This is a genomic window from Polynucleobacter sp. JS-Safj-400b-B2 (assembly GCF_018881975.1).
Lineage (GTDB): Bacteria > Pseudomonadota > Gammaproteobacteria > Burkholderiales > Burkholderiaceae > Polynucleobacter.
In genome coordinates, this window is the sequence record NZ_JACVPJ010000001.1 from 227,456 (window position 1) to 339,672 (window position 112,217).

Sequence of the window (112,217 nt, forward strand, 5' to 3'; positions counted from 1 at the left end):
CTAGAAGCCATCATGGGGCATATTCAGGATTTAACTCAAAATGGCCCCACCATTGTGGCAGGTGATTTTAATGATTGGCGTAATCGCGTGAGTGCACCCATGAAGGCTGCTGGTTTTGATGAAGTATTTGAGGTGCTTACCGGTTCGCCTGCAAAAACATTCCCAAGTGTGAAGCCATTGCTCGCTATGGACCGCATTTATGTTCGAGGAATAAAAGTACATTCAGCAGAAATTTTGCATGAATGGTTAAAGCTGTCAGATCATCTAGGCATTGCAGCCGAATTGGAACTTAAATGAATGACTTATTAGGAATGTTTATTAATACGCAATCTGTATTCAATTTGAGATTGATTTTATTAATTCATTTTTTAATGGTCACCTACTTTATTGGTGTAATCATTTCTGTCAGAAGACCAGTAGGGGTTGCATTTGCGTGGATTTTTATTGTGATGACTTTTCCACTATTGGGGATTTCTTTGTATGTATTGATTGGCGAGCGACCTGTAGGGCGAAGTTTGACGCGAAAAATTAAACGCATGAATCTAGAGTATGCGCAAATTACTCAACAGTTATGTAAAGAATTTGCGAGTGAAAGATCAAAATTACCTGTAGAGGCTAGGGCTTTAAGTATCTTGGCTGAATCAAAGAATGGCACTCCAGTGGTCGATGGAAATAAAGTTGAACTCTATACAAAATCACTCGACATTCTTCAGTTATTTATTGATGAGATTAATCAAGCTCAAAAGACTTTGAATATGGAGTTCTATATTTGGGCTTTGGGAGGAGATGCCGATCGCGTGGGGGAGGCTGTCATTGCTGCTTCAAAGCGGGGCGTGGTTTGTCGTGTTCTGTTGGATTCTCTAGGTAGTAAGGATTGGTTCAAGTCGTCATGGCCAGCTCGCTTCCGAAGTGCGGGCATTGAAGTGACAGAGGCGCTGCCGATTCAGATTGGCCGCTTTCAGTTCCGTCGTGCAGATTTGCGTTTGCATCGGAAAATATTCATCGTCGATGGCTCGGTAGTTTGGACCGGCAGCATGAATTTGGTTGACCCTCGGACTTTTAAACAAGATTCCGGAGTGGGTGAATGGGTTGATGCTATGGTCCGTGTAGAAGGACCTGTTGCAGCGCAGTTTGAATTAACTTTCTCCTTTGACTGGAGTGTTGATAATCCCAAGGTCACTCACTTCAATGACCGCTCCCCTCCGCCTGTGCCAAGAGAGGGCGGAGTTATTGCGCAGGAGTTCGCTTCAGGGCCGGTATACCGTGATGATATTTTGTATCAAATGATGCTCTCAGCCATTGTTGATGCGCGTGAAGATTTGACTATCACGACGCCTTACTTTGGTCCGGATGATGGCTTGCTTCAAGCGCTCATGGCTTCCGCAAGACGTGGTGTCAATGTCACTTTAATTGTGCCAAAACTGAATGACTCAACCTTAGTGGCGTGGAGCAGCAAAAGCTTCTATCAGGATTTAATGACTTCTGGGGTCAAAATCGCTCAATTTAAAGGTGGCCTATTACATACCAAGAGTCTGTTGATTGATAAGCGCATTGCAATCTTTGGCTCAGTCAATTTTGATCAACGTAGCCTGCGCTTAAACTTTGAGATTAGCTTAATTGTTTATGACAACGACTTCTGCGCTAATCTCGACAAGTTAATTCAGTCCTACTTAGAGCAGTCGGATGATGTTGATCCTAAAGCTTGGGCAAAAAGACCGGCATGGCATCGCTATCTTGAGAACGCAGCACATCTCACTTCGCCACTGCTTTAAATCGCTCCGCTGGCCCGCATATCTGCAATGTCAGACTCCGCCATTCCGATTTCTTTCAGGATGGAGTCTGTGTGCTCTCCAACAGCAGGAATGGGGTCCATGCGATAGTCATAACTGTCATTGAGGCCTGGTGGTAATAGGGCTGCAATAGCGCCATTGGGCGTATCGACTTCTGTCCAGCGATTCCGCGCTTTAAGCTGCTCATGTTTCCAGAGACCTTCCATATCATTGAGATGGGCATTTGCAATTTGCGCCTTCTCAAGTCTGGCGATCAGTTGTTCGGAGGTAAGCTTGCTAAAGCACGCATCAATCATTTCTAAAAGTTCAATCCGTTTTTCATTGCGCTTAAAGTTACGATCAAACCGCTCGTCCTTTGCTAGCGCTGAATTCTCTAGTACAGTCTCGCAAAATTGCACCCATTCACGTTCATTTTGAAGTCCCAGCATGACGGTTTTGCCGTCTCCAGCCTTAAATGGGCCGTAGGGATAAATGGTTGCATGAGATGCGCCATTTCTTGGCGGTGGTTCTGCACCCTTATAGGCGTAGTACATTGGAAAACTCATCCATTCGCCAAGAGATTCCAGCATGGAGATATCAATCACTGAGCCTTTGCCCGTTTTTCCTCTTTGTAAAAGTGCTGCCAAGATATTGGTGTAGGCATACATACCTGCCGCAATATCCGCAATAGAGTTACCGGCCTTACTAGGTATTTCAGGGGTTCCGGTAACCGATAAGAATCCCGCTTCACTCTGAATGAGTAAATCGTAGGCTTTTTTATCTCGATAGGGGCCGTTATTGCCGTAGCCTGAGATGTCACACAGAATGAGTCTTGGATTCTCTTTTTGTAAGGACTCCGCAGTGAGTCCCATACGTGCAGCAGCACCTGGCGCGAGGTTTTGCACTAAGACATCAGCAGTCTTTAATAAGGTCTTGAGTGTTGCAATAGCTGCTGGCTGCTTGAGGTCCAAGGTCAAGCTTTCCTTAGAACGATTTACCCAAACGAAGTGAGAGCAGAGCCCATCCACCTGCGTGTCATACCCTCTAGCAAAGTCACCCCCACCAGGGCGCTCCACCTTAATTACTCTCGCACCCAAGTCTGCTAATTGGCGCGTACAGAAAGGTGCTGCAATTGCGTGCTCTAAAGAAACAACGGTAATGCCATCTAGTGGGCGAATACTCATAGCGCTTCCTTAGAAAGATCTTGGTAGACCAAGAACATGCTCGGCAATATAGGAGTAAATTAAATTCGTTGAAATTGGCGCGACTTGATAGAGACGCGTTTCTCTAAACTTACGTTCCACATCATATTCATTAGCAAAGCCAAATCCACCGTGGGTTTGTAAACAGACATTGGCCGCTTCCCAGGATGCTTTAGCGGCTAAGTATTTAGCCATATTGGCCTCAGGCCCACAGGGCTGATGATTGTCAAATAACTCACAAGCCTTAAAGCGCATCAGATTAGCAGCTTCAGTTTCGATATGGCTATCTGCAATCGGAAATTGAATACCTTGATTTTTGCCAATAGGGCGATCAAACACTACACGGTCATTGGCATAGCGACGAGCGCGATCAATAAACCAATAGGCATCACCAATACATTCGGCCGCGATTAATACGCGCTCAGCATTGAGGCCATCCAGAATGTATTTAAAGCCCTGCCCTTCGGTGCCAATGAGGTTCTCCGCAGGAATCTCAAGATTATCAAAGAACACTTCATTGGTTTCATGGTTGACCATATTGGCGATCGGTCTTACTTCCATACCTTTACCAATAGCATCAGCGAGGTTCACGATAAAGATCGACATACCTTCTGACTTGCGCTGCACTTCGCTCAGTGGAGTGGTGCGGGCCAGCAGGATCATGAGGTCAGAGTGTTGAATTCTGGAGATCCATACCTTTTGACCATTCACTACATACTTATCACCCTTTTTCACTGCGGTAGTTTTTAATTTGGTGGTATCAGTTCCGGTAGTAGGTTCAGTAACTGCCATGCTTTGGAGGCGCAACTCACCTGATGCAATTTTCGGAAGGTACATTTTTTTCTGTGCTTCTGAGCCATGACGCAATAAAGTACCCATGTTGTACATTTGCCCATGGCATGAACCAGAGTTACCGCCTGAAAAGTTGATTTCCTCCATGATCACGGAGGCCTCAGCTAGGCCCAAACCAGAGCCGCCGTATTCTTCTGGAATTAAAGCGGCCAACCACCCAGCTTTAGTCATGGCATCCACAAAAGCTTCTGGATAGCCGCGCTCGTGATCAATCTTTTGCCAATAGGCAGAATCAAAAGACCCACAAAGGTCACGTAATGCCTCACGCATTTCTTGGTACTGGTCTGGCTTAGGAATGGGGTGGTTCATGAAAGTCTCAATTTATAGTTTTATGGAGTAATTACCGTTTCAGGCATTAGTTTAAGCAAGATTTGAAATTCATGGGGATCGCCTAAAACAAGGCAAAATAGGCTTTATGAGACCTATAGCAACTCCCCTCTATGACAGCACCCTAAGGGTTATTGCGTAATGGAGCATATGTTCGATCATTTTTTTGCTTGGTTCGAAATGCCTTCCGTTGGTTTGCCGGCAGTATTTATTAGTTCATTTATTTCTGCCACCTTAATACCGGCTGGTTCCGAGCCTATTCTGTTTGGCTACATCACTTTGAATCCAGACCTATTTTGGGTTGCCATTATGGTTGCCACTGTTGGGAATACATTGGGTGGAATGGTCGATTGGTGGCTCGGTGTAATTGCGCGTAATAGTTTTAAGGCAATGGATGAGCCAAGTAACAGTCGCCTTAAACGCTGGCTTCGGGGGTGGGGGCCAAAGCTACTGCTGCTATCTTGGCTACCTGGATTGGGTGACCCTTTGTGCCTGGCGGCAGGGTGGTTAAAGCTACCTTGGCAACCATGCCTTATTTATATGTTCATTGGTAAGCTATTTCGTTTCGTTGCGCTTACCTGGCTTCTCACATTAGTTCCCGATAGCTTTTGGCATCAGCTTGGGCATTGGTTGCATCTTATTTAAACCGCGCAATACTTCTGCTGAATCTCGTCGTTGTTTAAAAGATTCTGTGCAGTGTCATGAAACACAATTTCACCCTGATCCAAGATATAAGCACGGTCAGAAATTTTGAGAGCTTGCTGCACGTTTTGCTCTACCAGCAGAATAGTTAAGCCTTGCTGTTTTAATTTAGCAAATAACTCAAACATTTCTTCAACCAAAACCGGCATGATGCCCTCTGAGGGTTCGTCGAGCAAAATGACTTTAGGTTTCCCGATCATGGCCCTGGCAATCGCGAGCATTTGTTGCTCGCCACCCGACATTGAAGTGCCGTCTTGATGCAAGCGTTCTTTGAGTCTAGGGAAAGTTTCAGCGATTTCATCTACTAGGGCTCCCATATCACCTGAATTCTTCTTGGCGATTACCCCAAGCTCTAAGTTTTCTTTGACAGTCAGTCCTGGAACAATACGGCGATCCTCTGGAACATAAGCGAGACCTAAGTGAAAGCGTTCATGAGCAGGTAAATCTAAAAATGAGGTGCCATCAATGGATGCTTTGCCTTGACGCTTGGATAGTAGGCCCATAAGTGAGCGCAGAGTGGTCGTCTTGCCTGCCCCATTGCGACCCATTAAGGTCACAATCTCACCTTTATTCACCTCAAGTGAAACACCTTGCAGCACATGACTGCGGTCATACCAAGCGTTTAAATTTTCTACGCGCAACATAATTTGCTTTCTATTTAACCTTGACCTAGATACACACGACGTACCTCAGCATTATTTTGGATTTCCTCTGGAGTGCCTTCAGCCAAGAACTCACCGTGATGCAGAACAATGATGCGTTTGCATAGACCCATAATGAGTTTCATCTTGTGCTCAACCAAAATCACTGTACGCTCATTAGCGAGGGTGCGAATCAACTCCATCATGACTAGTGTTTCCTCGGGAGACATGCCGGCAGTTGGCTCATCTAGCAGAAGAAGGCTGGGGTTGCAGGCTAAAGCCATGGCGATTTCTAGTGCGCGCTGTTGGCCGTGAGCCAGGTCGCCAGTTTTCTTATTGCGTAAGTGCTCTAAATTAACTCTGCGGAGTAATTCATCGGCAATTTCAATTGGCTTTGGGTAACTTTGGGCATTACTTAAAAAGTTATAGCGGGCTGTTTCCATTTGCGCGGCTACACGGACATTTTCATGAACGCTCAGTTGCTTAAAGACGTTTGTAATCTGAAAGCTTTTGGAAATGCCAATACGGGCAAACTCATGTTGTTGCATACCAGTAATGTCTTTGCCATTAAACAGAATTTGGCCACTTGTTGGAGGAAACGCACCACTCAATACATTAAAGAAGGTGCTTTTTCCTGCGCCATTCGGTCCAATGATTGCAGTCAGTGTTCCAGGCATAAAGCTGGTGGATACATCTTGCAGTGCCTTGAACTTACCAAAGCTCTTGCTGACATGACGTGCTTCAAGAATAGGGGTGATAGTGGCGCTATTCATTATTTCGAATCCTGATTAATTTGTAGCTTGCTCAGAATGGTGCCCCAAATACCTTTAGGGAAGAACAGCACAAAGAACATAAAGACTAAGCCAACAACGGCCATCCAGTGTTTAGTGAAGGTGGTGACAACATCCTCCAGGTAGAGCATGACTGCAGCTCCAATGAATGGACCAAAGAATGTACCCATGCCACCCAGAATGCTCATCATGACTGCCTGGCCGGACTGCAAATAGTGCAGGGAATCAATCGGAACAATAGAGAGGTGTAGGGCGCGCAATGAGCCTGCTAACCCGCAAATTGCTGCTGACAATACGAAGACCAGTAATTTGGTTCGCGCAACGTCAAATCCACACGCTGCAGCACGTTTTTCGTTCTCACGAATCGCTTCCATGACAGCGCCTAATGGTGAGTTCAGAATGCGTGAGATCAACCAGATCGCGATTACCACGAAGAAAAGAATGATGTAGTACTTCACTAGCGGATTTAAGAAATCCACTGGAATGCCCAGGACGTTGAATTCATCAACACGTACTCCGCGCAAACCATTCTCACCGCCTGTAAGGCTCTCTGCCTTATAGAAGAGGTAGTACACAATTTGACCAAGCGCTAGGGTCACCATGGAGAAGTAGATACCGCGAGTACGAATGGCGAGGTAACCCATAATGAGGCCACCTATAGCTGCGCCTATGATGCCAACCAGGATCGCAACTCCCCATGGCATCCCATAATGAACAATGCCAATGCCGGTGAGGTAGCTACCGATGCCTAGGAATGCCGCATGCCCAAAGGAAAGTAGTCCCATGTAGCCAAACAGTAAGTTAAAGCCCATAGCGAATAAACCAAAAATCAAAATATTGATCGCTAAGGCTTCATACGGCATGATGAATGGGAAAATTGCCAGGAAGAGCGTACTAGCTAATACGCGATGACGTGCAATAAGTTGGAAAAATGAATTCATAAATATACGGAGCCTTAGCCCATCGCTCCTGCTTTACCAAATAAACCTTGTGGGCGAATTAACAGTACTACTGCCATCAAAACAAAAATGGAGAGTTCCGCTAAGTCAGGGAAGAAGAGGGAGGTCATGCTGTACACAATGCCGACCAATAAACCAGCAACAACAGCGCCTACTGGTGAGCCCATGCCACCAACTACAGTCACCACAAAAGACTCCGCCAAAATGGGGATCCCCATTTCTGGGTTTACTGAGCGTGTTGGGGAGGCCAGGATTCCAGACAAGCCTGCAATAGCGCAACCCAATCCAAAGACTAGGAGCCAAACTTTAGCAATATCAACACCAAGCACTTTTACGATCTCTTGATCAGCAGCGCCCGCTTTAATAATGAGACCGTAGCGCGTCTTTTGAATGAAGAACCAGACACCCAAAATAATGACAGCGGTAGCAGCAATTAAGAAGAGGCGATATTTAGGGAAATAACCAATACCTACGTTCATCGTTCCGCCAAGACCTTCAGGGGTAACCGAAGGGAGACCTTCAATGCCAAACGTAACGCGCATGACTTCGATCAAAACATAAGAGAGGCCAAAGGTCAGTAGTAAGGGGTAATCTAGGCCTCGCCCATAAAGAGGTCTCACCAAGAATCGTTCGGTTACAAGACCTATGCCGCCAGTTAGTAATGGAGTTAGTACCAAGCTAAACCAAAAGCTTCCAGTGACGCCCAAAAAGTACACACCTAAAAATGCACCCACCATAAAGAAGGCGCCATGTGCGAAGTTCACCACATTGAGCATGCCAAAAATAAGACATAAGCCAAGGGCTAGAAGTGCATAAATACTGCCCAAGGCGATGCCTGTAAGCAATTGCATGCAAAGAAGTTCAAAAGAAAGACCGGTCATAAATGTACTCAGAAAAAACTCCCCTCAACCAAATGGTGTTGGGGAGTGGATCAGGATGAATGAGATATCCACCCTGAAATTTTTGGATTAGGCTTTGTGGCCTAGCTCTGCGCAAGAGCGCATGTTTTTCTCAGTAGTAGGTTCAATCGTCAAAATATTGAAGACGTCATACTTGTCTTTCATATTCTTAGATTTGGACTCTACGATGATGACGGTTTGCACGGCCTGATGGTCGCACTTACGATAGTACTCGGGTCCCTTGTACCAGTCGTACTTCATATTCTCCATTGCGGTAACCACTTTTAGGGTATCAGTAGATTTTGCAATCTTCACCCCAGCCAAGACGCTCTTCACACCAGCATAGCCTAGTGCGCCGTAGTCAGACGGTACGGAGCCGTTATACATTTTGCGGAAAGCATCGTTAAATGTTTTTGCAGTTGGGATCCGATCTTCTAGACCCCAGTAATAAGATGTGCCGCCAATAATGCCCTCAAAGGCTTCTGGTCCACCAGCAAGACGTGAGGTATAGAGAAGTACCGGTGTAACAATCTTCATGCTGGATTTAAGGCCAAAGTCAGTACATTGTTTTGCTGCATTGACCAAGTCGCGACCAAAGTTACAGAGCACCAAAATATCTGGATTCAAAGCTTTGATGCGTGGCAAGAATGCAGAGTAATCAGATGCGCCTAATGGGTGACGGATGTCAGCCAAGGTAGTAGCACCCATTTCTTTACCTGCACGCTCAAAAGCGCGAACCATTTCGTGGCCGTAAGCATAGTCAGCTGTGAGGAAGACAATTTTTTTGCCAAAGCGAGGAATAGAGTAGCGCGCTACAGCACCGGCAGTCATGGTTGGGTTAAGCGCTTCGTGGAATGTATAAACGCTCCAGTCTTTTGCTTCGTTAATGGCATCAGATTGACTGATAGAGTTAAACAGGACCTTACGCTCTTTACATACGGCGTTGATTGAGAGCTGTGTCGCTGCAGACAGAGAGCCAACTACAAAGTTGACTTTATCTTTTTCAATTAATTCTAAGGTGCGCGTTGCTGCTTCTCCTGGGTTTAGCTTGTCATCGCGTACTAAAAGTTCTGCTTTGCGTCCATTGAAGCCACCTGCATCGTTAAATTCTTTGATAGCTAATTCGGCAGCCTTTACTTGATCCTGTGCCTCAGCAGAGAAGGGGCCTGTCAACGGAGTTGGAAAGCCGATCTTAATAGTGTCGGCTTGAGCGTTTGCGACATTAAGCCAAAGTGGTGTGCTTGCAGCTGCAGCTCCACCAATCAACATCTGTCGTCTTGTTTGATTCGTTACTTTTTGTTTCATGGTTGTCTCCTCCATATAAAACTTAGTTAAATAAGAATACTTTTTTGTTTTTTTAAATCTTAACTGAATGCACCTTTTAATGCGCAGATTCAGGCACTGCTTTTCCTTGAGCTAATAGTTCGCTGATATCAATCGCAGTTTCCGCCATGACAGTATCGGCATTTCTTTTGAGCTTCTCGTTATCCCTATTACCCTTGCTACCCTGTGCTTGCATATAACGTCCTAAATATTGGGCTCTAGCTACTACCTGCTGGCCCAATTGGAGTCGTTCATCTCCATAGGCGCTGAGTGCTGCAGGGGAGGCGCCAAGTACAGCAATATGCTTTGCAATCACTATTGCCTCATCAGCAGCTTTTGTAACGCCCATCCCGACGTGTGGCCTGCCAACAAATGCTGCATCACCCATTAAAGCGATTCTGCCAAAGACAGTTTGCTCAGAGCGAACGTCATAAATTGCTTGCAAGAATGGTGCCGCTGTTTTTTCAAGAATCTCAGCATATTGAGGTGCCAGAATTTCTCGCGCTACTGTGCGCATATGGGCAATATGCTTCCAAGAGACTTTCAGCGGTGGAATGCCAGTTTGATAGTAATGTCCGTTGTCATCGGTCAAGAGGCTAACTAACTCTTCATGCTCTGATGCTGGGCGATACCAAACAAAGTTATAACGACGCTTGCCTGAGCGCGTATCGTTGCCAGAGCCTGCCACTGGGTAACCCAGCATTTGCTCACCATTAGGCAAGCAAAAGCCAAAGCGATTAAATAGGGTATCGAGCGTGTGGTTTGATAAGCAGGCTTCATCACATACGCCGCGCCAGGCTATATAGCCAGCGTATTCAGGCTGAATCTGTGGCGCAACTTGCGCTCGAACTGCCGAACGAATGCCATCAGATGCAATCAGTAGCTCGGCATCATATTGACTGCCATCCTCGCACATCACCTGCACAGCGTTCGCATCTTGTGTAACTGACTTCACTGTCTTACCTTGAAGATAGCGTTCAATCGGAAAGCTTTCTTTGAGCATCTGATAGAGGCGACTCCAGGAGGTCAGTACTTGAGGTAATTCCATTTCACCCAGACTTTGGCCATCGGCGCCTAAAGTAATGCGCTTAGTAACGGGGACGCCCAGCGTTTCATCGACTGTGACTCCTGCGGCTCTAAGCGCTTGGGCCAGGGCATCATGAGTCACAATGCCGGCGCCGCGTCCATCTAGGGACCCAACTGTCTTTTCTAGCAAGGTAACGTCATGACCTTGGCGTAGCAAGATATTTGCCGCGAATAAGCCGCCAAGAGAGCCGCCAATAACTAGAATTTTTGCCATCAATTACTCCTATGCTGCTTTAGCATCTAGGGCAGTCTTTTCTGATGCTGGATAGTTCAATTCAATGACAATGCCATTAGGATCATCTAAAAATATTTGATGGAGTCCTATTACTGGTACGGTTCGCTCGCGATAAGAAATCTCTAATTCTTTTAACAAGTTAATTTTCTCTTCTAAGCCATTTGCAAAAAAGGCAATGTGATCGACCGCGCCAGATCCATTAAGGGAGCTAGGATCACGCTCACCCAAATATTTTTTTAGTCCGTTTGGATCATTCTTATCAATAGCAATGAGGTGCAAGACTGCATTTGCCCAGCTGCTCTCATCACCGTTGTAAAGCCAGACCCCTGGAAACGGAAACTCTGGCCTTGGGCCGACTGTTAGGCCAAGTAGCTTGCTATAGAACTCAGTAGTTTTATCGATCTCGAGACTGCGAATAGAAAAGTGATTAAGGCTTAAGTTAGACATGGTGACCTTTTGGATTAAGCGAATAGCGATTTAGCGGAATGAAGGTAAGACTGGACACGGTCGCGAATGATTTCTTGTTCTGTATTGGGGCTCTCAGCGGCATAGATAGCCTGTCCATAGATCCAGCGTCTCATGCCGATATAGAAGACGCCACCATGCAGGCCCATGAGAAATTCGAGTTCACGCTGCGTAGGTTTTGATGTATCTGATATACCGCAATACTTGCGTGTTTCACGAATGAGTCTAGGTAGTAAGCGAGTGCGTAGTAGCTCAAAGAAGCGATCACTGATGGAATGATCACTTAAGCCGGAGAAAATCAAGATGCGCACAAAGTCATAAGTCAGGACTGTGTTCGAATAATCTAAGTAAAAAGCATTAAATTTTTCCTCGGGAGTGAGGGACTCATCATCTAGTAACTCCTCCCACTCCGGCTTCCATCTGGACTCAAAGACTTCTTTGTAAACCTCTTGAATCAGCGCATCTTTAGTTGGGAAGTAGTGATAGAGCAGTGTATGGGTGATGCCCAATTCTTTGGACAAATTCCTTAACTGGCCATCGATGCCATTTCTGGCAAAAAACTGAATAGCACTATCCAATATTTGCCGTTTCCGCTCGGCGGTCCCCATTCTTTTTCTAGTGGGCGCCATTGAGTCTTCTGAAATTTCAGCAGTATTTGGGCTGGTAACGTTATCTTCAGTAAAACGCATGGGTTCTCAGGGTTTATCCGAATTTGGACTTATTGACCAAAAGTTAAATAATGGTGCATTGTTGAACAATTGGTAGATAAGACTCTATTCGTACAAACCCCAAGGAGATCAAATGGAATTAAATGGCGAGCAACTCATATCGGCTCCAATCCCTGAAGTGTGGAAGGGTTTGAACGATATTGACGTGTTAGCCAAGTCCATTCCGGGCTGTGAGGAGATCAGTCGCATCTCCCCGGAGGAGATTCATGCCAAGGTCATGTTTAAGATTGGGCCCGTTAGAGCCCGTTTTGCGGGGAAATTGTTCCTCAGCGACATCATTCCCGACCAGTCCTGTTCTATGGCCTTTGAGGGGTCAGGTGGGGCAGCAGGGTTTGCCAAAGGCAAGTCACGGGTGGAGCTAAAGCAGGCTGATGGCGGTACCTTGGTTTCATATACAACCGAAGCCTCCATTGGCGGCAAATTAGGTCAAATTGGCGGCCGCTTGATTAGCGCATCGGCTAAAAAGATTGCAGACGACTTTTTTCAGAAGTTTGCAAAAGAATTAGGCGGGGAGACAGCAGCGTTGGAGTCAGACGCTGGTAGTAAATAAAAGAGCAGTGATGAGGCTCAAAAAATAAGACTCAAAAATAAAACTATAAAAAGCAGTTGCAGTAAAAAGCAGCATAAAAAATAAATAGCTATCAAAGCTAAATACATTGATGGTGGAGGAGACGTAATGAAATCTGCAGCATTTGATTATGTAAAGCCCAAGGCATTACAAGAGGCCTTGTCTTTGCTTGAGCAGGGTGGTGATGATGCCCGCTTAATTGCAGGCGGACAAACTCTATTAGCTACATTAAATATGCGCTTGTCTGAGCCTAGCGTATTAATTGACATCACTGATATAGCTGAGCTAAAAGGTATCTCTATTGTTGGTGACAGCCTGCGAATCGGTGCGTTAGTAACGCATACCGAAATTGAAGATTCAGAGTTAGTTGCAAAGCATGCCCCGCTTTTAAAAGCTGCAGCTCCGCACATTGCGCATCGCGCTATTCGTAATCTAGGTACTTGGGGCGGCTCCTTAGCCTACGGGGACCCAGCGGCTGAATGGCCGGCTTGCAGCTTGACTTTGCGGGCGACGATGATTATTCATGGCCCTGCAGGCGAGCGCCGGATTTCAGCACAAGATTTCTTTATTGACCTATATACAACTTCTTTAGAGTCTGATGAAATTTTGGTTGCTACTGAAATTCCTCTTGCTTATAAGCAAGAGGTTTTCTATTTCCATGAGCTTGCCAGACGTCATGGGGATTATGCGGTTGCAGGACTAGCAGCAGTTGCACAAAAGCAGGGTGATGTTTTAACTCACTGTGCATTCACATTCTTTTCTGTTGGTGCTACACCAGTGATGGCAATAAAAGCTCAAGAATTGGTGGACGGTCAAAAGCTAACTGATGAAGTCATTGCTAAAGCGGTAGCAGAAGCTCGTAATGAAATTGAAGCCATTGCTGACATTACTAATAGCGCTGAAGCTAAGCAACATTTAATTGGTGTGCTACTTGAGCGCGGTCTCAAGCAGATGATTGCTTAAGCTCGATCAATAAAAGAATTCGGAGATCAGAATGAGTTTGAAGAAGAAAATTTCAATGACCGTGAATGGTCAACTTGTAAATGCAGAGATTGAACCGCGTAGGCATCTGGTAGATTTTTTGCGTGAAGATCTCCACCTCAAGGGCCCTCATTTAGGTTGCGAGCAGGGCGCATGCGGGGCTTGCACTGTAAAGGTCAATGGGCAAATTATTCGAGGCTGTCTCTTTTTGGCGGTTCAAGCCGATGGTAGTGTGGTTGAAACGGTCGAGGGTCTCACCAAAAACGGTGTTTTGACCGACCTGCAAGAATCTTTTATGCGCCATAACGCAATGCAGTGTGGCTTCTGTTCCTCTGGCATGTTGTTGGCTGCAGCAGAGTTAATTGAGAAGCAGCCGAAAGCAACGCGTGAAGAAGTGCGCGAATGGATCTCAGGCAACTACTGCCGTTGCACTGGTTATCACTCGATTGTGGATGCGATTGTTGATGTATTGGATGCTCGCGCTAAGGGTCAAAAAATTAAACCTGTCCTTGCTAACGCTTAAGGTACGGAGGAAAACGCATTATGAATAAGCCAAGTGATTTAAAAGGAATGGTGCTTGATCCAGTTACAAACGATCAGCGTTATATCGGCCATAGCGAACCAAGGCATGGAGCTCGCCGTCTGCTAGAAGGTCAGGGCACTTATATTGACGATATTCAGTTGCCACGTATGGCCCATGTAGTGTTTTGGCGCTCTCCAGTTGCACATATGAAGATCGGCAAAATTCATGCAGAGCACGCTAGCAAGATGCCTGGTGTATTGGCGGTTGTAGATGGTGTGCAAATGGCCAAAATTTGTAAGCCTTGGGTTGCAACTTTAGGCCACTTGGTTGGCATGAAGTCGGCCCCTCAGCATGCATTAGCAATTGATCGTGCGTGTTGGCAGGGTGAACCAGTGGTAGCAGTAGTCGCTGAAACTAGGGCGCAAGCTGAAGATGCTTTGCAGCATGTAGACGTTGAGTGGGAAGAGTTGCCAGCCGTGGTTTCCATGGAAACTGCGCTGGATTCAGATACCCCTGTAATTCATCCCGAGCTTGGCGACAATTTATGCTTCACCCGTAGTTTAGATGTCGGCAATGTGGATGAAGTGTTTGCAACAGCAGATGTGGTTGCGGAAGCGACTTTTGGATTTGGACGCCATACCGGCGTAACGCTTGAGCCACGCTGTCAAATTGCAGATTACAACCCAGGCGATCGTCGCTTAACTGTATATCACTCACAACAAGCACCACACATGATGCAAGATTTATATTGCCGTCAGTTTGGGCTTTCAGAATCAGATGTACATGTGATTTGTAAGGATGTAGGCGGCTCTTTTGGCATCAAAGTTCACGCATATCCAGATGACTTCGCAACAGTGGGTCTCGCAATGATGTTAGAACGCCCTGTAAAGTTTGTTGCTGATCGTCTGGAGTCATTTACGAGTGATATTCATGCACGTGAGCATCGTATTAAAGGTCGTATTGCAGCCAATAAGGCGGGCGATATCTTGGCCTTTGAAATTGATGACTTAACTGCGATCGGTCCTTACTCTATGTTTCCTAGGACTAGCGCCATTGAAGGTAACCAGGTAGTGAACTTGGTAGGCGGCCCATACAAACATCAGAACTATCGCGCTCAATTGAATGTGGTCTTCCAGAATAAAACCCCAACTTGTCAGTATCGTGGGGTTGGTCATCCGATTGCCTGTGCAGTTACTGAGGGCTTGGTTGACTTGGCCGCGCAAAAATTACAGATGGATCCACTCGAGTTCCGTAAACGTAACGTTATTCCAGATGATGCTTATCCATGCTCCGGAATTTCTGGCATTAAGTTAGAAGTGCTTTCTCATGAGCAATGCTTGCGTACCATCGAAAAAATGATGGACTACTCTGCATTGCGTAAAGAGCAGGCTGAGTTGCGTAAAAAAGGTATCTACCGCGGCATTGGATTTGCAACCTTGATTGAATTAACCAATCCAAGCCCTGCCTTCTATGGTGTAGGCGGTGCTCGCATTGCGTCTCAGGATGGCGCAACCGTGCGCATGGATCCAAGCGGTGTGATCTCGGTATTAATTGGTGTTGGAGAGCAAGGTCAAGGTACTGAAGGTATCTACACCCAGATTGCAGCAGACGCTGTTGGTGTTTCAATTGACCAAGTGCGCGTAGTCACTGGTGACACTGATGTCACTCCTTATGGTGGTGGTACTTGGGCATCACGGGGTGCTGGCGTGGGCGGCGAAGCAGTTCTTCTGGCTTCTCAAGCGCTGCAAGAAAATATTATTAAGCTTGCTGGCGCTATTTTGAATCGACCTGTTACAGAGCTTATTGCACGTCGTGGTTATATTTTGGATAAAGCGACTGGTGAGCAGTTGATGCCGTTTAGTGAAGTAGGAAGGGTGGGTTATTTCCGTACCGATACTTTGCCAGCTGGTTTCTCTGCTGATCTGATGGTGACACGTCACTACACACAAAAAGAATACCCATTTATCTTTACGAATGGCGTTCAAGCTTCTTATGTTGAGGTTGATCCAGAGACAGGTTTCGTCAAGTTATTAAAGCATTGGGCAGTAGAAGACTGTGGACGCGTCATTAATCCTATGTTGGTAAATGAGCAAGTTCGCGGTGCCATTGTTCAAGGCATTGGTGGTGTTCTATTTGAAGAGTGCCTCTATGATGAAAGTGGTTTGCTGCGGAATGGCAGCATGGCCGACTACTTGGTGCCAATGGCTAATGAGATGCCAGATATTGAAGTTGCTCACGTAGAGACTCCAACCCAATCCTCAAAATTGGGAGCTAAAGGAGCGGGTGAGGCTGGTACCGCGGGTGCACCAGGCGCCGTTCAAAATGCGATCAATGACGCCTTAGCGCCATTTAACGCAACCGTCTTTGATCAGCCCATTACCTGCGAAAAGATCCTGCGCGCGCTGAAGAAGATCTGAGTTCTAACTGTTCCTAGCCACCCCGGAGCATTGCCTACCGGGGTCGGTCACCATATCCTGTAACATCAAGTTTTAGGTGTAAATCAGCTTGAAGGCCCCTCTAGTTAACTTGATACGATAAAAGAAATGTCCACATTAAAAGGTAAAACTGCTTTAGTTACTGGCTCCACTAGTGGTATTGGCTTGGGAATGGCTATTGCATTGGCAAAGCAGGGCGTCAATATTATGGTGAATGGCTTTGGCGAAAAAGATGAAGCTATTGCCAAAATTAAAGCCTGTGGAGTAGAGGTTGATTATCACGGCGCAGATATGAGTAAGCCCGCTGAAATCGAAGACCTCATCAAGCAAACAGAAAAGCGCTTTGGATCATTAGACATCCTGATTAATAATGCCGGCATTCAGTACGCGGCAAATATTGAAGAGTTCCCAACGGATAAATGGGATGCCATCATTGCTATCAATTTAAGTTCAGCCTTTCATACGACCCATCATGCATTGCCTGGTATGAAAAAACGCAACTGGGGCCGCATCATTAATATTGCCTCAGTCCATGGATTAGTGGCATCTACACAGAAGGCGGCCTATGTTGCAGCTAAGCATGGCATCGTGGGCCTCACTAAAGTGACTGCCCTAGAAAATGCGCGCACCGGTATTACCTGCAACGCTATTTGCCCAGGCTGGGTTTTGACCCCATTGGTTCAAAAACAAGTGGATGCCCGCGCAGAGCGTGAAGGAACTTCTAATGAGGCCGCTAAGACTGCCTTGGTTTCAGAGAAGCAGCCATCTGGAGAATTTGTCACCCCAGAGCAATTGGCAGCCTTGGCATTATTTATGTGTGGCCCTGATGCTTCTGAAGTTCGTGGCGTGGCTTGGAACATGGATGGCGGTTGGACTGCACAATAAACCGTAGCATGCACCATTGAAACTCATGCCAGCAAGGTGCATTGTCGGCATTTTTCTTGGCTCAAACAAAAACCCTAGAATAGTCTATAGTTATTAAAAAATAATCTATATTTAGTTTAATGTAATTAAAAGGAATACAAATGGAACATACCCTACCTCAGTTGCCATATGCACTCGATGCATTGGCCCCATATATCTCTAAGGAAACTTTAGAGTATCACTACGGTAAGCACCATCAGACTTATGTCACTAATTTGAATAATTTAATTAAAGGCACTGAGTTTGAAAATGCTTCACTTGAGGATATCGTTAAAAAATCTGTAGGTGGTGTTTTTAATAATGCTGCACAAGTTTGGAATCATACATTTTATTGGCTCGGAATGAAGCCAAATGGTGGTGGCGAACCTACCGGTCCTTTGGCTGATGCTATTAACGCTAAGTGGGGCTCGTTTGATAAGTTCAAAGAAGAATTTACAAAGTGTGCCGTTGGAACTTTTGGCTCAGGTTGGGCATGGTTGGTAAAGAAGGCCGATGGCAGTCTTGATCTGGTTTCTACTAGCAATGCTGCAACTCCACTTACTACGGATGCTAAAGCACTGTTGACATGTGACGTATGGGAGCACGCTTACTATATTGATACTCGCAATGCACGTCCAAAATACTTAGAAAACTTTTGGAATTTGGTTAACTGGGATTTTGCCAGCCAAAACTTTGCTTAATTAACTTACTGAATCTCTTTAGGAGCATTACATGACCTCTATCTTGACCTCTTTGGGGCGCACCGTTTTGGCGGGCTTTGTTCTCCTCGTTTTAATTATTTTCGCTTTGGGCGGCAACTTTAGCTCTGCTGAACTTCCATTTATTTTCCGTTGGTTGCACGTGATGTTTGGCGTGATGTGGATTGGCTTGCTTTGGTACTTTAATTTTGTGCAAATTCCTTCCATGCCAAAGATTCCCGATGAGCAAAAGCCAGCTATCGGCAAAGTGATTGCTCCAACAGCATTGTTCTGGTTCCGTTACGCGGCTTTGTTTACTGTGATCACTGGTTTGATCGTTGCCGCATTAAATGGTTACTTGCATCAAGCCTTTACATTGCAAGCTCCATTCCGTGCAATCGGTTTGGGTATGTGGATTGCTTTGGTAATGGCCTTCAACGTTTGGTTCATCATTTGGCCAAATCAAAAACGTGCTCTTGGCATCGTCGCTGTTGAAGCAGACGTAAAAGCCAAGTCTGCTCGCGTTGCGATGTTGACATCTCGTTTGAATACATTGTTATCAGTACCAATGCTGTTCTTGATGGTTGCTCAGTCACACAACACTACTTGGTTTGTGATCGTTTCTTAATCACTGCCAGATGCATTAAGAAAAGGCCCGCATTGCGGGCCTTCTTGTTTCTAAGGGCAGCGCTTAAGCCAGAATTGCAGGCAGTTCTTTGGTGAGTGCGCCCCGTTGTGCCGTGGCTGCACCCATGAGTGCAAAGCCCAATAACTTTCCATCGTTAGACTCAAAGCGCGCTTCTAGACCGCCTTCAACAGGTGTTGTAGTCCATTGACCTTGCGCACCCTTAGCCGGGGGCGAAACAATCGTGGCCAATGCGGGTGTTTTGACCATCACAGGCATTGCAGGATAGGTCAAAGCAGTGGTTTGTCCGATTAAGGTTGGCGCTAGTGCTCTTGCTGCTTGCATGATGGGCATCACGTATGGCAGAACCAAACCATCAACCTCCGCACAATCTCCAATAGCAAAGATGTTTTTAATATTGGTTTCGAGTTCGCGATTTACCTCAATACCAATATCGGTCTTGATGCCGGCAGCTTTTGCTAATTCAAGTCTAGGCTTTAGACCAACAGCAGATAAAAAGACATCACAAGAAAGAGTGCTGCCATTTGCAAGAGTTACCTGAAGAGATTCTCCTTGGCGATCAATGGCTTGAACGGTTGTAGAGAGATGCCAGCGTATACCAGCGGCGCTTAATTTACCCTGCAGCTCAAGCGCTGCAGCCTCGGGTAGCAGTCGACCTAAGGCCTGTGGGGCCAGGTCAATCACATCCACTTCGTAGCCGCCCAATACAAGATCATTAGCAAATTCACAGCCAATGAGACCGGCACCCAGAATGGCTACCTTCTTTTTCCCAGAGATAGCATTACGAAAACGTGCGTAATCTTCTAAATCATTAACTGTGATTACCTCGTGCGCAGCATTGCCTTGAAGTGGTAAGCGTATTTGATCGGCGCCCAGGGCCATAACAAGCTTTCCATAAGTTACTTCACCTTTATTGGTTTGAATAGTTTTTGTGCCAACATCAATTGCATTGACATCGCAGTCCGCTAAAACAGTTAATTCTAATTGTGTTGCCATGCCATCAGCTGGTGTCGAGATTAATTGCGCAGCTTCTTTCTTGCTAGCAAGGGCAGTGGAGAGCATGGGCTTTGAATAAAAATATCCAGGTTCCCGAGTGACTAAAGTAATTGGAACTGCTTTATCCAGTTTGCGGATTTCACGAATGACGGTGTAGCCAGCCAATCCGCTGCCTATGATGACAATTGCAGATTGGGATTGGGGGGTGGTTTGATCCAAAGCTGGGCTCTCCAAATAAGAAAAAAGTAAGCGGGTGAAGTGGGTTAGGTGGGTGAGGCTAAATGGGTTTTAGCTTACCTGAACCATTTCAAAGTCGGCCTTGGCGACGCCGCAGTCTGGGCATTCCCAGTCCTCAGGCACATCAGCCCAAAGGGTTCCTGCAGGAATGCCATCTTCTGGGACGCCTTTGGCTTCGTCATATATATAGCCGCATACGATACATTGGTACGTTTTCATTTGGATTCCTTAAATAGTGATTCGATTTTAAATTTAATTTCTAAATATTTCTGCGTAGCCCTTATTGAGCTGCAAATACCTTTGCCTTTTCCAGGGCCTGCTTGTAGTGATTTGCGTGGCGTTCTTCAACGTTTGCTAATGCAGCGAAGCGTTTTGCTGCTTTGGCTAATACTGCCTGAAATTGCTCTGCATGCTCTTTGGATTCTGCAATTTGCTCATCAATCTCCTCAATTGCAGCGGCATTGCCTTCTTCTACTGCCGTTTTACGAAAGGATGGATACATTTCGGTGTATTCATAAGTTTCACCTTCAATGGCGATCTCTAAAGCACGTGCTGGGGTAATGGTGCCAGCAGGGTAGAGTAAGTCTAGGTGACCAAAAGCGTGCATGACTTCTTGATCGGCAGTGGCCTCGAAAATCTTTGCAGTTTCTTCGTCGCCTGCAGCGCGAGACAATTTTGCAAAATAACGATATTTAATATGGGCCATAGATTCACCGGCAAAGGCAGATTCTAAGTTTTGAATAGTTTTGATTTCTGGACGTGCCATTTTGATTCCTTTGTTTGTATATGGTTTGTTGAGTCATTTTTGCTGCTTTCTCAACCATGTATGCAGTGTGCGCCCTATTTGTTTATCAGTCCAATGAATCATTATGATAGTATTAATCTAATTATTCGATAAAGGAGTGGTAATGGCCTATCTACCGTCTTTAAGGCAATTAGGATATTTCGTTGCATTGGCAAAAGAGCTCAATTTCACCCGCGCAGCCCAAGCCTGTTTCGTGGGGCAATCGACTTTAAGTGCTGGATTAAAGGAGTTGGAAGACGCTCTTGGTATCCATTTAGTCGAGCGTGATCGTCAGAATGTTTCCCTCACTCCAATTGGGTTAGAGGTGCTTGAGCGCGCCAAAGTCATCTTGGCGGCATCAGAAGATTTGGTGGAGTATGCGGGTGCAACTGGTAAGCCTATGACTGCTACGATTCGATTAGGCGTTATCCCAACCATCGCACCATTTTTGTTGCCTACCGTTTTGCCAGAAGTTCGCAAACGTTTTCCAGAACTCAAGATTACCCTCAGAGAAGATCTCACTGCAAATTTGCTTTCTAGGTTGGCTGAACATAAGTTAGATTTTGCTTTGATTGCGCTGCCATATGATGTAAATGGTCTTCTCGTTCAAGAATTATTTGATGATCATTTTTGGTTGGTTGCCAAAGAAGGTGATCCTGCCCTCAAGGGAAAAGAAGTGACTTTGCCGGCCAAGATGGCTGAGCGGCTTTTATTGCTAGAGGAGGGGCATTGCTTACGAGAACATAGCTTGCAAGCTTGTAAGCGCGCCGATATTCGTAAGGCCGAAGGCTTAGAGGCCACTAGTCTTCTGACCTTATTGCAAATGGTGGAGTCTGGCCTTGGTATTGCCTTGCTACCTGGCATGGCAGTCAAAAGTAGCCTGTTAAATAACTCTGCATTAGTAGCAAAAGAATTAGCTGCACCTGCCCCTAAAAGGGTTATCGCATTAGTTGCAAGGCCCTCTACCGCACATACCCAGGAATTTAGTGCGCTGGCCAACTGCATTCGTGAGCAATTTGGGGTAACTTAAGAATACCCATTACACGCTCTGTAAAATAGACCAATCCTTGTTACAGTCACCACTCTCATTCATTACTTAATTAAAAGGCAGCAAATGTCAGGCAAAGAAATCATGTTCACTCCGGTAAGTCTCGGATCCATTCAATTAAAAAACCGCTTAGTGATGGCACCGCTTACTAGAATGCGTGCAGTCGACGGAGATGTGTCGAGCCCTTTGGCAAAAACGTATTACGCGCAGCGAGCGAGTGCTGGACTCATTATTACTGAGGCTACACAAATTTCTCCTTTGGGTAAAGGTTACCCGGCTACACCTGGAATTTATTCTGCAGAGCAAACTGCGGCCTGGAAAGAGATTGTTGCAGCTGTTCATGCTAAGGGAGGCGCAATTGTTGCTCAGCTATGGCATGTGGGTCGTATCTCCCACTCTTCCTTGCATCCAGAACAAGGTGTACCTGAGGCGCCATCAGCAATTGCTGCAGCCGGTCAAACCTATGGTGCTGATTGGCAGCTACATGACTACGAGACACCAAAGGCAATGAGTGCGGAAGATATTGTGCGTTTACTTAAAGAGTTTGAGATTGCCGCACAAAATGCAAAAGCTGCTGGCTTTGACGGTATTGAGATTCATTCGGCCAATGGTTATTTGCTAGATCAGTTCTTACAGGACAAAACGAATCAACGTACTGATGAATATGGTGGCTCGATTGAGAATCGCCTGCGCTTATTAGGTCAAGTGATTGAGGCTGTTAGCAAGGTATTTCCAAGTGATAAGGTGGGGGTTCGCCTCTCACCCTACGGCACCTTTAACGATATGGGCGATAGCGATCCAGTTGCTTTATTTACTGCCGCAATTCATAAGCTCAATGGCTATAAATTGGCATACGTCCACATGATTGAACCTCGATCAACCAGCGCTGGCGGTGGCGACCAGGTACTTGAAGATGCTCCAATTACCTCTGAAATGTTCCGGGCGGCCTATCAAGGTAAGTTCATTTCTGCTGGTGGCTATGACCAGGCGATGGGCGAGAAAGTGTTAGAAGATGGTTTGGCTGATGCGGTTGCTTATGGACGACTCTATATTGCTAATCCAGATTTGGCAGAGAGATTCCAGCAGGGTGCTGCCCTCAATCCTTACAACCGCGCTACTTTTTATGGCGGTGAGGAAGTCGGTTACACAGACTATCCAAGTCTGTAATACAAATCTCAAATCTTGGGGTGTTTAAAAGTAATCCCACCTAAACGGGTGGGATTATTTTTTGTCTTCAGGATCTTTTAAAAGATCGTATTGATTAGCCGCTAGTAGTAAGGCCAGAGATGCGCAGCCCATTGCAAAAAATTGCCACTGGTGCAGCATCGCAGTTCCCACCACAGTCATTAAGACCGTCCAGCCGATTGCCATTTTGGCTTTTTTAGAGAGTGGCTTCATTTATTCATTACCCCAGCTTTAGTTTAGGCACGTACTTTATTCAACATACGACGAAGTGTATCGTCCTTGATGACGTAATGTTGCCACAAACCTGCTAAGGCATGGATACCAATTAAAAAGTAGAGTGAATTTCCTAGGAACTCATGAATGCCTTCAACTACTTTTTTCATCTCTGGATTTGGCGCAACGAACTGAGGCCATACCAAGCCGAAGAAGTGGATTTCTTTGCCACCATACTGAAAGTACAGTAGACCAAAGATAGGGGATATCAAAAGCAGGGAATATAGTAACCAATGCATTGCTGTGGCTAATGAAGCAAATAATGCTTTTGGATTTGTGGGCTTAGGAACGCCATAAGTACAGCGCACTATCAGGCGTAGAGCCATGGCTAAAAAAATGAGCTGGCCGATGACGCCATGTACCGTTTTGCATGGCTCGCGAGGCTCACTTCCCTTGGGAAACTGCCCTTTAAGCTCAATGACTATAAAGGCGGAAATAACCAGAACAAAAACAAACCAATGGAAAAATATGGAAGCTGGGTGATATTTGGTTTTTGACATGAGCGCTAGGAGTTATGTGGATTCATTATAAATGATAATGAATCTCATTAACATTGGCTACTTCAGGGACTCTCTCCCTGAAGTAGCCCCCAAATCTCAGTTATTCAGCCTTACTTTGGCACTCAGCTCATTGGCTGCACCGCGTTTATCTATTTGAGAGAGTCTAAGGGCTTCAACTTCAAAGTCCAGTTGCCCTGGATGAAATTCTTCGTCATTTTGAAGGTGAATGACATAGGTCCAGACTAGCTCACGGCCACGGTTTTTAAAGACATCCACTACACGTTTCATCTGTACCGCCTTTATGGTGAAGCTTATTTATTGCTGATAGATGGCCTGATTGCATCCATCTGTTGGGTTAAGTTCATTTTTAACGCTCTTAAGTTTCTAGCCTCAATGCGGATAACTCCGCCTCTCGGACTATCAATATCAGCGATTAAAAAGAAGGACACTGAGATGACAAATGGGAAGATCATGAATAAACCAATATTCTTCTCAAAATTACGAGCGCCGAATCCGACTAGGAGGTTTGCGCAAATGGCGATCGCCGCCATCAATGCCCATGCTGTTAGTGGAATCCGGTTCCACCAAGCTGCCTGAACATAACCCTGAGAATTAAAAACATCATTCATGCCCGAAGCAACTATTGCCATAGTTGGTGTAGTTTGTGTTTTAACTGATGGAAGAATTTCATTCCATAGGGCAGTCTGTAGTTGATCTGTTTTGCTACGAATGTCTTGAGTTTTTTCTGGAGTCTGCCTTGAGTAAAACAGAATGCGTTGATCTACATATTGCATCAGCAAATCTTTTGTTGCTTCTGATGCCTTCTGGGGCAATATATCCGCTCTTAAGAGTTCGGTGCCAATGGCATTTGCTTCGCCTTCCTCAAGTACCTCACGCTGATCATGGCGATCAATAGCCATTGAGAAAGTAAACCCAATAATTAAGGCAAGCAAGGTTAAGGTAGCGGTCTGAATGATGCCGAGGTCTGCAGAGGTTTCGGTATCTTTAGTGCGGTAACGGCTCAGCACGGCATATCCAAACCAAACAGCAAAAGCAAAGGCTAGGAATGAAACCGCAAAAACAGCAAGTGGGTAATTTAAGAGGTGAAAAATTTAAAAGGTCCCCGGATACAAAATATCTTTAGTCACATTTTGGATATCGCGATGACCTGTAAAAGCCATAGTGATATCTAGCTCATTGTGAATAATCTCTAAACACTTGGTAACCCCAGCTTCACCCATGGCGCCTAAGCCATAAAGGAATGGGCGGCCAATCATCGTACCGCGTGCACCTAAGGCCCACGCTTTTAAAACATCTTGACCTGAACGAATACCGCCATCCATCCATACTTCAATATCTTTACCAACTGCATCCACAATTCCAGGTAAAGCTTTAATACTGGAGATGGCGCCATCTAATTGACGACCGCCATGGTTAGAAACAATTAATGCATCCGCTCCAGAGTCTGCTGCCAAGCGAGCATCGCCTTCATCTAGGATGCCTTTGATGATGAGCTTTCCGCCCCAGAGCTTTTTAATCCACTCCACATCACCCCAATTAAGACCTGGATCAAATTGCTCAGCAGTCCAAGAGGATAGGGAGGACATATTGCCTACGCCAGTAGCGTGCCCAACAATATTGCGAAAGGTTCTGCGCGGTGTCATTGCCATTCCCATGCACCAACGTGGCTTGGTGGCCATATTGATCATATTGGCAATCGTTAGTTTGGGAGGGGCCGAGAGACCGTTTTTTAAATCCTTGTGGCGTTGACCCAAGATTTGTAAATCTAATGTCAGTACCAGCGCAGAACATTTAGCTGCTTTAGCGCGTTCAATCAGGCGCTCAATAAAGCCGCGATCTTTCATGACATACAGTTGAAACCAAAATGGTTTCGTAGTGCGCTCCGCCACATCTTCAATTGAGCAAATACTCATGGTGGATAAACAAAATGGCACACCAAACTTTTCGGCAGCCTTGGCCGCCAATATTTCACCATCAGCATGCTGCATTCCGGTGAGACCAGTAGGCGCAAGAGCGACTGGCATGGCAACTTCTTGGCCGATCATAGTTGTCTTAGTGGTGCGGTTGGTCATGTTCACTGCGACACGCTGACGAAGCTTAATCTTTTGAAAATCGGACTCATTGGCTCGGTAGGTTGATTCAGTCCACGAACCGGAATCAGCATAGTCATAGAACATCTTGGGGGTGCGTTTTTGATGGAGGACCCGCAAGTCTTCTATATTGGTAATGATTGCCACAATGATTCCTTCTGTTTAATGCTATTTTATTGGAGCAAAAGCTTAATTTAAGCTCTATCTTAGCAATACCGGGGATTTGTTTCTACAATGCTAGGGTATCCCTTGCTTGGGAACCCCAAATAACTACTTCCCCAATAAGTTGCTGAATGCACCAACTGAATTTCTCCACCATTTTTTACTTGCTCACTGCTACTGCCTTATGGGCAGGTAATGCAATTTCTGGGCGTGTTTTGGTGGGTAGCATCTCCCCGATTACCTTAAGTGCAGTACGTTGGGGATTAGCCGCCTTGCTTTTACTTCCTTTGGGCTGGCGTGTCTTTACGCCAGGAAGCGATTTGTGGCAAAACAAGAAACGTTTCCTTTTTTTGGGTCTATTTGGAGTGGGCAGCTATAACGTGTTGCTCTATCTTGCGCTTCAAACCTCCACCGCCATTAATGTCACCTTGATTGGTGCCAGCATGCCGATATGGATGTTATTTATTGGCGCAGTGTTTTATCAGGTTAAGCCAAGCATCTTACAAATGATTGGCGCAGTGGTCAGTTTGCTTGGCGTTGGCATCGTGCTTACGCGAGGTGATCTGTCTACATTGTTATCTATGGAAATGGTGGTGGGCGATCTTTTAATCATGTTGGCCACAATCTTGTGGGCTACTTACAGCTGGATGTTAAGTCGTCCGGGTTCGAGTACAGAACGTCAATGGCCATGGGCTGAATTTTTAATGGCGCAAGTTACGATAGGTCTTTTATGGACAGGTTTTTTTGACGGATTTGAAATCGCAGCAGGACATGCCTTTATTGATCTCAATTGGTGGACTGCGTCTTTAATTATCTTCGTTGCTATTGGCCCCTCGCTGATTGCCTATCGTTGCTGGGGTTTGGGTGTTACTGGAGCGGGCCCTACGGTCGCTGCCTTTTTTGCCAATTTCATACCCTTGTTTACAGCACTTTTATCAGCAGCCATGTTGGGCGAGCCCCCACAGCTTTTCCATGGCCTGGCCTTTGCTCTGATTGTTGCTGGCATTGTGATTTCCTCAAAACGAGCCAGGTAAAACTGGGAAAACAGTCGAAAATGCCCTTTTAGGAGGGGTTTTAGAGCCAAGCCCCCAAAAAAGTCTTAAATCGGTATCATTTAGGGCTAATCACTGAAATCCCTAGGAAATTACTATGCCAGGCTTACTCCCCAATGTTGATCCAGACGGTTTATTAGAGTTCTCGGTTGTTTACACCGACCGCTCTTTGAATCACATGTCTGAAGAGTTCAAGCGTGTAATGGTCGACATTTCTAGCGTTCTCAAAGACGCATATAACGCCAGCTCTGCAGTTATTGTTCCAGGTAGCGGCACTTTTGGTATGGAAGCGGTTGCGCGCCAATTTGCAAACAATGAGAAATGCTTGGTTTTGCGTAATGGCTGGTTTAGCTATCGTTGGACACAAATTTTTGATTTAGCCCACATCACCAAGGATGTCACCGTTCTCAAGGGTCATCAATTGGAAGATTCAGTGCAGGGTGTATTTGCACCAGCGCCCATTGAAGAAGTGGTGGCCTATATCAAGAAAGAAAAACCTGCGGTTGTCTTTGCGCCGCACGTAGAAACTTCTGCGGGCATCATTCTTCCAGATGACTACCTCAAAGCAGTTGGTGAGGCAGTACGCTCTGTAAATGGTTTATTTGTATTGGATTGCATTGCCTCTGGCGCAATGTGGGTGGATATGAAGGCTTGCAATGTTGATGTACTGATTACTGCACCACAAAAAGGTTGGAGTAGTTCACCATGTTGCGCATTGATTGCTCTTGGGGATCGCGCACGTGAACGTATTGATGCAACTCAAAGCAGCAGCTTCTCTATGGACTTAAAGAAATGGCTGCAGATTATGGAAGCCTACGAAAAGGGCGGTCACGTGTATCACACGACTATGCCTACTGACGCCTTGAAGATTTTACGTAATGTGATGAAAGAAACTCAATCCCTCGGCTTTGCAGCGTTAAAAGACAAGCAAGTGGAGTTGGGTGCTAAAGTGCGTAATTTATTGATATCTAAAGGTTACAGCTCTGTAGCGGCTAAGGGCTTCCAAGCCCCTGGCGTAGTTGTTAGCTACACCAAGGATCCTGATATTCAATCCGGCAAGAAGTTTATTGCGCTGGGTATGCAAACTGCTGCAGGCGTTCCTTTGCAGTGTGATGAGCGAGCTGATTTCCGCACCTTCCGTCTTGGATTGTTTGGTTTGGAGAAGTTGGCGAATGTTGATCGCACAGTTGGACATCTCGCTACTGCATTAGAAAAAATTACCGAGACTGAAGCTCAGCCTGCATAATTAATTTTGGCAGTGAAGCATTAAACAATAAAGGCCATCAGACGATGGCCTTTATTGCATCTGACAAATTAAATTGATCAGTTGCTTATCTAGCCAATGGATTGGGAGTGGCATCACCAATTTTATGAAGCACATTATTATCAACGTGATGAAATAACTCCGCCTGATCTTTAATCTTCATAACGGTATCTTGCTCATAAGACCAAGTACCATCATCATGAATCGAAACCTGAATACGAAACTCCACCGTTCTAAATGCGTAATTTAAGAATGGGTTGGATGATATGCCTGCACAAGGATCATGTTCTTTAGCATTCAACTCAAATTGTTTTGCATCTGGCGCAGCTTTTCCGCTTGCCATAGTGATCATGCCGCGCGGTATTGAGAGAGTGTGAATTACGCTGCCGGTCGCGGGTTCCCATAACCAATAGCCCACTTGATCGTGATAGGTCTTGACTTGATCGGGTTTGGTTATGAGGGTGTGATAACGCAAGCCATAAAATAATTGGGGCCCATTCGTTTGGGGGTCAATCGGTTGAAGCTCAATGTGCTCTACATAAGCTTGCTTCTTGGGGCCTTCAGCCTTGGGTTTGATATCCAAGCCACGTATACCTTCCCAGATTCCGGCCATGCCAGTCAAGGGGCCAAGTTGCTCTAAGGTATTAACCGAATAGCCTTGAGGTTCGGTAAAGATATCACTTGGAAATTTACTCATGCGCAACCTTTTAAAAATGAAGCATTAATATCAAATTTTTGAGTATTATCAAATTATCCACAAACTTTCTTGGAGAATTGCATGATTTCACGTATTGCTCGCTTGAGCCTGGCCTCCCTTATTTCTGCTGCTATCGGCATTGCTCCAATTTCTGTAATGGCTGCTGACCCAGCTCCTGCAACAACACCAGCTGCCGCACCTACAGCTACTCCGGTTGCTGCACCTGCCGCAACTCCAGCCGAGAAGTCTGCTGAGAAGAAGGCGAAGAAAAAAGCAAAGAAAGAAAAGAAGGCTGAGAAAAAAGCGAAAAAGAAATCTAAAAAGAAAGCCAAGGCAGCTGCCGACGCCGCAACTCAGTAAGGCGCTTAAATGAGCCCCTCTTAATTGAGAGGTTCTGCCCCATCTAAGTCATCAGATCTTTTTGCGTCTGGTGACTTTTTTGTTGGGGTATCGTTGCGTACTAATAGCCACATCGCCGCCATAACCAAAGTCATACCGCTAATTTGCGTCCATGTAATGGGTTCTGAGAGAACTAAATATCCCATAAAGATGGTTGATACTGGGCCCAGTATTCCGGCTTGTGCTACCAAGGGTGACCCAATGCGGTTAATAGCAATCATGATTAAGAGCATGGGAATAACAGTGCAAAAACTGGCATTTAGAAGGCTGAACCAATAGATCTGCGGTAACTGTTCAAAAATAGCCGAAGGATTGTGAATGGTTGACTGCGTAATACTCAAAATAGCCGAAGCTGAGCTGGCATAGACAACCAAACGTACGCTACCGATACGTTTCACCATCTCGCCTGCGCCAATCATGTAGGCAGCATAGGAGCAGGCACTGCCAAATACGAGAGCCATGCCTAGCCAAGCGCTCAAACCAGTAGAGCTGGCATCTTGGATGAAGACGATAAAAACCCCAATGTAGCCTACGATCAGTGCATACCACTGCAAGCGCGATATCGGTTTTTTTAAAACAAAATAAGAGATCAACAGAACAATCGTCGGTGTGAGATACAGAACAATTCTCTCAAGGCCAACCGAGATATATTGAAGTCCTAAGAAGTCGATATAGCTTGATAAAAAGTATCCCAAAAATCCGAGGAAAAATAATTTACCGCGATCAAGCCAAGTAATGGGGCTCATTTTTTTTCGGCGAGATTCCCACCAGAATATTCCCCAAAATAAGGGAAGGGCCATCAGCATGCGTAAGGCTAAAAGGGTTTCTGCGTTCGCACCGTATTCAAATGCTAGCTTCACCAGAATAGCTTTTCCTGAGAAAAGCATAGAGCCTACTCCGGCCATCAAAATGCCATAGAGGTAGCGTCGATGATGGTGAGCTGCGCTTACGGAATGCATACCGATTTATAACAGTTTATTGAGAAGCGCCCGCATTTCTAAAATGGTTTCGGTAGGGGTAAGACCAATGGGGCCAACTCCTTTGCTCACCAGGCTATCTGCCGCTTTGGCATGGAGCTCAACTGCAATCCCAGTGGCTTGCCATAGATCTAGCTGATGTCGGACTCCTTGACCGGCAATAGCGGCAATGCTTCCCGTCAAAATATCTCCCATGCCACCAGTGCCCATACCGGGGTTGCCTGCGAGGCATTGAACAGGTAAATGCTGTGGTGAGGCAATGAGGGTGTACTGCCCCTTGAGAACCACAATCGATTGTGTGAGCTCAATGAGTCCTTGTATTGCATCTACGCGATTGTCTTGAACTATCTCTGTCGTGGTTCTTAAAAGCTTGGCTGCCTCGCCGGGATGAGGGGTTAAAACGGTAAGCCCAGGAAAATCGGAGTTTCGTTTCTGTAAACTGGCCAATAATTGATTAGACTCGCTAATGAGATTCAACGCATCTGCATCAACAACCAAAGGAATGTTGGGAAAAGAAAGTGTTTCACGCAGCCATTGAGCAGCTAATTCAGATTTACCAAGACCTGGACCTATGGCAATGACATCAGGCTTTGAAGCACTGAGTGTTTCATGAATATTTTCGGTAGCAAGGCGAATCATCAATTCCGGTTGATTGGCATCAGCATGCGCTGAGGCAGGGTCTAACATTTCTAAGATAGTCCAGCCAGCACCAAGATGTAAGCAGGCATTGCCCGCCAAAATAAGAGCACCAGCCATTCCTGGAGCGCCACCTATTAAAACGACTTTGCCCGCATTACCTTTGTGTTCTGCGGGTTTGCGTTTTAGGCGCGTAACGACAGAGAGGGTGTCGAGTGTAGTGGGGGAAGTCATAAGCACAGTATCGTACTAAATGGAGTGCCAACCCACGAATACATGTTAATTTATTCGGCTACTTTTGCGCCTTGGATGATGTGTCGTTTCATGGCTTTCGCAACAAATCCAGATTGCTTTAACTCGGTGATGACATTGCTCAAATAAACATTTGTACTTTCATAGTTAGTTCTGGCCTTCGGAATACCAATCGCTTGATTAATCACCATGAAACGTCCAGGAAGCATCCGCAGTCCTTGATAGCGCTTTGCATCACTCTCAAGTTGTTGCTTTACGCCAGCTGCCACATTACCTTTACCAGACATAAAATCATCAATGACGGTTTGTGAACTTTCTGAACGTAACAGGGTGGCATTTTTAATCTCGCGCGTTAGATAAAGATCATAAGCACTCCCTTTGCCAACTACGATTTCATTTCCCATAACATCTACTTCAACATTACTCTTAAGGGGTGAGCCGACCTTCACCATATAAGCCCCTTCAATTTGAATATAGGCAGGTGTATAGCTAATATCGGCGCCACGAACGGGATCGATTGCCACAAACACTAAGTCGATATCCCCAGTCTTAACGGCATCAACCGTTGCGCCCGCAGTCTTCAATGGAATGAGTTTCACTGGCAATGAAGTTCGTTTGCCAATTTCATTGGCTATATCAATCGTCACACCAGACAGATTTTTTGATACAGGATCTTCGCTGGCAAGAATTGGGTTGCCTAAATTAATGCCAACACGCAGAGTACCGGTTGGCGCAAAAGAGGAGAGTGATTTGGAATCTATAGTTTTCATAGCGAGAGATGATTGACTATTAGTAAATTGAGGTAAGCACAGGAGTGCAATGGGTATGACTAATGAAAATATTGGTTTCATCAAAATATGGAGATAAAAAAACCGCGGAGAACCGCGGTTTTATATACAAAAGAAGAAGTTACTTCTTAGCGTCAGCTGCAGGCGCAGCGGCTGGAGCGGCTGGAGCTGCTGGAACTGCTGGAGCATCTTTCTTGGCATCTTCCATATGGGCAGCTTCTGCACCATGCTTTTCGCCACCCATGTCAACGTCGCCATCGCCTTTGAGGAGTAAATAGGCTGTGGCACCAACTAATACTAGTACCATGATGATGATTGAACGGTTGCTCATTGCTTTTCCTTCGATTTAGTTGAAATTAGGGCAATATTAACTCGGGATAGGCCCTGGGTAAATCCCAACAATCCCTAGAGTCCGATATCTTTGGTCTAACTAGGTATTAACACTAATTTAGGGCGCGAGTTAAGATGGCTCCATATTCACCAAGAGGGTTGCAATATGAGTCCAAAACTCCCTGTTCATAACTCACAGACTATTACTGAGTTTTTGAATCTTCATCAAAGTCAAATATCAGAAGAAAACTCAGACGATTCTTATAAGTTTGCTTTTGATGATGAAGCGTTTCTAGCTCGAAGAGAAACGATGGGTATTCGCTTTGAGCTGGAGTTGCTCAAACCTGAGGTCTTACTCAAAGAGCACAGCATTGAACATACGATTACCGTTTTTGGCTCAACCCGTTTTGTGAGTCATGAACAGGCAATGGAGTTGAAAGAGCGAGCTAAAACTCCAGAAGAGATTGCGCTTGCTAATAAGGCCTTACTTCATAGCGAGTATTACGAGTCTGCAAGACAGTTTGGCTCGGTAGTAGCTCATTACAATGCCACCCAAAAGAGCGATTCAAATAAGCTACATATTTGCACGGGTGGTGGCCCTGGCATTATGGAGGCCGTCAATCGCGGGGCATTTGAGGCGGGCGATAAAACCATTGGTTTCAATATCAGTCTTCCCAGGGAACAGCAACCCAATCAGTACATTAGCCCAGGACTGAGTTTTCGTTTTCATTACTTTGCACTGCGCAAGATGCATTTCATGTTGAGAGCTAGGGCAATCGTCGCATATCCAGGAGGCTTTGGCTCCTTTGATGAGTTGTTTGAGGTCTTAACTCTGATCCAAACTAAAAAGGTTGTTCGGATTCCAGTGATATTGGTAGGCAAGAGCTTCTGGAATGAGATGTTGAACTTCAAGGGGATGGTGGAATTTGGTGTCATTGACGAAGAGGATATGCAGAGTATTCACTTTTCAGAGACAGCTGAGGAGGCTTGGCAGGTGATTCAAGACTGGTATCAGTTAGGCTAAGCGCCCTAGCCCCTGTAAAATCAAAACCATGAATCCCACGCAAACTAGCCTTGCTACCTCTCTAGATCTTCCTGGTTACGTCCTGGGTGGCGCCATGTTGTTATTAGTCATGGTTTTCCATGGTGTCGTATTGCTCCAGATTGCCAAGCGGTATGAAGTCAAAACCTTTCTGTATTTAGCTGAGAAGAAATACTCTGCTGTCGCCCTCTGTTTTTACGTTAGCGTCTTCTGTTTGTTCTTGACGCATATTGCTGAAATACTTATTTGGGGTATTGCGTTATATGCATTCAAATTACTGCCTGCATTAGGTCAAAGTATTTTATTTAGCGGTAGCACGTACACCGCAATGGGATTTATGGAAGATATTCTTCCGGATGGTTGGAAGATGCTGGCAGTTATCATCGCATTTTCTGGAATGTTCTCCTTTGCATGGACTGCATCAGTCATGATTTCCATGACCAAGAGCTTCCGTCAGGCCTATACCAAGCTTCACATGAGAAAACTCAATATCTCATCTGACATCATTGATCGATTTGAGTAATTTGAGTAACTTATGGGCAACCGATGAGTAAGCATGAGTAAAGTATGGGATGCCATCATTATTGGTGGCGGTGCTGCAGGTCTATTCTGCGCAGGAGTTGCTGGCCAGTTGGGCAAGAAGGTGCTCGTGCTTGATCATGCAGAAGTTTTAGGGGAAAAGATTCGTATTAGTGGAGGCGGTCGTTGTAACTTCACTAATCTTCATAGCAGCCCAGCCAATTTCCTTTCTCGCAATCAGCATTTTGTTAAAAGTGCGCTTGCTAGATATCCCTCAATGGAATTTATCAAGCTAGTGGCCTCTTATGGGATTAACTACCATGAGAAACATCAGGGTCAATTGTTTTGTGATGACTCTGCTAAACAAATCATTGACATGCTCTTTACCGAATGCGCTAAAGGAAACATCACTATTCGTAATCCAGTCACTGTTCAATCCATTGAGCAGGGGGGTAATGAATGGAAGATCGTTACTAACGCTGGTACCGAAAAATCGAAGTCAGTAGTCATGGCAACTGGAGGTTTACCAGTTCCTGCAATTGGTGCTACTGCTTATTCATTAGATATTGCTAAACAGTTTGCATTGAATGTGATTGATCCGAGGCCTGCATTAGTGCCACTATCTTTTACTGCAGACAATTTTGGTAACCTCAATGACTTAGCTGGCCTGAGTGTCCCAGTTAGGATTGCATCGGGTTCAAAAGGCCATCGTTATGGCGCTTGTAGATTTAACGAGGATCTTCTGCTTACCCATAAAGGACTTTCTGGTCCTGCAGTGCTTCAGGCAAGTAGCTATTGGGAAGAGGGCGAGCCGATTCATATTGATTGGCTTGGGGCTATCGAGCGTCCCGGTGGATTTAATTGCGATGAACTATTTAATAATGAAGAGAATCGTTTGAAATTAACTGAAACGATTTTGGCCTCAGTTCTACCCCAGCGGTTGGCAAAAGCATTTGCAGATCAAAAAGGTTTAACTGGTCGCAAATGGGTGGAAGTTTCTAAAAAGGATCGTCAGGCTCTCAAAGAGCTCATTACGAACTGGTCAGTGAAACCGGCGGGTACCTTGGGTTGGAAAAAGGCTGAGGTCATGCTAGGTGGTGTAGATACTAAAGAGCTTGACGGCCAAACCATGATGTCACGCAAACACCCGGGATTATTCTTTATCGGCGAATGCGTAGATGTCACCGGCCACTTAGGTGGACATAACTTCCAATGGGCCTGGGCAAGCGGTTTTGCTTGTGCTCAGGCCGTATAAAAACCAGCCCTTATCTGGTTTGCTTTTTCTTTTCTCGCGAGCGAATGTTTAAAAGCTCGACTGCCAGAGAAAACGCCATTGCGACGTAGACATATCCTTTTGGAATATGCACTCCCATACCCTCAGCGATTAACACTACTCCTACAACCGTTAGAAACGATAGAGCCAGTACTTTGATTGAGGGGTGGCGATGTACAAAATCTCCAATCGGTTTGGCTGCAATTAACATGATCAGGACAGATGCTAGAACCGCTGCGATCATGACACTAATTTGATCGACCATACCTACAGCGGTGATTACGCTATCTAGAGAGAAAATAATATCTAGCAAGCCAATTTGTAGAACGGAGCCAATAAACAAAAAGAGCATTGACTTGGCATTCTTGTTCCCCTCAGATACGCCTTGCTCCTCGCCGTGATCGCCTACCTCGACCTCTACGTAAATTTCTTTAGAGGCTTTCCAGATTAAGAAGAATCCACCCAGTAGCAAGATTAAATCTCTACCGCTAATGGATTTATCAGTAATGCTAAAGATTGGTTCGGTAAGGCCCATTACCCATGAAAGACTGAGCAATAAAAGAATACGAGTGACCAAGGCAAAAATCAGACCAAAGCGACGTACCTTCTCACGAATCTCTAAGGGAAGCCTGTTGGCGATAACGCTGATAAAAATAATGTTATCGATGCCTAGAATAATCTCCAGGGCAGAAAGTGTCAGAAAAGCGATCCAAGCATTAGGGTCGCTCAGAAGCTGCATAAAACTTTCAATCATTTTTTACTTTGCTGTTATGGCCTTATTGCAAAGTGTATCCAAGTAAATGAAATGTACCTCTTAATATATAAGCCCATACCGACTATCGGGATATTGCTTGGGCTAATTACTAGTTTGGCTGATTTCTCATCCAGTCAGCAGTATTGAAAAAGGATTCTTCTAGTTGCTTGGCAGCGATACCCTCAATGCCACAATCTTCCATGGCTTTATACATACAGGCTAGCCATTGATTGCGTTCTTTTAAGCCAATCTTGAATGGGAGATGGCGGGCTCTTAGCATTGGGTGACCATATTTAGGGGAATAGATATCGGGACCGCCCATCCACCCAGTCAGGAAGAATTTGAGCTTTTCACGAGAGCTCGAAAGGTCTTGGGGGTGCATAGCCCGAAGATCCCCAAAATTTGGTTCTAGGGCCATTAAATCGTAAAACCGATCCACTAATTGGTCAATTCGGTCTATTCCGCCTATGGATTCATATATTGATATTTTTTCACTCATTTTGTCATTTTAATGGGGTAAATTCGGGGAATTGGCAGTTACACAAATTCGGTATAGAGTTAAACATCGAAGTTTCATTAACCCTTGTTTATAGGAGTGCAGGAATGGATGCTAAAGAACTACAAAAATGGCAACGTGAAAAGGCTAAAGAGCTTTTTGATTACTCACATACTCTTTTAGAGGCTGCCAAGAAATTAAGTGAACATCATTTGGCTGAGGTTGAGTGGGGCGTCAAAAATGCCTTAGACAGCGCCAAGTCAGCCGCTAAAAATGATTTAGCTAAATTAAAAGACTTGCAGGAAGAGGCTGCCAAGGAAGCTGCCAAGCGTGCGGCTGCTTATCAAAAGAAAGTGAAGTCGGTTTTGAAAGAGCTTGGTGATGGGGCTGCGGATGAAACCGAGAAACATTTAGAAAAGGTTCGAAGCTCATTGGTTGGTTGGCTTGAGGATGCTGAAAACAAAATGCCAGCTCATGCCGATAAGCTTTCCAAGGTTGTTCATGAAATGTCCACTACAGGACAAAACATGTTCAAAGAGGGGCGCCGTATTGTTAATGAAGTGGCTGAGACTGCAGAAAAAAATATTGACGACTTGGTTAAAAAAACTGGGACCAAAAAGAAGTCGGATGAATAGTAACTTTTACTGATGTGAATACGAAAACCGCCTCATCACTGGGGCGGTTTTTTATTGCCAGCCTTGCAACCAAAGCTCGCTATTGGTGAGATCACGCCAGGCGATTTGCGTAGTCTTCTTGGAAAAGACTGCCTCTATTTCTACAAACTCAATTTTTTCGCTTGGAGGTTCAGGAAGAATGACCTTGCTGACTAAGAAATGCTTTTGTTTAGCAATAGGATTTACTGCTGTCCACTTAGTTAGGAGTAATTTCTTGGGACTTAATCGATTCATGATGGGTTTTTAAAGCAATTCTTATAAAGCAGTGCACGAAAACTCTTGCCCCTGGATCAGGAGCAATCCAGAGGAGGGTGTAAATGTTGCGCTAGATTGGGTAGTTTGGGCTGGACACTTTTGATCAAAATAACTTTCATTGCCCAGGCTTCCACAGTAATCCAATTTATCACCTTTAAATTCCATTTGGGCTTTGCGAAGCACCATGGGAATCTTCCCATCGCTAGTTGAACTGCAATTCCAGCTGGTGTAAACCTCTCGTTCGCAGGCGCATAAGCCCAAGAGAATTGAAAGGCTGGCTATTAGGCGAATATAGGAAGTTTTGTTATGAATGAACATGCCCTAAGAATAGTGATTTTTTCAATATTCTGCCCAAGATCAGGGTTTGGTATTAATATTTACGGCAGATCGTTTAGAGAACGTATCGGCATTAATAAAATACCTATAAAAATATTGAAGGAGACGCTGTGGATACAAATCGAAGGGATGCGCTGAAATTGGGCACTACTGCTGCTATGAGTGGCATGTTTATTTCTAATGCCATTGCTGCGCCAGATGGCCAACCACCGATCGTGGTCGAACCTTTGACTGGTAAAGCTGGATTTAGGGTTGCTAATTACCTACCAAAAATGGGCGCTACTTCGAGATTGGGTTTAGTAACAAATGATGGCATGGTAGTGGATATTCCTGCTGAAGCCGCTCGTCAAAAAGTGCAATTGTCATTTGATCCCACTTCAATGATTTCTTTAGCTGGTTCAGGCAATAAAGGTTTGCTTGAGTTAGCGGCATTATTTAAGGGTCGCGGAACTAACTTAACAAATGTTAATCAAGTAATGTTGCTCTCGCCTATTCCTAAACCACAAAGTAATATTTATTGTGTGGGCTGGAACTACTTAGATCATTTTGAAGAGGGCCTTAAGCACCGTGCTGATACCGCTGTAAAAGAGTATCCAAAGGTCCCAGTGCTATTTACTAAAGGCACTCAAACCATGAATGGCCCATTCGACAGCATTCCTTATGATGCTGGCATCTCTACCATGATTGACTGGGAGGCTGAGCTAGCAGTGGTGATTGGTAAAAAGGGTAAGAATATCTCCGAAGATAATGCAATGGACTATGTCTTTGGCTACTCTGCCTACAACGACACTACGGCGCGCGATATTCAGCAAAAACGTCAGTCCGGCCAATGGTTTAAAGGCAAGAGCTTGGATGGTCACGGCCCAATGGGTCCATGGGTTGTTACTGCTGGTGGTGTCAATTTGGATGACACTCGCATCATCTGCCGTGTGAATGGCGTTGAAAAGCAAAATGCTAGTTACAAGCAAATGTATTTCAAGATCCCAGCAATTATTGCTGAGCTATCACGTGGCTTAACATTATTGCCTGGCGACATCATTGCAACTGGCACGCCATCTGGCGTTGGCGCTGGAAGAACTCCTCAGGAGTTTATGAAGCCGGGCGATGTAATGGAAACCAACATCACTGGCATTGGCATCATTCGCAATAAGATTGTTTAACTGGTTAACTCGGTTAGCTTTACTGACAACTGCAAGGACCTAGAGGACCCAGAAGTGGTGGGTTCCGTCCTTGCCTAGTTGTTCAACTAAACCAAACTCCCAATCAAGATAAGCCTGCATTGCTGCGGGATCTACGCTAGTGCCCTCATAAGGGCGCTTATAGCGATCCAGAGGAGGCGAGGCTAGGTGACTTGGGTCTTTCTCGAGCTCCAGTCCTGCTTTTACCCAGGCCGCATTTCCACCCTCGAGAATCAGTACCTCGGCATCGGTCAGTGTTTGCAACTCTTGGGCAGCAAAGGCGCTAAGTTCGCTTGGTGCGCTGGTAATGACATAGCGATCTACCTGCGGAATCTTTTTCAAAGCTTCTGTCAGTTGTGAGCGCAGGGCATACCAACTACCAGGTATATGTCCCTTAACGTAATTGGCATGTGTACTGAAATCAATCGCAATCGTATTGCTATCTGATTTGAGCCAATGAGAAACTATCTGAGCATCTACGGTTTCTATTGTTGGAAGGGTTGGTAGAGGCGTCTTCCAGACTCCTTTTTCAGAAAGGTCAGAAGTATTTACTCCATCAAGTACATAGACATCCCATGCCATTTGTGCCAACCATGAAGCAGGCATATTGGCGCGCACTCCACCGCCACTCGGGTCAACTAAAACAACGCGGGCGCCACGAACTGGGGCAACCATCTCCGTTTCTTGAACTAACTGTCCGCCAGGAACAGATCTAAATCCTGGAAGATGACCCGCCTCGTATTCTTCTGGGGTACGAGTATCAAAGAAATAGGTAGTTCGATTAGATTGTGCTTTCCAGTCTTGTACATCGCTAAGACTAGCGCGCTTGACGCCGGCTCTATCTGCAACACTGCGAGCACGTTCTGCTGCATCGTTCTTTGTAGATTCACTTACTTCCTGAAATTTTCTACTTTGACCTTTATCTAATTCTTGCCCCGCTAAGGTCCAGCCAATCGTGCCATTACGCAGTGCATTGACCTCGTTCGGGATACCTGCATTAATGAGTGACTGAGTACCGATAATGCTACGTGTTCTGCCAGCGCAGTTCACAATGATTTTGGTCTTTGGGTTAGGAGCTAATTCAGGAAGGCGTAGGACGAGTTCGGCACCTGGAACGCTAATCCCCGTCGGAATGCTCATGGTGTTGTATTCATCAAAGCGGCGGACATCTACAACCACAACATCTTCTTTGTTATCAATTAATTGCTTTACTTCTTGCGCAGACAAGGAAGGGGTGTGACGCCTGGATTCAACAAATTCACCAAAAGACTTGCTCGGTACATTGACATCTTTGAATACCTCGCCACCTCCAGCCTTCCAGCCTTTTACACCACCCTCCAATACAGAAACATCGGTATAGCCTAAATTGACTAAGCGCTGTGCAGCTAAGTGTGCAAATCCTTCGCCGTCATCTAGCGTAACAATGGGTACATTCTTTTTGGGTAGCTTGGCATAAGCATCAACTTCAACTCTAGAGAGAGGTAGGTTCGCTGCAAATAGAGGATGCTCTTGTGCATGAGGATCCTCTTCACGCACATCTAATAATGCAAGCTCTTCTTTGTTAAGAAGTTTATTGCGAACAAATGAATAATTTTTAGTCTGAATGCTCATGCTGTCTCTTAATGGTTTTTAACGTTTCTTTTTTTAAATCTATTGTATTTAGTCTAACTTGGCGCCAGACTTTTTAACTACTTCACCCCAGCGCGTAATTTCTTGGTTGATGTACGCAGCAAGTTCGGGGCGTGTCATCTTGGGAACGGTTGCCCCCATAGCTGCCCAGCGCTCCTTGATCTGAGGTGAGGCAAGTGCTATCTGCACTTCGGCACTCATCTTATCGACGATATCCTTAGGTGTTCCTTTGATTGCCCACAGGGCATACCAGCTCGATACAACGAAATTACTGATTCCTAACTCTTGAACCGTTGGCACATTAGGAAATGCATCAACTCTTTTAGAAGTTGCTACTGCTACTGCAATCAGTTGCCCATTCTTAATGAAAGGCGCTGCACCTGCGAGGGTATCAAACATCATGTCAACTTGGCCCGCAACGAGATCTTGCAGTGCTGGCCCTGTGCCACGATAAGGAATATGCGTAATGAACAGTTTGTTCTGCATCTTAAATAACTCACCGGTCAAATGCTGTGATGTGCCATTGCCAGTTGATGCGTAGTTATATTTCCCTGGATTCTTGCGAATCTCTTCCATGATGGATTTCAAATCATTCTTTGGAAACTTGGTTGGATTCACAACGATGACATGGGGAACGCTACCAATGATTGCGATAGGCTCAAAATCTTTAGAGATGTCATATGACAGGTTGGCGTACATACTAGGCGCAATTGAATGATGCACCGCACCAAGAAGCCAAGTGTAGCCATCGGGTGCCATTTTTGCTGCAATTGCAGCACCTAAGGTCCCGCCTGCACCACCACGGTTATCGACCACAATAGAGTCGTTTAATTGGATCGAGAGTTGCTTGGCTAGAGGGCGTCCAAAAGCGTCTACAGCCCCGCCTGGCGGGAAGGGGTTAATAAAGGTGATCGGCTTGTTAGAAGCCGGCCAGGAACTGGTTTGAGCGCTGGCTGAAAGAGCAATTAGTCCGCCAATCAACAATATAAGGACATTCCTGAGCATTTTGTGTGTCTCCAAGCTATTTATGAGAATGGGAATCTATTGTGGCTGAACACGCCAATATAAGAGTTATCCCTGATTTGGGGGGCGATTTTCTATGCTTTTTATGGGGATATACTAACTCCGCTGTCAGTATAAATATTCATTTGTTCACAGGAGACGAGATGTCACAACACGATACATTGTTAGCTGCTTTTGAAGCATACAAAGCTGAAAACGAAAAATTCATTGAAAAAGGTATTAAGGCATCTGCTGCTCGCGCACGCAAGGCATTGCAAGAAATCGCTGGCGCATGCAAAGAGCGTCGCAAAGAAATTACAGCCACTAAAGAGGCGATGGAAGCTAAGAAGTAACTCTCGCTCCAGACTGATTGATAAGCCTAGCTTTTACGAGCTAGGCTTTTTTATTTTCAGATTCGCTATCCATTAGAAGATTTAAATGACAACGCTAAATAAAGTGAGCTTCATTGCTTTGCTACGGGTAGGAATAAGCGCTTGATACTCTGGGCTATTGGCCCATGTGTGAGCATCCTGTGCGCTTGGAAACTCTAGTTCTACAAATGTTTTGAAGGATGCAATCTTTAGTTCATTCCAGAATAGTTCAGGAACTGATCCTCGATTTTTGATTGAACCCTTGTAAAGTTCAACCGTTTGACCCACTTGGGAACGGTATTGCTCAAAAGCGCTTAGATCTATCGGCTCCATCAACCCAATTACCTTAACCATCATGACTCCCCATATATAGATTGCTGAATCCTCAGAGAGTATATCCACGCTATAGTGAGGGTATGAATACAGAGCAATTTTTACGGCTCCTTCAGCGGGATGGATTTCCTGAGCCGGTTGAGGTTCAGCAGTCTCCTAATGGATATCTGGATGAACATGAGCATCCTTTTGAGGTGAGGGCGCTAGTTATTGAGGGTAGCATCACCATCATCACCAATAGTCAGAATGCGGTTTACAAGGCTGGTGAAATATTTCAGTTGAGTTTTAAGAAGCCTCATGCAGAATCGTATGGACCAGAGGGCGTTAAGTACTTGGCCTCAAGAAAAGAGTAAAGCAGCAAAACAATAAAACTAGGAACCTTATGAAAATCGGATTTATTGGCTTAGGTAATATGGGTCTCCCAATGGCCCTTAATTTATTAAAAGCAGGCCATCAAGTAACCGGCTTTGATTTGGCAAAGAGCCAGCTAGATGCATTTGCTGTAGCGGGTGGAGCGATTGCGGACAACGCAAACGCTACCGCAAAAGATGCTGATGTATTAATTAGCATGCTGCCTGCATCCCAACATGTCGAGGGTTTGTACCTTGGCGATACCGGCTTGCTTGTAAATGCTAATCCAAAGACGCTCCTCATTGATTGCTCAACGATTTCACCTAAGGTGGCACAAGCAGTTGCCACTGCAGCAAAAGCAAAAGGTTTTTTCATGATTGATGCGCCAGTATCAGGTGGCACTGCTGGAGCGCAAGCGGGCACATTGACCTTTATGGTTGGTGGTGATGCAAGCGCGGTTGAGTGCGCGCGACCATTGCTAGAGAAAATGGGCAAGAATATCTTTCACGCTGGAGCGAATGGTGCGGGGCAGACTGTCAAAGTCTGCAACAACATGATGCTGGGGATTCAGATGCTGGGTACCAGTGAAGCTTTGCGCTTAGGAATAGCTAATGGCTTAGATCCCAAGGTTCTCTCTGACATCATGTCTAAGAGTTCAGGGCGCAATTGGGCTTTGGAGCTGTATAACCCATGTCCGGGCGTCATGGATAACGTTCCATCTTCAAAAGGCTACGCAGGTGGCTTTGGTGTCGATCTCATGCTCAAAGACTTAGGTCTGGCCGTGGAGAACGCGGAGAATTTAGATGCCAGCGTCCCGCTAGGAAAGTTAGCCCAGCAACTTTATGAAAATCACAGCAAAGCAGGCAATGGTCAGCTAGATTTTTCTAGCGTGTTTAATTTAAAGAAATAAAAATGAAGAAGTGAAGAATTGAGAAACAGCCCAAGAAAAATCTAAGAAACAACTAGCGGTTTTTCTTGGCGCTTACTCATTTGACCGATGACGCGAGCGCCTAAGAAGTGGTGTTGATTAAAAATATCTAGCACTTCTTTGACGCTATCAGGGCTGCATGACACCAATAAGCCGCCACTAGTTTGTGGATCAGTTAATAAGGCGCGTTGTGCTGGTGTGAAGCCTGTTGGAATGCCAACTTCATCGCCATAGCTGAGCCAGTTTCTATCCGAGGCGCCAGTAATAACGCCATCATCAGCAAGTTTTTGTACGTTTGAGAGCAGGGGCACTTGGCTCCAATCAATATGCGCTGTGCAGTTGGATCCTCGTGCTAGCTCTAAAGTATGTCCAGCCAATCCAAACCCAGTGACATCAGTTAATGCATGGACACCAGCAAGCTTGGCTAAGTCAGGACCTGCAGAATTCAACTTAGTGGTATTTGAGATCATCTCGCGATATCCATCTGAGCCCAATAAATCTTTTTTCAGGGCAGCGGATAAAACACCAACACCCAATGGCTTTCCTAAAATAAGAACGTCACATGGTTTGGCACTTGCATTACTCTTCACGCGCTTGGGATCGACGATTCCAATTGCTACCAATCCATAGATAGGTTCTACTGAGTCAATGGTATGCCCACCAGCAATAGGAATGCCGGCACTGCGACAAGCTTCGCTACCACCCTCTAAGATTCGAGCAATGGTTTGATTGGATAACACTTTAATCGGCATACCGACTAAGGCGAGAGCAAACAGGGGGGTGCCACCCATCGCATAAATATCGCTAATCGCATTGGTGGCAGCAATTTTCCCAAAATCAAATGGGTCATCTACGATGGGCATGAAAAAATCAGTTGTTGCTACGATTGCCTGGGATTCATTGATTTGATAAACGGCCGCATCGTCAGACGTCTCAATGCCAATCAGTAATTCTTTTGGGAAAGGTAGTTGTGGAACATTCTTCAGAATTTCGGAGAGAACGCCCGGGGCAATTTTGCAACCACAGCCTCCACCATGAGAGAGGGAGGTGAGACGTGGCTCAGTATTCTCAGTATTGTTGGCGATATTTGCGGTATTTACTTTATTCATATTGCGAGGGTATCAGAAGCGAGATGGAGTTGTTTATTGGCGTAGCAGGGATTCAATTTTCCCTTTAACTTCAATGCTATCAACATTCTCAATAGCGCCGACCCAGACACCTTCAACCTTACCGCTTTTGCTCACGAGGAAGGTGGTTGGTAAGCCGCGGGCTTTCCAGGTCTTATAGACGGTGCTATTGCGATCAAGAAGTATTTCAAGGCTATTTTCGGAAAAGCCATTACCTTTCAGAAACTGCACGATACGTGGCTTCATTTCAGCAAGGTTTACTGCTAAAACAACTAGCCCTTTAGATCCGTAACTGGCTTGTAATTGAGTAAGTTCCTCAAATTCTTCTCGACAAGGCTCACACCAACTTGCCCAAAAGTTCACTACAACTACCTTGCCTTTGAGGCTTGCTATATCTATTGGTTTGCCAGATAGGTTGTTGAGTTGCAATGGCGGTGCCGTTTGCGGTAGCCCCAATTTTGTTGGAGACTGCCATTGTGCATGGGCCGAATAACTGACCAATGCAAGCAAAGAAAAAGTCAGCGCAAGAATAACTTCTCGTGCTGACTTAGGTATAGACAACCACATCGTGTTTTTCACTGATGCGTTAGCCAATACGTCTGCTGGTGATTTTGTATTTGAAGTTATCTGGATCGAGAGAATCAAAACGACCTTCAGTATTTTCAGCTTGTGGGTACATTAGGAATGGAATGTCACTTTTGCTACCAAGCTTAGATCCAGGCAATGCGATGTCATGATCATAGTTATAGGCCATCCAATTCATTTCCCAATTACCAAAGAGGTAGTCGCGAATAGCAATAACCTTTGGATCGGTAACAGCTAAGCCGCCGGTTTCTTCAAGAATCACCTTACGTACATCTGCTGGATCGACCGGAACCCAGCCATAGCCTGAGGCATAGAATTCTGCTCGGCAATGTTGTGCTTTGGTGATATCACCTGATTTACCTAGGCTCTTATAGCCACGCGCAGAGTCAGCAATACGGATACCGTAAACATCACGCGCAGGTAAGCCCACTGAGCGGGCAAGCGCTACAAAGACTGCGTTGATATCAGCGCATTTACCGCCGAGATTATTAGTCTCTAACATCAACTTCACATCACCTTGACCGCAGCCACGTGTTTTGGGATCGCGACGTGTGTTATCTACTACCCAGTTATAAATGGCTTTGGCTTTATCAACTTCGCTAGCGTTAGCGGGCAACTTCGCAATCGCTTCGAGCGCTTTTGCTTTTACGATGCCATCAGTAGGCAGATATTTGGTGGGGCGAGTCCAAAAACGTTGCTCTTCTTTAGAAAGCTTAAGAGCAGGGTTTGGGGTGGTCATTTCAAGATTACGATTGCGTGTGCTAACTAAGATTGATACTTTCACAGTATGGCTGGTGGCAGCGGAATCCCATTTTGTCCAAACCATGCGAGCCTGTTTGTTGGGCGTTTCATACATTTGGTTAACAGCTTTAGGATCGCTTGCCTCTGAGCGGATAGCGATAGTGCGGAAATAGTCCGTGTCTAAAACTAGTGGCAATGGAACCCAGCTCTGCGCAATGCCCTTGGGAGACTCTAGATTCACTTCTGTCACGATCTCGTATGTAGTCCACTCAAGAGAAGATTGTGCAAATGCGGAAGAAATAGGGCCAAGCGATGGAAGTGCTAAAGCGCCAACAATCGTTTTAATAGCAGAGCGGCGGGATGTAGTCATATTAATTGGTTTTTTAAAAGTTTGAATAAAGTTAATGATGAAATGTATAAGGGTATTTTAACGAGCGCTTAACGGTTAAAGCTTCTTTTGGGAGGGCTGCTACGCTTTGCAGGAGCCTTCTTCGCTGGAGCTCCACCTAATCCTGCGGGTCTTGGTTTTCTAGATTGCTGGTGTTGCTGACTACGTAGCTGAATCGGCTGAGCCACGGCGTTAGGATCTGGTTCAAAACCAGCGATCACTTCCTGCGGCAACTTTTGCTTGATCAGTTTTTCGATATCTTTGAGCATTTGATGTTCATCAACGCACACCAGAGATACGGCTACACCATTTGATCCTGCGCGACCCGTCCGTCCAATACGGTGGACATAGTCTTCAGACACATTCGGAAGATCGTAGTTCACGACATGGGGTAGTTGGTCAATATCAATACCGCGCGCTGCAATATCAGTAGCAACTAAGGCGGTTAACTTACCTGCTTTGAAGTCAGCCAATGCTTTAGTTCGTGCAGATTGGCTTTTGTTGCCATGGATGGCCATGCTGGTGATGCCATCCTTTTCTAATTGGGTCACTAACTTATTGGCGCCATGCTTAGTGCGAGTAAAGACTAGTACCTGCTTCCAATCATTGCTCTGAATCAAATGGGCCAACAGTGGATGTTTCTTTGTTCTATCTACTGGGTGAATCAATTGAGCAATCGCTTCGTTGGCGCTATTGCTGCGAGCCACTTCAATCAACTCAGGCGCATTTAATAAGCCGTCGGCTAAAGCTTTGATTTCTGTTGAGAAGGTTGCTGAAAATAATAAGTTCTGACGCTGCTTTGGAAGGGCGGCTAAGATTTTCTTAATGTCACGTAAGAAGCCCATATCGAGCATGCGATCCGCTTCATCGAGCACTAAGATTTCAATATCCTTGAGGGATACACAATTTTGAGACATCAAATCTAATAAGCGACCTGGAGTAGCAACCAAAATATCCAATCCACCAGCGATGGCTTTAATTTGAGGATTGGCACCAACACCACCAAAGATCACTGTGGACTTCAAGCCAGTGTATTTGCCATAAGTCACTACTGACTCTTGTACTTGAGCAGCTAGCTCACGAGTTGGCGTCAGAATTAAGACGCGCAATAGACGTTTGCCTGAGCTGGCTTTGCTTGAAGTTAAGCGCTGCAGAATCGGCAGGGTAAAGCCGGCAGTTTTGCCTGTGCCAGTTTGCGCTGCAGCTAAAAGATCGCCGCCTTTGAGAACAGCAGGAATCGATTTTGCTTGAATCGGGGTGGGGCTGGTATAGCCTTCTTCAGCAATAGCACGAAGAATGGGTTCTGATAAACCAAGATCTGTAAATAACATAGGGGCCAATAAAGTATTGACCCGTATTCAACGTATTTAAAAATCGATTATCCCGGTCAATGGGGTGAGCTGCTGCGCTAGAGCGTTTGCAGTAAGAGGCTCTATTTTAAGTCATCAACCCCAAAAGCTTGAGAATTGGCAGATTACGCTGGATTCCAGAGATTTGGAACGACAGTATTGGCGTAACCAGACACAAAGGATTTTTCTGCTCCAGTGACAGGATCAAAGACTGAGCGATGAATGCGCCCGATATTGCCACCGTACACATGAATGCTGATTGATGTCTGATCAGCCAGACTATTCTCCACCACATGAATGTCATGGGTGCCTGGCGACACAGTATCGACGTGTCCGGGTGGGCTAACGCAAGCCTCTCCCGTCTTGAAGCTACCATCCGCTTGGCGATAGTAGGGTGTGCCTGTTTCTTGACCGCGCAACTGACCAATCATTCCCCAAACGGTGTGATTGTGTAGGGGTGTTTTTTGCCCTGGACCCCAGACAAAACTCACTACAGAAAATCGATCTAAAGGATCAGCATATAAGAGATATTGTTGGTAATACTGTGGATGGGGTTTAGTAAATTCTTCGAGCAACCAATCGTCTACCGCAATCAGTTTCTCCAGCATTTTTTTACCATCAGTAAAAACAAGCTCTTCACTGGGTTGCTTCTCAAGCAGGACGCTGAGCTCTTTAACAAAGGTCAGTAGCTTTCCATCAGACATATTTTGCTCCATTGTATTACTCGTCCTGAAAGACGCAATCAGGCCAAGCTTTGGGTTTGAGTGTATTGGTATCAACGCAAACAATATGTAGTGTGGCGCTCGCAATGACTTGGAATTCTTCGCTGTCAGGAAGCCTTCTTTGTGCAGTTTGCTTAACGGTCACCTGTGTGCGGCCACGATGCTCAATCACTTGATCTATGTAAAGCAAGTCATCTAGGCGTCCTGGTTTATAGAAGTTCATTGTGAGCTCGCGCAAGGGCATCACCATTGTGAATTCATCCGCAAGCTTAGTGGGGCTCAGTCCCCGTTGGGCAAGCCACTCTGCGCGACTGCGCTCAAATATTTCTAGGTAACGTCCGTGATAGACAAATCCAGCGGCATCGGTATCGGAATAGCAAACGCGATGTTTGTAAGTAAAGGCAGGGGAGTTTGGGTTGCTAGTAGTCATTGCTTGTCAAATCAAATTTGGTAATAAAAGGATCATATTACGATGCGGAATGCCTGCCTCATCGTAGATAGAACCCCGTGCCTGAAAGCCAAGTTTTTCATAGAAAGGGATGGCAAGCACCTGAGAATGAAGGATGATAGATTTTGCCCCTTGTGATTTAGCTAGGGTAATCAGCTTTTCTAGAATTTGCTGGCCTATTCCCTGATTTCTGAAGGGGGCTAAAACCGCCATACGGCCAATTTGAGATTGCCCGTTACCTAAATCGACTAGCCTACCTGTGCCGATACAGCTTCCATCTAGGTAGGCGAGAGCATGGGTGGCCAATGGGTCAAATTCATCCAGTTCGAGTTCAGCCGGAACCCTTTGCTCCTGGATAAATACTTCCTGGCGCACCAAAAAAGCGCCTGCCTCAGCTTCTTTCCATGGTTTTATCAGTATTTCCAAGGGTTTGGGATCTCGAAGAGCTATTAATAAGCTCAATTTACCAAAGAAGGGGTTTTCTAGGCCATGTATATAGTTCGATGCCGTACTAAAAGTGCCACTTTCCGTGGTTACAATGAATCAAGCTCAGTATTGAGCCCACCTAAAACCTTTTACTCAATTAGGAGTTATCTTGAAGAAATCTTTATTAGCTGGTTTGTTTGCTGCAGTTGGCATTACCTTTGCAAGTTCTGTTTTTGCACAACTTCCTGCAAAAATGATGCCTTTGGCAGCTGATGTTGCAGTTTTGAGCGCGACCGTTGACTCAGTAGATGCCAAGAAGCGCATCGTTGTATTGAAAGACGCTAATGGTAATTTGGTGCAAATGAATGTATCTAAATCTATTAATGATTTGGATAAAGTTAAAAAGGGCGATGTATTCTTGGTTGAGCATGCTCAAGCTGTTGCAGTTGGCTTGACTGCTGTTGGTAAGGATCAAAAGCCAGGCGTATCTGGTGTGCGCTCTGTAGTTGTAGCCGGCAAAGGTTCTGCTAAGCCATTTGAAGAAACTACAGAAACAGTTTATGCCACTGTAAAGATTTCAACAATCGATCAAAAAACACGTATCGTTACTTTCACAATGCCAAGCGGCGAGAAGCAAAAAGTTAAAGTGGATCCATCTGTTTTAGGTCTTGAGAAATTCAAAGCTGGTGATGACGTGATGATTGAGTTCGTTGACGACACAGCTATTGGTTTCGTTACACCTAAGAAGTAAGTATTTAGTATTTAGTTTGCCGAGTAGTCCACCGGCAATAAAAAAGCCCGCATCTGCGGGCTTTTTACATTTGAATGGTATGCTTGAAGCGCTGGCTTATGCGCCTTTAGCAATCATCACGTCAGATGCTTTAATTACCGCCCAAGCCTGATCGCCAACCTTGAGGTTGAGTTCATCAACCGCTTCATTGGTGATAGAGGCAGTCACAATATGACCGCCGCCAATATCCAATTTCACATGAGAAGTAGTTTGACCCATTTTGAGTTCAACTACCTTACCGTTAAGAGTGTTGCGTGCGCTGAGTTTAACTTTGAGTTCCACGATTTCTCCTATTGAACGTATTGCTTTGCGTATGCTGCATCATTATAAAGAGGCTCTTTGTATTTTGATTTGCCATAGTTGCGAATAATTGCCTGACCTTCATCTGAAGCGACAAATTGAATGAATTTCACAGCTGTATCGCGATTTGCCGTGGCGCCAGGAGGTGCAGCAAGTGCATCATAGGTATTTACCAAGAACTTATCCCCGCGATACAAAATAACCAAATTAGGCGCAATATCTTTTTCAGCAACCCAAGTGCTGCTGTCAGTCATGAAGTAGGCATTCTCTGCATTCGCTTTTTTCAGGGAGGCAGTCATAAAGTCATTGGTGACGATATACCAGCTACCTTCGGGTGTTACATCTGCCTTTTTCCAAATATCCATCTCTTTTTGATGAGTGCCTGACTTATCTCCTCTGGAAATAAAGTTTGCCTTTACTTTTGCTACCTTTGCATAGGCATCTGCACCGCTGCTTGATATTTTGATAGTTGCAGGATCACTCTTTGGGCCAACAATATAAAACTCATTGGATCCAATTAGAGTGCAGTTGGTGGCCCAGCCATCTGCAATCGCCATGTTTACTGCATCAGGAGCATGGACCATGATCATATCTACCTGTCCAGTTTTGAGTAGATTGAGGGAGGCGCCGCTACCCGCTTTGATCCAGATTAAACGTGCTCCTTCTTTCTTATCAAATACCTCACCAAGAGCTTGAAGTAGTCCTAATTCTCCTGGACTACCAGTTGCCAAAGTAAAGCTTTGACTACCTTTTCCATAAATGGCTTCTGGTTTCATAGGATTATTTTGTGCCATTGCAGTTTGCATACCCATACCAATGGCAATACTTGCCATCAGTAGCTTAAGGTTGATTGAAAACTTCGGAAACTTCTTATTTTTCATATTGATTATTTTTTGGCGTTCGGAAAGAAGAGCTGCTCGCCATCAATCTTGTAGCTGGCAATCACATCTTGACCATTCTTGGAGATAAGCCAGTCAATAAATTCTTGACCCTGTGCTTTTTTCACATGAGGAAATTTAGCGGGGTTTACTAACATCACACCATACTGATTGAATAGTTTTGGATCGCCTTGAACCAAGATAACGAGATCGCCACGATTCTTAAAGCTGAGCCAGGTGCCACGGTCAGCCAAGATATAGCCATTCATTGCGGATGCTGTATTGAGAGCAGGACCCATGCCGGAGCCTGTTTCTTTGTACCAAGATTGGCCGGATGAGGGAGTGATTCCAGCACCTTTCCAATAGCGAAGCTCTGCTGCATGTGTACCGCTTTTATCTGCGCGGGATATAAATGGAGTTTGGGCTGCAGCAATTTTTTGAAGTGCAACCTGAATATCCTTACCGCCTCCAATTTTTGCTGGATCAGACTTAGGCCCAATCAAGACAAAGTCGTTGTACATCACTTCATAGCGCTTAGTTGAAAAACCTTCTTCAACAAACTTCTCTTCAGCAGGTTTGTCATGAACAAACACCACGTCTGCATCACCACGGCGGCCAATATCTAGTGCCTGCCCAGTTCCAACAGCTACAACCTTAACTTCAATACCAGTCTTCATCTTAAAAATGGGGAGTATGTAATTGAAGAGGCCAGATTGCTCTGTGGAGGTAGTTGATGAGACCACAATGCTTTTTTCTTGGGCGAAAGCCTGTGGGCCGTTGAGGGCAATGGCCGTTAGGGTCGCTAGAAGTAGGTTGCGGATTGATTTTTTCATGAGGGTGCGAGGAGTAATTTATTAAGGTAATATCATCGCATAATTATTACCACTTGAATATGCAATCAATTACATATGCAAATTGAAGTTAGACCAACCTTAGTATTAAATAATCAAGCCAAAGGCGGGGTCCCTATTGATTTGGTTTGGCTGTCTCAGCTGTTAAGGGATATCGGTCGCGGTAACTCGTTAATTTCAGCAAGTAAAAAATCCAGCACCTCTTATCGAAGCGCCTGGGGCAAGATGAATGATGTTGAAGCTGCGCTTGGCATGCCACTCATTACGAGGACCAAAGGACATGGCTCAAAGTTAACAAAACTCGGCGAGTTTTTAATTGAGTTTATTGATGAGATGCAAGCGGGGTATGTTGAGCATGGAAGCGCATATCAAGATACCTTACTTAAAGAAATCAAAAAGATTCAAAAGACTGATAGTAGAAAATGGAAGTTTCTCTCTAGCAGTGATTCCATCATTCAAAGGGCCGCCGCAGAGATTAAAGGCTTCGATTTGAAGATTGCTGGTTCGGGAGAGTCCCTTGAAAAGCTTCTGAGTAACGAAGCCCATATTGCCGGATACCATGTATCAGATGAGCGAAGCTCAAAGGCTATTCATCATCGCTTGTCAAAAAATGATATTCAAATATATCCTGTAATGAAGCGCACACAAGGCTTGCTGGTAAAAAATGGAAACCCCCTTCGTATCTCTTCCCTCTATGATTTGGTGAATCCAAAAGTTCGTTTTATCAATCGTCAAATCGGCTCTGGCACAAGACTACTACTTGATGGTCTGCTGATAGAGGAGGGTATTGATCCTTCTGAAGTGAATGGCTATCTGCATGAAGAGTTCACTCATTCAGCGGTTGCAAATGCTATTTTGGCCGACAAGGCTGATGTAGGTTTGGGCGTGAAAAATATTGCTATTGAAAATGGTTTGGGGTTTATACCGCTTAAAGATGAGTTATTTTTCATCGCCATGCATAGGGAGATGGTTGCTCAATCAGAGGTCTCCAAATTAATCAGGAAGATAAGAAGCTATTCGGGAGATACGCCTGGATATAAGGCTGTAGGCCTTAATCGACAAATTGAAGGTTGGTTGTAACGTAAAGAAGTAGCTACTGTGTAGTAAATATAACTATAAATAGGAGGCAACATGTTTCATCTATTAGATAAAGAAAGAACGATTGCAGGGCCAGGCTTTAATCGCTGGCTTGTGCCGCCGGCGGCGTTAGCTATTCACTTATGTATTGGTATGGCCTATGGCTTTTCCGTATTCTGGCTACCATTATCCAGAGCCTTGGGAGTTTCGCAGGGCGGTACTGAGGCAATTAAATGTACTGCCGATGTTGGCTTCTTTGCGCAACTTTTCACAACTACTTGTGACTGGCAAATTTCGACCTTAGGTTGGATGTATACATTATTTTTCGTGTTCCTTGGCATCTCTGCTGCTATTTGGGGCGGCTGGTTAGAGCGCGCGGGTCCACGCAAAGCGGGTGTTGTAGCGGCTTGTTGTTGGGCTGGTGGCATGCTCTTTTCTGCCTGGGGTATTTATCTCCATCAATTCTGGATGATGATTCTCGGCTCAGGTGTGATTGGAGGTATCGGCTTGGGGCTGGGCTACATCTCACCAGTTTCAACCTTGATTAAGTGGTTCCCAGACCGTCGCGGAATGGCAACTGGCATGGCCATTATGGGCTTTGGCGGTGGCGCAATGATTGGCTCACCATTGGCCGCAATGCTCATGAAGAACTTTGCAACGTCTACTAGTGTCGGTGTGGCACAAACATTCGTGGTGATGGGTGTGATCTATTTCATCTACATGATGATTGGCGCAATGAGCTATCGCGTGCCGGCGAGCGATTGGAAGCCTGCTGGTTGGACACCTCCTGTTGCTGATACATCTAAGGCGATGATCACTACACGCAGCGTTAGTGTTAAGAAAATCTGGGGTATTCCTCAATTTTGGTTGGTTTGGATTGTGCTAACCATGAACGTTTCTGCTGGCATTGGTGTGATTGGTATGGCATCTCCAATGCTCCAAGAAATTTTTGCTGGTAGCTTAATTGGTAATGCATTGAAATTTGGCGAGCTCGATAAGGGTCAGTTAGTGGCGATTGCTGGTATTGCCGCTGGCTTTACTGCGCTGCTGAGCTTGTTTAATATTGTCGGCCGTTTCTTCTGGGCCAGCTTGTCAGATAAGTTGGGTCGTAAATTAACTTACAGCATATTTTTCATATTAGGTGGGGTGTTGTATTTCAGCATTCCCTCTAGTGCTGCTGCAGGTAGTTTGGTTCTCTTCGTTGGTGCCTTCTGCATTATCTTAAGTATGTATGGTGGAGCCTTTGCTACTGTCCCTGCTTATCTTGCTGACTTGTTTGGCACTCAAAACGTAGGCGCAATTCATGGTCGATTGTTAACTGCTTGGTCTACAGCCGGTATCCTAGGTCCAGTGATTGTGAACTACATGCGTGACTATCAACTAAGTCTTGGAATTGCGAAGAGTCAGGTGTACAACCAGACGATGTACATCCTTGTAGGTATGTTAGTTATCGGCTTGATTGCTAATTTGATGATTCGCCCAGTTGCAGATAAGTGGTTTATGACTGATGCTGAATTAGCAGAAGAAAAGCGTCTTGCCCATGAAAAGGCAATGGGATCGATTGTTAAAGGGGAAGCTGGCCATGAGCATACCTCTACTTTGACAGTCATTTTGGCGTGGGCATTTGTAGGCATACCACTTTCTTGGGGTGTCTATAAAACCTTCTTAAGCGCTTTAAAGTTGCTTGGTTAATCAGGTTTCTAAGTATCGATAGCCACCCTTCGGGGTGGTTTTTTATTTCTATCCGCTAGAATTAACTCAATCATGTTTATTCGCCCGATTTCCCTATTCGCATCGCTGCTTTTATTTATCAATCTTGCCTTTGCGCAGACCTCAACTGTTGCCGTTGCTGCCAATATGAAAGATGCTTTTAACGAGATTATGGTTGCCTTTAAGGCTAACGGTAAAGCAGGGTTGAGAGTGGTCTATGGCTCTTCCGGTAACTTCGCGGCACAAATCATGAACGGCGCTCCATTCAATCTTTTTATTGCGGCAGATGAGCATTTTCCGTTGGAGCTATTTAAGAATGGTAAGACGGTGGATGAGGGCGCTACATATGCGATTGGTAAGCTTGCCTTAATTGTCAAAACCTCATCTGGGATTCGTTTGGCTGATAGCAAGACAGAAATTGCTCGGGCAATTGCACAAACAAACAAAGTGGCAATTGCTAAGCCAGAGCTTGCTCCTTATGGTAAAGCTGCGGTTGATTATCTCAAGGCAGAAGGCCTATGGGATCTGGCTAAAGACAAGCTTGTCTATGGAGACAACATTGGCGTAGCTACAACATATGTGGTGAGCGGTGCGGCAGATATTGGTTTTACTGCCTTATCTTTGGCCAAATCTCCAGAGGTCGTAAAAGAAACTAACCTCCTATTGGTCGACGCTAAGTTATACGAGCCCATTAAGCAGCGCATGGTGCTAATAAAAGGTGCGCCCCAAGAATCAGTGGATATGTATCGCTTTATGCAGGGGCCCCAAGCCAAATCCATTTTGCAAAGGTATGGATACATCACACCTTAGTTGCTAATTACTTGGGCGCTCTCATGAACTTCAGCATCTGTTGTAAAGCCTCTTGCGGTGACCTCTCTAGTTGCCCTACTACTGCTTCATAGTCTTCGGCCGGCCGGTTCTGGCTAAGCTTAAATTTTCCAATCAAGCTCTTGATATCAATCTCGATGCCGATGATAGCCTTGAGCATGGTCTGTACATACTCTTCTGGGGCGTCATCTAGCTTCCATGTCGACTCATAAGTTGGTTCATGAATGTTCGTCATTTGTGAGACATGGCTTCTTAGCCATTGCGGGTCTTCAATCAACTTGATGGTGCCTTGAGCATGCACTGCGGCATAGTTCCATGTTGGAACAACTTTTCCGCTCTCTTGTTTGGATGGGTACCAAGAAGGGGTTACATATGCATTAGGCCCATTAAATATTGCAGTAACGGATACATTGTTACCGCTCGCAACTTTAACGAGTGGATTCATTCTGGCAACATGTCCGTAAAGCTTGGTTTTGTCGGAGCTCAGCATGAGCGGTAGGTGATTGATTTCAAGATGACCATCTAAATTGCCCACGATGATGGCAAGAGGGTATTCAGAAATCAACTGAGCCAGTATTGCGGGATCTTCAACAAGAAAATGTTTTGGTAAGTACATGGACTAACTGGATTCAATGGGGTATGAATAAGTATCCATTAACCCCCCCTTTTTTTGTTTTGGATCAAGCCCTAGTGAGCTTAAATAGCCCATTATTGCCAATTAAATCCCCCTTTAAACGAATGATATTCATTCTCATTTGTCGTTATAATGACTTCTACATCAGTTAAAAAGCATATTGCATGAATTTAGACCAAGTCGACTTAGGCAGTCTTTATCGCGTTAGTGACATTAATGCCCCCAAGGGTGCTCCTCAAATTAAGGGGCAGTTGGAAGATATTGGCTTTTTACCTGGAGAGCAAGTGACAGTATTGCGCAAAGGTCTTTTGGGAAAAGGACCTTATATGGTTCGCGTAGGTGCCTCAACTTTTGCTTTGCGTCAATCAGAAGCACGCATGATTATGGTTGAATCTCTCCCGCATGTCTGAATCTAAGGTCCACTTTTACTCTAACGAGCCTCTCGTTGCGTTATTGGGTAACCCCAATTGCGGTAAAACTGCTTTATTTAATTTACTCACTGGTAGCCGTCAAAAGGTAGCCAATTATTCTGGCGTCACTGTTGAACGCAAAGAAGGCCGCTTAGCGCTCGAGTCCGGTAAAAACATTCGCGTTCTTGATTTGCCGGGTGCATACAGTCTTTATCCACGATCGCTTGATGAAAAAGTGACTTGCAATGTATTGCTTGGCAGAGCTGAAGGTGAGAAGCGCCCCGATTTGGTTATCTGCATATTAAGTGCAATGAATTTACGTCGCAACTTGCGCTTAGTATTGGCTGCAAAGCGCCTTGGCTTACCCTGTGTTGTGGTGCTAAATATGCTGGATATCGCCAAGCGCCAAGGCTTGCAGATTGATACTGCTGCCTTATCAAATGAGCTCGGATTGCCGGTACTCACTAGTATTGGTATTCAATCTCATGGTGCTGATGAGATCAAAGAGTTTTTATCGAACCTGGATTGGCGCAATTTGAATGGCTTGCGAACAGGTACAAGCGATGCCACCCTTGAGAATGTTGCTGCTCATATTGCGCACACTGAGACCGATAACATTCAAGTCAAAAGAATTCTGCAAAGCCTCAAGCTCGACCGCATTATTCCTGATCAATTAAGTGATCGATTGGATGCAGTGTTACTGCATCCAATATTGGGCCCTATTATTTTGGTGGTGCTACTTTTTTGCATATTCCAGGCGGTCTTTACTTGGGCAACAGTGCCCATGGATCTGATTAAGAGTGCCGTGGAATGCCTTGGTGGTCAGATCGTTGAATTTTTGCCTAATGGTTGGTTGCGTAGCTTGTTAATCAATGGTGTTTTGGCGGGCTTAGGCGGTGTGGTAATTTTCTTGCCGCAAATTTTGATTCTGTTCTTCTTTATTTTGTTGCTTGAAGAATCCGGCTACCTTCCAAGAGCTGCTTACTTGCTTGATAGGGTGATGGGATCAGTAGGACTCTCAGGCAGATCTTTTATTCCGCTACTATCCAGTTTTGCTTGTGCCATCCCAGGAATTATGGCTACTAGAAGCATCTCTAATGCGCGTGATCGCATGGTGACGATTCTGATTGCACCTATGATGACGTGCTCCGCGCGACTCCCTGTTTATGCCTTGCTGATTTCTGCGTTCATTCCAGAGCGAAAGCTATGGGCTGGTATTGATTTGCAAGGTCTCGTATTGTTCTTGCTTTATCTTGCAGGCATTTTGGGGGCCATGGTAGTTGCTTGGATTCTGAAGCGCTTTACTAGTGAGCAATTTAAGATGAATGCACTGATGATGGAGTTGCCCAGCTATCACTTGCCACGTCTAGGTAATTTAGCTATCAGCTTATGGCAAAGAGCAGAAATATTTTTACGTCGTGTTGGCGGAATTATTTTGCTAATGACCATTGGTTTATGGGTGCTGTCTAGCTTTCCTTTTCCGCCTGATGGAGCTGCGGGATCGCCGATCGAATATAGCTTTGCAGGAATGATTGGTCAGGCCTTAGCCCATGTGTTCTCGCCTATCGGCTTTAATTGGCAAATCAGTATTGCTTTAGTACCAGGCATGGCAGCTCGCGAGGTGGTGGTGAGTTCCTTAGCAACGGTTTATGCACTATCTAGCTCTGGTGTGGATGCGGCTGATGCCCTGATTCCGTTGATATCTAGTGGTTGGTCCTTGGCGACTGCATTATCTTTATTGGCCTGGTTTGTATTTGCGCCTCAGTGTTTGTCTACCATTGCTGCAGTGAAGCGCGAGACGGGGGGCTGGAAGATTCCGATCATTATGTTGAGCTACTTATTCGGCTTGGCCTATTTGGCATCATTTATTACCTATCGCCTAGCGATTTTTTTGGGCCTCGGTTAAATCTCCTGTAGTTGATATTTGCTGCAGCACCGCATAAATGGGTGGGGTAGTATTCCTTTTGTAGTTAAAAATAGATAACAACAAAAGGAGATAAATATGAGTTCTCGTCGCCAATTTATGAAAACTGCTTCAGCTGCTGGAGCTGGTTTAGTGGCTGCCTCTACTATGGGTGTAATGAAGGATGCTTCAGCTCACCCCACTTCAGTCTGGGGAGGCGAGGTTTACACTGGCCCACGCGAAATGGTGAAAAACAGCAAAATTCTCTCGATCCAAAATGCGGATGGAACAGAAACCTTAGGTGTAGTGACGCCAAAAGGCGTCATCGATGTTCGTGCTGTTGCTAAGAAAATGAAGATTGCTGCGCCAGTAACCCTAGATCAATTATTGCAAGAGGGTAATGCTCCAGGATTTAATAAGGTAGTGGCAAGCGCCGATAAATCTGGGGTGCCTTACTTAAAAGAATCTGATATTACTTTCGGGCGCTTGTTTAAAAACCCTGGAAAGATTGTTTGCGTTGGCTTAAATTACCGCGCACATGCTGACGAGGTTGGCATGGCTCATCCACGGGTGCCCCCACTATTTAATAAGTACAACAATAGTCTTACAGCCCATAACTGTTTATTGCAAATTCCACCGCCATCAGTTTCTTATAAATTAGATTATGAAACTGAGTTGTTGATTGTTGTTGGTAAGCAGATGCGTAACGTTCCGGAATCCGCTACTTTGGATTATGTTGCTGGCTATTGCACCTCAAATGATTTCTCATCACGTGATTTGCAATTGGAATTGCCGAGTGGTCAGTGGATGATTGGCAAGACCTTGGACCAATATGCACCAATTGGACCTTACTTTGTTACTTCTGATTTGGTGGGTGACCCCAATAAGCTTCAGGTGAAGACATGGGTTAATGGTGAGTTGCGTCAGAACTCCAATACTTCAGACTTCATTCATAACACCCAGAAAATGCTGTCTTATATCAGTACCTACTGGACATTGGAGCCGGGAGATATTGTTTTCACTGGCACACCACAAGGCGTAATTGCCGGCATGCCGAAAGACAAGCAGGTGTGGCTGAAGAAGGGCGATCAGATTGTAAGTTCAGTAGAGAAACTGGGCGACCTGAAGTTCACCTTGGCTTGATTATTTCGGAGTCTTCATTCAAAAAGGAAGTCACCCTAGGGTGGCTTTTCTCATGAGAAGATCTTTGGTTTGCTGCAAACACCGCCCTAAAGGCCGCTTTTTAACGGAGTCTGCTTCTGCGCGGTAGGTGATTAAGAAAACTATTAGGCTTCCTTAGTGGCTTTGAGGTAAGCACGTCAAAAAATACTAATCCTTGTTAAACTCACGCATCATGCAGACGCAAGCTCGCCCTCTTAAGAAAGCGCTTATTCAGGGGCTTATATTAACTGCGCTCATTCTCTCGCCATCTATTAGTATGGCTGTATTGCAGGATGAAATTCAGGTTTACGACGATGAAATTAATGCCAAGGGAGAAGCCAGTCTCGAGGTTCATTTAAACAGCACCCCCAGAGGTATTCAAACCCCCTCCTATCCAGGTGAGGTGATGAACAATAATGGTGTTCGGGTGACCCCTGAGCTTGCCTATGGCTTAGGTCATGATCTAGAAGCTGGCTTATATATCTCTTATGTGAACTATGACAATAAGTTTCAATACGCGGCAACGAAAGTGCGTATGAAATGGTTACCAATTCGTGAAGATAAGGGCGACTCTTTTTTTGCAGGCGCAAATCTAGAGTTATCTAACGTGCAACCACAGTTTGATGAGTCCCGATATAACAGTGAAGTACGTTTCATAATCGGTAAGCATTTTGATGAGTGGCTTTTCTCCTTTAACCCCATTGTGGATATGCCGCTCTCCCAGCCCTATGTACATCAGTCACCTTATTTCTCGACGGCAACACGCTTATCTAGGGAGGTGACTCCTGAGCTAGCTCTTGGAGTGGAGTATTACTCCAACCTAAATCAACTTGGTCAGCCTATCAATTATCAAAATACACAGCAATTGGGTTTTTTGATGATGTACTACGATGGCAAACCACTTTCTTTTCAGGCTGGAGTAGGTAAAGGCTTTTCTAACAGCACGGATTCATTAACGCTTAAAGCGATTTTTTCCATTCCATTAAATTAGAGCCATCTGCCTAGTCAGGCTTGATATTGGCGTCTTTAATGACCTTGCTCCACATATTCATCTCTCGTGTAATGCGCTTGCTTGAATCTGCAGGCGAGAGATAGTTGACGTAAACACCAGCCGCTAGCATCCGCTCTTGCACATCAGGGCGTTGCAAAATAATCTTGATATTTGCGCTGAGCTTATCGATGATTGGCTTGGGTGTCCCTGCAGGTGCCAAAATACCAAACATACTGACTACATCAAAGTTTGGTAAGCCAGTGGCTTCAGTGATTGTTGGCACATCAGGTAATTGGCTAATGCGCTTAGCGGTTGTTACTGCAAGAGGCCTTAACTGACCGGACTGAATAAATTGCAATGCTGCAGGAACAGTCTCAGACATGGTCAACACCTGACCACCGACTAAATCAGTCATAGCGGGACCACTGCCTTTATATGGCACATGCAATAAATCTAAACCAAGTTGATAGCGAAACATTTCCATGGCAAGGCGTTGTGGAGCGCCCGCACCGGATGAGGCAAAGGTGAGTTTGCCTGGATTTGCTTTTGCATAGGCGATGAACTCTTTCATGTTCTTTACAGGAACTGAAGGATTGACTACAAATACCAGCGGCACCACACCCACTACATCAACCGGTGTGAAATCTTTTTCTAAGTTGTATCGGATCTTGTCTTTATCAAGATTGGCGTTAATAGAGTGTGATGTGAGTGCACCCATTAATAGGGTGTAGCCATCAGCCGGAGATTTGGCAACCATGTCAGCACCGATATTACCGCTATCACCAGCGCGATTGTCTGGAATCACTTGTTGGTTTAGTGACTTGGATAACTCTTGCGCCATGATGCGTCCAATGACATCGGTTGCCCCACCTGGCGGATAGGGGATAACCAGCTTAATAGGCTTGTCAGGGTAGCTCTTGATAGCAGCGGCATTGTTTTGTGCAAGCAGCGGGGTGCTGATTAAGCTGCTGCAAAGGAGTAGGCCTAGGCCTTTAATAATATGTTGTCTCATTTTGTATTTTTAGTGGTGAGTTGAGTTACGATTTTCTATTATCTACAGTAATAAAATTCATGCGCTGCGTCAATGATTTGGCAATTTCCTTCACTACAATCGATAAATGACTCTAGAGCCCCACCATATTGAAATTATTGGCTATTGCGCTGCTTTCTTGACCACGATTGCCTTTTTGCCTCAGGCAGTTCAGTCCTGGCGAACTCGAGATCTCTCCGGAATCTCCCTGGGAATGTATTCCTTGTTTACGGCGGGGGTAGGTTTGTGGCTGGTTTATGGCCTCATTATCGAAAAGTGGCCCTTGATCCTCGCAAATGCCATGACCTTTGCTTTGGCACTCAGTATATTGTTGTTGAAATTACGTCATACTTCCAGAAAACGGCAATAGAGTATTTATTTATCAAAATTCTTAGAAAGGTTCTTATGTCCTCAGCATTTGTGATTGATCCACCAGCAGTTATTTCATTGCCGGTAACAGGTGATAGCCGTCGCTTTGCTGTCAATCGCATTTACTGCGTAGGGCGTAACTATGCTGATCATGCGCGTGAGATGGGCCATGATCCTGACCGTGAGCCGCCATTCTTTTTTATGAAGCCTGCTAATTCGATTGTGACCGATGGAAAAGATATGGCATACCCAAATCTATCGAGCGACGTGCATCACGAAATTGAAATGGTCGTTGCAATTGGCAAGGGTGGCGCAAATATTGCTGCTGATAAGGCTCTAGAACATGTCTATGGTTATGGAGTAGGTTTAGATATGACTAGACGCGATCTTCAAGGTGAGGCGAAAAAGATGGGGCGTCCTTGGGATACTGGTAAGGCATTTGATCAATCAGCACCCTGCGGTGAGATCACTCCAGCAGCTCAATGTGGTCATCTTGCTCAGGGCGCCGTCAAGCTATTGGTGAACGGAGAGGTTCGTCAAGAAGGAGACCTCAATCAATTAATCTGGAATGTTCCAGACACAATCGCCTATCTTTCCACCTTATTTACATTGGAGCCAGGCGACTTGATTTTCTCAGGCACTCCAGCGGGAGTGGGTCCAGTGAAAAAAGGTGACGTACTTGAGGGTAGTGTTGCTGGCTTGACGAACTTAAAGACCAAAATTAGCTAAATGCAAAATAGGTTTTTCATCAGGAATCTGCCTCAAAGATTAGCGTTGATAGGTACTGCGATTGCCGTACCTATTCTCTTGGCTTCCTGCATTAGCTCTGAGCAAGTATCTTCAACTCCCTCATCATCAATCCCTTCAGTCAGTCTTTACGCCAATGCAAGCCCTTTGGATTTGCGCTTAAGCACATGGCCTTATCCATATCCCTTAAAAGAATTTAAGACTTCTCTACAGGGCCAGCCAGCCAGCATGATGTATATGGATGTGCCGGCACTCGGTAAGCCAAAAGGTGTGGTGCTGTTGTTTCATGGGAAGAATTTCTCCAGTGATTACTGGGCCCCCACGATCGCAGGCCTTTCTAAGGCTGGTTATCGTGTCATAGCACCTGACCAGATTGGCTTTGGCAAATCTTCTAAGCTTGATGTTGAGTATCACTTTGATGATTTAGCTGTCAACACGCAAGCTTTATTGAAGTCTCTCAATATTACGCGAGTTTCAGTGATAGCCAATTCAATGGGTGGCATGGTGGGTATACGCTTTTCTCGTCTCTATCCACAGACTGTGCAAAAGCTCGTACTTGAGAATCCATTGGGCCTTGAGGATTACAGCAAAGATATTCCCCCACAGAAAAATGACGATTTACTTAAGCTAGAGATGGCTCAAACAGAAGCGACTTATCGCCGTTTCCTGCAAACGTATTTTCCAAGCTGGCAACCGAGCTATGAAAAGTTTGTGGAGGTTTATGTACGCGTTCAAAAAGGCCCCGACTATCCGGCTTATGCCAAGACCTCGGTTCTAACATATCAAATGATTGCAGAAAAGCCTGTAGTAAATGATTTGCCACAATTAAAGATGCCAGTCTTATTGGTAATCGGTCAAAAAGACCGTACGGTATTTGGTAGACGCTTTGCGCCGCCTGAAGCTGTGAAGACCTTGGGTAATTTTCCGGAGCTAGGTAGGAAGGCGCAAGCGGCTATACCAAATGCAACATTAGTTCCCATCGACAATGTAGGTCATGTACCCCATGTCGAGGTACCCGATCAGTTCGTGAAAATCGTAGTGGAGTTCTTAAACGCGAAGGGTTAGACCAAGCGCTAGGCTAAGTACGATCTTCGATCTTCGATCTTCGATCTTATTCCCCGGTCCACTGAGGTAGGCGACCTTCCAAGAAGGCATTTACTCCCTCCTTAAAGTCTTCGCTGTTGTAGGTTTCACGCATGAGCTCAGTGCAGTCTGGCAGATTGCTTTGAAGTAAACGCGCTAGAGTCAGCTTGCTGGCTTTTTGCGTGATGGGTGCTAAAGCTACCAACTTCTGTGCAAGTGCATGAACGGCAACATGAAGGTCTGTTGCCTCAACTGTTTGATATAGATAGCCTGGATCTAATAATTCTGGCGCCTTAATCAGCTCAGCTGTCAGCAGCATTTTTTTGACCATCAGAATTCCGAGGTGAGCTGCAATCCAAGATAGATTGCTGGGTGATAAACAGTTTCCTAAAGTCTTTGCTACTGGAATGCCGAAACGGGCATCCTTCGTTGAGATACGAAAGTCGCAAGCAGTTGCCATGAGAAGTCCGCTACCTACAGCCAAACCCTCAATCATGGCAATAGTTGGCATGGGCAGTTGCTGCAAAGAAGCAAAGATCTGATCAACAGCGATTTCATAAGCCTCATCTTTTTTGAGATCCACGAACTGTTGAATATCGCTGCCCGAAACAAATGCCTTATCTCCGGCACCCCTAAAAATAACCACCCGAATTTCAGAATTGCATGCCAGTGAGTCGCAGATCTTTTTGAGCTCTTCATACATCGGCCAAGTTAGAGCATTACGGGCGCTAGGGTTATTGAAGGTCACCCAGGCAATCTTTCCATCAATGTTTAAATCGATGCAGGGCGGGGTAGGGCTTGTATTCATGGACTCATTCTAAACAAAAGACCTTTCTCCAAGCCCTGTATTTACAGAATTACCCCTATCGGCAGAATCCTGCGCTAGAATAATCTCATGTATATGTTTCTACCTTTTCTGACGGCTTTTATCGGACTTGTTTTAGTCTGGTTTGAGAAACGCCTTGCGGGTTTGATAGTTTTGGCGATTACCGTCGGTATTCTTTTGGTTTGGTTCCGGGTTCATGCAACCGACCATCTCAACATCAGTTTGTAATTGATCGTGAGTAGACATTCTCTTCCTTCATTAGCGGCGCTAGGCAACCAGCTGGCATTGTTGGCTGTTGTTGGCATGCTTTCCTATGCATTTTTTGATCAACTGTATTTTGGTGAGTTACCTTGCCCTTTATGTTTAATGCAACGTATTGGGTTTGTGATTATTGGTTTTGCATTGGTTTTGAATATTCGTTTCGGTGCGCATTCTTCTCACTACGGATGGGGCATCATTGGCGGCATAGTGGGGATGATGGTTTCTCTTCGCCAGGTGTTCTTACACATTCTGCCGGGTGACAAAGGATTTGGAAAAACATTTTTAGAATTACATTTCTATACCTGGGCATATGTTGGTTACACAGGACTATTATTGGGTCTGGCAATTCTCTTAATGCTGCCCAATCGCGAAGTCCGCTCACGCTCTTGGTTCGCAAATGCCTTGGTCATCGCTTTCATTCTTTTGGTTTTTGGTAATCTCGTATCTACACTTCTAGAATGTGGCATTGGTCCCTGCGCTGATGATCCAGTGAAGTATGACGGCTGGCTGTGGCTGCGCTCTCGCTTTGGTTTTTAATCTAGACCATTCGGTCTAGTCCTGAGTTTTAATATGCCATTCCCCCAAGTTCTGAAGAGCTTCTTCATTGCGGCCTTGCTATGTACTTTTGCGTTCTCAGCCCAAGCACAAGCTGTGCAAAAAAATACCGACTGGCCTAAGCAAGCTATACGTATTGTGGTGACCTTTACCCCTGGTGGGGCTCCCGATATATTGGCGCGTGTTTTAGGGGAAAGCTGGCAGCAAAATTTGGGTGTACCAGTATTGGTGGAGAATCGCCCTGGCTATGGAGGTAATATTGGCGCCGATCTAGTGGCTAAGAGTGCGCCTGATGGCTATACCTTGCTAATTGGTACAGTAGGTATACATGCCATCAATGGCGCGCTTTATGAAAAGATGTCTTTTGATCCCGTGAAGGATTTCACGCCCATTAGTTTTTTAGCTAGTACGCCAAATGTATTAATCGTCAATAAAAAATTAGGCGTTACCAATCTCCATGAATTAATTGAACTTGCAAAAGCAAAGCCTGGTCAATTAACTTTCGGCTCATCTGGTGTCGGTACATCGCTACATATGTCTGGTGAATTATTTAAAGAAATGGCAGGCGTGCAAATACGCCATATTCCTTATAAAGGACGCGCACAATCATTGCCTGACCTACTGAGTGGCCGCATCTCAATGCTTTTTGATAATCTTTCTTCCTCTTTAGCTTTGATCAAGGCCGGGGAGGTTCAAGCTTTGGGGGTCACTACGCTGAAGCGTTCACAAGCTGCCCCAGAAATTCCGACCTTAGCTGAGCAAGGTTTGACTGGTTTTGAGGCGATTTCTTGGTTTTCATTGATGGCACCTGCAAATCTACCGCCTCATATTCAAAAACGTCTCAATCGGATGGTGTATCAAACCCTTAGCAACCCAGAAGTCAAATCACGTCTTTTAGCTAGCGGCTTAGACCCAGCTCCAGGCAGCCCAAAAGACCTTTCCAAGCTGATTGCCAGCGAAGCAAGTAAATGGGGTAGGGTGGTGCAGCAATCGGGTGCTAAATTAGAGTAAAAATCAGAGTAACAACGGTTCTTCTTGTCAGCCCCAGCCTATTTTCAAGCGTTAACGATGTGAGAACTATTTGCTTGAGGTCCCTTTCTACTCTTTACCCCATTTCCAAGCCCCTAAATTTGCCTAAATTTTCAGCATTAGACTTTTCTAAATTCGGGACAACTTTGCTTGTTTGTTTGCTGGTGGGCTGCGCTACGCAAACCCAGCAAATCAAAATGAATGAGTCTAAGGAGCAGTTTAAGAATGGAGATCTGCAAAATACAGTAGCGGCTATTCAGGGGGCATTTAAAGATAAGAATACTTTGTACTACATGGAGTTGGGTGAAGTTCAAAGATTGCAGGGCCCTACGCAAATTCCGAGTAGTACCCAAAACTTACTGGCTGCAGATCAATTGGTTAGCCGTTGGGAGGCAACTACTAGCGACAAACTGAGGCGCTCTTTTTCAGGCGCCAGTTCCTATGTCTTGTCTGAAGGCTTTAGCAGTGAGTACGATCCCAAGCCTTATGAGGTGACTTTATTAAGTCAGACCTTGGCATTAAATCACCTCTCACAAGGTCGATGGAATGACGCCATGGTAGAAGCAAAAAAAATGGCACAGCGTGAGAAGGTCATTGAAGAGCTTATTCAAAGCCAAGTTACCGCGGTATCCCAAGTAGAACGTGATCAACAAAATAATCCGAATACTCAAGGCGCCACGAGTCGCATCCAAAATATCAGTGGTTATCCAATTAATTTATTAGATGATGAAGAAACACGTAGTCTCAAGAATTCTTATCAGAACCCAGGCGCATATTACCTGTCAGGCTTTATTCATGAGTCTCAAGGGGAGGCTAGTCTGGCTGCGCCAGGATATCGGCTGGCAATTGAGTTAAGACCCCAGGTAAATTTCTTTAAAACCAGTATTGCTAAGCTCGATTCCAATATTGCAAATCAGAGTAAAAAATCTTTTGCTGATACCTTGATCATTATTGATACGGGTTACATGCCTAAGATTATTCCTTATCAAATCAGCCAATCTTTTCCCGTTGGTAATACTTCAAGGTTGGTCACTTTAACTTTCCCAGTTATCGAAAAGTCTACAGAACGCTTTAGACCCGCTATGGTTCAGTTAGGAGATCGGGTTGCTAATCCAGAGCTGGTAGCAAATATCGATTCTATGGCTCGCAAGAACCTGCGTGATGAAATGCCGGCCTATGTTTTAAGGGCTTCCTCCAGGGCGTTGGTTTCCTTGGCTGCTCAATACGCCGCAGATCGTGCAGCTCAACAAGCAGCCAATCGAAAGAATCAGAACAACCAGAACAATGGCAATGCAGCACTGATTGGCGCTATTGCCGGAATGATCACGGGTTACACCCTGCAAGCTATCAATGTGACAGATGTGCGCCACTGGTCAACTTTACCTGCGCAGACCTATATGGCCAGAATGGGTTTGCCAATAGGACCTACTGTACTCAAATACACTTTACCCTCTGGAGTGCTAGCTTCGCAGACAGTCAATTTAGTAGGGGGCTATAACGTGGTTTATATCCGGATGTTCAGAAATCGAGCAATAGTTCTCACTTCGAATGATCCGGCAGCACTTCCGTCTAAGGCGCCAGTACTGCCGACTCCCGCAGCAGTCACCCCAGAGCCTAAGGCCTTCGAAGGTACTTTTGCCGGCTTCAAGAAGTTGTGGGGCGGCTCTCAGGACCCTCAACCTGTGGAGGAGGCTTCTCCAGTAGTGTCACCGGTGATGCCTATCGCACCCGTTGGTATACCAGTTGTAGTCCCAGCCCCGGTTTCCAACCCCAATCCGATTCCCAGTAATAGTCCTGCTAGCATTAATATAGAAGAGGCTAAGCCTTACGAGCCACCCAGTCTACTGAATAGCTTTCAGCAGCTTTTTAATTAGGAAATATCTAGATGAAAAAATACTTTGCAATCCTAATGACCGCACTTGCTCTAGCAGCGTGCAGCTCAACCCCATCCATGAAAGAGATGACAGTGCGTATGGGTGATACGGATAGCATTCAAATTACAGATATGCGAAGTCTAGTACGCAATGGTGTGCTGACTGCGCAAGTGACTATTCAAAATGACAGTAAATCGAATCTTGTTTCTTATCGATTCAAGTGGATTGGTAAAAACGGTATGACTGTTACGGATGAAGAGGCATGGAAGCCTGTAACAGCAGGGAAGGGGCAGTCGACCGTTATTATGGGTATTGCCCCAACCCCAGATGCTACTGACTTTCGCTTTGAGTTAAATCAATACAAATAAAAATCTAATAGAAAAATTAGACAAAATAAAGCAACCATTCAATATTAAAAAGATATTAGATGTATTAAGGATGATCATGAACACTAAAACTATTCGCTTATCTGCTCTCGTTATATCTATAGCGGCCCTTACAGCTTGCTCTGGCCCACAAGTTCGTTATGGGGATGCTAAAGCTGTTGAGACCGTGAATGCCAACTATGGATCTACGGATCTGCAGATGATTGCCGAGTCAATGACAAGATCACTATTGCAATCAAAAGCGATTTCTGGAAGTAAGGATGCACCTATTGTGACGCTGGCAGATGTTAAGAACAAGACTTCTGAATATATCGATACACGCGTCATTACCGATAAGATTCGTACGCAACTGATGAAGAGTGGCCAAGTGCGATTTGCGGTCAGCATTACTGAAATGCAAAATCAAACTGATGAGCTGAAGAGACAGAACCAATCGGGACTGTACAAGAATAGTACGATTGCCAAGACTGGCAATATGCAAGGTGCGCAATATCGCATCGAGGGGTCGATTGCATCCATTGTGAAGAACACCAAGGATGTTAAAGATGTGTATTACGTCTTTAACTTAAACCTCATCAATAATGAATCTGGTTTACTCGAGTGGGCTGATGAAAAAGAGATTCGTAAGACTGCCACACGTTGATACGTCACTGATCACCATAAAGAATTGAGCAATACATGAAAAAAACCTTATTAGCTTGCACTGGTGTTGGTCTGATCTTCCTGAGTGGCTGCGCTACTAAGCCGCCTGCACCAGCAGAATCTGTAATGGTGGGTCAAGCGCCAGCAGATCCACCGAAGAATCCCGTGATTAGTGCAGAAGCGCTCAAGGCAGACTCCAAATCAATCGCTGTAACAGATATCTACTTCAAAAAAGAAGGTAAGAACTTAACCTACATTGAAGAGACAAGGGTAACGACGGATAACAGTATCTCTTCAACGATTACACCTAAGACAATTGAGATTGATGCCGACAAAGCTAACTCATCTGCTATTACTGGTGGTGCGAATTCATCTGCGTTTCCAGTGAAGTTCACTGATTTATCCGATCCAAAGGCAACCAGCCCTGGCACAGCCATACCCCCTACGCCCTTAGCGGATGCAACAACGCCAAGTAATAGCACTTCAAGTGCCAATACCCAAAGCATGAAGAAGTCGGGCTATCAAAGTAATAATGAGTATGGTGAGTTGCGCTATCTAGCCAACCCGATTCGTGGCTTGCTCATTAAGTCTGGTTATAAGGTAGTGCAGGCTAAATCTACTCCTGCAGTTCCCAATCAAGGTGATGAGTACTTTGATATCGTGAAGCGTATTAAGGCTGGCGATTTTGGTGATGCCGATTATGTGTTGTATGGTGTTTTAGCTGAAATCTCTAGTGTTGATAATGTCGCTGATATTCCCGGAACAAAATCTACCTCGCAACAAGTAACTCTCGAAGTAACAGTGGACTTTAATATCGTCGATACCAAAACCACTCAAATCGTTGCCTCCTTTGTGGCATCAGGGGAGGGTAAGGATGTCCAAATTGATGGCAGAGATACGGCGCATAAGCCGAGCATGGCAAAGCTGATGAAGTTGGCTTCTTTAGATTTAGCAGAAGATGTTCGTAAGTACTTAGCTGATCAAAACTTTATTACTAACAATCCTGGTTCGGCAGGGCAGATGCGTAATCTCAAAAGACGCCTAGATGACGATGCATCTACTTTGAAGGTATACAAGTAGCCGAAACTAATAAGTAGTTTGGATTAAACCTCTACTGGCGGATGCGTTTTCTCATAGCGCTCCGCCGTTCTTCTAAAGAGGTAGAGCAAGAAGCAAGCAGCCAAGCCCAAACTCAAGCTATTGCCAGCCCAAAAGCCATTGGCGCCTTGTAAGAATGCAGGTGTATTACCCAATACATTAAAGCCCATTAGGTAGCCACCACCAAGGCCTACGCCCCAGAGTGAGCCGGCATAAATTACCATAGGTAAAAACGCAATACGATAGGCCCGCAGAATAAATGCTGCGGTAACTTGAAGAGCATCAAATACTTGATAGAAGGCTATAAATAAGAAGAGGGGAACAGAGAACACCTTCACCTCTGCTGGTGGATCGTATAAGTCTAGCAACTGAATTCTAAATATCCAGACGGCAATACCGATGCTGATACAAAGCGTAGTGGTAAACAAGACGGATGACCAACCAATCTCTTCGGCACGCTCAGGTTTATTGGCGCCAATCGATTGGGATACCAGTGTCATCGTTGCGATGGAAAGTGATAGTGGCACCATATAAATGACGGTCCCCATATTGGCCACAATTTGATGTCCAGCTAATGCGGTAGTTCCAAGACGAGCAATAAACAAAGACATAAAAGTGAAAGAAGTCACTTCAATCAAATAGCTAAAGCCAATCGGAGCACCTAGTTTGAGCAATGTCCAAATGCGATGCCAATCCGGCAGGCTAAAGCGGGCAAAGATCTTAAATGGTCTGTAAAAGCGATCAAATAAAACAAATCCAAGAGTCATGAGTAGCCAGACCAGTTAATGATGACGGTAGCCACAGCGCATCCTGGGCCGCCCATGCCCTCAATTCCTAAGCCACCATAAATGAATAGCAGATTTAACGGTAGCTTTAGGGCAAGACCAATGATTTGAATCACTGTAATTACCGTAGGGCGCGAGACAGCGTTATGTAGCGCCATCAATACGCGCATTGCCATGCTAGCTGGCAGGCCGATTGCTAAGATATTGAGATATAGCTTCGCTTTGCCTTCGATAGCATCATTCACTTGTGAGATGGCTAGCAAGTGATCAGCGTTAAGTAAAACAAAACAGCCCAACACGGTCAGCCCTAAAGCAAGCCAGGTTGCTTGTCGAACTTCTTCACCAATTTCTCCAAAGCGCTTGGCGCCAAAGAGTTGACCGGCGATTGGTGCGAGAGCTGAGATGACTCCAGTTAAGCCAACGTAAATGCTAATGAAGATGGCTGAAGCCATGGCAAGCGCAGCAAGATCATCAGCCGAATAACGTGCAGTCATAGCAGTATCTAGTACACCAAAAGCAATGACAGCAAGCTGACCAACCAATAAAGGGCCGGCTAGTTTTAGTAAGGAGGGAATATCCTCGCGTAGACGCGCTAATTTAAAGTGCAGCACGATTTATTCTGGGATGACTTCGTAAAGTCGCAGGCGCTCATCACGGTCAGCTGCGCGACGGTCTTCCCATAGTAGGGTGAGTTTTTTATTGTTTAGTTGTGCGTATGTTTTTGCTTCTGATTGGCTGTGGGTCAGCATCCATGGGCAATTAGGATCATCGCGAAAATTGAGTTTAGAGAAGTATTCAAAAGAGGCTAGTTGTGCAAAACCGAGGTTGCTGGTATTAATACAGCCGCCACCTGACGGAACCACTTGAGCCAAACGTGCAGAAACTTGACGATAGGTTTTGGCAAAGTTAATGGTTGGTAACCACAGAGTCATCAGTAGAACCCACATCAATGTGGTGCCTGACGCTGAGATGATGAGACAGCGCCAAATTTCCTTAGGGGCGTGCGAAGTTCTCCAGCGTACTACCGCCAACCATATGCCAGTAATTGCGAGAGCAATTACAAATGCTAATGCATTAAATTGACTTTCGAATCCTGGTAGCAAACGTGCAATATTGGCTGCAGTAGTCTCTGGATAGCCTGTCACCTTTGCTAACCAAACAATCCAAATAGCCAAGGCAATCAGCGTAAAGCTGAACATCGCAAACCAATCAATAAAGCTAATCACGCTGCGCTTTAGAACTGGTAAGCTAAATGCGGCAATGATAGAAAGACTTGGAATCAAGATCATCAAGTCATGTTCATTCGCCTCTAAGCGGAACAGTACATAAATGAAGCTGCCAATAAATAGACTTAATGGGATGGCTAGATGTGGAGCGCGCCATGCGCCCGCTTCCTTAACGCGACCCCAATGGGCTAGTGAAACAATCGCGAGAGGCCAGACTGGCCAAGCATATGCCCAAAAGTTCACGCTTAAGAAACTTAGTGATTCGATTGATGGGGTGGTGCGCATTTCTGGCATATTGCGCCAGCCTTCTTCAGCAATGTGTCGCCACTGCACAGGTAGATCGGATAGATACCAAATAAGAGGCCAAATCGCAAAACCAATTAAACCTAGAACAGTGCTTGTCAGTGTCCAACGAAAGCGTAACTTGGCATTGCTAGCGATCACGGCAATGATGGTGGAGGTCACGACGATTAAGCTGAGTGTGAGATTAGAGGATAGCGCTACGATAGCGATGCCAAGACCAGTCCATAAGCCGCCTTGCCAAGGTTTATCCAAGCCGCGAACAGTGCCGTACAGGACGATACTGATACCCATTAGCTGCGCCATCATGGGAGTGGTTTCATGGGCACGCTGTGCAAGACCCACGCATGCCAAAAAGATCAGTAGCGCACCATCAGCTAGGGTCATGCCGTAACTCTTTAGGTCGGGCTGACCGCCAACAGCTAATGCCATTGGCTGAACTTCACGACGACGTCCTAATAAATAGGTTGCGTACCAAATTGCCAGTGCGGCAGCGAAGAAGCAAATAGCCGCATATAAACGCGCAGCATTAGCAGCCCCAATAAATGGGCCAAACCATTTAATCAATGTGGCACCCATCCAATATGGCAGGGGCGTACCAAGTGAGATGTCGCGGCCAGCTAGGTGCGGAACAATCCAGTCAATCGAGTTACCGCGAAAGAGGGCCCACATGCCACCAAAGCCAATCGCATCTTCGTTCTTCCAGGGGTCGCGAAAGAAGAGGCCAGCAAAACCATAAATCAAGGTCAACGCAAAAATAACAATGCGCGGAATGGATTTAGTGGCGGCGGCAGTAAGTTTGACCATGGGTGAAGTTAAAAATAAAAAAGGCAGCAAACGCTGCCTTGATTATCTCGCAGAGCAGGTATTTAACATACCCCGCGAATAGAGGTGGGTTAAGCCTTCTTCTTAGCTGGCTTTTCAGCAGCTTTAGCTTCTGCAGCAGCAGCTTTTTTCTCAGCTGTTTTAGCAGCGCCGTCACCGGTAGCTTTAGCAACAGCTTTAGTGCCGAATTTCTGACGGAATTTCTCAACACGACCAGCGGTATCCATAATTTTCTGGGTACCAGTGTAGAAAGGGTGTGATTCAGATGAAGTCTCGATCTTGGCTAATGGATATTCATTGCCATCTTCCCACTTGATTTTCTCTTTAGTGGACATAGTGGAGCGAGTCTTGAAGCTGAAGTTATTGGAAACGTCTACAAAGACGATTTCGCGATATTCGGGGTGAATGCCAGGTTTCATGTTGAGTCCTATGAGCGGGTAGCCGTTTTAGCCAAATTGACTGAAATACTTTCCCAGGTTTTAAAAGCAGCCACAGATGTAGCAAAAGCGAAATTATGCCATGAAATCAACAGCAAAGCGCTGTTTAGGTGTGCAAAAGGGGCTAAAAAGCCCCCATTTGCAGTAAATCCCTATTTAGATACCCTTTAAGGGCGGCTAAATTAGCCTCCGCGACGCATTAAGTCGAAGAATTCACCATTGTTTTTGGTGGATTTGAGCTTATCTACGATGAAGTTCATCGCCTCGATATCGTCCATATCTGCCAGCAATTTACGCAATACCCAGATCTTCTGGAGATTCTCAGCTTTAACCAAGAGCTCTTCACGGCGGGTACCAGACTTATTGAGGTTAATAGATGGGTAAACACGACGTTCAGCTAAGCGACGCTCTAGGTGAACTTCCATATTGCCAGTGCCTTTGAACTCTTCATAGATGAGGTCATCCATACGGCTACCGGTTTCAATCAATGCAGTAGCGATGATGGTTAATGAACCACCTTCTTCAATATTACGAGCAGCACCGAAGAAACGTTTTGGACGCTGCAATGCATTGGCATCCACACCACCAGAGAGTACTTTGCCTGATGAAGGAACAACTGTGTTGTATGCGCGAGCAAGGCGAGTAATCGAGTCAAGCAAGATGATCACATCTTTACCCATTTCAACTAAGCGTTTGGCTTTTTCAATCACCATCTCAGCAACTTGAACGTGACGCACTGCTGGCTCATCAAAGGTAGAGGCAACCACTTCACCGCGAACGGAACGTTGCATCTCAGTTACTTCTTCAGGACGCTCGTCAACGAGCAGTACGATCAAAATCGCTTCAGGATTATTGGCTGCAATTGCATGAGCAATGTGCTGCATCATCACGGTCTTACCAGATTTTGGTGAAGCTACGATCAAGCCGCGTTGGCCGTAACCAATCGGGGAGATCATGTCGATGATGCGGCCAGTAAGGTTCTCTTCGGCCTTGATATCACGCTCTAAGCTGATTACACGATTTGGGTGTAACGGCGTTAAGTTCTCGAACATGATGCGGTTCTTAAGAGCTTCTGGCGTTAAACCGTTGATCTTGTCTACTTTGACCAATGCAAAGTAACGCTCGCCATCTTTAGGGGTACGTACTTCACCTTCAACGCTATCACCGGTATGTAAGTTAAAGCGACGGATCTGCGCAGGAGAAATATAAATATCGTCAGGGGAAGCCATGTAAGAGGCCTCAGGAGAGCGCAAGAAACCAAAGCCGTCAGGCAATACTTCCAAAGTGCCATCGCCGAAAACAGTTTCACCAGCCTTCGCACGTTTTTTCAGAATGGCAAACATCAATTCTTGTTTGCGCATCCGTTGAGTGTTTTCAATCTCCAAGCTAGCCGCCATTTCGAGCAGGGCGGATACGTGGAGGACTTTGAGTTCAGTTAATTGCATGTGGTTCTCGGGTGTTGATAAATATAAATTTGAATGGGGATTGTGTTTTGGGGTATCGCTGCGCTGATTTAGATCAAGCAGATATGGGAAAACAGAATTTTGGAATTTGCTAAAAGAAGGGGGATGTAAATTGCTGAAAATCGGGGCACTGATTAGTGCGTTTGGGTAATACTACACCAAAAAAGGGGTGTGACAAGCGTTTAAAGCGGTAAAAACCACAGGCTCAGCTGGTGAACCTGTGATCTGAGACTATTTACAGATGACTATCAATAAATGCAGTCAACTGGGATTTGGCCAAAGCGCCTACTTTTTGAGCAGCCACGGTGCCATTTTTGAAGAGGATCAAGGTAGGAATGCCGCGAATATTGAACTGGGCAGGAACGCCTTGGTTCTCATCTACGTTCATTTTTGCGATCTGGATCTTGTCTCCATACTCCCCAGCGAGATCTTCCAGGATCGGACCAATCATTTTGCAAGGACCGCACCACTCAGCCCAGAAATCGAGCAGAACAGGTTTATCGGACTTGAGGACGTCTTGTTCGAAAGAGGCGTCAGTTACATATTTAATGCCGGCACTCATGAAAATTCCTTATTTAGACTTATTTAGTGAGTTATTTAATTATGTCGTTACAACGCTTATATTAGCAATAAGCGGAACGTTCTGCTCAAAATAGATAAATTACCCAATTAATGCCCCAGCCGTTCCCCATTCTTTCTGACCAAAAGCAGCCACAGGCTTGGGCAATTACGCCCAATAGCCAAGCGCTTACCCAATTGGCTAAAGGTATTTGGGATTGTGCAGTGCAAACCAATCAGCGTCCTTTAGTAGTGCTAAGCACAGCGGGACCACTCATTGGGGTGAGAGCAGCTCTTGAACTAAACCGTCCAAAAGATCTTGCCAACACCATCGCATTCTTACCTCAAGTTATCAGTTTTACGGATTGGCTGGAAGCTGCACCAGGCGCATGGAAGTTTCCGAAGAAGCAAAGTGATTTGGAAAGATGGTTAGGTGTCTATGCCACGTTGCGTAAACATAAAGGTTTGCAGGTATGGTTTAAGGCGGAGACTGAGTCTGGCGCATGGGGTTTGGCCCAAGCGATTGTGAAGGCGTGTGACACCTTATCAACCGCAGTGAGTCCACAGCTGCAAAAACAGATTCATGAATTCATTCAACACAATGAAAACCAAGCAAGCAATCTTGGTGAGCTTTGCCTTAGTGAGGCACAAGCATTATTAGATAGCACGGTTGCTAAAGTCTACTCAGGAATGGCTCGCAAGGTAGTTGATCAAGAGACTAAGGTCTTACTCGAGTTTTGGCGCTATACCGCAAGCATGAGTGATCCAGCCTTTCGTAATCAGTTTGCAATAGCCGCTCATCTCGATGCAAGTAAGAGTGCAAATCCAGCAAGGCCATTGATGTGGGTGGAGACGGCTGATCCAACACCAATAGACCAAGAAATCATTGGTGCACTGCTGAATGAGTATGCCCAGTACGCACCAGTAATAGAGGTAAAGATGGATTGGCATGACGTAGGATTATGGCCTGAGTCTATTGGGGCTGAAGACCGTGAACAAGCAAGCACTCAAGCATTAGAAAATATAAAATGCGCTCAAAGTAAAGGCTGGCGACTTATTGCCGCAAAACGTTTTGAAGAATTAGCCTGGGCTGCTGCTAAAACAATTGAGCAACATCTCATTGACGGTAAAACCAATTTGGCACTAGTTGCGCAAGATCGTTTGGTGGCAAGAAGGGCGCGTGCACTACTTTCACGCTTGGGACCGTCACTCAATATCCGTGATGAAACCGGTTGGAAGTTATCTACTACGCGTGCCGCTGCCGCGCTCAATAGTTGGTTGGAGCTTATTAAGGCACCCAAGGATGGTCCGAGCGCGAAGACCTTGCTCGAGTTTTTGCAAAACCCATTTTTAGATCTTGGCGAGATTCTGAATCGAGATGCAGAAGCCTGCGTTGGACTGATTGCAGAGCTCGAAGATATTTTGGTTGGCAGCAAAGCAGAATCTGGCTGGAAAACCTTTCATCTAGCCATTGAGGGCGCGCAAGCGAATGCGGCAAAAACCTCTGGCGTGATGCCAAGCGCAGCATTATTTGAGTTATTGCAGTTTGCTCGAGAGCGTCATCATGAGTGGCTGACTCTTAAGGTTGATTGCAATACGGCCTATCAGCTGTTGCAGGCTAATCTCCAAGCGACTGGCATGGATCAGAGTCTTGAAAAAGACTCGGCAGGCAAGCAATTGCTAGAGGTGCTAAAGACATTTGATTTGAGTAAGACGCAATACCAACAAACCTCTATTCGTTTGAGTGAGTGGCTTAGTTTGCTGAAAACAGTTATTGAAGGCGCGAGCTATCAAGAGGCTGGTAAAGAGGTCAAAGCCACACTGAGCATTTTGCCTTTAAGCTCAACACGTATGCGTGACTTTGAAGCGGTGGTTGTTGTAGGTTGCGATGAGCAGCAGTTGCCAGCTTATTCAGAGCCACCATTATTTTTCTCAGATGCGCTCAACCAGTTATTGAAGACCTCTACGATAGCGATGCAGTTTGTGCAGCAGGCTAGAGATCTTTCGCAATTGCTAGTGTCATGTCCCAGTGTTGATTTGCTCTGGCAAAGCAAAAGCAATAATGGAGAACCACTCAGACCATCGGCATGGATACAGCGTTTGCAAAATCTAGTTAAGTGGGAAGCCATTCCAGCTCAATTGAAAAAACGTGCTTTTGAACCGATGCCCATGGAGATGGCGGTTGCGCATTTTGAAGAAGATCTGCCGATGCCGCCATCAATGAGCCCTAGTGCCTATAAGGCTCTGCGAGATTGCCCATATCGTTACTACGTGCGCAGTCTATTAGGCTTACGCAAGAACAAAGAGTTTGATGAAGGCTTTGATGCCTCGTTAGCGGGGCAAACCTTACACAAACTGCTGAAGCGTTTCTATCAAGCACTTAAAACTCACGAACATACCAATCCGTCAATTAAGGACGATGCAAATCAGAGACGCGCCTGGATGGAGAAAAACTTAAGCATGTATTCAGAGCAAGAGTTTGCCGCTTTGATTGAGGGTGACGCTAGAGTTATGGGCGCATTAAGGGATTGGCAAAAACAAATTCCCAGTTTTGTAGAGTGGCAATTGCAACGTGAGCTAGTAGGTTGGCAATACTATGATGGTGAGATAAAAGTTGGCTTTAATCTGCCATTTAAGGATGCCGATGGCAATCTAAAAATGATTCGTATTGAAGGTTTTGCTGATCGCTATGATGTCAATATGGATAACAGCAAGATTGCTTCAGTGATTGATTACAAAAATCAACGCTTTGAGAGAGTCAAAGTAAGGGCGGAACATATCTTGGATGATCCTCAGCTCTTGATCTATGCCAGGGCTGCCAATGAAGGCCAGGAAAGCCATAAGTTAACGGGGCATCAAGTTACGCAAGCTGAATGGGTGGCCTTAAAGGCCGACATCTCTAAGGGCGAGCAAAAGGCTGCACGCAGCCAAGAGGTAGCCAATATGCCAGCAATAATGCGGCAGTTCAACCAGCAAATAACAGAAGATGTAGAGCAACTCTGGGCTAAAAAGCCAATGCAAGCATTTGCACCTGAAGGAGTCTGCCAATACTGCGAAGCAAGAGGTATTTGCAGGAAGGGGATTTGGTGAGTGATCACATGAGTGCGTTCCCAAGCAAACAAGCTTACTCAGAAAAGCTGGCCTGTGATCCGCAGTGCTCAGTGATTGTTTCTGCTTGCGCAGGAAGCGGCAAGACATGGCTGCTAGTTGCACGGCTGGTACGGCTGTTGCTCGACGATGTGAAGCCACAAGAAATCCTCGCGCTAACGTTTACGCGAAAAGCAGCGCAAGAAATGCGTGACCGACTATATGGATTGCTGGAACAATTTTCTAAAAGTGATGATGCCTCTTTGATCAAGGAACTCACCGCTAGAGGAATGGAAAAAGAGCAGGCTGAAAAGTGCCTGCCCAAAGCTAAAGCGCTGTATGAGCAAGTGCTTGCAAACCCACAGCCGATTGTGATCGATACCTTTCATGGCTGGTTTGGAAGGTTACTTGGCGCGGCCCCGGTATCACTTGGCATTCAGCCGGGGTTCAAGTTGCGTGAAGATGCTAAGAGACTCCAAGAGGAGTGTCTTGATGATTGGTGGGGTGATCTCACGCCAGAGCTCAAGGCGCATTACGACGTCTTGCTCAAATATTTAGGCTCTCACGAGACGCAAAAACTCTTAATGGGTAAAGGTAGTCTCTTTAAGCAAAGAGGCGCATGGACTTTCTTTGCTAAGAAATGCCATCAAACTGGCGTTACTCCAATTGAGCAACTAAAGCAATCTCTGCATAAACTCAATATGCCAAACCCATTACTGGCTACGTGGAATGCGCCTAATGCATTAGCTGACCTCGAGTTTTTGGAGTATTGCTTTAAAAATAGCAGTACCAATGATCAAAAGCTATTGGCTAATTTAATGCCGGCCCTAGCCTGTAAAAAGGGTAGCGGCAACGTGATGGATGTTGCCAAGAGTTTGCAAGATGTCTTTTTGACGAAAAGCCCTGTGAAGTACCGCAGTGGTAACGATACGATTTTGAATGTTTTGGAAACCTTCTTAAATAATGAAGGTAAAGCAGATCGCATAAGTGATTACATTGTCATCAAGCAAAACTGGGGCCACACCTTTGAGGAATACCTTCTCTGGCAGGCAGAGCAGGAAGTCTTTTCGATTAATGAAGCCTGGTTTGCCTTGAATCAATCCATGATGGCGCACGCCAACGCCCAAAAAGAGAATATGCGCGTACGTGATTTTGACGATTTAGAGGTTGGCGTTAGCTTATTGATGGGTGAGCCTGAGCACGCAGCCTATCTTCAATCGCGCCTTGATGCAAAGTACAAACAAATTTTGGTGGATGAGTTCCAAGATACCAACCCATTGCAGTGGCAAATTCTGCGAGCTTGGTTAGCGGGCTATAGCGAAGGTGATGAACGGCCAAAAGTTTTTATCGTAGGCGATCCAAAGCAATCAATTTATCGCTTTCGCCGTGCCGATCCTCGATTGTTTGTAAGTGCAGCGCAGTTTTTACATCAACGTCATGATGCTGCTTACATTGAGCAGGATAAAACGCGCCGTAACGCCCCCGAAATCAACAGCGCTGTTAATAGAATCTTTCAGGGTGAGCAAGTACCTCCTGACTACCCGTATTCAGAGCAGCAAACGCTGTGGTCCACCCCAGATGAGAGTAAGCCTGCCGACGCTTATGCTGGGCAAGGCGAGATTTACTTGCTGCCATTGATTGCTTATGCAGAGCAGACGCAGGAATTGCGAGAGGGCAGTGCATTTGATGGGGCGATTGCTGATTCAAGTGAAACGGTTGGAGTAATTCAGCGTCAGCATGAGGGTGAGTTGGTTGCACGCCTGATTAAAGAAGTTATTGCTACACGCAAGGTCGCTGATAAAGAAGGCGCTAAGGAAATTTGGCGTGAGGCTAGAGCAAGTGATTTCCTGTTGCTAGTAAAGTGTCGTAAATACTTACCTCAATATGAAAGAGCCCTGCGTGATGTAAAGCTTGCTTACGAAAGTCCACGCCTTGGTGGCTTACTCAATACTCTTGAGGTCGACGATCTAATTGCCTTGCTTACTATATTGCTAACGCCTCGGCATGATTTACCGTTAGCTCAGGCTCTCAGAAGCCCCATTTTTGGTTTTGCAGAAAAACAAATGCAGCAATTGGCTATAGCAATGACTTCTGGTCAATACCGTTCTTGGTGGGATGCATTGCAAGATAGTCAGGATGCAAAGCTACAAGGAGCTGCGCGTTATCTCCAGCATTGGCGCCTATTGGGCGAGCGCTTGCCAGTTCATGACCTGCTTGATCGCATTTATCAAGAAGGTGATGTGCGACTTAAATATGCCGCAGTCTGTCAGGAGTTGGACCGTCCACAGGTATTGGCGAACTTAGATGCATTCCTAGAGGTCGCACTCAATCAAGATGGCGGTCAATACCCAAGCTTGAGTCGTTTTATTCAGGAGATGAATACCAAACGCCGCGGTGATGATGATGAAACACCCGATGAAGGTGATGTCGATGCGGCTAGTGATGACAACTTGGTTGAAGTAGATGAAGAGAGCGAGATGTCAGAGGAGGATCGCCATAAGCGCGTGCGCCTGATGACAATTCATGGCGCTAAAGGGCTGGAATCGCCATTTGTCATCATACTCGATGCGAACAATACTGACACTAATGTCGACTACAGCGGCGTCTTAATTGATTGGGTGCCTCAAGAAGAGAGTCCATCCCATTTATCCCTGTTTACCTCTAAAACATTAACTACCCCCCGCGCCGAAATCAATGAGGCTGAGAAGCAAATCGGTGAAAAAGAAAACTGGAACCTACTTTACGTCGCCATGACTCGTGCACGTCAAGGTCTATGGATTAGTGGTGATGCCCAAAAGCCTACTACCAATAATCCCAGTGGCTTGGATAAAGCTTCTTGGTATGGCAAGGCGAGCAAAGCTGAGTTGTCTGTGTATCAGGTAGGTGAGCAAGTAGTGGCTAAGGAGGAGTTTGAGGCCATCAAACCTGCGCAAGAAAACGCAGTTGAGGATTTTGTCTTGGACTGGGACTCTGCGCAAGAAAGTCATGCGCAAATGCTGTCTGACATCGAGAGCGGTGTGACGGTTGAAGTATTTGCCGGTGAAGATGAGAAAGTAGGCAATCCCGATCCAGAAATCCTAGAAGAGGGCACAAACTTCCATAAGTTACTCGAGTTCCTCACTCCAGACTCTAGTAATGAAGCAAAGCCACCTATGCCAAGCGAGCAAGAGCTCATGAATTGGCTAGGGGTAGATGAGGAGCATGCAAAAACGCTGATCGCTCGCACAAAAACAGTACTAGAGGCTCCCGAACTTAAGCGCTATCTTGCCTCAGGTGAATGGCTACAAGCGTGGAATGAACTAGATATCGCTAGCAAGGATGGCAAGAGCTATCGCATGGATCGCTTGGTGGAGTTTGGCGACCATTTGGCCATCATCGATTACAAGCTCACCATCCCGGAGATGGGTAGCGAGAAATATGAAAAGTACCGTAAGCAATTACAGGGCTACCAAGCTGAACTCACACGCATCAGAACAGATAAACCAAACAAGGCTTACTTGATTTCGTCTAAGGGCGAGATAGTCGAAGTAAGGTAAATCCTTAAGCTGCGGCCTTGAATTTGTTGGTCATTAAAGTGCCTTTACTCAACTTCTTTTCAACAGTAGATATTGATTTGGATTCTCTTTTCACTTCACCAAGCACTTGGTTGATAAATGTTTGCCAACCTTCACCTTTAGATTTATAAAAATCTAAAACATCCTTATCAATCCTTAGGGTAACTTGTTCTTTAATTCCGCTACCCGCAGGTCTTCCCCTGCCGCGAACGACTCTGTGTTTAATCGCATTCCACTCTTCTTCCGTGATAGGCGGGTTATCGGGGTCAGATAAGGCGGCCTTAGTAATTGCGGCATCCTCTTCGACACTCAGTCTAATTAGCTTCTTCTTCATAGATTTTCATCTCACGGTTATTTGCTTTTCTTAAACTAATAATTCTCATCGCTATTTTTGACTCTACATAAATCACGCAATACAGGCGTTCATTCATTAACACCAAAGCAATCCGTCTTTCTTCACCGTAATCCTTTCTTTCATCGATCCAGCTAAAGGCTGTATCCCAATCAAGTATCTTTGCATCTGAGAGCGGAAGGCCATGTTTTGCGAGGTTTGAATCATTTTTTGCCGAATCATAAGTGAATTTCATCGGGAATATTGTAGTTACGTTAAATCATAGCATTAATGAATTAATATAACTACAAAAATTATGGGAATTTCAATCTAAAGAAGAGGGTAGCAAGGAGTGTGAAGGGGGTGTTCATGCCCTTGAATTTCCCGTAAAAGCCCCCATATGGATGATGAATAGCAAAAATGCCTAAACTGGCGATAATAAAATTCGCAGCAAAACATTTCACGGGGAGTCATGATGAAAATGGGTAATTTACTCAAGTTGTTTGTTGGTGTATTCGCAAGCGCGCTATTACTAACGAGTCATCTTGCTTTTGCAGAAGCTACTTTGCCCGAGGTCTATCAAGCAATTGAATCTGGGCAATTGGCAAAAGCGGATGCCATGATGCAAGAGGTCTTGAAAAATCATCCTAATAGCGGCAAGGCACATTACATGGCTTCTGAGCTTTACCTCAAAGAAGGTAAGTTAGATGCTGCAAGAAGCGCTTTTGTACAAGCAGAAAATCTGGCGCCAGGTTTACCATTTGCTCAACCTGATTCTGTACAAAGGCTCCAAGCGCAATTACGTGCAGGTACAGCACCGGGCAACGTTAATACTAATGCGGGTGCAAGTTCCATCTTTACTAGCCCAGTTTTTTGGATCTTGATTGCTATCTTGGTTGCGGGCGTAATCTTCTTTATGAGGAAGCGCCAGCAGCCAGTGGAGGTTTATAACGCGCCGACTGCAAATGGACCATATCCAGGGGCACCAGGAGCGCCTGGCACCTATCCGCCTGGTTACCCAGGCGCACCAGCATCTGGTATGGGCGGTGGTTTAATGGGTAGCTTAGCGACTGGTGCAGCACTCGGTGCTAGTATGGTTGCTGGTGAAGCTTTGGCAAGTCATTTAATGGGCGGTAATCAACGCCCAAATCCAAACCTCAATAACGACTTTAACCAAGTAGGCGGTCAAGCACCAGATGCTGCCAACTTTGGCGTCAATGATGCAAGCTCTTGGGATGATGGTGGTTCGAGCTCTTGGGATGATGGCGGTGGTGATTTTATGAGCGACGTGTAAGAATAACTAAGAAGGTGGAGAGAGCACTATGACAATTTCAATGTATCAAGCATCAATTCCGCAACTCACAAAGATGCTTACCAATCTTTCGAATATCCTCAAAAAGGGTGAAGAGTTTGCAAGCGCTAAGGGCCTTGATAGTAAAACGTTGGTAGAGGGTCGTCTTGCTCCAGATATGTTTCCACTATCCAAGCAAGTTCAAATTGCTTGTGATCAAGTGAAAAATGGCATGGCGCGCCTGGCTGGTGTTGAGCCACTTAAATTTGAGGATAACGAAACTACTTTTCCCCAGTTACAAGACCGCATTGCTCAAACCATTGCTTTTGCCAACAGTCTCAAACCAGAGCAAATTGATGGCACGGAAGCAAAAGAAATTAAGTTCTCAATTAAAGAGTGGAACTTTGAGTTTGTTGGCGAGCAATATCTGCTGACCTGGATCATCCCAAACTTCTATTTCCATGTGACTACTGCTTATGACATCCTGCGCCATAACGGGGTAGAGGTTGGTAAGTCCGATTACCTAGGTGGCTAAATAGCCCTTACAATATAGTCATGGAATATTTTTCACAAATCATTAATGAAGTAAATCCGTGGCTTTATCGCGCTAGCATTTACTTATCTAATGCTTTTCTGGATGATCCCGCGATTCTGGCATTTGCTTTTTGCTAATACAGAAAGCAAGCGTCCAATAAAAAACCACCGAATATGCGGTGGTTTTTTATTTAAGGAAGTTAAAGCCTTACTTAATCATCCCAGCGTTCTTTGCATCATCCATAGCTTGAGCTGTTTTCTCTTTCATAAATGCGGGCATCTTTGCCAGAGGAACATCCACAATCACAAAGCCAGCATCTTCTAGCTTCTTCTTAGTTTCAGGATCGGCATTGAGTTTCGCAAAGTAGTCAGACATTTTTTGCTGGAGCACCAGTGGAGTGCCTTTTGGTACAGCAACACCGCGATACGCACCATCCACCCAGTTCAGACCAAGCTCTTTAAAAATTGGCACGTCTGGTAAGGCGGGATTGCGTTTCTCAGTAGCAATTGCTAGCGTGCGTACTTTCCCTTTTTGCTGAATAGCCAAAGGTAGATAACCCATCGCGCCATCAACGTGCATGCCAATTAAGGCAGTAATCAAATCACCTGTGCCTTTAAAGGGAACGTAAGTAATTTTGACGCCAGCCAGTTTATTGAGGCGCTCGACTGCCATGTGGTTAGCTGAGAACTGTGCGGATCCAGCAAGCGTCATCTTGCCGGGATCTTTTTTGGCGGCCGCAATAAATTCTTGATAGGTCTTGTAAGGACTATCTGCAGACACCATCAAAGCATCAGGGGTGAAGTGGTAGTAGTAGATCGCATTAATGTCTTCCGTCTTGTACTGAATGCCCTCTTGTAGCGGCTGCAAGATGGTGTGGGGGATATTTACACCCACTACCGTTGTGCCGTCGGCAGGGTAGGTATTCAGAGTGCTCCATACCAGCGCGCCACCGGCGCCAGCGCGGTTCATCACTACCATCGGTTGCTTAAATTTCTTAGCGGAGATGTCGGCTTGATAGCGCGCCACTAAATCAGACTCGCCAGCAGCGGGGAAGGGGATGATGTACTGAATGGTTCTATCGGGGAAAGGTTGAGCATACGCGCCGGATAACAAGCCAAGTGAGACCAGGCCAATACTCAGAAATCTACTTAGTAATTTAAACAGCTTCATTTAGAGATCTCCTCAATGACTGCATTAGTAACATCACTCATCATCGCTGTGCCGCCTAAATCACGAGTGTGTAGTTTTGGATTGGCTGTCACTTTTTCGATGGCTGCCATCAACTTTGCGCCAAGGGCTTTCTCACCCAGGAAATCGAGCATCATGACTGCTGACCAGAAGGTGCCAATCGGGTTAGCAAGGCCTTTACCCATAATGTCAAAAGCGGAACCATGAATCGGTTCGAACATCGATGGATAGCGGCGCTCTGGATCCAGATTGGCAGTGGGTGCAATACCCAGGCTACCAGCCAAGGCAGCTGCTAAATCGCTCAGGACATCGGCATGTAAGTTCGTTGCAACAATGGTGTCTAAAGATTCGGGGCGGTTGACCATGCGTGCAGTAGCAGCATCAACTAATTCTTTATCCCAAGTCACATCCGGAAAGTCTTTAGCAACAATATTAGCAATCTCGTCCCACATCACCATGCCATGGCGCTGCGCATTGGATTTGGTAATTACGGTGAGGTGCTTGCGAGGGCGTGACTGCGCTAACTTAAAGGCGAAGCGCTGTACGCGCTCCACTCCAACGCGAGTCATGATGCTCATATCAGAAGCAACCTCAATAGGGTGACCTTGATGGGCCCTACCACCTACACCGGAGTACTCACCTTCAGAGTTCTCACGTACGATCACCCAGTCAAGTTGACCTGGTTTGCAATTACGTAGTGGCGTTTCAATGCCAGGAAGAATGCGAGTAGGGCGTACGTTTGCGTATTGATCAAAGCCCTGACAAATTTTGAGGCGCAAGCCCCACAGAGTAATGTGATCCGGAATCTTGGGGTCGCCAGCAGAGCCAAACAAGATAGCGTCTTTGGAGCGTAAAGGCTCAAGACCATCCTCGGGCATCATGATGCCGTGCTTGCGGTAGTAATCACCACCCCAATCAAAGTGCTCAAATTCAAAAGCGACTTCAGGATGTTTTTTGCTTAAGGCATTCAATACCTTTTCGCACTCTGGAATAACTTCTTTACCAATGCCGTCGCCTGGGACGGACGCAATCTGATACGTCTTCATGTGTCCCCTACTGTTCTTTTTATATGAGCTATTTCAGGGATAACTTCCTGAATAACTTCTAGGACCATTATGCAATTCCTAGGCCCTAATACAACCATGGGGTACTCGGGGTTTATGGCTAGAGAAAGAGGGGTGAGAGGGGGTGGGAGGGTATTCATAGCCCCAAAACAACAAAAATAGCCTTATTTCTGTGGTTTTTATATATACTGTATAAACATACAGTATATTAATGGCTATGACACAAGTAATAAACCCCGCAAAAGTAACCCTGAGCCAGGCACCACAAGCCTTGGCAGGCCATTTTGCCGCCTATGAGCTCAAGCTCCTAAGTCACCGGATGTCAGCTGGATTCCCTAGTCCAGCAGCAGATTACGCCGAAGACGGCCTCGATCTGAACCATTACCTGGTCCAAAACAAGCCGGCCACCTTCATGTTTACCGTGAAGGGGGATTCCATGCTGGGCGCCGGAATTTGTGATGGCGATAAGGTCGTCGTTGATAAAGCTCATAAGCCAAAACATAAAGACATTGTGGTTGCCGTTGTAGATAGCGAGTACACCATCAAGCGCCTTTATCAGTTGCGCGGTCGTATTGAGCTCCAACCAGAAAACCCAAACTATCAGCCTATTACCTTTAACGAAGGCAGCGAGTTACAAATCTGGGGTGTAGTGGTTGGAGTGGTTCGTAAGTACAGCAATGCTAGCGGCAGATACAACAAAGAGGGGAAGTGAGATGAACTCCAATTCACAAACTACATCAACTCCACTCTTCGCACTTGTAGATGTAAACAACTTTTATGTTTCTTGTGAGCGCGTATTTCAGCCTAAGTTAGAAGAAGTGCCGATGGTGGTGCTATCCAATAACGATGGCTGTGCTGTAGCGCGTAGTGCTGAAGTTAAAGCGCTTGGCGTGAAGATGGGAACACCTTGGTTTCAGATGAAGGATCTCGCTAAGAAGCATGGCATTCAGGCTTACTCATCTAATTACACCTTGTATGGCGACATGAGCAGTCGTGTAGTTCAGGTGCTGAGAGCATTCACGCCAAACCTAGAGGTTTACAGCATCGACGAGAGCTTCTTGCAAATCGAGGCTGTCTTAAAACAGTATCAAGACACAATTGAATTAGGTCAAAAGATTAAACAGGAAGTGAAAGATACCACTGGCTTGCCAGTCTGTATAGGCATTGGCGCTAGCAAGACCTTGGCTAAACTGGCTAATCACTTGGCCAAGAAGCACAAGCAGTTCGTTGGCGTGTGTGATGTCAATGCCATGGCAAAAGAAGAGCTCTATCAGTGGATGAGCGAGACTGAGGTAGGCGAGGTCTGGGGTGTTGGTAAGCAAATCGCCAAGAAACTCAAAGCTCAAAATATTATGAGCGTATTTGATCTTTTGCAAGCTTCGCCGCAAGCCATGCGTCAACAGTTTGGCGTAGTGATGGAGCGCCTCTGTTATGAACTGCGTGGCACATCTTGCTTGCAACTAGAAGAAGTAGCGCCAGCCAAACAACAAATTATTGCCTCACGCAGTTTTGGTAAGTTAGTGACTAGCCAGGTAGAGCTTGCAGAATCGGTTGCCACTCACGTAGCGCGTGCAGCTCAAAAACTCAGAACCCAAAATAGCACTACGGGCGCGCTCACCGTATTTATTCAGACCAATCCGTTTAAGCAAAACGAACCACAGTATCACCAAAGCGTCACGATTCCTTTGGCGGACCCGACGGATAACACGCTGACCTTAACTAATGCAGCGCTAGCAGGTCTCAAGCAAATCTATCAAGCAAACTTCCGTTACAAGAAAGCAGGCGTCATCCTCAATCTGATTAGCGATAAGCCAACAGCTCAGCAATCCTTGTTTGAGGATATCGAGACTAAAGGTAAGTCTGCTCATTTGATGAAAGCGGTAGATGAGATCAACACGCGCTTTGGCAATGCATTCATCAGATCTGCAGCCGCAGGAACCAATCACTCTAAAGAAGAGTGGCAGATGAGATCAAACAATCGGTCGCCGAACTACACCACGAGGTGGGATGAGTTGCCCATAGCACGTTAAAAAATATGAAATTTTCAAACAAAAAACCACCATTTTTTACTAGCTCATTTCATGAGCTTTTGGCTCAGTATTCTGAATTTTTAGTAGCAATTAACACGTAAAGGAAGAAAAAATGGACCTATTGAATAACTTTAACGGCATCTCATTAGCAATAATTATGGTGCTGTCCTATTGCGCAGTGCTAAAAAACACCAAGCGTCATGAAAGTGCCATAAATCAGGGATTAAATCACAGATCCCAGTAGTACATAAGTTTAAAAAAATGTTGTAGCAGGTTTTTTTGGGGGGAATAAGGAAATCACGGACTCCTTATTCCCTAATTCTTTTGGGATGATTTGGTTAGAAATCAAAATCACAATCATCGTCACCAAATCGATACTCTAGATAGATATCTTTGCGTGTTTTGTGTTGCCAATGCAGACGGTCTTTCAATAGGTCGTATTTAATGCCATCAGCATACTCATTGAAATAATCATCTTCTTCATTATTAAAGTGATGAAATCGCATCATTACCTCCTAGGCGTAGTTAGGTTTGTGACCCAAAGACTGAGGAGCGGGTTAAAAATGTGCGGTAATCAAATTCCTATTTCGCTCCGCAGATCCAATGCTTGAGCGAAGTCTGAGTAATTTGTGATGACATGTCTACCAAAGAAGGAATTATTTTGTCTATGAAGCGCAAAACAATTGCTAAAAAACGACACAAATAAAATACTTACTTGGCTTCTAAAGCTTTGCGCAGATATTCAGAGACATTGTCTTGGCGCAACATCCACTGTTTATAGTCTGATGGCATTTGGCTAATGAGCTCACCCTTGTGTTTACCAAAGGGCATTGCTGTCGGAATGCGTGCTTTCTCAGACATTTCCCATAGGGCATCTAAAGAGACGGGGTGCAGCTTGTCGATAATTTTTCCAACAACCTTGGAGCAAATCCATACGTCAGCTAATGCGCTATGTGCATTGCGTAATTGGTCCCTAGCAGTATCGCGCTCGAAGAAGTACAGAAGCGCACTTTGAGTATGACTATCGAGCTCAGGCCAAAGACTACGTGCAAGGGCTAAGGTGCAGATGCGCTTAACTTCAGGCTTGCCAATCGCAACCCAATCAAAATCAATGTTGTGACCAATTAAATATTTAGTGCCAGCTGGCAATCTAAAAGAGCTGCTTGACGGGCAATTGACCAGCTCTTCATCCATGATGTGATGTGTAGCAAGAGCACCCAAGCTAATAGGCTTGCCGGGGTTGTAACGCTGGACCCAAGGATTGCCGACTTCAAAGGGATTGAGAGAAGTGACATCTAGTGAAGCAGCTTCAATAATGACGGCATCGTTCTTATCGGTTGCTTCTACGTCAAAAATAATGGCTTGGGTCATAAGGTGTTTGTGGGTATAAATTATTGAGTAATCCTATTGTGCCTTGAATTAATTATCACAATTGACTTTGAATAAAAAAGCACCCATACTCAAACCTACATCAAGAGATGGCTTTGTCGCCACAGCAACCTGCTAACGTAGTAAGGTGCTAAAAAGATGAGACCCCAAGCGGGTACCTTCTTGCGCTGCTTGGTCTATATATTGCCTACATAGTTACGCTGGCTGCATTGGATTAGATGGCGCAAAACCCTGTGATAGTAGCCTCCATTCTTCTGGGAGTGATTTCGATTTATGCAGTTTTTCGCTATCGGCTGATACCTAAAGCTTGGCGGTGGTTCATAGCGCAGCTTAAGCCCAAAGTAGTTGCAGTAGATCTATCTCAAAATGAAGTTGCAGAACTGGCTATAGATTTAGCGAAAAGAAAGTTTATTCCTTCAACCAATCTCTACTGCTACTGGTGCACTAAGAAGTTGGGTATTAAAGCTTGGGAAAGAAGCTGCAAATATTATTGTGATGAGTGCAGAGAAAAGTCTGGGTTGCTAATAGGGAATTAAGAATCCCTCCAATAAATTGGGGTATAGGTCTTATTAAAATGGTCTCCCAACTATTATTTATAAGCCTTTATGCGCTATACCTATCAAAATGATATATTATGGCTACCTATCAAAATAATAGGTAGCGCCCATGAGTAAGATTTCTCGGGCGCAGCTTCAGAGGCATATACGCAAGGCTGCAATACAAACGATTAATGTGACTGTCACACAGCACGCGAGCTTAAGAATGCGTGAACGTCATATTACTAATTCAATGTTGTTTGATGTTCTGAGATGTGGGGTAATTAAAAGAGAGCCGGAGCCAGATCTAAAACATTCTGGAATTAAATGTCAGATGGAGCGTTATAGCGCTGGTATGAATATCGCAGCCATAGTGAGCGTAGAGATTCCATCTGAGGGGTTGATTATTATTACAGTTTACGAGATTACATGAATAAGAAAATGCATCATTACACTGATGGTGGCCTTAAAAATGTTTGGCTTCAAAATGGCTTTGAAGTGCGCTCAACGCCTTACGGGAAAGGTGTGGCGATTCATGATGTAGAGGGTCTAAGCAAAGCCATTTGTTTGGCATTGACTACAAAAGCGAGCTCCTTAAGTGGGATAGAGTTTCGGTATATCCGTAGTGGAGGAATGCTCTTATCTCAGGCGGGGCTGGGAGCTTTGATGGGTGCCGATGCACAGTCAATAGCGCGCTGGGAAAAGCATGGACGTTTGCCTAAGTGGGCGGACAAAATGATCCGAGTCTTGTATTTAGCTCATGCTGATGGTAATCAGACTGTTAGTTCTGTCGTTAGCCGAATTAGCGCCGTAGAGCGCCTCATTAATCAAAAGATTGTAGCCAGAGAAGTGCGCAATAAAGGATGGCGATCAGACCTTGTGGCTGCTTAATAGCTCTTAAGTGCTTTCAGAACCCCTGGTTAGCCGAAACAGTGCGCTACCTACGCACATTGCTAGAGCGACGTGATCACGAGGCAATGGAAAAAGAATTAATGTATTCCTCTGACAAGCTCAAGAATCGTGTTGCCGATTTAGATGACACGGTGCTGTTCTGCATGATGGAGGAATCAGTTAAGCCGGCATTCATGCGTAAGAAAGTAACGCAAGGCCGCAATACGGATTCACAAAAGTAATAGCGATGGGTTGGGCTTAGGAAGGTGTAATGCTTTCCTACGACCATTTCATCCCTATTCTCTACCTATTGCTCTCTAAAGCCTCTACGCTGAACTCTTCTATATTTAGGAGGTCAGCTTTGCGCGTTTCTATTGAGTGTTCTCACAGGCAGCTACAGCTATTTAAGATCCAGCTAGACGCTAGGACCGTCCTCGTTCTGGCAATCATTTGGATGATTTGGGGAATATTGAGGATTCTGAAGGTCTTTTAGACCCTCTATTTGATTTGGTCTTAATGTTGCTTTAAAAGCTACTATAGTTGCTAATTAAGCAACATTAGTGCAATATTTAGGGTATGTCGACACTCTCATCCGTACTTTTCACCGAATATCGCAGCCGTGTATTGGGCTTGCTTCTTCTTCATCCAGAGCGCTCCTACTATTTGCGTGAAATTGCTCGACTCACTACAACTGTGCCAGGCACTCTTAAGCGGGAAATGGATAAGTTGTTAGAGGTGGGTTTACTTACAGTTCAGAAAGTAGGCAATCAAAATCATTACCAAGCAAATCAAGAGTGTCCAATTTACGTAGACCTCGCCAATGTTTTGCGTAAGACAAGTGGCTTAAGTGATGTATTGATTGCTGCCTTGTTACCTTTAAGTGAAAAAATACAAAGCGCGTTTGTATTTGGATCAGTTGCGAGTGGAAAGGTAAATGCTAAAAGTGACATTGATCTCATGTTCATTGGTGGAGTAAGTTATGCAGAAGTTGTTCTGCTGTTGCATCCCTTGCAAGAGCAATTGGGAAGAGAGATTAACCCTAAGGTCTATGCTGCTAAAGAGTGGAGCAGGTTGGTGAAAGATAATGGAGCCTTCATCCATGATGTATTGAGCAAGCCAAAGCTCTTCATTATTGGGGATGAGCAACAACTCCACACTAATGAGGCCTCAGATCACCCTACAAAATCTAGTCGGAATCAGTCTTGATTCAATAGAAATCGATCGCTTAATGATTCGCAGGCTCATTGAAGCTGCGCAGTCGAGTTTGCAAGACGCTAAATTAAAAACCATCAGCAATGAAAGTCGTTTTGATTTAGCTTATAAAGCTATTATGCAAATGTCCAAAGCAGCATTGCAAGCAAAAGGCTATAGGGTGCTAACTAGTAAGGCAGGACATCATCAGCTCATGTTGCAGGCATTGCCCTTAACTATCGGTCTGGATAAAACTACACTCATATTGCTCGATCAGTTGCGCAAGCAAAGAAACGCTATCGATTATTCAGGAGATCTAGTTTCGGATGCATTGACGTCAGAAGCAATTACGCAGGCAGAAAGTTTATTAACGCTAGTTAAGGATCGTTTCCGAGGCTGAAGGCAGGGCTGCTTTTGCTAAGAAATTAAAAGAGAATTCAGGGCAGCGGGGGGCTAAAAAGCTACAGAAGTAAGCCAGCTTGCTCTTAGGGCATTCCATTGGGGAGGGTGGATGAGCCAAACCCCCGGCACTGACAGAATTGGGTTTGGCTGCTTCGTTCCCGACCTGACCAGGTTATCCAACCCACCATGCGGGGAGGCCCATCCAATTCCATTTTAGCTTGTTAGAATGTAAGACATGACAGCATTGGCATTAGCCCGTTCGTGGCGCCCCAAAACCTTCTCTGAATTAGTCGGCCAAGACCATGTGGTTAAGGCCTTAACCCATGCTTTGGATCAAGGTCGCCTGCACCACGCATGGCTATTTACGGGTACTCGTGGAGTAGGTAAGACCACAATTGCCCGAATTATGGCTAAGGCCCTCAATTGCACAGGATCTGATGGTTCCGGCAAGATGACTTCAGAGCCTTGCGGAAAATGCCCAGCTTGTATGGAAATCGATGCAGGCCGCTTTGTTGATTACATTGAGATGGATGCTGCAAGTAATCGTGGTGTGGACGATATTGCCGCTCTCCTAGAAAAAGCGGCTTACGCACCCAGCAATGCGCGTTATAAGGTCTACATGATTGACGAGGTGCATATGCTCACCAATCATGCCTTTAATGCCATGCTCAAAACTCTGGAAGAGCCTCCAGAGCACGTCAAATTTATTCTGGCGACCACTGATCCTCAAAAGATCCCGGTAACGATTCTGTCGCGTTGCTTGCAGTTCAATCTCAAGCAAATGCCAGTACCCCTGATTGTTGAGCATTTAGAAAAAGTACTCGCTGCAGAAAACGTCGAGTGCGAAGTGAATGCCTTGCGTGTTTTAGCAAAAGCTGCTCAAGGTTCTATGCGAGATGCGCTATCCCTTACCGATCAAGCGATTGCCTATGCTGCCGGCAAAGTCACCGAAGAATCTGTGCGCGGTATGCTTGGCACATTAGATGATGCCTATCTCATTCGTATTCTCGATTGCTTGATTGCTAAAGATGGTGCAAGCCTGCTTGCAGTTGCAAATGAAATGGGTGAGCGCAGCATGTCTTTCTCATTAGCATTACAAGATCTATCCAGCTTGTTGCAAAAGATTGCAGCAGCCCAAGTTGTCCCAGAATCCGTTTTAGAAGATTGGCCAGAGGCAGGCGAGATTCGTCGCTTGGCAGGCCAGCTCACAAAAGAAGAAGCGCAACTCTTCTATCAAATCACAATCACAAGTCGTCCAGATTTATCGCTGGCCCCTGATGAGCAAACTGGCTTTGCCATGACGCTATTACGTATGTTAGCGTTTCGCCCAGGCAATGGTGGAGGAGGCTCTTCCCCAACACCATCAACACCCTCGGCGCCACCAATAAATACTGCTCGTCCAGCACCTTCAATGCCAGCAGCTAGAACAGCTGCTCCTGCGCCAGCAGCAAAAGCTCCAGCTCCAGCCCCGTCACCTGCCGCTTCAGCACCTGTTGCTGCTGCAGGTAACTCAGCAGAGCGTCCTGATTGGCATGCCTTGATGCGCCAGTTACCCGTTAAAGGCATGGTGCAGCAGTTAGCGTTTCAGACAGAGTTGCAAGATTGGAATGATTCGGCGTCTGGAGTACGTGCAACGATTGTGACGCCAATGCCGCAGTTAGCTTCTGACGCATCTGTTGGTCGCTTAGCTGACGCACTTACTGCTCACTTTGGCAAGCCCGTCAAGATCGTGATTGAGAAGGGTGAGGTAGAAGGCAAGACTGTTGCGAAGGTTGATGCCCAGATTCATCAAGAGAAAAGAATGAATGCGGAGCAAATGATTGCTGCCGATCCATTTATTCAGCAATTAGAAAAAGAGTTTGGTGCCAAAGTAGTTGGCGGTTCTGTGAAGCCTCTTTAATTCAATATCAATATTCATAAATCACAATTAATACCACTAAGGAAATAAAGCGATGATGAAAGGTGGACTTGCTGGCCTCATGAAACAGGCTCAGCAGATGCAAGAGAAGATGAAGCTAGCGCAAGAGCAATTGGCTGCGTTGGAAGTAACTGGCCAAGCAGCTGGTGGCTTAGTTAAAGTAAGCATCTCTGGCAAATACGAGCTCAAGCGTGTGCAGATTGATCCAGGTGCCATGGATGATCGCGAGATGTTGGAAGACTTGATTGTGACTGCCTACACAGAAGCATTTAAACAGGTGGAGGCGGCAAGTGCTCAGATGATGTCTGGCGCAACTGCTGGCATGCCAATGCCTCCTGGCTTTAAGTTGCCGTTCTAATTCAATCTTTCTAAATACGAACCTGAATATTTAATGGCGCGCATAGAAGCACCTCAAGATGCACTTGGTCGACTGATCGAGGCATTACGCGTACTGCCTGGTGTAGGCCCCAAGTCAGCGCAGCGCATGGCGTTCTATTTATTACAACATGACCGTAATGGTGCAGCAGTACTCGCTCAATCATTGGGTGAGGCAGTTGAAACAGTAGGACATTGCGCCCGTTGCAATACCTTTTCAGAAACTCAGGTTTGTAGTACTTGCTCCGATGGTCGCCGTGATCCTTCTTTGCTTTGCATAGTAGAAACACCTGCTGACCAGGTGATGGTGGAACAGACACTCAGTTTTAAAGGTAATTACTTTGTATTAATGGGCCGTCTCTCACCACTCGATGGTATGGGTCCAAACGAAATCGGCTTTGATCGACTGCTCAATCGCATTGAGACTCCCGATACCGGTGTGCCGATTCGTGAAGTGGTCTTGGCTACGAATTTCACGAGTGAAGGTGAGGCCACTGCTCATTACATCGGTGAAGTGCTTAAAGCTAAAGGCATCAAAGTGACGCGTATAGCAAGAGGCATCCCAGTTGGTGGCGAGCTTGAGTATGTGGATGCGGGAACCTTGGCTCGCGCCTTGATGGATCGCCGTTAGACCATCGTTTACCTACAAAGTATTCTGTAAAAAGGGGCATTGAGCCCCTTTTTTATTTCCTATTTTCTGTTAAAATGTAGTCACATTGAGACTACATAATAATTCAATGCTTTTAGTGGGGGAGTTGTATGACTATTGCAGATACATATGTTCGCGCCAGAATAGATATGGCAACCAAAAATCGCGCATCTGATGCTCTTGAGGAAATGGGATTATCCATTTCGGACGCAATTCGAATGCTCATGTTGCGAATAGCAGATGAAAAGCAATTGCCTTTTTCAGTGAAGGTTCCTAACGCTAAAACAAAAAAGGCCATAGCAGAGCTTGAGACGGGCAAAGGAAAGCGTTTTAAAAACAGCAAGGATTTAATGGCGGATCTGCATGCGGGAGATTGAAAGATCTTCAGTATTTAAAAAAGACTTTAGGCGTATATATTCAAACCCCCAGCATAAGAGGGGCATTGAAGAGCTCTTGTTGGTGACGATAGATTTATTAGTATTGGATAAGGTCTTACCATTCAAATTGAGAGATCATGATCTGATTGGTCGATGGTGCGGACATCGTGAATGCCATATCAAGCCAGATGTTTTGCTAATCTACAAAAAGCCTGATCCTCTACTATTGCATCTTGCCCGCCTAGGCAGCCATAGTGATTTATTTGGATAAGTTGTTTTCAGGGCACACCTAAGACTAATGCGAGCGTAGTCCATGAGTGATTCTTCCCTGATCTGTCATCTTGTTGCCATAAAGACTAGGTAAATTGTTCCATATTAGGGATAATTTGGTCTGCACCACCCTTAGGCTTCAATCCTAAGTCGTGTTTGCCGATTTCCCCATCAAAATGTGGCCGTTGCTCTGAGGCACTGGCAACCCCACTAGAAATTGTGAATGACCCGCAAGATTTATCTACTCCTCCTGCTGAGCATTATTTGTACATTTTTTGGAGCTTCTGCATTTGCGCAGCGGGCGGGTTCTGGCGCCGACCAAATTTCTAGCTTTGCGGGCGATCTTTCTTGGTTGCCAACAGAAGGAGAGTTGTTTGGGTTGCCGGTAAATATTCACGGTCAAACCACTTACATTAACCAACGTTATAACAATTTCACATCCTCATATTCTGGACAAAACAGTATGAGTGATTTGAAGTCCATGAGCTACACCTGGTCTGGCACCTTATTCATGGGCGCTCGCTTGGCGCCTGACACTGATATCTACTTCAATCCAGAAGTCGTTTCTGGCGTGCCATTTTCAGGTTTGGTTGGACTGGGTGGTTTCACGAACGGTGAAGCAACTAAAGCAGGCGGTGCCCAGGCGAAGTTTTATTCTGCTCGCGCCTTCTTGCGTCAGACGTTTAATCAAGAGGGCGATAAAGTTCTACTTGAGAATGATGCCAACCAAATCACGCAAACCGTTAGCAGTAATCGCGTAGTGGTCACCGCTGGCCAATTCTCCACCTTGGATATTTTCGACGATAGTCGTTATGCCAAGGATCCCCGTATTCAGTTCATGAACTGGGGCAATATGACCTACCTAGCATATGACTATGCGGCCGACGCGCGCGGCTACAGCACTGGCATAGCGGGTGAGTGGTATCTCGATAATTGGGTATTGCGAGCTTCTCGCATGTTGGCGCCTAAGAACCCCAATGGCCGTGACTTGAACTGGCAAATTTTCAATACTTATGGCGACCAAGTAGAGGTTGAGCGCCAACACAGTATTGGTGACTTACCAGGCAAGGTTAGTGTCTTGGCTTACCGCAACCGTATGATTTTGGCGCGCTTTCAGGATGCGACAAATTATGTAGTAGCTAATAATGCACAAGGCACACAAGCCATTAACAATGTACGCAATAACTACCAATACAAAACTGGTATTGGTATTAATGGTGAGCAAGCGTTAACTAAGGATCTTGGCATCTATGGGCGCGCATTTACATCCGATGGCCATACCGAAACTATGTCATTTACAGAGGCTGATAACTCTGTTTCGGTTGGTATGGGTTTGAGTGGTACAAGCTGGATGAGGCCCAATGACACCATCGGCGTATCGATGATGCAAAATGGTCTTTCTAGTTTTAGAAGGACTTACTTGCAAACTGGTGGAGTGTCGTATTTCATTGGGGACTATGCAAGCCCCAGTCAAACCATCTCATATCGTCCAGAGCGTATCGGAGAAATCTACTACAACGCGATGGTGGTTAAAAATGTGCTTGCCGGCGTGAACTTTCAGCGCGTCAATAATCCAGCCTATAACTCAGCTCGGGGCCCAGTGAATATCATGTCTTTTAGGATCCATGCCGAGTTTTAAAGACTTTGTAAGTTATAACCATCATTATTATTTTGAGAATCAATAAGATAGCAATTGTCAATAATTAGACTTTTGGCTTTTGTACCCTATAATCCTTCAAACCCCCAGAAATGGCTTTGGACTGGCTCTATATCCATATCTGGGGCTATAAAAACAGCATTTTTATTGATTTAGAGGCAGCCGCTTTTGTTGATTCTTGGCAAACACAAAACTAGCGTAGCGACACCGCTCAAAAGGATGGCTCCATTCGCAATGGCAGCCTATGTTGTTTGCACCTCTACTTTTCCTACCTCTGCGTTTTCTCAGTCATCTACAGATAGCGCTCCAGCGAGCGTTACCGTTCAGACTGGTGATACGCCATTGGCGGCGACACCATCAATCGGAGCACAGCTAGGCGCTAGCTCTAAGGCGAGCGAAATGTTTGCTCCAGTCACAAAAGCAAACACTCCAAAAATTTATACCAAGCCTATTGCATCTGGGCCAACGGAGATGGATTTGCGCCAGCTTTGGAGTGAGCTCAAAGTGAATAATCCGCAATTATCTTCATTGCGTGAGTCTTACTTATCTGCCAAAGCGACTGTTCCACAAATCAATGCACCAGCTAATCCACAGGTCGGATTGGTGTGGTCAGGTATGCCGGTGAATTCTCCGCTGGCTTTAGGTGGGGCAAATGCACCATCACAGCAATACCCAGGTGGCATCAGTAGTAATAATGCCATTTCGATTGCGCAACCTTTTCAGTTTCCGGGCAAAAAAAGCTTAGCGGCGAATATTGCTGATACGAACGCAGAGGCCTTATTAGCTCAGTCAGAGGCAACCTATTTGCAGTTAGGTGCACAGCTTTCCAGTCTTTACTACAGCGCACTCGCCTCACAAAAGCAATTACAGGTCCTTAAAGAATCCGTTGTACGTCTAGGGATGATTAAGAATGTAGCTAAGGCTCGCTATGCGAATAACGCTGCAGCTTATGTTGAGTATCTGAATGCGCAGGTTGCGCAAAGCGCCGCTGAGGCTGATCAATTTAATGTTGACCGTCAACTTCAAGTTGCACTCAATAGTATTAATACATTAGTCGGTCGACACTCCCGTGAGAAGCTAGTACTCCGTGGTGATGTGCGTCGTGGTGTGAACAGTGTGCCTACATTAGTTGAGCTTGAAGACTATGCCGAAAGTAGTCATCCCGCCTTAAAGAGTTCTGCACTGCAATTAGATGCTGCGCGTAAGGGTGTGGATCTTGCTAAGAAAGCGTACTTGCCGGACTTTCAGGTGATCGGGTCATCCTATACGCCGCGCGGCCCATTTTCTGCAAACAATGGCGCGCTGTTCTATCAATTTGAATTAGATCTCATCATTCCTTTGTATTTCTTTACTAAGGAAAAGTATGGGGTAGAGCAAGCACAGCGTAATCAAGCTGCTGCTGAGGCAGGCAATATCTCTAACCGTCAGCAAATTGTATTGGCTGTCAACAGTGCCTATGCTGCATATGAACAAGCCAAGGTGCAGACACTGTTTTTGAAGGATAAGCAAGTTCCACAAGCAGATGCAGCTTACAAGGTAGGATTAATTCAGTATTCCAATAATGGTCAAGGCTTTAATGATTTGTTGACGGCACAGACGCAGTTGCGTAATTTGGAGGTGCAACTGGCATTGGCGGAAGCTAATTTGATGCAATCCCAGGCTGTCTTGCTGGTTTCAGCTGGCAAAGAACCTTTTTAAGGAGTTGTTTTGAAGGACAAATTAATCAATATCCTCAAGCGAGCTTCCGAAGAGTTTCAGAAGCTAAGGGATAAATTTACTGCTCGCATCGCCGCCAATACCAATGAGATTCATCGCTCATACTGGGCGCTTCCACCAGAGACGCGTGCGCGCCTCCGCTTAGTCATTATTTGTGTTTCTATTTTGATGCTGGGTATTGTGATTGGTTTATTCGTTAACGTGAACCGTCCGGTTAAGCTGGAAAAAACAGCTAAGACTTTATCGATTGAAAACACCGGTGCAATGGAGTTAAAGCTCCCAGGTGTAGATCTCAATCCCAACATATATATTTTCCAAGATGCAGTTAAAACTCAAGTACCTGTTGAATTAAATGTTCCGGGTCGCCTTGCATTTAATGCTGAAAAATCTAAAGTGCTCTCCGCTAGAGCCCCGGGTAGGGTTGAGCGTATCTATGCTTTTGATGGTGCACCAGTTGAAGTCGGCTCTCCAGTAGTGGAGCTCTATAGCCCTGAGTTTCTTTCTGCGCAACAAGAGTATTTATTGTCGTCTAAGACCGCTAAAGTGCTTGAAGCAAACAAGACAATGAGTGATCTGCTGGGCGATGCTCAAATTACGCAGCAAGCCGCTGCAAACCGGATGCGTAATCTAGGGGCGAGTGATGGTGATATTAAAGCTTTAGATGGAAATGGAAAGACTCAATATAACTTGGTGATGCGTTCACCTTTGCAGGGGGTGGTAGTAAAGCGCTCAATAGAGCCAGGATCGATCGTAAATGCTGGCGATGTATTGGTGACTTTGGCTAATCCTAAAGAGCTATGGTTCCTAGGTAATGTGTATGAGCAGGATATTCGCAAGATTCAAAAAGGGCAGACTATGGTGCTGCGTTCTGAGTCCTATCCCGATAAAGAATTCATTGCTAAAGCGAATTACATTGCACCGGCGATTGATCCAGAGACACATGCGTTGCTCATCCGCTGTGATGTTGAAAATACAGATGGGCTCTTGCGTCCTGATATGTATGTCAGCGCAAAACTCAAGACAGGCGATGCGGAGGCTGTTGTCGTTCCTCAGTCAGCGATTGTGAGGGTCCGTGAGATGCGTTATGTCATCATCAAAACATCTAAAGACACCTTCCGCCGTTTTTCTGTGAAAGGCTACGATCTTGATGGTAAGCGTTTCGCAGTAACTGAGGGTCTAGATCCTGGAATGTTAGTCTTAACTGATGGCGCGGTTCTATTGAACGACCGTTTTGCCAAGCAGGAGGAATAATTGAGTTTTGTAACCTCCTTCATTCGGGGAGTTTTAGATAAGCGCGTCATTATTTTATTTGCCGCTGCTGTGCTGTTGGTGCTTGGCACATTTAGCTTAAAACAATTACCGATTCAGCCATACCCAGGAGTGGCGCCGCTGACGATTCAGGCGATTTCCCAATGGCCAGGGAGAAGTACAACTGAGGTCGAGCAACAAGTCACTATTCCAGTTGAGAATGCCTTAGCTGGTATTCCGGGGGTCAAAGCGTTTCGCTCGGTATCTCTGTTTGGTTTGTCCGTTGTTACGTTGAAGTTCAATGACAATGCCGACCCCTTTAAAGTTCGCCAAATCTTCATCACCAATTTAGGCAATGTGGCGTTTCCGCCAGGGGTAAGTTCCAGTGTTAGTCCAGATTCAGATGCGACTGGTGAAATCTTGCGTTACCAGGTGACTTCTGATTACGCGTCACCTACACGTCTTAAGACCTTACAAAACTACGAAATCTATAAAGAGCTTAAGCAAACTCCAGGGGTTGCTGACGTTTCTTCCTTTGGTGGCAAGGTTCGTCAATATCAAGTCATTGTTAGCCCAGAAAGCCTTCAGTCCAAAGGGGTGACTGTGCCTCAGGTGATCGATGCACTAACGAAAGCGAATGACAACACGGGTGGTGGCATATTGCCAAGTGGCGAGCAACAGTTTGTCGTGCGCGGTGTAGGCCTACTGAAGAATATTGCTGATATCAAACAAGTAGTTGTTGCAGTCAATAAGGGTGTACCAGTTCGAATTGGCGATATTGCAACTGTTCTTATTGGTAATGCACCCCGCTTGGGCCTGTTTCAGTTCGATAGTAATCCAGACTCTGTTGAAGGGATAGTCTATCTACGTCGCGGTGAAAATGCCTCAGAAGTCTTAGCTCGCGTGCGTGAAAAAATTGACAATGTCAATAATCACATCTTGCCACCCGGTATTCAGGTAAGGCCTTTCTATGACCGACAGGTGTTGCTGGACATCACTGTAGGCACTGTGAAGCACACCATGTTCTTTGGTATCACCATGGTTCTGGTATTGCTCTATGTATTTTTAGGTAACTTCCGCGCTGCCGCAGTCGTTGCCGCTGTGATTCCGTTGGCGCTATGTTTCTCTTTCATCATGATGTATATATTCAATGTGCCGGCGAACTTGATTTCGCTAGGGGCCATCGACTTCGGCGTGATTGTGGATGCGGCCGTGATTATCACGGAAAACGTTATGCGCCATATGGAAGAGGGCGGTAAGCGGGTCAATCAAAGCATCATTCTTGCTACAAGCGAAGTGCAGCGGGCTATGGTGTATTCAACCAGCATCATCATTGTGGCTTACTCTCCATTATTTTTAATGGGTGGCGTTGAGGGCATCATCTTTAAGCCGATGGCGTTCACCATGGGCTTTGCTTTGGTAGCCTCAATTATTCTGAGCTTGACCTTCCTACCCGCATCTATGTCGTATGTCTTTGGGGATAACTTTCATCATGAGCCACCGAAATTTATTACGTGGATGTTGGAGCGTTATCGCCCAATATTACGTAATTGGATGGATCACCCACGTCACGTGATTGCAATTTCTATTTTCATTTTGGGTGTAACTTTATTAAGTGCCACTCGATTGGGAACGGCATTTTTACCAACCCTGGAAGAAAATAATATTTGGTTGCGCGTAACACTTCCTAATACGGTGGATCTTGATTACTCCATCAAAGTCGCCAATCAGCTGCGCGAGACCTTCTTAAAGCAGCCAGAATTAGAAAAGGTTGCCGTTCAGATTGGTCGCCCTGATGATGGTACAGATTCAACGGGGGTATTTAATCAAGAGTATGGTCTGTACTTAAAGTCTCCTGAGGAGATGCCAAAAGGCACAAGCAAGCATATTCTGCTGCAGCATCTGCAGGCTGAGCTTGATAAGATCCCAGGCATTAATTACAGCTTCTCTCAGTACATCCAAGATAACGTGAATGAAGCCTTATCCGGAGTTAAAGGGGAAAATTCTGTCAAGATCTTTGGCTCTGATTTAGAAGTTCTTGCTCAAAAAGCGCATGAGGTAGTGACACAGCTCAAAAAAGTACGCGGTATTGAGGATGAGAATATTCTCAAGGAATTGGGTCAGCCCACTTTGAATATTCAGATCGATCGCGATATGGCCGCACGTTACGGTGTGAATGTCAGTGATATTCAAACGGTTGTTGCAAATTCGATTGGCGGTGCACCAGTTTCAAACTTCTTAGAAGATGAAAAAACCTTTGGCATAGCTGTTCGTTTAAATGAGGCTAGTCGCAACGATATTCCGGATGTCACCAATTTATTGATTGATACTCCTAATGGTCAAAAGGTTCCTTTAGGCATGGTGGCCAATATTCGTTTAAGCGATGGCCCATTCTTTATCTATCGTGAAGCCGGTAAACGCTACATCGCTGTGATCTTTAGTGTGCGCGGTCGAGACTTGGGCAGTGCTGTAGAGGATGCCAAGTATTTAGTTGAAAAGAATGTAGCCTTGCCAACGAATTACACCATTGCTTGGGACGGTCAATTTAACCAAATGAAGGCTGCACAACAAAAGCTCATGGTTATCATTCCATTGACGCTCGTTGCCATTTTCTTATTGCTTGTAACTGCCTTGGGTAATTTCCGCGATGCAGTGATTGTTTTGATTAACGTTCCTTTCGCTGCCATTGGCGGCATCATTGCTTTGCATCTTGGTGGTGAGACCTTGAGTATTTCCGCTTTATTTGGATTCCTATCACTCTTTGGCATTGCGATTCAAGACGGTGTGATTTTGATCTCCTATATTAATAAAACGGTAGCTGAAGAGCATGGCGCCATGAAGGATGCGATGGTAGATGGTGCTGCATTGCGCGTTCGCCCTGTATTGATGACAGCAATGTTGGCTGGATTAGGTCTCCTACCTGCAGCTTTGTCACATTCGATCGGTTCCGAGGCACAGCGTCCGTTGGCTCTTGTGATTGTGGGCGGAATGGTAACTACTACGATTTTGACTTTACTAGTACTGCCAGTGATCTATGCGGCAATGAGAGCGCATGGCAAACATAAACCTGGGCTTGTTTAATCATGTCTAAGCAACCCCATATCTTAGTTTCTAATGATGATGGCTATTTGGCTCCTGGCTTATTGGCTTTAGTAGAAGCGGTACGTCCTTTGGGTCGTATTACGGTGATTGCTCCCGAGCAGAACCATAGCGGCGCTTCCAATTCTTTAACGCTTTCTAGACCACTCTCCATTCATCGGGTAGCTGGTGGTGAGCGTGATGGCTTCTTCTTCATCAATGGCACTCCTACGGATTGCGTGCACGTTGCCATGACGGGTTTTTTAGATGAGAAACCTGACCTAGTAATCTCTGGGATCAATCAAGGCGAGAACATGGGTGAAGATACACTTTACTCAGGTACTGTTGCTGCCGCAGTTGAGGGTGTGATGTTTGGGGTTCCTGGCATTGCTTTCTCACAAATTGATCGCGGTTGGAATCGCATTGAAGATGCCGCTAAAGCTGCGCATGATGTGGTGGCTCAAATGCTGGTTTCTGCTTTAAGCAAAAATCATACCGATGGGGTAGCAACATTGCTTAATGTCAATATTCCCAATCGACCTTATGCCGATTTGTATCGCTGGCGTGTAACGCGTCTTGGCAATCGCCATCATTCTCAGCCAGTTGTAGTGCAAGATAGTCCTCGCGGCGAGAAGATCTATTGGATTGGTGCTGCAGGCGATGTTAAAGAAGGCTCTGAAGGTACAGACTTTCATGCGATTGCGCAAGGATGTATTTCGATTACCCCAATGCAGTTAGATTTAACGCACCATGCTCGCTTAGCAGCTATGCGTGCCAATGGTTGGGATCGCGGTTGAAGGCTCCCACCGAACGTTTTGCTGCCTATCGGCAAGCTTTAGCAGCAAAAGTTCATGCTGGTGGTGTCAAACACGGCAAAACTTTAGAGGCAATTGCCACAGTTCCTAGGCATGCTTTTATGGATGCTGGTTTGCATGCGCAAGCCTATGAAGATACTGCTCTGCCTATCGGACATGAGCAAACTATTTCAAAGCCTTCTGTAGTGGCGCGCATGATAGAGTTGCTTCACAAGCCAAAACACAAACTTGGCAAGGTCTTGGAGATAGGCACTGGTTGTGGTTATCAAGCTGCCGTCTTGAGTTTGTTGGCAGATGAGGTGTACTCCATCGAGCGTATTCGTCCTTTGCATGACATGGCTAGAGCGAAGTTGCGCCCATTTCGGATTAATAACCTACGCCTGATCTATGGTGACGGTATCTTGGGTTTGCCTCAGGCAGCCCCATTTGATGGGATCATTTTGGCAGCAGCAGGCTTGGGTATTCCGGACGCCTTGCTAGACCAGTTATCGATTGGGGGGCGCTTGGTTGCACCCGTTGCTAAAAATGCGAAAGAGCAGCAATTGGTGATGGTTGAGCGTATGAGCTCCCAGCGCTATCAAAGAACCGTACTGGACGGAGTCTTTTTTGTCCCCTTACAATCAGGGGTAGTATAAGAATAATGATGAATTCCTAATTCAGTACTCAATTTAATGCCCTACCTATCTAAGACTTTCTTGATTGCCTTGATATCAACATCCCTGATGTTGATGGTGGGATGCTCTACACCACGTACTAAGCCTGCTAGCGTAACTGATCGAAGCGTCGGATCAGTTGAGCCAACGCCTGCTGGTTTCTATCGCGTTAAAAAAGGCGATACCTTGGCGCGTATTGCTTTGGATAACGGACAAGCACCTCGCGATGTAGTGCAGTGGAATAAAGCAGCCAATCCAAGTTTTAATCCAAATCTGATTGAAGTTGATGACTTGATTGTGATTAAAGCACCTGCCGGATCAAAGCCAGTCAAAGTTGCCGAGAAGAAACCAGCAGCAGATAAAGCAGATTCCTCAGCCTCAGCATCCGCTCCAGAACCTGCAAAAACAGAAGTAGTTGCTGAACCTGGGATTCGTTTATCTTGGCCTGCTAAAGGTAAGGTTACTGGTGAGTTCAGTGAAACCAATAAAGGAATTGATATAGCAGGTAAGGTTGGCGAACCCATCCTAGCAGCATCCGATGGCAAAGTAGTCTATGCCGGCAACAGTTTGCGTGGTTATGGCAATCTAGTCATTGTTAAGCACGACAACACCTATCTCACTGCTTACGCTCACAATAGCAAGCTCTTGGTTAAAGAGGGTGATGTCGTTCGTAAAGGTCAAAAAATTGCTGAGATGGGTGATACGGACACCACTTTAGCAAAATTGCATTTTGAGTTGCGTGTTAACGGCAAACCAGTTAATCCAACGCCGTATTTACAGTGATGTTGCAGTAAATACGCATGGCCACTGTTCTTGTATTTGATATTGAAACCATTCCCGATGTAGCTGGCTTACGCCGCCTCGAAGACTATCCAGATTCTATGAGTGATTCTGAAGTGGCTGCAAAAGCCATGGCAGATCGAGCCGCTAAAACGGGTAGTGAATTTCTCCCCTTATTTTTGCAAAAGATTGTTGCTATATCTTGTGTGATTCGTAGAACCACTAAAGAGGGCTTGCCCCAAATTAAAGTCGGTACCCTAGGCACTCCACAGGATGATGAGAAGGTATTAATACAAGCCTTCTTTGACCTGGTTGAAAAATACACTCCCCAATTGGTTTCTTGGAATGGCAGTGGCTTTGATTTGCCAGTTTTGCACTATCGTGCCTTAGCTAATCATGTACAAGCCCCGCGTTACTGGGAGATGGGCGAGAGTCAAGACTCTGATAGCCGTGAATTTAAGTGGAACAACTACATCAGTCGTTATCACATGCGCCATCTCGATATGATGGATCTACTGGCCAAATTTAATGGCCGAGCTAATGCGCCATTAGATGGTTTGGCTAAACTTTGTGGCTTCCCAGGCAAGATGGGTATGGATGGCAGTCAGGTGTGGCCTGCTTATCAAGATGGCAAGATCAATGACATCCGCCGTTATTGCGAGACCGATGTGGTCAATACCTATCTCATGTACTGCCGCTTTCAATTGCTGCGTGGCGGCTTTTCTCATGCTGAATATCAAGAAGAAATTGATTTCGTAAAGGCTTATTTAGAAACAGAATCTAAAGAACCCAATGGCGGTCAATGGCAAGAGTACCTTCAGGGTTTTGCAGCGGATGCGTAGAGGGGATAAGCCGGTCAACATTGAGGTTGTCGAGCCAATTCAAGTTGAAGCACTAGATTTAGATGCCCAAGGAATAGCTCGTTTAGCCCCCAATGAGGAAGAAGCTGCCCAAGGTCAAAGTGGTAAGGTCATCTTTATCAAGGGCGCATTGCCAACCGAGCTAGTGACTTACACCATCACCAGTGATAAATCCCGCTTTAGTAAGGCTAAGGTACGCAGCATTCTCAAGCCTGCAGTATTTAGGGCGGAACCGAAATGCAAAGCCTTTGGGGTGTGCGGCGGTTGCACTATGCAGCATTTAGATATTCGTGCGCAAGTAGCTATGAAGCAACGCGTTCTAGAGGATGACCTGCAACATATCGCCAAAGTAAAGCCACAAGAAATTCTGCGCCCGATGGGAGGGCCCACTTGGGAATATCGTCACCGCGCGCGCTTAAGCGCCGTGAATCGCTCCATTAAAAAAGGCACAGTACTCATAGGCTTTCATGAAGGCAAGAGTGGTTATGTGGCTGATATGTTGGCATGTGAGATTTTGCCTAAACATGTCTCGGATTTATTGCCAGAGATGCGTAAATTAGTCATGGGCTTATCCATTGTCGATCGTATGCCTCAGATTGAGATTGCGGTTGGTGAGCCGGAAGATGTCTTCTCGGATGATCCAAAAAAATCAAAGCCAGTTACCGCATTGGTGTTTCGTAATCTCAAGCCCTTAACGGCAGAAGATGAGCAGCTCCTGCGTGCATTTGCTGATGAACATCAGGTATGGATATGGCTACAACCCAAGGGTATAGAGACCGTGGCACCGTTTTATCCAGAGACAGGCAAGCTTTGTTATCGCTTGCCTGAATTTGAGATTGAGATGCCATTTAAGCCTGCTGATTTCACACAGGTAAATCACATGATGAATCGCGCATTGGTGAGCAGGGCGATTCGCTTGTTAGAAGTGAAGTTAACGGATCGTGTACTCGATTTATTTTGTGGTCTTGGTAATTTCACATTACCCCTTGCCAGAAAAGCAAAACAAGTTTTAGGGATTGAAGGTCTTGAGAGTTTGACAACTCGGGCAAAAGCGAATGCTGAGCATAACGGGCTGGTGGATAAAACCAGCTTCATGCAAAGCGATTTATTTCTGGTGACAACAGAAACCATTGCATCGTGGGGTAAGGCAGAGCGCTGGTTAATGGATCCGCCGCGTGAAGGCGCGATGGAGATTTGCAAGTCTTTAGCAGAGCTACATTTACAGCAAAGTGATCTACTACCGCAACGCATTGTTTATGTTTCCTGCAACCCCAAAACCTTAGCGAGGGATGTGGATATCTTGTGCCATCAAGCGGGCTACATCTTAAGCAGTGCAGGCATTATCAATATGTTCCCCCACACCTCCCACGTCGAGTCTATGGCCGTATTTGATCGTCTATAGCCCCACAAACTCTAGATTTAGTTCTATTTTCCGTAAGTATTGCCCATATTTAGTGCATTTAGCCTGATGCTGGTGCGGCGCCCTCAAAATCAAGTCTTATTGAAGAGTAGATTGAACTTGTGCAGTGGTTGTATTACTGCCAATCCTTTTTACCTTCGGGAGAGCGTCATGAAAGCCTCAGATAGTTTTGCAATCTTATTAATTTTGATGGCACTGTCTTACGCTATTAGTATGTTTGTAGCGGCCTAATATTTAGCTATAAACAAGTAGGTAGGCAGAGTAGCGTAGTCGTAAAGAAAAAGGCGCCCGCAGGCGCCTGATGAGAACAACACACTAAAGATCTTAGTGTGTATTAATCTCCCTTAATCTCGATTACCACCAACAATACCCAATAGTGCGAGTAAGTTAGTAAAGACGTTATACACATCTAAGTAGATAGCTAATGTAGCCATGATGTAGTTGGTTTCACCACCATTGATGACGCGTTGTACATCTACCAAGATAAAGGCTGAGAAGATGGCGATTGCCAATACCATCACAGTCAACATCAAAGCAGGTAGTTGCAACCAGATGTTTGCCAATGAAGCAACAATCAACAGCAACACGCCAACCATCAACCATTTACCCATGCCGGCAAAATCGCTTTTGCTTACAGTAGCAATCGTTGCCATAGTAGCGAAGATTGCAGCTGTACCGCCGAAGGACAGCATGATGAGAGTGGCGCCATTGCTATAGCTATTTAATGTATAACCAATTAAGCGAGACATCATGATGCCCATGAAGAAGGTAAAGCCCAAGAGTAGGAGTACGCCTACACCAGTATCTTTATTCTTCTCAATTGCCCAGAAGAAGCCAAAGGCAACAGCCATAAACACGATAAAGCCAATAAAAGGGCTGCCAGAGAACAGATCAAGCCCCATTGCGACCCCAAGCCAGGCACCAATCACAGTTGGAACCATGGAAAGCGCCAAGAGGGCGTAAGTGTTACGGAGTACGCGGTTGCGTACCTGGACGGCACTAATTGAGCCGGTTTGGCCAAAGCCGTAAGAGTTCAGATCACTCATATTGACTCCTTCTTTTTCATTGTTAATACAAGAGCCCATAAAGAGCTGTTGACAGTAAGTATAGACAAAACGCCCTAATTTCAAGGCCCCGCAGAAAAGACCTACAAATTGAAGGCTTATGCCCTGTAAATTCAAGGGCTTAGCCCTACGGGCATAGGGGTAAATACGGTCAAGCAATGTATAATTCGGGGGGTCGCAGGAGTGGGGTGCTTTATTGGCCTTTCCTGGCAAATACCTTTGAAATCACTATTGGAGTCTTGAATGGCAATTGAACGCACCCTTTCTATTATCAAACCTGATGCTGTCGCTAAAAACGTCATCGGCAAAATCTATGACCGTTTTGAGTCTGCTGGTTTGAAGATCATTGCTTCCAGAATGGCCCATTTGTCACAGAATGAAGCCGAGCAGTTCTACGGCGTTCACAAAGATCGTCCTTTCTTCAAAGACTTGGTGAGCTTCATGATCTCTGGTCCTGTAATGATTCAAGTATTGCAAGGCGAAGGCGCTATTGCTAAGAATCGTGACTTGATGGGCGCTACCGATCCTAAGAAGGCAGAAAAAGGCACAATCCGTGCTGACTTCGCTGACAGCATCGACGCAAACGCAGTTCATGGCTCTGATGCTCCTGAAACAGCTGCTGTGGAAGTTGCTTTCTTCTTCCCTGGCATGAATGTTTTCAATCGTTAATCCACGATTGCTAACGAATAACCTATTTAATATATAAGTAGGCGCATTGACCTCCCCGCGCGTAAATCTCTTAGATTTTGACGCTGACCAAATGGCAGCGTATGTCGCGGGGTTGAATGAAAAGCCCTTTAGGGCGAAGCAACTCATGCAGTGGATACACCAACGTGGTGTAGGTAACATCAATGACATGAGTGATTTAGCAAAAAGCTTTAGAGCAACTTTGCTAGATAAAGCAGAAGTACTTTCTCTCCCCGTTATCAAAGATGAACACGCCGCTGATGGTACCCGTAAATGGTTGCTGGACGTTGGTGCTGGCAATGCAGTCGAGTCCGTATTTATTCCTGAGGACGATAGAGGTACTCTGTGCATCTCTTCTCAGGCAGGCTGCGCAGTCAATTGCCGTTTTTGCTCAACCGGTCATCAAGGCTTCTCGCGCAACCTGACTTCTGGTGAAATCATCGGGCAACTTTGGTTTGCTGAACATCTTTTACGTAATGATCCTCAGGCTATTCGCAGGATAGAAAAGTTTCCAACTCCAGGCTGGGAGCACACAGGTCGCGTCATCTCCAATGTGGTGATGATGGGTATGGGTGAACCGTTGCTGAACTACGATAACGTTGTTTCTGCGCTGCGCTTAATGCTTGATGACAGAGCTTATGGTTTGTCGCGTCGTCGTGTCACGGTATCGACATCAGGTGTAGTGCCGATGATTGATCGTCTTGCGCAAGATTGCCCAGTAGCACTAGCGGTCTCCTTACATGCACCGAATGATGCATTACGCGATCAGCTAGTGCCACTCAA

General features: G+C 45.5%; 121 protein-coding genes, 1 other RNA gene, 2 pseudogenes and 1 riboswitch (2 of these 125 running past the window's edge). Of the genes and pseudogenes, 68 read left to right on the plus strand and 56 right to left on the minus strand.

All coding sequences use genetic code 11. The features are described from left to right. Together ICN48_RS01155 and cls are read left to right on the plus strand one after the other, a co-directional pair. Positions 1-297: the 3' portion of an endonuclease/exonuclease/phosphatase family protein gene (locus tag ICN48_RS01155; protein WP_216151921.1), read on the plus strand. Its footprint begins 456 nt before the window's first position; only the last 297 of its 753 coding nucleotides appear in the window; the start codon falls outside the window, past its left edge; it ends in the stop codon at positions 295-297. Next, positions 294-1,772 (plus strand): cardiolipin synthase, encoded by a 1,479-nt coding sequence (gene cls, locus ICN48_RS01160; protein WP_216151922.1) that lies wholly within the window; start codon positions 294-296, stop codon positions 1,770-1,772. The genes ICN48_RS01155 and cls overlap by 4 nt, the downstream gene beginning before the upstream one ends. On the opposite strand, the gene ICN48_RS01165 is transcribed toward cls, so the two are convergent. Together ICN48_RS01165 and ICN48_RS01170 are read right to left on the minus strand one after the other, a co-directional pair. Further along, entirely contained in the window at positions 1,769-2,953 is a 1,185-nt protein-coding gene (locus tag ICN48_RS01165) for a CaiB/BaiF CoA-transferase family protein (protein WP_216151923.1), read from the minus strand. The two genes, cls and ICN48_RS01165, sit on opposite strands and share 4 nt — an antisense overlap. Positions 2,954-2,962: 9 nt before the next feature. Next, positions 2,963-4,132, minus strand: coding sequence for an acyl-CoA dehydrogenase family protein (locus ICN48_RS01170; RefSeq protein WP_216151924.1), 1,170 nt, complete (start codon positions 4,130-4,132; stop codon positions 2,963-2,965). Positions 4,133-4,291: 159 nt separating this feature from the next. Between ICN48_RS01170 and ICN48_RS01175 the strand changes: the two genes are divergently transcribed. Beyond that, positions 4,292-4,795, plus strand: coding sequence for a YqaA family protein (locus tag ICN48_RS01175; RefSeq protein ID WP_216151925.1), 504 nt, complete (start codon positions 4,292-4,294; stop codon positions 4,793-4,795). Here the strand turns inward: ICN48_RS01175 and ICN48_RS01180 are convergent. The 8 genes from ICN48_RS01180 to ICN48_RS01215 all read right to left on the minus strand — a co-directional run bounded on the left by ICN48_RS01180 (position 4,792) and on the right by ICN48_RS01215 (position 11,940). After that, the gene (locus ICN48_RS01180; protein ID WP_216151926.1) at positions 4,792-5,496 is read right to left on the minus strand and encodes an ABC transporter ATP-binding protein; all 705 of its coding nucleotides are present in this window, start codon (positions 5,494-5,496) and stop codon (positions 4,792-4,794) included. The two genes, ICN48_RS01175 and ICN48_RS01180, sit on opposite strands and share 4 nt — an antisense overlap. A gap of 14 nt (positions 5,497-5,510) precedes the next feature. Then, the gene (locus ICN48_RS01185; RefSeq protein WP_216151927.1) at positions 5,511-6,266 is read right to left on the minus strand and encodes an ABC transporter ATP-binding protein; all 756 of its coding nucleotides are present in this window, start codon (positions 6,264-6,266) and stop codon (positions 5,511-5,513) included. After that, positions 6,266-7,225 carry a branched-chain amino acid ABC transporter permease gene (locus tag ICN48_RS01190; RefSeq protein WP_216151928.1) on the minus strand — a complete coding sequence of 320 codons (960 nt, stop codon included), beginning with the start codon at positions 7,223-7,225 and terminating at the stop codon, positions 6,266-6,268. Before ICN48_RS01190 ends, ICN48_RS01185 begins: the two co-directional genes overlap by 1 nt. A 14-nt stretch (positions 7,226-7,239) precedes the next feature. Next, the gene (locus ICN48_RS01195) at positions 7,240-8,094 is read right to left on the minus strand and encodes a branched-chain amino acid ABC transporter permease (RefSeq protein ID WP_255534680.1); all 855 of its coding nucleotides are present in this window, start codon (positions 8,092-8,094) and stop codon (positions 7,240-7,242) included. 117 nt (positions 8,095-8,211) lie between these two features. Further along, positions 8,212-9,447, minus strand: coding sequence for an ABC transporter substrate-binding protein (locus ICN48_RS01200; RefSeq protein WP_255539402.1), 1,236 nt, complete (start codon positions 9,445-9,447; stop codon positions 8,212-8,214). Between the two features lie 76 nt (positions 9,448-9,523). Beyond that, positions 9,524-10,765 (minus strand): FAD binding domain-containing protein, encoded by a 1,242-nt coding sequence (locus ICN48_RS01205; RefSeq protein ID WP_216151929.1) that lies wholly within the window; start codon positions 10,763-10,765, stop codon positions 9,524-9,526. A gap of 9 nt (positions 10,766-10,774) precedes the next feature. Beyond that, the gene (locus ICN48_RS01210; RefSeq protein ID WP_216151930.1) at positions 10,775-11,233 is read right to left on the minus strand and encodes a VOC family protein; all 459 of its coding nucleotides are present in this window, start codon (positions 11,231-11,233) and stop codon (positions 10,775-10,777) included. Between the two features lie 14 nt (positions 11,234-11,247). Then, a complete protein-coding gene (locus ICN48_RS01215) occupies positions 11,248-11,940 on the minus strand; it encodes a TetR/AcrR family transcriptional regulator (protein WP_216151931.1) in 693 nt (230 codons plus the stop codon). A 112-nt stretch (positions 11,941-12,052) separates the two neighbouring features. Here ICN48_RS01215 and ICN48_RS01220 point away from each other — a divergent pair, with 112 nt between their 5' ends. The 7 genes from ICN48_RS01220 (at position 12,053) to ICN48_RS01250 (ending at position 18,715) form a co-directional block, all read left to right on the plus strand. Beyond that, positions 12,053-12,529 (plus strand): CoxG family protein, encoded by a 477-nt coding sequence (locus ICN48_RS01220; protein WP_216151932.1) that lies wholly within the window; start codon positions 12,053-12,055, stop codon positions 12,527-12,529. A gap of 126 nt (positions 12,530-12,655) precedes the next feature. Beyond that, complete coding sequence (locus ICN48_RS01225) at positions 12,656-13,510, plus strand: xanthine dehydrogenase family protein subunit M (RefSeq protein ID WP_216151933.1); 855 nt, start codon at positions 12,656-12,658, stop codon at positions 13,508-13,510. Between the two features lie 31 nt (positions 13,511-13,541). Continuing rightward, on the plus strand, positions 13,542-14,051 hold the full coding sequence (locus ICN48_RS01230) for a (2Fe-2S)-binding protein (protein WP_216151934.1): 510 nt from the start codon (positions 13,542-13,544) through the stop codon (positions 14,049-14,051). 20 nt (positions 14,052-14,071) lie between these two features. Next, positions 14,072-16,468: a xanthine dehydrogenase family protein molybdopterin-binding subunit gene (locus ICN48_RS01235; RefSeq protein ID WP_216151935.1), complete on the plus strand. Its 2,397-nt coding sequence runs from the start codon at positions 14,072-14,074 to the stop codon at positions 16,466-16,468. A 126-nt stretch (positions 16,469-16,594) separates the two neighbouring features. Further along, a complete protein-coding gene (locus ICN48_RS01240) occupies positions 16,595-17,371 on the plus strand; it encodes a 3-hydroxybutyrate dehydrogenase (RefSeq protein WP_216151936.1) in 777 nt (258 codons plus the stop codon). A 140-nt stretch (positions 17,372-17,511) separates the two neighbouring features. Then, positions 17,512-18,090: a superoxide dismutase gene (gene sodB, locus ICN48_RS01245; RefSeq protein ID WP_216151937.1), complete on the plus strand. Its 579-nt coding sequence runs from the start codon at positions 17,512-17,514 to the stop codon at positions 18,088-18,090. A gap of 31 nt (positions 18,091-18,121) precedes the next feature. Continuing rightward, positions 18,122-18,715: a urate hydroxylase PuuD gene (locus tag ICN48_RS01250; RefSeq protein WP_216151938.1), complete on the plus strand. Its 594-nt coding sequence runs from the start codon at positions 18,122-18,124 to the stop codon at positions 18,713-18,715. Between the two features lie 63 nt (positions 18,716-18,778). Here ICN48_RS01250 and ICN48_RS01255 read toward each other — a convergent pair whose 3' ends face one another. The 3 genes from ICN48_RS01255 to ICN48_RS01265 all read right to left on the minus strand — a co-directional run bounded on the left by ICN48_RS01255 (position 18,779) and on the right by ICN48_RS01265 (position 20,732). Next, the gene (locus tag ICN48_RS01255) at positions 18,779-19,948 is read right to left on the minus strand and encodes an NAD(P)/FAD-dependent oxidoreductase (RefSeq protein WP_216151939.1); all 1,170 of its coding nucleotides are present in this window, start codon (positions 19,946-19,948) and stop codon (positions 18,779-18,781) included. A gap of 69 nt (positions 19,949-20,017) precedes the next feature. Further along, positions 20,018-20,185, minus strand: coding sequence for a rubredoxin (locus ICN48_RS01260; protein ID WP_216151940.1), 168 nt, complete (start codon positions 20,183-20,185; stop codon positions 20,018-20,020). A 61-nt stretch (positions 20,186-20,246) separates the two neighbouring features. Next, entirely contained in the window at positions 20,247-20,732 is a 486-nt protein-coding gene (locus tag ICN48_RS01265; RefSeq protein WP_216151941.1) for a rubrerythrin family protein, read from the minus strand. A gap of 142 nt (positions 20,733-20,874) precedes the next feature. Here ICN48_RS01265 and ICN48_RS01270 point away from each other — a divergent pair, with 142 nt between their 5' ends. Both ICN48_RS01270 and ICN48_RS01275 read left to right on the plus strand, forming a co-directional pair. Beyond that, positions 20,875-21,780: a hydrogen peroxide-inducible genes activator gene (locus ICN48_RS01270; RefSeq protein ID WP_216151942.1), complete on the plus strand. Its 906-nt coding sequence runs from the start codon at positions 20,875-20,877 to the stop codon at positions 21,778-21,780. A gap of 84 nt (positions 21,781-21,864) precedes the next feature. After that, positions 21,865-22,965 (plus strand): alkene reductase, encoded by a 1,101-nt coding sequence (locus ICN48_RS01275; protein WP_216151943.1) that lies wholly within the window; start codon positions 21,865-21,867, stop codon positions 22,963-22,965. A 54-nt stretch (positions 22,966-23,019) separates the two neighbouring features. On the opposite strand, the gene ICN48_RS01280 is transcribed toward ICN48_RS01275, so the two are convergent. From ICN48_RS01280 to ICN48_RS01300, 5 genes are all read right to left on the minus strand, one after another. After that, the gene (locus ICN48_RS01280; protein ID WP_216151944.1) at positions 23,020-23,196 is read right to left on the minus strand and encodes a hypothetical protein; all 177 of its coding nucleotides are present in this window, start codon (positions 23,194-23,196) and stop codon (positions 23,020-23,022) included. A gap of 23 nt (positions 23,197-23,219) precedes the next feature. Beyond that, positions 23,220-23,756: a cytochrome b gene (locus tag ICN48_RS01285; protein ID WP_216151945.1), complete on the minus strand. Its 537-nt coding sequence runs from the start codon at positions 23,754-23,756 to the stop codon at positions 23,220-23,222. Positions 23,757-23,852: 96 nt separating this feature from the next. Continuing rightward, on the minus strand, positions 23,853-24,044 hold the full coding sequence (locus ICN48_RS01290; protein WP_216151946.1) for a hypothetical protein: 192 nt from the start codon (positions 24,042-24,044) through the stop codon (positions 23,853-23,855). Positions 24,045-24,067: 23 nt separating this feature from the next. Then, positions 24,068-24,784 (minus strand): hypothetical protein, encoded by a 717-nt coding sequence (locus tag ICN48_RS01295; protein WP_370624117.1) that lies wholly within the window; start codon positions 24,782-24,784, stop codon positions 24,068-24,070. Between the two features lie 84 nt (positions 24,785-24,868). Continuing rightward, positions 24,869-26,014 (minus strand): L-lactate dehydrogenase, encoded by a 1,146-nt coding sequence (locus ICN48_RS01300; protein ID WP_216151947.1) that lies wholly within the window; start codon positions 26,012-26,014, stop codon positions 24,869-24,871. Positions 26,015-26,160: 146 nt separating this feature from the next. Between ICN48_RS01300 and ICN48_RS01305 the strand changes: the two genes are divergently transcribed. Beyond that, positions 26,161-27,063 carry a DMT family transporter gene (locus ICN48_RS01305; RefSeq protein WP_216151948.1) on the plus strand — a complete coding sequence of 301 codons (903 nt, stop codon included), beginning with the start codon at positions 26,161-26,163 and terminating at the stop codon, positions 27,061-27,063. Between the two features lie 115 nt (positions 27,064-27,178). After that, positions 27,179-28,327: an aminotransferase class V-fold PLP-dependent enzyme gene (locus tag ICN48_RS01310; RefSeq protein WP_216151949.1), complete on the plus strand. Its 1,149-nt coding sequence runs from the start codon at positions 27,179-27,181 to the stop codon at positions 28,325-28,327. An 85-nt stretch (positions 28,328-28,412) separates the two neighbouring features. Here ICN48_RS01310 and ICN48_RS01315 read toward each other — a convergent pair whose 3' ends face one another. Beyond that, complete coding sequence (locus tag ICN48_RS01315) at positions 28,413-29,042, minus strand: FABP family protein (protein ID WP_216151950.1); 630 nt, start codon at positions 29,040-29,042, stop codon at positions 28,413-28,415. Between the two features lie 81 nt (positions 29,043-29,123). Here ICN48_RS01315 and ICN48_RS01320 point away from each other — a divergent pair, with 81 nt between their 5' ends. After that, positions 29,124-29,402, plus strand: coding sequence for a protein tyrosine phosphatase (locus tag ICN48_RS01320; protein ID WP_216151951.1), 279 nt, complete (start codon positions 29,124-29,126; stop codon positions 29,400-29,402). A gap of 20 nt (positions 29,403-29,422) precedes the next feature. Here the strand turns inward: ICN48_RS01320 and ICN48_RS01325 are convergent, their stop codons facing one another. From ICN48_RS01325 to ICN48_RS01340, 4 genes are all read right to left on the minus strand, one after another. Continuing rightward, positions 29,423-30,400 carry a DMT family transporter gene (locus ICN48_RS01325; RefSeq protein ID WP_216151952.1) on the minus strand — a complete coding sequence of 326 codons (978 nt, stop codon included), beginning with the start codon at positions 30,398-30,400 and terminating at the stop codon, positions 29,423-29,425. Between the two features lie 6 nt (positions 30,401-30,406). Beyond that, positions 30,407-31,288: an NAD(P)H-hydrate dehydratase gene (locus ICN48_RS01330; protein ID WP_216151953.1), complete on the minus strand. Its 882-nt coding sequence runs from the start codon at positions 31,286-31,288 to the stop codon at positions 30,407-30,409. 50 nt (positions 31,289-31,338) lie between these two features. Next, positions 31,339-32,076, minus strand: coding sequence for an ABC transporter substrate-binding protein (locus tag ICN48_RS01335; protein WP_216151954.1), 738 nt, complete (start codon positions 32,074-32,076; stop codon positions 31,339-31,341). 139 nt (positions 32,077-32,215) lie between these two features. Next, on the minus strand, positions 32,216-32,425 hold the full coding sequence (locus ICN48_RS01340) for a hypothetical protein (protein ID WP_216151955.1): 210 nt from the start codon (positions 32,423-32,425) through the stop codon (positions 32,216-32,218). Between the two features lie 165 nt (positions 32,426-32,590). Here ICN48_RS01340 and ICN48_RS01345 point away from each other — a divergent pair, with 165 nt between their 5' ends. Genes ICN48_RS01345 through ICN48_RS01355 form a run of 3 tightly spaced genes read left to right on the plus strand, consistent with a single transcriptional unit; the run spans position 32,591 to position 35,240 of the window. Continuing rightward, positions 32,591-33,448 carry an LOG family protein gene (locus tag ICN48_RS01345; RefSeq protein WP_216151956.1) on the plus strand — a complete coding sequence of 286 codons (858 nt, stop codon included), beginning with the start codon at positions 32,591-32,593 and terminating at the stop codon, positions 33,446-33,448. Between the two features lie 28 nt (positions 33,449-33,476). Further along, on the plus strand, positions 33,477-33,989 hold the full coding sequence (locus ICN48_RS01350) for a hypothetical protein (RefSeq protein WP_216151957.1): 513 nt from the start codon (positions 33,477-33,479) through the stop codon (positions 33,987-33,989). A gap of 33 nt (positions 33,990-34,022) precedes the next feature. Beyond that, positions 34,023-35,240, plus strand: a complete 1,218-nt coding sequence (locus tag ICN48_RS01355) for an aminoacetone oxidase family FAD-binding enzyme (protein WP_216151958.1) — start codon at positions 34,023-34,025, stop codon at positions 35,238-35,240. Between the two features lie 10 nt (positions 35,241-35,250). On the opposite strand, the gene ICN48_RS01360 is transcribed toward ICN48_RS01355, so the two are convergent. Together ICN48_RS01360 and ICN48_RS01365 are read right to left on the minus strand one after the other, a co-directional pair. Next, on the minus strand, positions 35,251-36,012 hold the full coding sequence (locus tag ICN48_RS01360; protein ID WP_216151959.1) for a TerC family protein: 762 nt from the start codon (positions 36,010-36,012) through the stop codon (positions 35,251-35,253). 109 nt (positions 36,013-36,121) lie between these two features. Then, complete coding sequence (locus tag ICN48_RS01365; protein WP_216151960.1) at positions 36,122-36,511, minus strand: group II truncated hemoglobin; 390 nt, start codon at positions 36,509-36,511, stop codon at positions 36,122-36,124. Positions 36,512-36,615: 104 nt separating this feature from the next. Between ICN48_RS01365 and ICN48_RS01370 the strand changes: the two genes are divergently transcribed. Continuing rightward, positions 36,616-37,143 carry a phasin family protein gene (locus tag ICN48_RS01370; RefSeq protein ID WP_216151961.1) on the plus strand — a complete coding sequence of 176 codons (528 nt, stop codon included), beginning with the start codon at positions 36,616-36,618 and terminating at the stop codon, positions 37,141-37,143. Positions 37,144-37,194: 51 nt separating this feature from the next. Here the strand turns inward: ICN48_RS01370 and ICN48_RS01375 are convergent, their stop codons facing one another. After that, positions 37,195-37,416, minus strand: a complete 222-nt coding sequence (locus ICN48_RS01375; protein WP_216151962.1) for a TIGR02450 family Trp-rich protein — start codon at positions 37,414-37,416, stop codon at positions 37,195-37,197. Between the two features lie 21 nt (positions 37,417-37,437). Beyond that, positions 37,438-37,755 carry a hypothetical protein gene (locus tag ICN48_RS01380; RefSeq protein WP_216151963.1) on the minus strand — a complete coding sequence of 106 codons (318 nt, stop codon included), beginning with the start codon at positions 37,753-37,755 and terminating at the stop codon, positions 37,438-37,440. Positions 37,756-37,883: 128 nt separating this feature from the next. Here ICN48_RS01380 and ICN48_RS01385 point away from each other — a divergent pair, with 128 nt between their 5' ends. After that, positions 37,884-38,933 carry a fumarylacetoacetate hydrolase family protein gene (locus tag ICN48_RS01385; protein ID WP_216151964.1) on the plus strand — a complete coding sequence of 350 codons (1,050 nt, stop codon included), beginning with the start codon at positions 37,884-37,886 and terminating at the stop codon, positions 38,931-38,933. Between the two features lie 39 nt (positions 38,934-38,972). Here the strand turns inward: ICN48_RS01385 and ICN48_RS01390 are convergent, their stop codons facing one another. Both ICN48_RS01390 and ICN48_RS01395 read right to left on the minus strand, forming a co-directional pair. Then, complete coding sequence (locus ICN48_RS01390) at positions 38,973-40,562, minus strand: rhodanese homology domain-containing protein (RefSeq protein WP_216151965.1); 1,590 nt, start codon at positions 40,560-40,562, stop codon at positions 38,973-38,975. 48 nt (positions 40,563-40,610) lie between these two features. After that, positions 40,611-41,585, minus strand: coding sequence for a tripartite tricarboxylate transporter substrate binding protein (locus tag ICN48_RS01395; protein ID WP_216151966.1), 975 nt, complete (start codon positions 41,583-41,585; stop codon positions 40,611-40,613). Positions 41,586-41,746: 161 nt separating this feature from the next. Between ICN48_RS01395 and ICN48_RS01400 the strand changes: the two genes are divergently transcribed. Then, positions 41,747-41,935, plus strand: coding sequence for a hypothetical protein (locus ICN48_RS01400; RefSeq protein WP_011903187.1), 189 nt, complete (start codon positions 41,747-41,749; stop codon positions 41,933-41,935). An 81-nt stretch (positions 41,936-42,016) separates the two neighbouring features. On the opposite strand, the gene ICN48_RS01405 is transcribed toward ICN48_RS01400, so the two are convergent. Beyond that, positions 42,017-42,355, minus strand: coding sequence for a DUF1330 domain-containing protein (locus tag ICN48_RS01405; RefSeq protein WP_370624118.1), 339 nt, complete (start codon positions 42,353-42,355; stop codon positions 42,017-42,019). Positions 42,356-42,369: 14 nt separating this feature from the next. Between ICN48_RS01405 and ICN48_RS01410 the strand changes: the two genes are divergently transcribed. Together ICN48_RS01410 and mmsB are read left to right on the plus strand one after the other, a co-directional pair. After that, positions 42,370-42,639 carry a cupin domain-containing protein gene (locus ICN48_RS01410; protein WP_216151967.1) on the plus strand — a complete coding sequence of 90 codons (270 nt, stop codon included), beginning with the start codon at positions 42,370-42,372 and terminating at the stop codon, positions 42,637-42,639. Positions 42,640-42,668: 29 nt separating this feature from the next. Further along, a complete protein-coding gene (mmsB, locus tag ICN48_RS01415) occupies positions 42,669-43,547 on the plus strand; it encodes a 3-hydroxyisobutyrate dehydrogenase (RefSeq protein ID WP_216151968.1) in 879 nt (292 codons plus the stop codon). Between the two features lie 41 nt (positions 43,548-43,588). Here mmsB and selD read toward each other — a convergent pair whose 3' ends face one another. From selD to ICN48_RS01450, 7 genes are all read right to left on the minus strand, one after another. Continuing rightward, positions 43,589-44,674 carry a selenide, water dikinase SelD gene (gene selD / locus ICN48_RS01420; protein WP_216151969.1) on the minus strand — a complete coding sequence of 362 codons (1,086 nt, stop codon included), beginning with the start codon at positions 44,672-44,674 and terminating at the stop codon, positions 43,589-43,591. Positions 44,675-44,707: 33 nt separating this feature from the next. Beyond that, entirely contained in the window at positions 44,708-45,286 is a 579-nt protein-coding gene (locus ICN48_RS01425) for a TlpA disulfide reductase family protein (RefSeq protein ID WP_216151970.1), read from the minus strand. Beyond that, positions 45,279-46,388 (minus strand): transglutaminase family protein, encoded by a 1,110-nt coding sequence (locus ICN48_RS01430; protein WP_216151971.1) that lies wholly within the window; start codon positions 46,386-46,388, stop codon positions 45,279-45,281. Before ICN48_RS01430 ends, ICN48_RS01425 begins: the two co-directional genes overlap by 8 nt. Before the next feature lie 68 nt (positions 46,389-46,456). Further along, positions 46,457-47,737, minus strand: coding sequence for a DEAD/DEAH box helicase (locus ICN48_RS01435; protein ID WP_216151972.1), 1,281 nt, complete (start codon positions 47,735-47,737; stop codon positions 46,457-46,459). 143 nt (positions 47,738-47,880) lie between these two features. Further along, complete coding sequence (locus tag ICN48_RS01440; protein ID WP_216151973.1) at positions 47,881-48,459, minus strand: hypothetical protein; 579 nt, start codon at positions 48,457-48,459, stop codon at positions 47,881-47,883. A gap of 16 nt (positions 48,460-48,475) precedes the next feature. Beyond that, complete coding sequence (locus tag ICN48_RS01445; protein WP_216151974.1) at positions 48,476-48,907, minus strand: YbgC/FadM family acyl-CoA thioesterase; 432 nt, start codon at positions 48,905-48,907, stop codon at positions 48,476-48,478. A gap of 6 nt (positions 48,908-48,913) precedes the next feature. After that, positions 48,914-49,351, minus strand: a complete 438-nt coding sequence (locus ICN48_RS01450; RefSeq protein ID WP_255539406.1) for a GNAT family N-acetyltransferase — start codon at positions 49,349-49,351, stop codon at positions 48,914-48,916. Between the two features lie 169 nt (positions 49,352-49,520). Between ICN48_RS01450 and ICN48_RS01455 the strand changes: the two genes are divergently transcribed. After that, positions 49,521-50,102, plus strand: coding sequence for a hypothetical protein (locus ICN48_RS01455; RefSeq protein ID WP_255539407.1), 582 nt, complete (start codon positions 49,521-49,523; stop codon positions 50,100-50,102). 96 nt (positions 50,103-50,198) lie between these two features. Here ICN48_RS01455 and ICN48_RS01460 read toward each other — a convergent pair whose 3' ends face one another. The 3 genes from ICN48_RS01460 to ICN48_RS01470 are packed head-to-tail and all read right to left on the minus strand — an operon-like array spanning position 50,199 to position 52,152. Then, positions 50,199-50,423, minus strand: coding sequence for a TOBE domain-containing protein (locus ICN48_RS01460; protein ID WP_216151975.1), 225 nt, complete (start codon positions 50,421-50,423; stop codon positions 50,199-50,201). An 8-nt stretch (positions 50,424-50,431) separates the two neighbouring features. Next, positions 50,432-51,322 (minus strand): substrate-binding domain-containing protein, encoded by an 891-nt coding sequence (locus ICN48_RS01465; RefSeq protein WP_216151976.1) that lies wholly within the window; start codon positions 51,320-51,322, stop codon positions 50,432-50,434. 5 nt (positions 51,323-51,327) lie between these two features. Continuing rightward, on the minus strand, positions 51,328-52,152 hold the full coding sequence (locus ICN48_RS01470) for a substrate-binding domain-containing protein (RefSeq protein ID WP_216151977.1): 825 nt from the start codon (positions 52,150-52,152) through the stop codon (positions 51,328-51,330). Positions 52,153-52,227: 75 nt separating this feature from the next. On the opposite strand from ICN48_RS01470, the gene ICN48_RS01475 reads away from it, so the two are divergent. The 3 genes from ICN48_RS01475 (at position 52,228) to modA (ending at position 55,767) form a co-directional block, all read left to right on the plus strand. Further along, positions 52,228-53,250, plus strand: coding sequence for a substrate-binding domain-containing protein (locus ICN48_RS01475; RefSeq protein ID WP_216151978.1), 1,023 nt, complete (start codon positions 52,228-52,230; stop codon positions 53,248-53,250). A 51-nt stretch (positions 53,251-53,301) separates the two neighbouring features. After that, positions 53,302-54,939: an OFA family MFS transporter gene (locus tag ICN48_RS01480; RefSeq protein WP_216151979.1), complete on the plus strand. Its 1,638-nt coding sequence runs from the start codon at positions 53,302-53,304 to the stop codon at positions 54,937-54,939. A 72-nt stretch (positions 54,940-55,011) separates the two neighbouring features. After that, entirely contained in the window at positions 55,012-55,767 is a 756-nt protein-coding gene (gene modA, locus ICN48_RS01485) for a molybdate ABC transporter substrate-binding protein (RefSeq protein ID WP_216151980.1), read from the plus strand. A gap of 7 nt (positions 55,768-55,774) precedes the next feature. On the opposite strand, the gene ICN48_RS01490 is transcribed toward modA, so the two are convergent. After that, positions 55,775-56,401 carry an FMN-binding negative transcriptional regulator gene (locus tag ICN48_RS01490; RefSeq protein WP_216151981.1) on the minus strand — a complete coding sequence of 209 codons (627 nt, stop codon included), beginning with the start codon at positions 56,399-56,401 and terminating at the stop codon, positions 55,775-55,777. Between the two features lie 182 nt (positions 56,402-56,583). Here ICN48_RS01490 and ICN48_RS01495 point away from each other — a divergent pair, with 182 nt between their 5' ends. From ICN48_RS01495 to ICN48_RS01510, 4 genes are all read left to right on the plus strand, one after another. Continuing rightward, on the plus strand, positions 56,584-56,829 hold the full coding sequence (locus ICN48_RS01495) for a FeoA family protein (protein ID WP_216151982.1): 246 nt from the start codon (positions 56,584-56,586) through the stop codon (positions 56,827-56,829). After that, a complete protein-coding gene (locus tag ICN48_RS01500; RefSeq protein WP_216151983.1) occupies positions 56,822-58,735 on the plus strand; it encodes a ferrous iron transporter B in 1,914 nt (637 codons plus the stop codon). Before ICN48_RS01495 ends, ICN48_RS01500 begins: the two co-directional genes overlap by 8 nt. Positions 58,736-58,831: 96 nt before the next feature. Further along, the gene (locus ICN48_RS01505; protein ID WP_216151984.1) at positions 58,832-59,875 is read left to right on the plus strand and encodes a fumarylacetoacetate hydrolase family protein; all 1,044 of its coding nucleotides are present in this window, start codon (positions 58,832-58,834) and stop codon (positions 59,873-59,875) included. Between the two features lie 193 nt (positions 59,876-60,068). Beyond that, positions 60,069-60,884 carry a transporter gene (locus tag ICN48_RS01510; RefSeq protein ID WP_216151985.1) on the plus strand — a complete coding sequence of 272 codons (816 nt, stop codon included), beginning with the start codon at positions 60,069-60,071 and terminating at the stop codon, positions 60,882-60,884. Positions 60,885-60,894: 10 nt separating this feature from the next. Here ICN48_RS01510 and ICN48_RS01515 read toward each other — a convergent pair whose 3' ends face one another. After that, positions 60,895-61,896 (minus strand): tripartite tricarboxylate transporter substrate binding protein, encoded by a 1,002-nt coding sequence (locus ICN48_RS01515; RefSeq protein ID WP_216151986.1) that lies wholly within the window; start codon positions 61,894-61,896, stop codon positions 60,895-60,897. Positions 61,897-62,002: 106 nt separating this feature from the next. On the opposite strand from ICN48_RS01515, the gene ICN48_RS01520 reads away from it, so the two are divergent. The 3 genes from ICN48_RS01520 to ICN48_RS01530 are packed head-to-tail and all read left to right on the plus strand — an operon-like array spanning position 62,003 to position 64,095. Then, entirely contained in the window at positions 62,003-62,284 is a 282-nt protein-coding gene (locus tag ICN48_RS01520; RefSeq protein WP_216151987.1) for a SemiSWEET transporter, read from the plus strand. A gap of 35 nt (positions 62,285-62,319) precedes the next feature. Then, the gene (locus tag ICN48_RS01525; RefSeq protein ID WP_216151988.1) at positions 62,320-63,012 is read left to right on the plus strand and encodes a fumarylacetoacetate hydrolase family protein; all 693 of its coding nucleotides are present in this window, start codon (positions 62,320-62,322) and stop codon (positions 63,010-63,012) included. Further along, the gene (locus tag ICN48_RS01530; RefSeq protein WP_216151989.1) at positions 63,013-64,095 is read left to right on the plus strand and encodes an alpha/beta fold hydrolase; all 1,083 of its coding nucleotides are present in this window, start codon (positions 63,013-63,015) and stop codon (positions 64,093-64,095) included. A gap of 46 nt (positions 64,096-64,141) precedes the next feature. Here ICN48_RS01530 and ICN48_RS01535 read toward each other — a convergent pair whose 3' ends face one another. Further along, the gene (locus ICN48_RS01535; protein WP_216151990.1) at positions 64,142-64,921 is read right to left on the minus strand and encodes an enoyl-CoA hydratase/isomerase family protein; all 780 of its coding nucleotides are present in this window, start codon (positions 64,919-64,921) and stop codon (positions 64,142-64,144) included. Between the two features lie 93 nt (positions 64,922-65,014). Here ICN48_RS01535 and ICN48_RS14055 point away from each other — a divergent pair, with 93 nt between their 5' ends. From ICN48_RS14055 to ICN48_RS01565, 7 genes are all read left to right on the plus strand, one after another. Then, positions 65,015-65,167, plus strand: a complete 153-nt coding sequence (locus tag ICN48_RS14055) for a DUF5993 family protein (protein ID WP_370624123.1) — start codon at positions 65,015-65,017, stop codon at positions 65,165-65,167. 6 nt (positions 65,168-65,173) lie between these two features. Further along, positions 65,174-65,737: a disulfide bond formation protein B gene (locus ICN48_RS01540; RefSeq protein WP_216151991.1), complete on the plus strand. Its 564-nt coding sequence runs from the start codon at positions 65,174-65,176 to the stop codon at positions 65,735-65,737. A gap of 33 nt (positions 65,738-65,770) precedes the next feature. Then, complete coding sequence (locus tag ICN48_RS01545) at positions 65,771-66,766, plus strand: tripartite tricarboxylate transporter substrate binding protein (RefSeq protein ID WP_216151992.1); 996 nt, start codon at positions 65,771-65,773, stop codon at positions 66,764-66,766. A 215-nt stretch (positions 66,767-66,981) separates the two neighbouring features. After that, entirely contained in the window at positions 66,982-68,658 is a 1,677-nt protein-coding gene (locus tag ICN48_RS01550) for a COG3014 family protein (RefSeq protein ID WP_255539409.1), read from the plus strand. Between the two features lie 11 nt (positions 68,659-68,669). Then, positions 68,670-69,026, plus strand: a complete 357-nt coding sequence (locus ICN48_RS01555) for a YcfL family protein (RefSeq protein WP_216151994.1) — start codon at positions 68,670-68,672, stop codon at positions 69,024-69,026. A 76-nt stretch (positions 69,027-69,102) separates the two neighbouring features. Continuing rightward, positions 69,103-69,687 (plus strand): penicillin-binding protein activator LpoB, encoded by a 585-nt coding sequence (gene lpoB, locus ICN48_RS01560; RefSeq protein WP_370624119.1) that lies wholly within the window; start codon positions 69,103-69,105, stop codon positions 69,685-69,687. 35 nt (positions 69,688-69,722) lie between these two features. Then, on the plus strand, positions 69,723-70,766 hold the full coding sequence (locus ICN48_RS01565; protein WP_216151996.1) for a hypothetical protein: 1,044 nt from the start codon (positions 69,723-69,725) through the stop codon (positions 70,764-70,766). A 23-nt stretch (positions 70,767-70,789) separates the two neighbouring features. Here ICN48_RS01565 and ICN48_RS01570 read toward each other — a convergent pair. The 5 genes and pseudogenes from ICN48_RS01570 to trxA all read right to left on the minus strand — a co-directional run bounded on the left by ICN48_RS01570 (position 70,790) and on the right by trxA (position 76,382). Further along, positions 70,790-72,180 (minus strand): annotated as a pseudogene (locus tag ICN48_RS01570) (MATE family efflux transporter). 3 nt (positions 72,181-72,183) lie between these two features. Beyond that, complete coding sequence (locus tag ICN48_RS01575) at positions 72,184-73,902, minus strand: glycosyltransferase family 39 protein (RefSeq protein WP_216151997.1); 1,719 nt, start codon at positions 73,900-73,902, stop codon at positions 72,184-72,186. 89 nt (positions 73,903-73,991) lie between these two features. Then, positions 73,992-74,339, minus strand: coding sequence for a type B 50S ribosomal protein L31 (locus tag ICN48_RS01580; protein WP_215293968.1), 348 nt, complete (start codon positions 74,337-74,339; stop codon positions 73,992-73,994). Positions 74,340-74,539: 200 nt separating this feature from the next. Beyond that, positions 74,540-75,802 carry a transcription termination factor Rho gene (gene rho / locus ICN48_RS01585; RefSeq protein WP_216151998.1) on the minus strand — a complete coding sequence of 421 codons (1,263 nt, stop codon included), beginning with the start codon at positions 75,800-75,802 and terminating at the stop codon, positions 74,540-74,542. A 253-nt stretch (positions 75,803-76,055) separates the two neighbouring features. After that, positions 76,056-76,382 (minus strand): thioredoxin TrxA, encoded by a 327-nt coding sequence (gene trxA / locus ICN48_RS01590; protein ID WP_216151999.1) that lies wholly within the window; start codon positions 76,380-76,382, stop codon positions 76,056-76,058. 110 nt (positions 76,383-76,492) lie between these two features. Here trxA and ICN48_RS01595 point away from each other — a divergent pair, with 110 nt between their 5' ends. Further along, a complete protein-coding gene (locus ICN48_RS01595; RefSeq protein ID WP_216152000.1) occupies positions 76,493-79,468 on the plus strand; it encodes a PD-(D/E)XK nuclease family protein in 2,976 nt (991 codons plus the stop codon). Next, positions 79,465-83,001: a UvrD-helicase domain-containing protein gene (locus ICN48_RS01600; RefSeq protein WP_370624120.1), complete on the plus strand. Its 3,537-nt coding sequence runs from the start codon at positions 79,465-79,467 to the stop codon at positions 82,999-83,001. Before ICN48_RS01595 ends, ICN48_RS01600 begins: the two co-directional genes overlap by 4 nt. Positions 83,002-83,005: 4 nt before the next feature. Here the strand turns inward: ICN48_RS01600 and ICN48_RS01605 are convergent, their stop codons facing one another. After that, a complete protein-coding gene (locus tag ICN48_RS01605; protein ID WP_216152001.1) occupies positions 83,006-83,353 on the minus strand; it encodes a BrnA antitoxin family protein in 348 nt (115 codons plus the stop codon). After that, positions 83,334-83,606 (minus strand): BrnT family toxin, encoded by a 273-nt coding sequence (locus ICN48_RS01610; RefSeq protein WP_216152002.1) that lies wholly within the window; start codon positions 83,604-83,606, stop codon positions 83,334-83,336. The genes ICN48_RS01605 and ICN48_RS01610 overlap by 20 nt, the downstream gene beginning before the upstream one ends. A gap of 216 nt (positions 83,607-83,822) precedes the next feature. On the opposite strand from ICN48_RS01610, the gene ICN48_RS01615 reads away from it, so the two are divergent. Beyond that, on the plus strand, positions 83,823-84,644 hold the full coding sequence (locus tag ICN48_RS01615; RefSeq protein WP_255539410.1) for a tol-pal system YbgF family protein: 822 nt from the start codon (positions 83,823-83,825) through the stop codon (positions 84,642-84,644). A 28-nt stretch (positions 84,645-84,672) separates the two neighbouring features. Then, on the plus strand, positions 84,673-85,176 hold the full coding sequence (locus ICN48_RS01620) for a DUF1993 family protein (protein WP_216152003.1): 504 nt from the start codon (positions 84,673-84,675) through the stop codon (positions 85,174-85,176). A 207-nt stretch (positions 85,177-85,383) separates the two neighbouring features. On the opposite strand, the gene ICN48_RS01625 is transcribed toward ICN48_RS01620, so the two are convergent. Both ICN48_RS01625 and ICN48_RS01630 read right to left on the minus strand, forming a co-directional pair. Then, on the minus strand, positions 85,384-86,346 hold the full coding sequence (locus tag ICN48_RS01625; protein ID WP_216152004.1) for a tripartite tricarboxylate transporter substrate binding protein: 963 nt from the start codon (positions 86,344-86,346) through the stop codon (positions 85,384-85,386). After that, positions 86,343-87,410, minus strand: a complete 1,068-nt coding sequence (locus ICN48_RS01630) for a tartrate dehydrogenase (RefSeq protein WP_216152005.1) — start codon at positions 87,408-87,410, stop codon at positions 86,343-86,345. The genes ICN48_RS01625 and ICN48_RS01630 overlap by 4 nt, the downstream gene beginning before the upstream one ends. Before the next feature lie 229 nt (positions 87,411-87,639). On the opposite strand from ICN48_RS01630, the gene ICN48_RS01635 reads away from it, so the two are divergent. Both ICN48_RS01635 and ICN48_RS01640 read left to right on the plus strand, forming a co-directional pair. Next, positions 87,640-88,140, plus strand: coding sequence for a LexA family transcriptional regulator (locus ICN48_RS01635; protein ID WP_216152006.1), 501 nt, complete (start codon positions 87,640-87,642; stop codon positions 88,138-88,140). A gap of 1 nt (position 88,141) precedes the next feature. Then, entirely contained in the window at positions 88,142-89,458 is a 1,317-nt protein-coding gene (locus ICN48_RS01640) for a Y-family DNA polymerase (protein ID WP_216152007.1), read from the plus strand. A 338-nt stretch (positions 89,459-89,796) separates the two neighbouring features. Here the strand turns inward: ICN48_RS01640 and ICN48_RS01645 are convergent, their stop codons facing one another. Both ICN48_RS01645 and ICN48_RS01650 read right to left on the minus strand, forming a co-directional pair. Then, the gene (locus tag ICN48_RS01645; RefSeq protein ID WP_216152008.1) at positions 89,797-89,967 is read right to left on the minus strand and encodes a hypothetical protein; all 171 of its coding nucleotides are present in this window, start codon (positions 89,965-89,967) and stop codon (positions 89,797-89,799) included. Positions 89,968-90,169: 202 nt separating this feature from the next. Further along, entirely contained in the window at positions 90,170-90,829 is a 660-nt protein-coding gene (locus tag ICN48_RS01650) for a 3'-5' exonuclease (protein WP_216152009.1), read from the minus strand. A gap of 92 nt (positions 90,830-90,921) precedes the next feature. After that, positions 90,922-91,019: riboswitch (SAM-I-IV-variant riboswitch) on the plus strand. A 494-nt stretch (positions 91,020-91,513) separates the two neighbouring features. On the opposite strand from ICN48_RS01650, the gene ICN48_RS01655 reads away from it, so the two are divergent. From ICN48_RS01655 to ICN48_RS01675, 5 genes are all read left to right on the plus strand, one after another. Continuing rightward, positions 91,514-91,816, plus strand: coding sequence for a DUF4258 domain-containing protein (locus ICN48_RS01655; RefSeq protein ID WP_216152010.1), 303 nt, complete (start codon positions 91,514-91,516; stop codon positions 91,814-91,816). After that, on the plus strand, positions 91,813-92,274 hold the full coding sequence (locus ICN48_RS01660) for a DNA-binding transcriptional regulator (protein WP_255539411.1): 462 nt from the start codon (positions 91,813-91,815) through the stop codon (positions 92,272-92,274). The genes ICN48_RS01655 and ICN48_RS01660 overlap by 4 nt, the downstream gene beginning before the upstream one ends. Before the next feature lie 41 nt (positions 92,275-92,315). Beyond that, positions 92,316-92,516 carry a hypothetical protein gene (locus tag ICN48_RS01665; protein WP_216152011.1) on the plus strand — a complete coding sequence of 67 codons (201 nt, stop codon included), beginning with the start codon at positions 92,316-92,318 and terminating at the stop codon, positions 92,514-92,516. A 334-nt stretch (positions 92,517-92,850) separates the two neighbouring features. Further along, entirely contained in the window at positions 92,851-93,480 is a 630-nt protein-coding gene (locus ICN48_RS01670; protein WP_216152012.1) for a nucleotidyltransferase domain-containing protein, read from the plus strand. Between the two features lie 22 nt (positions 93,481-93,502). After that, positions 93,503-93,865 (plus strand): DNA-binding protein, encoded by a 363-nt coding sequence (locus ICN48_RS01675; RefSeq protein ID WP_216152013.1) that lies wholly within the window; start codon positions 93,503-93,505, stop codon positions 93,863-93,865. A 107-nt stretch (positions 93,866-93,972) separates the two neighbouring features. On the opposite strand, the gene ffs is transcribed toward ICN48_RS01675, so the two are convergent. Further along, an RNA gene (gene ffs / locus ICN48_RS01680) (signal recognition particle sRNA small type) lies at positions 93,973-94,070 on the minus strand. A gap of 32 nt (positions 94,071-94,102) precedes the next feature. Between ffs and dnaX the strand changes: the two genes are divergently transcribed. From dnaX to rlmD, 14 genes and pseudogenes are all read left to right on the plus strand, one after another. Next, positions 94,103-95,767, plus strand: a complete 1,665-nt coding sequence (dnaX, locus tag ICN48_RS01685) for a DNA polymerase III subunit gamma/tau (protein ID WP_216152014.1) — start codon at positions 94,103-94,105, stop codon at positions 95,765-95,767. Between the two features lie 52 nt (positions 95,768-95,819). Continuing rightward, positions 95,820-96,143 carry a YbaB/EbfC family nucleoid-associated protein gene (locus ICN48_RS01690; RefSeq protein WP_216152015.1) on the plus strand — a complete coding sequence of 108 codons (324 nt, stop codon included), beginning with the start codon at positions 95,820-95,822 and terminating at the stop codon, positions 96,141-96,143. A 33-nt stretch (positions 96,144-96,176) separates the two neighbouring features. After that, the gene (gene recR / locus ICN48_RS01695) at positions 96,177-96,791 is read left to right on the plus strand and encodes a recombination mediator RecR (RefSeq protein WP_216152016.1); all 615 of its coding nucleotides are present in this window, start codon (positions 96,177-96,179) and stop codon (positions 96,789-96,791) included. A gap of 128 nt (positions 96,792-96,919) precedes the next feature. After that, positions 96,920-97,186: a type II toxin-antitoxin system RelB/DinJ family antitoxin gene (locus tag ICN48_RS01700; protein WP_216152017.1), complete on the plus strand. Its 267-nt coding sequence runs from the start codon at positions 96,920-96,922 to the stop codon at positions 97,184-97,186. After that, positions 97,173-97,457 (plus strand): type II toxin-antitoxin system YafQ family toxin, encoded by a 285-nt coding sequence (locus ICN48_RS01705; protein WP_216152018.1) that lies wholly within the window; start codon positions 97,173-97,175, stop codon positions 97,455-97,457. The genes ICN48_RS01700 and ICN48_RS01705 overlap by 14 nt, the downstream gene beginning before the upstream one ends. Before the next feature lie 222 nt (positions 97,458-97,679). After that, positions 97,680-99,095 (plus strand): carbohydrate porin, encoded by a 1,416-nt coding sequence (locus tag ICN48_RS01710; RefSeq protein ID WP_216152019.1) that lies wholly within the window; start codon positions 97,680-97,682, stop codon positions 99,093-99,095. Between the two features lie 252 nt (positions 99,096-99,347). Continuing rightward, complete coding sequence (locus tag ICN48_RS01715) at positions 99,348-100,811, plus strand: TolC family protein (RefSeq protein WP_255539412.1); 1,464 nt, start codon at positions 99,348-99,350, stop codon at positions 100,809-100,811. Positions 100,812-100,820: 9 nt separating this feature from the next. Next, positions 100,821-102,080, plus strand: coding sequence for an efflux RND transporter periplasmic adaptor subunit (locus ICN48_RS01720; RefSeq protein ID WP_216152021.1), 1,260 nt, complete (start codon positions 100,821-100,823; stop codon positions 102,078-102,080). After that, positions 102,081-105,158: an efflux RND transporter permease subunit gene (locus ICN48_RS01725; protein ID WP_216152022.1), complete on the plus strand. Its 3,078-nt coding sequence runs from the start codon at positions 102,081-102,083 to the stop codon at positions 105,156-105,158. A 2-nt stretch (positions 105,159-105,160) separates the two neighbouring features. Continuing rightward, entirely contained in the window at positions 105,161-105,952 is a 792-nt protein-coding gene (gene surE / locus ICN48_RS01730; protein ID WP_216152023.1) for a 5'/3'-nucleotidase SurE, read from the plus strand. Positions 105,953-105,981: 29 nt separating this feature from the next. Continuing rightward, positions 105,982-106,605: pseudogene (locus ICN48_RS01735) on the plus strand (protein-L-isoaspartate(D-aspartate) O-methyltransferase); the annotation flags it as partial. Positions 106,606-106,641: 36 nt separating this feature from the next. Further along, a complete protein-coding gene (locus ICN48_RS01740; RefSeq protein ID WP_216152025.1) occupies positions 106,642-107,406 on the plus strand; it encodes a peptidoglycan DD-metalloendopeptidase family protein in 765 nt (254 codons plus the stop codon). A 17-nt stretch (positions 107,407-107,423) separates the two neighbouring features. Beyond that, positions 107,424-108,245, plus strand: a complete 822-nt coding sequence (locus tag ICN48_RS01745; RefSeq protein WP_216152026.1) for a 3'-5' exonuclease — start codon at positions 107,424-107,426, stop codon at positions 108,243-108,245. Next, the gene (gene rlmD / locus ICN48_RS01750) at positions 108,238-109,665 is read left to right on the plus strand and encodes a 23S rRNA (uracil(1939)-C(5))-methyltransferase RlmD (RefSeq protein WP_216152074.1); all 1,428 of its coding nucleotides are present in this window, start codon (positions 108,238-108,240) and stop codon (positions 109,663-109,665) included. Before ICN48_RS01745 ends, rlmD begins: the two co-directional genes overlap by 8 nt. 362 nt (positions 109,666-110,027) lie before the next feature. Here rlmD and ICN48_RS01755 read toward each other — a convergent pair whose 3' ends face one another. Then, positions 110,028-110,729: a Bax inhibitor-1 family protein gene (locus tag ICN48_RS01755; RefSeq protein WP_216152027.1), complete on the minus strand. Its 702-nt coding sequence runs from the start codon at positions 110,727-110,729 to the stop codon at positions 110,028-110,030. A 261-nt stretch (positions 110,730-110,990) separates the two neighbouring features. Between ICN48_RS01755 and ndk the strand changes: the two genes are divergently transcribed. Next, positions 110,991-111,416, plus strand: a complete 426-nt coding sequence (gene ndk, locus ICN48_RS01760; protein WP_071465494.1) for a nucleoside-diphosphate kinase — start codon at positions 110,991-110,993, stop codon at positions 111,414-111,416. 46 nt (positions 111,417-111,462) lie between these two features. Continuing rightward, positions 111,463-112,217: the 5' portion of a 23S rRNA (adenine(2503)-C(2))-methyltransferase RlmN gene (gene rlmN / locus ICN48_RS01765; RefSeq protein WP_216152028.1), read on the plus strand. It continues 454 nt past the right edge of the window; only the first 755 of its 1,209 coding nucleotides appear in the window; it begins with the start codon at positions 111,463-111,465; its stop codon lies off the right edge, out of view.

Bases quoted from the DNA above. Each gene is read 5' to 3' on its own strand.
- cls (WP_216151922.1), top strand. From the start codon at position 294: ATGAATGACTTATTAGGAATGTTTATTAATACGCAATCTGTATTCAAT.
- ICN48_RS01165 (WP_216151923.1), bottom strand. From the start codon at position 2,953: ATGAGTATTCGCCCACTAGATGGCATTACCGTTGTTTCTTTAGAGCAC.
- ICN48_RS01170 (WP_216151924.1), bottom strand. From the start codon at position 4,132: ATGAACCACCCCATTCCTAAGCCAGACCAGTACCAAGAAATGCGTGAG.
- ICN48_RS01175 (WP_216151925.1), top strand. From the start codon at position 4,292: ATGGAGCATATGTTCGATCATTTTTTTGCTTGGTTCGAAATGCCTTCC.
- ICN48_RS01180 (WP_216151926.1), bottom strand. From the start codon at position 5,496: ATGTTGCGCGTAGAAAATTTAAACGCTTGGTATGACCGCAGTCATGTG.
- ICN48_RS01185 (WP_216151927.1), bottom strand. From the start codon at position 6,266: ATGAATAGCGCCACTATCACCCCTATTCTTGAAGCACGTCATGTCAGC.
- ICN48_RS01190 (WP_216151928.1), bottom strand. From the start codon at position 7,225: ATGAATTCATTTTTCCAACTTATTGCACGTCATCGCGTATTAGCTAGT.
- ICN48_RS01195 (WP_255534680.1), bottom strand. From the start codon at position 8,094: ATGCAATTGCTTACAGGCATCGCCTTGGGCAGTATTTATGCACTTCTA.
- ICN48_RS01200 (WP_255539402.1), bottom strand. From the start codon at position 9,447: ATGAAACAAAAAGTAACGAATCAAACAAGACGACAGATGTTGATTGGT.
- ICN48_RS01205 (WP_216151929.1), bottom strand. From the start codon at position 10,765: ATGGCAAAAATTCTAGTTATTGGCGGCTCTCTTGGCGGCTTATTCGCG.
- ICN48_RS01210 (WP_216151930.1), bottom strand. From the start codon at position 11,233: ATGTCTAACTTAAGCCTTAATCACTTTTCTATTCGCAGTCTCGAGATC.
- ICN48_RS01215 (WP_216151931.1), bottom strand. From the start codon at position 11,940: ATGCGTTTTACTGAAGATAACGTTACCAGCCCAAATACTGCTGAAATT.
- ICN48_RS01220 (WP_216151932.1), top strand. From the start codon at position 12,053: ATGGAATTAAATGGCGAGCAACTCATATCGGCTCCAATCCCTGAAGTG.
- ICN48_RS01225 (WP_216151933.1), top strand. From the start codon at position 12,656: ATGAAATCTGCAGCATTTGATTATGTAAAGCCCAAGGCATTACAAGAG.
- ICN48_RS01230 (WP_216151934.1), top strand. From the start codon at position 13,542: ATGAGTTTGAAGAAGAAAATTTCAATGACCGTGAATGGTCAACTTGTA.
- ICN48_RS01235 (WP_216151935.1), top strand. From the start codon at position 14,072: ATGAATAAGCCAAGTGATTTAAAAGGAATGGTGCTTGATCCAGTTACA.
- ICN48_RS01240 (WP_216151936.1), top strand. From the start codon at position 16,595: ATGTCCACATTAAAAGGTAAAACTGCTTTAGTTACTGGCTCCACTAGT.
- sodB (WP_216151937.1), top strand. From the start codon at position 17,512: ATGGAACATACCCTACCTCAGTTGCCATATGCACTCGATGCATTGGCC.
- ICN48_RS01250 (WP_216151938.1), top strand. From the start codon at position 18,122: ATGACCTCTATCTTGACCTCTTTGGGGCGCACCGTTTTGGCGGGCTTT.
- ICN48_RS01260 (WP_216151940.1), bottom strand. From the start codon at position 20,185: ATGAAAACGTACCAATGTATCGTATGCGGCTATATATATGACGAAGCC.
- ICN48_RS01265 (WP_216151941.1), bottom strand. From the start codon at position 20,732: ATGGCACGTCCAGAAATCAAAACTATTCAAAACTTAGAATCTGCCTTT.
- ICN48_RS01270 (WP_216151942.1), top strand. From the start codon at position 20,875: ATGGCCTATCTACCGTCTTTAAGGCAATTAGGATATTTCGTTGCATTG.
- ICN48_RS01275 (WP_216151943.1), top strand. From the start codon at position 21,865: ATGTCAGGCAAAGAAATCATGTTCACTCCGGTAAGTCTCGGATCCATT.
- ICN48_RS01280 (WP_216151944.1), bottom strand. From the start codon at position 23,196: ATGAAGCCACTCTCTAAAAAAGCCAAAATGGCAATCGGCTGGACGGTC.
- ICN48_RS01285 (WP_216151945.1), bottom strand. From the start codon at position 23,756: ATGTCAAAAACCAAATATCACCCAGCTTCCATATTTTTCCATTGGTTT.
- ICN48_RS01290 (WP_216151946.1), bottom strand. From the start codon at position 24,044: ATGAAACGTGTAGTGGATGTCTTTAAAAACCGTGGCCGTGAGCTAGTC.
- ICN48_RS01305 (WP_216151948.1), top strand. From the start codon at position 26,161: ATGCACCAACTGAATTTCTCCACCATTTTTTACTTGCTCACTGCTACT.
- ICN48_RS01310 (WP_216151949.1), top strand. From the start codon at position 27,179: ATGCCAGGCTTACTCCCCAATGTTGATCCAGACGGTTTATTAGAGTTC.
- ICN48_RS01315 (WP_216151950.1), bottom strand. From the start codon at position 29,042: ATGAGTAAATTTCCAAGTGATATCTTTACCGAACCTCAAGGCTATTCG.
- ICN48_RS01320 (WP_216151951.1), top strand. From the start codon at position 29,124: ATGATTTCACGTATTGCTCGCTTGAGCCTGGCCTCCCTTATTTCTGCT.
- ICN48_RS01325 (WP_216151952.1), bottom strand. From the start codon at position 30,400: ATGCATTCCGTAAGCGCAGCTCACCATCATCGACGCTACCTCTATGGC.
- ICN48_RS01330 (WP_216151953.1), bottom strand. From the start codon at position 31,288: ATGACTTCCCCCACTACACTCGACACCCTCTCTGTCGTTACGCGCCTA.
- ICN48_RS01335 (WP_216151954.1), bottom strand. From the start codon at position 32,076: ATGAAAACTATAGATTCCAAATCACTCTCCTCTTTTGCGCCAACCGGT.
- ICN48_RS01340 (WP_216151955.1), bottom strand. From the start codon at position 32,425: ATGAGCAACCGTTCAATCATCATCATGGTACTAGTATTAGTTGGTGCC.
- ICN48_RS01345 (WP_216151956.1), top strand. From the start codon at position 32,591: ATGAGTCCAAAACTCCCTGTTCATAACTCACAGACTATTACTGAGTTT.
- ICN48_RS01350 (WP_216151957.1), top strand. From the start codon at position 33,477: ATGAATCCCACGCAAACTAGCCTTGCTACCTCTCTAGATCTTCCTGGT.
- ICN48_RS01355 (WP_216151958.1), top strand. From the start codon at position 34,023: ATGAGTAAAGTATGGGATGCCATCATTATTGGTGGCGGTGCTGCAGGT.
- ICN48_RS01360 (WP_216151959.1), bottom strand. From the start codon at position 36,012: ATGATTGAAAGTTTTATGCAGCTTCTGAGCGACCCTAATGCTTGGATC.
- ICN48_RS01365 (WP_216151960.1), bottom strand. From the start codon at position 36,511: ATGAGTGAAAAAATATCAATATATGAATCCATAGGCGGAATAGACCGA.
- ICN48_RS01370 (WP_216151961.1), top strand. From the start codon at position 36,616: ATGGATGCTAAAGAACTACAAAAATGGCAACGTGAAAAGGCTAAAGAG.
- ICN48_RS01375 (WP_216151962.1), bottom strand. From the start codon at position 37,416: ATGAATCGATTAAGTCCCAAGAAATTACTCCTAACTAAGTGGACAGCA.
- ICN48_RS01380 (WP_216151963.1), bottom strand. From the start codon at position 37,755: ATGTTCATTCATAACAAAACTTCCTATATTCGCCTAATAGCCAGCCTT.
- ICN48_RS01390 (WP_216151965.1), bottom strand. From the start codon at position 40,562: ATGAGCATTCAGACTAAAAATTATTCATTTGTTCGCAATAAACTTCTT.
- ICN48_RS01395 (WP_216151966.1), bottom strand. From the start codon at position 41,585: ATGCTCAGGAATGTCCTTATATTGTTGATTGGCGGACTAATTGCTCTT.
- ICN48_RS01400 (WP_011903187.1), top strand. From the start codon at position 41,747: ATGTCACAACACGATACATTGTTAGCTGCTTTTGAAGCATACAAAGCT.
- ICN48_RS01410 (WP_216151967.1), top strand. From the start codon at position 42,370: ATGAATACAGAGCAATTTTTACGGCTCCTTCAGCGGGATGGATTTCCT.
- mmsB (WP_216151968.1), top strand. From the start codon at position 42,669: ATGAAAATCGGATTTATTGGCTTAGGTAATATGGGTCTCCCAATGGCC.
- selD (WP_216151969.1), bottom strand. From the start codon at position 44,674: ATGAATAAAGTAAATACCGCAAATATCGCCAACAATACTGAGAATACT.
- ICN48_RS01430 (WP_216151971.1), bottom strand. From the start codon at position 46,388: ATGACTACATCCCGCCGCTCTGCTATTAAAACGATTGTTGGCGCTTTA.
- ICN48_RS01435 (WP_216151972.1), bottom strand. From the start codon at position 47,737: ATGTTATTTACAGATCTTGGTTTATCAGAACCCATTCTTCGTGCTATT.
- ICN48_RS01440 (WP_216151973.1), bottom strand. From the start codon at position 48,459: ATGTCTGATGGAAAGCTACTGACCTTTGTTAAAGAGCTCAGCGTCCTG.
- ICN48_RS01445 (WP_216151974.1), bottom strand. From the start codon at position 48,907: ATGACTACTAGCAACCCAAACTCCCCTGCCTTTACTTACAAACATCGC.
- ICN48_RS01465 (WP_216151976.1), bottom strand. From the start codon at position 51,322: ATGAAAAATAAGAAGTTTCCGAAGTTTTCAATCAACCTTAAGCTACTG.
- ICN48_RS01470 (WP_216151977.1), bottom strand. From the start codon at position 52,152: ATGAAAAAATCAATCCGCAACCTACTTCTAGCGACCCTAACGGCCATT.
- ICN48_RS01475 (WP_216151978.1), top strand. From the start codon at position 52,228: ATGCAAATTGAAGTTAGACCAACCTTAGTATTAAATAATCAAGCCAAA.
- ICN48_RS01480 (WP_216151979.1), top strand. From the start codon at position 53,302: ATGTTTCATCTATTAGATAAAGAAAGAACGATTGCAGGGCCAGGCTTT.
- modA (WP_216151980.1), top strand. From the start codon at position 55,012: ATGTTTATTCGCCCGATTTCCCTATTCGCATCGCTGCTTTTATTTATC.
- ICN48_RS01490 (WP_216151981.1), bottom strand. From the start codon at position 56,401: ATGTACTTACCAAAACATTTTCTTGTTGAAGATCCCGCAATACTGGCT.
- ICN48_RS01495 (WP_216151982.1), top strand. From the start codon at position 56,584: ATGAATTTAGACCAAGTCGACTTAGGCAGTCTTTATCGCGTTAGTGAC.
- ICN48_RS01500 (WP_216151983.1), top strand. From the start codon at position 56,822: ATGTCTGAATCTAAGGTCCACTTTTACTCTAACGAGCCTCTCGTTGCG.
- ICN48_RS01505 (WP_216151984.1), top strand. From the start codon at position 58,832: ATGAGTTCTCGTCGCCAATTTATGAAAACTGCTTCAGCTGCTGGAGCT.
- ICN48_RS01515 (WP_216151986.1), bottom strand. From the start codon at position 61,896: ATGAGACAACATATTATTAAAGGCCTAGGCCTACTCCTTTGCAGCAGC.
- ICN48_RS01520 (WP_216151987.1), top strand. From the start codon at position 62,003: ATGACTCTAGAGCCCCACCATATTGAAATTATTGGCTATTGCGCTGCT.
- ICN48_RS01525 (WP_216151988.1), top strand. From the start codon at position 62,320: ATGTCCTCAGCATTTGTGATTGATCCACCAGCAGTTATTTCATTGCCG.
- ICN48_RS01530 (WP_216151989.1), top strand. From the start codon at position 63,013: ATGCAAAATAGGTTTTTCATCAGGAATCTGCCTCAAAGATTAGCGTTG.
- ICN48_RS01535 (WP_216151990.1), bottom strand. From the start codon at position 64,921: ATGAATACAAGCCCTACCCCGCCCTGCATCGATTTAAACATTGATGGA.
- ICN48_RS14055 (WP_370624123.1), top strand. From the start codon at position 65,015: ATGTTTCTACCTTTTCTGACGGCTTTTATCGGACTTGTTTTAGTCTGG.
- ICN48_RS01545 (WP_216151992.1), top strand. From the start codon at position 65,771: ATGCCATTCCCCCAAGTTCTGAAGAGCTTCTTCATTGCGGCCTTGCTA.
- ICN48_RS01550 (WP_255539409.1), top strand. From the start codon at position 66,982: ATGAATGAGTCTAAGGAGCAGTTTAAGAATGGAGATCTGCAAAATACA.
- ICN48_RS01555 (WP_216151994.1), top strand. From the start codon at position 68,670: ATGAAAAAATACTTTGCAATCCTAATGACCGCACTTGCTCTAGCAGCG.
- lpoB (WP_370624119.1), top strand. From the start codon at position 69,103: ATGAACACTAAAACTATTCGCTTATCTGCTCTCGTTATATCTATAGCG.
- ICN48_RS01565 (WP_216151996.1), top strand. From the start codon at position 69,723: ATGAAAAAAACCTTATTAGCTTGCACTGGTGTTGGTCTGATCTTCCTG.
- ICN48_RS01575 (WP_216151997.1), bottom strand. From the start codon at position 73,902: ATGGTCAAACTTACTGCCGCCGCCACTAAATCCATTCCGCGCATTGTT.
- ICN48_RS01580 (WP_215293968.1), bottom strand. From the start codon at position 74,339: ATGAAACCTGGCATTCACCCCGAATATCGCGAAATCGTCTTTGTAGAC.
- rho (WP_216151998.1), bottom strand. From the start codon at position 75,802: ATGCAATTAACTGAACTCAAAGTCCTCCACGTATCCGCCCTGCTCGAA.
- trxA (WP_216151999.1), bottom strand. From the start codon at position 76,382: ATGAGTGCCGGCATTAAATATGTAACTGACGCCTCTTTCGAACAAGAC.
- ICN48_RS01595 (WP_216152000.1), top strand. From the start codon at position 76,493: ATGCCCCAGCCGTTCCCCATTCTTTCTGACCAAAAGCAGCCACAGGCT.
- ICN48_RS01605 (WP_216152001.1), bottom strand. From the start codon at position 83,353: ATGAAGAAGAAGCTAATTAGACTGAGTGTCGAAGAGGATGCCGCAATT.
- ICN48_RS01610 (WP_216152002.1), bottom strand. From the start codon at position 83,606: ATGAAATTCACTTATGATTCGGCAAAAAATGATTCAAACCTCGCAAAA.
- ICN48_RS01615 (WP_255539410.1), top strand. From the start codon at position 83,823: ATGATGAAAATGGGTAATTTACTCAAGTTGTTTGTTGGTGTATTCGCA.
- ICN48_RS01620 (WP_216152003.1), top strand. From the start codon at position 84,673: ATGACAATTTCAATGTATCAAGCATCAATTCCGCAACTCACAAAGATG.
- ICN48_RS01625 (WP_216152004.1), bottom strand. From the start codon at position 86,346: ATGAAGCTGTTTAAATTACTAAGTAGATTTCTGAGTATTGGCCTGGTC.
- ICN48_RS01630 (WP_216152005.1), bottom strand. From the start codon at position 87,410: ATGAAGACGTATCAGATTGCGTCCGTCCCAGGCGACGGCATTGGTAAA.
- ICN48_RS01635 (WP_216152006.1), top strand. From the start codon at position 87,640: ATGGCTATGACACAAGTAATAAACCCCGCAAAAGTAACCCTGAGCCAG.
- ICN48_RS01640 (WP_216152007.1), top strand. From the start codon at position 88,142: ATGAACTCCAATTCACAAACTACATCAACTCCACTCTTCGCACTTGTA.
- ICN48_RS01645 (WP_216152008.1), bottom strand. From the start codon at position 89,967: ATGATGCGATTTCATCACTTTAATAATGAAGAAGATGATTATTTCAAT.
- ICN48_RS01650 (WP_216152009.1), bottom strand. From the start codon at position 90,829: ATGACCCAAGCCATTATTTTTGACGTAGAAGCAACCGATAAGAACGAT.
- ICN48_RS01655 (WP_216152010.1), top strand. From the start codon at position 91,514: ATGAGTAAGATTTCTCGGGCGCAGCTTCAGAGGCATATACGCAAGGCT.
- ICN48_RS01660 (WP_255539411.1), top strand. From the start codon at position 91,813: ATGAATAAGAAAATGCATCATTACACTGATGGTGGCCTTAAAAATGTT.
- ICN48_RS01670 (WP_216152012.1), top strand. From the start codon at position 92,851: ATGTCGACACTCTCATCCGTACTTTTCACCGAATATCGCAGCCGTGTA.
- ICN48_RS01675 (WP_216152013.1), top strand. From the start codon at position 93,503: ATGATTCGCAGGCTCATTGAAGCTGCGCAGTCGAGTTTGCAAGACGCT.
- dnaX (WP_216152014.1), top strand. From the start codon at position 94,103: ATGACAGCATTGGCATTAGCCCGTTCGTGGCGCCCCAAAACCTTCTCT.
- ICN48_RS01690 (WP_216152015.1), top strand. From the start codon at position 95,820: ATGATGAAAGGTGGACTTGCTGGCCTCATGAAACAGGCTCAGCAGATG.
- recR (WP_216152016.1), top strand. From the start codon at position 96,177: ATGGCGCGCATAGAAGCACCTCAAGATGCACTTGGTCGACTGATCGAG.
- ICN48_RS01700 (WP_216152017.1), top strand. From the start codon at position 96,920: ATGACTATTGCAGATACATATGTTCGCGCCAGAATAGATATGGCAACC.
- ICN48_RS01705 (WP_216152018.1), top strand. From the start codon at position 97,173: ATGCGGGAGATTGAAAGATCTTCAGTATTTAAAAAAGACTTTAGGCGT.
- ICN48_RS01710 (WP_216152019.1), top strand. From the start codon at position 97,680: ATGACCCGCAAGATTTATCTACTCCTCCTGCTGAGCATTATTTGTACA.
- ICN48_RS01715 (WP_255539412.1), top strand. From the start codon at position 99,348: ATGGCAGCCTATGTTGTTTGCACCTCTACTTTTCCTACCTCTGCGTTT.
- surE (WP_216152023.1), top strand. From the start codon at position 105,161: ATGTCTAAGCAACCCCATATCTTAGTTTCTAATGATGATGGCTATTTG.
- ICN48_RS01740 (WP_216152025.1), top strand. From the start codon at position 106,642: ATGCCCTACCTATCTAAGACTTTCTTGATTGCCTTGATATCAACATCC.
- ICN48_RS01745 (WP_216152026.1), top strand. From the start codon at position 107,424: ATGGCCACTGTTCTTGTATTTGATATTGAAACCATTCCCGATGTAGCT.
- rlmD (WP_216152074.1), top strand. From the start codon at position 108,238: ATGCGTAGAGGGGATAAGCCGGTCAACATTGAGGTTGTCGAGCCAATT.
- ICN48_RS01755 (WP_216152027.1), bottom strand. From the start codon at position 110,729: ATGAGTGATCTGAACTCTTACGGCTTTGGCCAAACCGGCTCAATTAGT.
- ndk (WP_071465494.1), top strand. From the start codon at position 110,991: ATGGCAATTGAACGCACCCTTTCTATTATCAAACCTGATGCTGTCGCT.